Genomic DNA, 111135 nt, shown 5'->3' with positions numbered 1-111135 from the left:
GGCACGCAAGGCATCTTTTATACGCGTTCCGACGTCCTGACGGTGTCGCTGCACGCCGATCCGGTGCGCTTCTATCCGTTCTTCTGGGCCATGCCGATGAGCGCGGCGAAGGTCCGGGCCTCGGCTATAATTTCAACCTGCCATTGCCGCGCAAATCAGCCGACGCGGCGTTTCTGGAGGCCCTCGAAGTGGCGTTCCAGCGTATCCGCGCCTTTTCGCCGGACGCGCTGGTCGTGGCGCTCGGTCTCGATGCGTTCGAGGGCGATCCGTTCGGCGGGCTTTCGGTGACCACGCCCGGTTTCTCGCGGATCGGCGAGGCAATTGCCAAGCTCGGCCTGCCGACGGTTATCGTCCAGGAAGGCGGCTATCTTTGCGACGCGCTCGGCGACAATCTCACGGCGTTCCTCACCGGTTTCGGCGGCAAACAGCGATAGCTGACTAGCGCTGCTGCCTCAGCATGGCGATCACCCGGTGCACGCTTTCCAACGTCTCGTCGATCTCTGCCGCCGTGTTGTAGTGGGCAATACCGATGCGCACGACGCCCTGCTCGGCCGGAATGCCGAGATGGTGGACGATCTCCCAGGCGTAGTTGTGACCCGACCATAGAAAAATGTTCTCGGCATTCATCTGCCGCACGATCGTCTCTGGCACGATGCCGTCGACGGTGAAGGACACGGTCGGCACGCGCTCAATGACACGCTTCTGATCGGTGATGCCGCGGATGGTCAGGCCCTCAATGGCGGACAGCCCATCGATCAGCCTCAGCGCCAGCGGGTTTTCGTAGGCGATCGACACTTCGTATGCCTTTGCGATCTTTTGCCTTCGCGAACCGCCCTCGCCGGCCGCAGCACCGAGTTCGGCGAAGTAATCGACCGCTGCGGTAAGCCCGGCCATCAGTTCGATCTGCGGCGTGCCGAGTTCGAAGCGCTCCGGCAGGCCATTGGAAGAGCAACGGCATTTGTAGGGTTGCAGCGCATCGATGATGTCGCGGCGTCCCCACAATATGCCCATATGCGGGCCGAAGAATTTGTAGGCCGAGCAGATCAGGAAGTCGCAGCCGAGATCCTGCACGTCGACCAGCCCATGCGGCGCGAACTGCACGGCGTCGACATAGACCACCGCGCCGGCCTGTTTGGCGATGGCCGTCAGCGCTTTCACCCGATTGATCGAGCCGGTGAGGTTCGAGGCATAGTTCAGCGCAACGAGTTTTGTCCTGTCGGTAAGCAGAGCGCTGAGCGCCGCCTCCTCGACCTGCCAGCTGTTCTCGTCGAAAGGCAGGAAGCGCACCAAGAGGCCAAGATCTTCGGCCAGTTGCAGCCAGGGCGAGACATTGCCCTCATGATCCATGCGGGTGACGATGATCTCGTCGCCCGGCTTGAAGCCGCGGCCGAGCGTGCGCGACATGTGATAGGTCAGCGTCGTCATGTTGGCGCCGATGATTATTTCCTCCGCGCTCGCTGCACCCAGGAAATCGGCCATCGCCTCATGGGCGTCGTCGAACACCTTTTGCGCGGCAAGCGTGGTTTCGAAATAACCGCCGAGATTGGCGTTGGTGGTGAGGAGGCAGCGCGCCACCGCATCGGCAACCGCCTGTGGCACCTGCGTGCCGGCCGGATTGTCGAGATAGATGCGCCGGCGGCCCTTGTCGGTCAGGTCCAGCGCCGGAAATTTCCCCCTGACGGTCTCGATCGGAAAATCCATTGCTGTCCCCTTACCCTTGTGTTTGCTCGGCAATTTCGTTCGAACGGCTTGCCTATGGGCACGGATTGCCGACGCGCTGATGGATTGCGTCGACGGCCTTCTGCATCTCGTCGGTCCAGGTCACGTCGACTGAGGACAGCGCCATCTCGAGCTGGGCAATCGTCGTCGCGCCGATGATGCTGGAGGTAACAAAGGGTCGGCTGGCGACATAGGCGTTGGCGAACAGCGCCGGTTCGAGGCCGAAGGAGCGCGCCAGTTCGTTGTATTCGAGCTGCGCCTCCGCCGCATTCGGCGTCTCATAGCGCTGGCCGCGGTTGAACAGCTGCGAGCGCGAACCTTGCGGCCGCGCGCCATGATCGTATTTGCCGGTGAGATAGCCTTGCGCCAGCGGCGAATAGGCGAGAAAGCCAACCTCTTCGCGGTCGCAGACTTCGGCGAGGTTCACCTCAAATGTGCGGTTGACGAGGTTGTATGCGTTTTGCAGCGAAACGACACGCGGACCGACGCCTTTGTCGGCCTCGGCGATGAAGCGCATCACGCCCCAGGAATTTTCGTTGGACAGGCCGAGATGGCGGATTTTTCCCGCCTTCACCAGTTCGTCGAAGACGGCCAGCGTCTCGGCGATCGGCGTCTCGCCGGCCGGCGCGCCAACCGCGTCGGCGCGGCGCGGCGTGGCGCCGACGCGGGTCGGGTTGGCGCCCCAGGGGATGTCGCGCTCCGGCCAGTGGATCTGGTAGAGGTCGAGATAGTCGGTGCCGAGCTTGGCCAGCGATTTGTCGATGGCGTCAAAGATGTCGGCGCGCACCAATTTCGACGGACGGTCGCCACGAAACCAGCTGTTGGCGGTGCGGCCGACCACCTTCGAGGCCAGGATCACCTTGTCGCGGTTGCCCTTGGCCTTCATCCAGCTGCCGATGATCTTTTCCGTGCGCCCCTGCGTCTCGGCCTTGGGCGGGATCGGGTAGAGCTCGGCGGTGTCGATGAAATTCACGCCACGTTCAAAAGCCAGATCCATCTGCGCATGGCCATCGGCCTCGGTGTTCTGCTCGCCCCAGGTCATCGACCCCAGGCAGATCTGGGTCACAAGAAGATCGGTCCGACCGAGACGGCGTTTATGCATCGAATTTTCTCCGGCGGGAATTGCGCGGCTACGCGGGAAGGAAGCCGCATCTATAGGGAAAGCGGCGCCGCTCTCCAACCCTTAGCGGACCGACTTTTGCGTGAACCCTGGAAGTCAGCGCCGGACGCCAGCCAAAGCGCGCCGCTTGGCCTCGTCGATCAGCATGTTGGCCACCTGCATGCGGATCATTGCGCGCTGGCGCAGATGCGGCGCGACGCGGTCGGGGTGGTTGGCGAAGGCGAAGCTGCGGCGCATGCGGCCAAGGTCAGCGCTCTTGACGGGATGATCGAGGCCGAGCTCGATGGCGATCGCGTCAGGATCGATCGGCGGCAGCTTCTCCTCGGGCATTGTCTCTTCGCCGGCCAGCGCCAGCTTGGCATGATCGAGAAGGGCCGCGAATTCGGCGGCGAGATCGGCTCCCGCCTCGCGGTATTCGGCGGCGAATGTTTCCCCCGAGACCTTGATGCGGCCGGAATGAAGCTCGTCGGCCACGGAGAGATAGTCGAACGGGATCGACGGCCGCGCGCCAGTATCGCCGCTCGTCTGCGCGCCAGCCTCGTCCTTGTCGGAGGCGACGAACAGATCGTCGAGCAAGGAAGCGAAATCCCGCTTGGCGCCGATGTCAGCCTCCCCCTCGTTTAAGCGTGCGAACAGAGCCGGTCGCAGCATAGAACCGGCTCGTTAAAAATGAATGCCGCTGATCTTAACCAGTTTAGGCGTTTGCGAGGCTTGCGCGGCCCGGTTGGCGATGTGCAAGACCCAACAAAAAGCCGGACTGCATTTGCATGCAGTCCGGAAATTCGCCAGGAGTGGCGAGGAAAAGCCGGCCATGTGCCAGCGTCTATGCATACGGTGGGGATGCGCCACAAGTTTCAGCGCACGCGGCAATTGTGCCGAAAAAAATTCGCTTGGCATGGCTGCCATGCAAATGCTGCACTGCACAATCTTCACAATTTTCCTATATTCGGCGCCGTGGAGGATCAACAAGGGGCCGAATCATGGGGTTCTTCACTGAAATGTTTGCCCGTCCGCGTCCGCAGGAGCATCAGCGTTATCGTTCCGCCCTGGCACTGCTGCACTCGATGAGCAATGCCGACCGCGCCGACATCGGCGTCAAGCCGGCCGATTTCCCACGCATCGCGCGCGAAATGTCACTGCGTTGAGTAAGCCTTGGCGCTGAACCAGCGTCATACGAAGTTTCCCGGCAGCGGCCGGGAAACCTCGCAACGCGCAATTCGTCAACGATTACCGAGATAGGCGCCCTTGGTCAGCGGCACGCCATTGTGGCGCAGGATGTCGTAGGCGGTGGTCACGTGGAAATAGAAGTTGGGCATGGCGACATGCAGCAGATACTGCATGCCGGGCATCGAGGCTTCGCGCTGGCCAAACTTCAGTTCGACCACCCTTTCATCCGAACCATCGAATTCGGCGGCCGAGAATGACGCCAGCAGATCGAGCGTCTTGGTCAGGCGCGCCTGAAGCTCGGCGAAGGTCGCTTCATTGTCTTCGTATTTCGGCACCTCGCGACGGGCCAGCCGTGATGGCGCGCCCTTGGCGTGGTCGGTGGCGACCTGCACCTGCCTGACCAGCGCGTACATGTCGGGCGCCAACCTCGCGGTCAAAAACACCTGCGGGTCGATCTTGCGCTCGGTTGCATTCTGTTCGGCCGCCGACAGCACGCCGGACAGCGCCTTCAGCCTGGCCGAAAACACCGGCACCGAGGCTTCATACATCGATAGTGTCACGTTCAAATCTCCATTGCGGCTGAAGCGCCGACGGCGGGACGTAGCGCCTTCCCGGAGGATTTTTCAAGCGTCACCACGTCGCCGCAATCGATGTGATAGAATCCTGTCGTGGTGGAGATCCCCGATGAGACTTGTCTTTCTGGCAGCGACCGCTTTTTTCTCCCTTGCTGTATCCAGCCAAGCTTTGTTGGCCGATGATGACCCGGCGACCGATGACCAGGCACCTTATGTCGACGACAGGTCGGATGCCGCAGCGGTGGTCCGTTCGCTCTACAGTGCCATCAACCGGCACGAATTCGCCCGCGCCTGGGCTTACTACGGCGATACCAAGCCGGCAAAGGATTTCGACACTTTCGTCAAGGGCTATGACGGCACCGACAAGGTCGACGTTGAAACCGGCGCCATTTCCGATGAAGGTGCCGCCGGCAGCATCTATTACAGCGTCCCGGTGGCCATCCGCGCCACCGACAAGGACGGCAAGGAAGCAGTCTTCGCCGGCTGCTACACGCTGCGCCAGGTCAGCGCTCAGATCCAGGCCCCGCCGTTCCGACCGATCTTTATCGACAAGGGCGCGCTGAAGCCATCCAAGGCCGATTTCGAGGGGGCGCTGCCGCCAAGCTGTGGTGACGGGCCGCCGCCGCCGAAGAAGGACACCGCACTCGAGCACGTGAAGAAACTGTTCGCCGCTGATTATGGCGATCAGTGTGACAAGCAATTTCTCGGCGAGGAGCCGAACATCTTTTCGATCAAATACAAGGCAAAGGACGCGGCTGCCAGCGATCCCGACAAGGAAACGCGGCTTTTCGAGTTCTACTGCCAAGCGGCAGCCTATAACGCAAGTTCGGTCTACTACATGACCGACGAAGTATCGGGCGTGCGGCAGTTGCAGTTCACCGAGCCCGAAATGGATATCCGTTACGAGAACAATGACAGCGACGGCAAACTGCTGGGCATGGATATCATCGGCTTCCGCACATCCGGCTGGGCGGCCAATTCCGAATATGACGAAGACGCCAAGACGCTGACCACGTTCAACAAATGGCGCGGCATCGGCGACGCCTCGGACAAGGGGATATACCTGTTCCGTAACGGCGATTTTTCCCTCGTCCAATATGATGTGGACGCGTCTTACGATGGCGAGGAGAACCCGCAGACGGTGGTCGACTACAACACCGCGCCGTAGGGATCTTATCAGGAACCGCCGCGCTCAAGCAGTCCTTCACATTCGCCTTCTCGTTTCAGGCCGGGAACGCATCGGCCGGAAGAAGGCGCGAATGTCCTCGACCAGAAGACTCGGTTCCTCCAGCGCAGCGAAATGGCCCCCTCGCGGCATCGATGTCCATCGCTGAACGTCAAAGACCCGCGCCACCCAGGATCGAGGCGGCATCGGCAACTCGCGAGGGAAAAGCGCTACCCCAAATGGCGGCGAAACGCGTTCCAGCGTCTCGAACGCAAGAGGGAACAGTCGATTCTCCTTGTAGAGCCGCAAGGACGAGGTGAGCGCGTTGCTGAACCAATAGAGAGAAACATCCGTAAGGAGCGTGTCCATGCCGAAGGTGCGCTCCACGTCACCGTCGCAATCGCTCCAGCTACGGAACTTCTCGATCATCCAGGCTGCGAGACCGATCGGCGAGTCTGTCAGAGCATAAGCAAGCGTCTGAGGCTTCGTGCCCTGCAGATGGGCATAGGCGCCCTCCGTTGCCGTCCAGGCCGCGGCCTTTTCCAGAAAGGCCTGCTCCTCAACGGTGACAGGTGGCAGACCTGCACCCAAGGGTGGCCGATAGCTCCCGGGAATGTAATTGACGTGGACGCCAAGCACGCTTTCGGAATGGAGCCGTGCCATCCAGGCGGAAACGCCCGCGCCGATGTCGCCTCCTTGGGAAGCGAAGCGGTCGTAGCCGAGCCCGCGCATCAACTGTACCCATAACTCCGCGATGCGGCCGGAATGGAAGCCTGGTTCCGTCGGCGCCTGGGAAAAGCCGTATCCGGGCAAGGAGGGAACTACCACGTGGAAAGCGTCGGCCGGGTCACCACCATGGGCAGCTGGGTCTGCCAGCAATGGAATGACGTGTTCCATTTCGATGAACGAGCCGGGCCAGCCATGCGTTATGATCAGCGGCAGCGGCGCCGGTCCGTTGCCTGGCTGGTGGACAAAGTGGACATCTAGGTTGTTCAGCCTCGTCAGATATTGCGGCAGCCGGTTCAGCCGCTCCTCTTGCACTCTCCAGTCGAAGCGGTCTCGCCAGTAATCCGCAAGGCGTTTGATGAACGGCAGCTCGGCCCCATCGCTCCAGCCCGCTTCGCTTAGCGGAATTGGCCATCGTGTTGCGCTAAGCCGGCGCTGGAGATCTTCAAGTTGTTCGTTCGGAATTTGGATCTTGAAGGGGTGAGCGTCCATCGCTGTGCTTCCGATCTGTTGGATCATATCAGCCTACACCAGTAAGAGGATATCGGCCGAACCACGATCACCAAAACCAACGGGCACCTCTGGGCGATATGCCTCAAGGCGCCTTCGACAGCATCCAGTTCAGCGTTTGGCGCCAGTCCACCATGCGGATCGGCGTGCCGTGGGTGCCGGTCTCGAACCGGACGAACCGGGTCGGATAGGGATAGGCTTTGGAACTCGCAATGATGGAACGGAAGAAGGCTTCCTGCTTCTCCACGGGAAAGACCGGGTCCTTGCTGCCCTGGCCGAAGAACACCGGCACGTGACGCCTGTAAGCCGGGCTCGACAGGAAACTGTCATCCCATAGCGAGCCGAGCAGCAGCAGCCCGTTGATGCGCCGTCCCGTATCGCTGCGGCCGGCCAGCTTCCAGCACAGCGCGCCGCCCATCGAGCCACAGGCGACGAAGATTTTCGCGTCCGGCGAGGCCTCGGCATAATGGCCGATCAGCGCCGCGACCTGGGCCGCGCCCTTGTCGCCGAAATCGGTGAAATCGGGTGAGAGATAGAGGCCGCCATTGCCGGCCATCAGGTTCTTGATTCGGTTGAAGTTGCCGCCGAAGGTGAAGTCGTCGACGCCCTGCTTGCGGCTGCCGCCCTGCCCGTGCAGGTAAAGCACGATGATGCCGGCGCCCTCGGTCTTGCCGACAGCGACATGCCTGACATCGCCGGCATCGGTGTTCAGCAGCAGGTCCTGCTGCACCTTGCGCACGCCGACATCGACATACTTAGCCTGCACCCGGCGCTCCGGCACCTGGTCGCGGGCGTTGATGTCGCGCAGCTCCTGGTAGTCGATGATCGTGTAGGCGCCTTTGTCCGTGGACGAGAGCGTCGCCGGATAGGCGAAGAGATCGTCCTTGTAGGGTTTTAGCTCGAGCGCGTCGGCTGGGGCGGCTGAGAACAGGAAAAGGAGTGAAACCAGAAGGGTATGGAGCGCGGCCGCCCCCCTCTGGCCTGCCGGCCATCTCCCCCTCAAGGGGGGAGATTGGATATCACGCCGCCTTCCGCCAATCTTCAAAGCTGCAGGATAGACGCCGCCATCGAGGCTGCTGATCTCCCCCCTTGAGGGGGAGATGGCCGGCAGGCCAGAGGGGGGTAGAAGCGCTGAGGCAAGTAAAGAGAGAGCCATGCTAAAGGCATGCGTTTTTCGGCTTCGCTTTGTCAATCCTGCAGCACGCCGCCGGCGTCTTCCAGCGCCTCGCGGGTGTCGACATCGATCGACGCGCTGTCGCCGATCTCGACGTCGATGACATCCAGTCCCTCGGCCTCGACCAGATGGCGGGCGCCGGTGTCGCCCTCGAGGTGGGCGATGCCTCCAAACAGCGCGCGTGGCAGCAGCACCGGATTGCCGCGGCGGCCGTCATGGGCGGCACGCACCACTGAGCGGCCGCCGTCCCTACGGAAGGCCTCGATCAGCCTGTCGAGATCGGCCGATGAGATACCCGGCATGTCGCCGAGGACGATCATGGCGCCGGCCGCCTCGGCTCCAACGCGGGCAATGCCGGCTTTTAGAGACGAGGACAGGCCGTCGGCAAAATCCGGGTTGTCGGCAAAGATCACGTCGAGGCCCGAGAGCGCGGCGTGCACCCGCTCGCGCTGATGGCCGGTGACGACAACGGTGCTGGTTGCCTTCGAGGCCAGTGCGCGCTCGACTGTCCGGCGCACCAGCGGCTTGCCGTCGAACAGCGCCAGAAGCTTGTTCGGCCCGCCCATGCGGCTGGAGCGACCGGCGGCCAGAAGCACGATCTCGACCTTCAGCCCGGCTCTCGCCGGCAGCGGCTCGCGCGGCTGCGGCCTGGTCGGGATTTCCATCAAGAGGCCGCCAACGCCCATGCCGGCAATGTCCTTGGCGGTGACGTCGAGACCGGCGATGAGCCTGTCGAGCACCCAATCGAAACCGTTCTCCTTGGGGCTGCGGGCGCAACCGGGCGCGCCGATGACGCGCTTGCCATCGAGCGTGCCCAGCACCAGCAGATTGCCGGGATCGACGGGCATGCCCGCGCGGATCACCGTGCCACCTGCTGCCTCGATCGCCGCCGGAACGACATCGTTGAAATCGCTCATCGCCGAGGCGCCGAAGATCACCACCATGTCGTTGTCGCGCGCCAGCGCGGCCGCTGCCTCGGCTACAGGCGCGATCTCGTGCGGCGTGCGGCGCTCCGTCGTCAGCCGGCCGCCGGAGCGTGCCAGCCGGGCCTCGGTGACGCGCAGCGTTTTGTCGAGCACGCTGGGCTTGATGCCGGGCAGCATCGTCTGAATGACGCCGATGCGCACCGGATGGTAGGCGTTGACGGCGAAGATCTCGCCGCCGGCGCAGATCTTCGTCACCTTGTCGACCAGAGCCGTGGCAACAGCGAACGGGATGATCTTGACCGTCGCCACCATTTGCCCCGTCTCGACAGGTGCGTGCTGCGCTAGCGTGGCGATGGTGATGGTCGGGTCGACGGCATTGATGGCGTCGATCATCGTGGCATCGACGGTGAAGAGACCGGCGGCCTTGGCATGGAGGTTGACGCGGCCGGTCGCGGCGGGTTTTGCCTCGATGTTGCGATGGGCCATGCTTCCGGCGATCTTTTCGGCCGCCGCATCTTCGCTGAGATCATCGGCGGCAAGCACCGCCGCGACGATCTCGGTAATGCCGGCTGCTTTCAGAGCCGCCACGTCCTGTGCGCTCAGCGTGTGCGCCTTGCGGAAACGCCGCTCACCCGCCGTGGTGGCATGCGCGAGCACCGCGCCTTCGGCCTGGTCGATCGGAACCGGGCCGAATCTCACGCTGCGGCGCCTTTCGCTTCCAGCCCTCGCGAGCGAAAGGCATGGATCGTCTGAGCCAGGACGGCGACGGCGATCTCGGCCGGGCTCGCCGCACCGATATCGAGACCGATCGGCGCGTGGATGCGGGCGATCTGGTCGGCGCTGGCGCCCAGCGCCAGCAAACGCTCGACGCGCTTGGCGTGGGTCTTGCGGCTGCCGAGCGCCCCGACATAGAAGCAATTGGCGTCCAGCGCCGCCTTCAGCGCGAAATCGTCGATCTTGGGATCATGGGTGACGGCGGCAAGCGCGGTGTAGCTGTCGAGCGGCTGGCGCTTCAGCACATCCTCCGGCCATTCGGCATGGAGTGCTACATCGGGAAAACGGTCCGGAGTGGCGAAGGCGGTGCGCGGATCGATGATCTCTAGGGGATAGCCGGCGATCCTGGCCATCGGCGCCAGCGCCTGGCTGATATGGACGGCGCCGATCACCACCAGGCGCGGTTGCGGCAGGTGCGCGTTGAGGAAGAAGGTGCGCCCTTCAGCCTCGACCGAACCCGAATTGCCGGTGCGGAAAGCCTTGGCGATCGCTTGCCCGAGATCGCCGGCAACCTGGTCGCCTTCTCGCACGATGCGGTCGCGGCCGTCGCCGAGATCGGTCACCAGGATCGCCGCACGGCGGGCACGGCGTTCGGCATTGAGGGCTTTGAGAGCGTAGGGATCCATGCCTAACCGAGCCGCTCCACATAGACCTTGATGCGGCCGCCGCAGGATAGGCCGACCTGCCAGGCGGTCTCGTCGGCAACGCCGAACTCCAGCATTTTGGCCTTGCCGCTGTCGATGACGTCGATCGCCTCGCTTACCACGGCGCCCTCGACGCAGCCGCCCGAGACCGAGCCGTGGAAATTGCCTTCGGCGTCGATGACCAGATGACTGCCGACCGGCCTCGGCGCCGAACCCCAGGTCTCGACCACAGTGGCGATGGCGACATCCTTGCCGTCCTTCATCCAGCCCTCCGCGATGATCAAGGGGTCGCGGGCCTCATCGAGATAGATGCTGTTGTCCATGATCGCTTGCCTCAAAGTCTGTTTTTCTCTGGGAGCCTGTTTTTCGGAATCCAATATGGCTATGCGGCGCGCCTGACACCAGCGTCCAGCCAGCGACGCGGATCGACCGAAGCGGCCGATTTCTTGTCCAGCGAGGCGCAGAGGTCGGCCAGCGCATCGAGATTGTGTACCGAGCGGAACTCGTCGACATGAGGCAGCATCGCTCTGACGCCGCGGGCCCGCGCCTCGAAGCCGCCAAAGCGCAGAAGCGGGTTGAGCCAGATCAGCCGCCGGCAGGATTTGTGCAGGCGATCCATCTCCTCCGACAGGCCGGAAACATCGTCGCGCTCCAAACCGTCGGTGATCAAAAGCACCACCGCGCCCTGCCCGAGCACGCGGCGTGACCAGTGCTTGTTGAACTCCGCCAGCGTATCGCCGATGCGGGTGCCGCCCGACCAGTCCTTCACCGCCGCCGAGCAGTCGGCAAGGGCGGCATCGGGGTCGCGATGGCGCATCTGCCGCGTGAGATTGGTCAGTCGCGTGCCGAAGACGAAGGTGTGCACGCGCCGCCGTTTTTCGGTCAGCGCATGCAGAAAGTGCAGGAAGATGCGCGTGTACTGGCTCATCGAACCGGAGATATCGGCGAGAACCACCAGCGGCGGATGCACTTCGCGGGCTGAGCGGAATTTCGGCAGGATCAGTTCGCCGCCGGTGCGCGCGGCCGAGCGCATCATGGCGCGTGGATCGATACGGCGGCCATGCAGGTCTGCCTTGAAGCGTCGGGTACGGACCATGTCGAACGGCAGCCGCAGCCGGGCAATCGCCTTCTTGGCGTCTGCCATCTCGTCGGCATTCATCTGGGCAAAGTCCTTGCCGCGCAGCACTTCATTCCCGGAGAAGGTTAGCCGGGCGTCGACTTCGATCTCCGGGATTTCCCTGACCGGCCGATTCTTCTCGTGGCCTTCGAACATGGCCTGGCTGACGCGGTTTTCTGCCGCGCGCGGCTTTTGCTTCTCCCTGGTGTCGGGCGCCACCGGCGAGAACATCACCAGAAGTTTCTCGATCAGCTCGCGCGATTTCCAGAACAGCCGGAAGGCTTCGTCGAAAACAGGGTGATCCTCGTGCCGCGACACCAGCACGGCATGCAGCGTCCAGTAGAAATCGTCGCGCGAACCGATGCCGGCTGCCAGCACCGCCTCGATCCCATCCTTGACCGAAGCCGGCCCGACCCGCATGCCGGATTTGCGCAAGGTGCGGGCGAAATAGACGATGTTGTCGGCGATGCGCCCGTCTTCCGTCGCCTCTCTGGGTTCGGTCTCTTTGGGGTAAGCACCCGGCGCCTTCACTGCCCTACTCCGCCGCCGCCAGTTCGGCCTTGACCTCATCGAGGATGCGCCGGCCCTCGCCCGCGCCGATGCGGGCAATGTCGTCCTGGTATTTCAGCAAAACGCCGATCGTGTCGGAGACGGTTTCGGGATCGAGCGCCACCTTGTCGAGTTCGGTCAGCGCGCCGGCCCAGTCGATGGTCTCGGCAACGCCCGGCGCCTTGAATAGCTCGACCCGGCGCAGCTTCTGGATGAACGACACCACTTCGGCCGAAAGCCGGCTGTTGGCCTGCGGCACCTTGCGCCGCACGATCTCCAGCTCGCGCTCGGCATTGGGATAATCGACCCAGTGATAGAGGCAGCGCCGCTTCAGCGCGTCGTGGATTTCGCGGGTGCGGTTGGTGGTGATGATGACGATCGGCGGCTCCTCCGCCTTGATCGTGCCAAGCTCGGGCACCGTCACCTGGAAATCGGACAGGATTTCGAGCAGGAACGCCTCGAAGGCTTCGTCGGTGCGGTCGAGCTCGTCGATCAGGAACACCGGGGCCGCACCCGCCTTGCCGGTCAGCGCATCGAGCACCGGCCGGCGGATCAGGTATTTTTCGGAAAAGACATTGCGCTCCATGTCGGAGCGGTCGACCGAGCCTGCCGCCTCCTCCATGCGGATCTCTATCATCTGCGCGGCGTAATTCCACTCATAGACAGCGGACGAGACGTCGAGCCCTTCATAGCATTGCAGGCGGATCAGCCGGCGGCCGAGTGCCTGCGCCAGCACCTTGGCGATCTCGGTCTTGCCGACGCCGGCCTCCCCTTCAAGGAACAGCGGCCGCTGCATGCGCAGCGACAGGAACAGCACCGTTGCGAGCGAGCGGTCCGCGACATAGTCCGCGCCGGTCAGGAGATCGAGCGTTTCGTCGATCGTCCGCGGCGCGGGGCGCGGTTTCAGCTCGGTCATTCTTTCTCCGTTGCCGCCTCTGCTCCGCTCTGCAGCACGTGGTAGTCGCGGGCGTGGTAGATCAGCGGCCGCAAATTATCGCCCATGCGCAGGCCTGTCACCTTGCCAAAAAGCACACGATGGGTGGCGAGATCCTTGGTGTCGATCAATTCGCAGTCGAAAACCGCAAGAGCGCCCTTCAGGGTAGGCGCGCCCGTCGTTATGACATCCCACTCGCCAAGCGCGAAACGCTCATCGGCCGACAGCCCGGTCAGGCCTGAAAACGCCACCGATAGGGGCTGCTGGTGCGAAGCCAGCGTGTTCAGCGCAAACCGGCCGTTTTGCATGAACAGCTCGTTCTTGGCATTCTCGCGGTTGAGACAGACGAGAACCGTCGGCGGCGTGTCCGACACCGAACAGGCGGCAATCACCGTCGTGCCGCGTTTGCCGGCGGCCCCTTCGGTGGTCACCACATGGACATGGCCGGCAAAATGCGCCATCGCGTCGCGATAGGCCTGGGGCCCTATGTCGTTCAACTTCAACACCGATGATTTTCCATAAGCGGGAATCCAAGCGTTATATATGGCGGCACACAATAGGCCACAAGCGAAGTGCTTGACGCCAATCCGCAAATTCCCGTGTTGCGCCTGGGGCGGGCAGCCTTTAGGTCTTGGCGGAAGAGACGCTGGAAGCATGCGACCGGCACGGAGGAATTCGTCGTCAGAATGCGACCCCTAACAGCTGTAATAGCGGCACTGCTCTGGCTGCTGCCGGCAAGCGCCGGCGCGCAGACTTTGCTTGTCGGCGTCGCCGCACCCCTGTCCGGTCCGTCGGCGATCCTGGGCAAGCAGATTGAGGCGGGTGCTGCCCTGGCAGCAGAAGCCAACGGCGCCGAGATCAGGACGGTCGACGATGCCTGCACAGCCGATGGCGGCGCCGCCGCCGCGAGGGAGTTCGCGGCGGCGAAGGTCAAGGTCGTCGTCGGCTTCCTCTGCACCGAGGCGATCCAGGCGGCGCTGCCGATCCTCAAGGACGCTGACATACCGGTCATCACCGTTGGCGTGCGCACCGAAAGCCTGACCGATCGCCGCGCCAAAACCGGCTGGCCGGTCTACCGGCTGGGGCCACGCGGCGACGACGAGCGCAATGCGGTGGCCGGCATCCTGACCCGGCTGTGGCAGAGCGAATTGTTCGCCATCGTCGATGACGGGACCATCTATGGCCGCGAAATCGCCGAGACGCTGCGCGCAGCGGCCGAACAGGCGGCGCTGAAGCCGGTCTTCACAGACACGTTCCGGCCGCAGCTCGACAACCAGATCGGGCTGATCGGCCGGCTGAAGAAGGCGGGCGCGACGCATGTCTTTGCCGGTGGCGACGGCGACGACATCGCCATTATGGGCCGCGACGCCGGCCAGCTCGAGGCCGGCATTGTCTTTGCCGGCGGCGAGAATTTGCGCACGCCACCCGGCGATGTGCCTTACGCCGTCGGCACGCTGATGATCGCGCCGCCGGAATGGGCCGATGTCGCCGATCCCAAGGTGCTGGCGGCGTTTACGGCCAAGAACATCGCGCCGGATGGCTATGCCTTGCCGGCCTATGCGGCGGTGGAGATTGCCAAGGCGGCCTCGGCCGCGCCCGAGACCTCGGGCAAGGGGCTGGCCGACGCGCTAACCGGGCATGATTTCACCACCGCGATCGGGCCGCTGCGGTTCGACGACAAAGGCGATCTGAGCCAAAACCTCTATCGCGCCTTCCGCTTCGACGGGACGCGTTTCGTGCCGGCGGAGACGAACTGATGTTTCGCACCGGGCCGCGCAATCTGATCACCGATGTCGCCGGCTTGCGCGTCGGCAACGCGTCGGATGCCAGGCTGAAATCGGGCGTCACGACCGTGCTGTGCGATGAACCGGCGGTCGGTGGCGTGCAGATCCTCGGCGGCGCGCCGGGCACGCGCGAGACCGACCTGCTCGAACCGCACAATTCCATCGAGGCGGTTCATGCCGTCGTGCTGTCGGGCGGCTCGGCCTTCGGCCTCGACGCCGCCTCCGGCGTTCAGGCAGCGCTGCGCGAAAAAGGCATTGGCGTCGATGTCGGCGGCTTTCGCGTGCCGATCGTGCCGGCGGCGATCCTGTTCGACCTGCGCAATGGCGGCGACAAGGATTGGGGCCGTTATCCTCCCTACCGCGATCTCGGCTACGAAGCCGCCCAGGCGGCAACAGTCGACTTTCCGCTCGGCACAATCGGCGCCGGCACCGGGGCGCTGAGTTCCGGGCTGAAGGGCGGCCTTGGCTCTGCCTCGACTGTGCTCGACAACGGCGTCACCATCGGCGCACTCGCCGCCGCCAACCCGACCGGCTCGGTAACGATCGCGCGGACCCGCTATTTCTGGGCAGCACCCTTCGAGATCGGCGATGAATTCGGAGGCCTCGGCTATCCCTCGCCGATGCCGGACGACGCCAGGCGGATCCTATTGAAATACCGCGACAAGCGTGTCGGTGGACAAGCCGAGGCCGGTGGCAACACCACCATCGCCGTCATCGCCACCGACGCCGTGCTGACCAAGGCGGCAGCCAAGCGGCTGGCCATTTCAGCGCATGACGGCTTCGTGCGCGCCATCTGGCCCGTGCACACGCCGGCTGACGGCGATCTGGTGTTCGCGCTGGCGACGGGGAAGAGCGGCATAGAACTCAGCGCCGACGATGCCGTCGATTTCTTTGCCGCCGCCGGCGCCACCATGGCGCGCGCCATCAGCCGCGGCATCCATGCCGCGACGCCGGCCGATGGCGATCTGTTTCCGGTGTGGTCGTCGCGCTGACTTTCAGTCAGGTCGGGTCGGACTCCTCTTCCTCGAAGCTGACCGCGACATCCGAATTCGCCGACAGCCAGACTTTCTGGCCCTCGACCTCGGCAAGCAGGCTCAAGGGAATGTAGTGGTGATGCCCCTGATGGGTGCCCTCGCCGCTGTCGGCCTTGGTCAACTTGATCCGCTCGCCATCGACCCTGTCGACGGTGCCGATGTGAACGCCGTCGGCGCCGACCACTTCCATATGCTCGCGAATCTTGCTGGCCTCAGTCATGGGGTGTTCTCCTTTTGAAAACGATCGACGATAACAAACAGAGGCGAAATTGGATGCATCGCCTTTCGAATAGCACGATGTTTTGACTGTCTCGTGATAGGGAACGATCGAACCACGGCAGGCGGAGCGGAACCCCGATGCGAAATCTCGTCCTGATTGGCGTTTGCCTGCTGGTCCATCTCGCATCCGCCATGGCCGCCCGAGCGGGCGATGTCGCCGAGCTTGAAATCCTCGGCTTCAGCAAGGATGGCAGCGTCTTCACCTTCGAGGAATATGGTGTGGCAGACGGTTCGGGCTTTCCCTATGCCAATCGCTACTACATCAACACCGCCGACGACACGTTCCTGAAGGGCACGCCAATCCGGGTCCGGCTGGAGGATGAGACCGCCTCGCTCGAGACGGCCCGTCAGCAAGCCAGGCAAAAAGGCGAAGCAATCATTGCCCAGGCCGAGCTTACCGCCAACCGCGGCATCACCGCCGGCTTCAACCCGGTGACCGAATTGTCGGCCGACCCGTTCCGCATGGTGGTCAACCCACGGCCGATCTTTTCGCCGGTCGACCCGCCGCTGGAATTCCGGCTCGACGAGATCGGCATGAACGACACCGAAAGCTGCCAGAGCCAAGGCGAGATCAACGGTTTTCGCTTGCTGCGGATCGAGGCCAGGGATGGCGGCCAGACCCATCTGCTGCATGAGGATAAATCGATCCCGAAAAGCCGTGGCTGCCCGAACGGCTACAGGATCGGCGCGGTGCAGACATTTTCGATGGACGGCATCAGCGCCTATGCGGTGCTGATCGCGGTGCGCCAACACGGCTTCGAAGGGCCGGATTTTCGCTGGATCGCCGTGACCGGACGCCTGTGACATCGCTCGATCAATCCAGTTGGCGCAAGCGCGCCGGAAATCGCGTCAGCCGCGCCGTACCATCGACGGGCACGGCGCTTGTCGGCGCCTTGCTGTGGGCGATGGCCATGGGCGCCAGCGCGCTGACCGGTCTTTGGCTCGACAATTGGGAGACCCGGAAAAGATCCGCTTCGTCGCCCTGCTGTTTGCGACCGGCGCGGCATTGGCCTTTCCCGTCGGGTTGTTCGCGGCGCGGCTGGTCTCGCTCGACCGGCATTGGGAGGTGGCGTTCGCCGCCGCCTTCGTCTGCCTGCTTGCCACGACGCTCGCCTTCACCGGCGGGTTGTTTGCGCTGCAATACCGCTCCTATTATGCCGAATGGCACGCGGAGGCCTTCACCGCCCGGTGGGCGTTCGAACTGGTCTTCACCTCGCTGACGGCGCTCTACCAGTTCGTAGTGCTGGGTATCAGGCTCTATTTTCCGCTCGGATTCATCGCACTTGCCGCCGCCAGCGTGTGGTTTGCGCGCCAGCAGCGTTGAGCATTCGGCTGGCGTCTGTTAGGAGGCTGGCTTACTCACCCAAAGATCAGGACTGACGGATGATCCCTCGCTATTCCCGGCCGGAAATGGTCGCCATCTGGTCGCCAGAGACACGTTTCCGTATCTGGTTCGAAATCGAAGCCCATGCCTGCGATGCGTTGGCTGAGCTCGGCGTCATCCCCAGGGAAGCGGCGAAAACCATCTGGGAAAAAGGCGGCGCCGCCAAATTCGACGTCGGCAAGATCGACGAGATCGAGGCCGTCACCAAGCACGACGTCATCGCCTTCCTCACCCATCTCGCCGAATTCGTCGGGCCGGATGCGCGTTTCATCCACCAGGGCATGACCTCGTCAGATGTACTCGACACCTGCCTTGCGGTGCAGCTCGGCCGCGCCAGCGATATCCTGCTGGCCGACCTCGACGGCCTGCTCGCCGCGCTGAAGCGCCGGGCCTTCGAGCACAAGGACACCGTCACCATCGGCCGCAGCCACGGCATCCACGCCGAGCCGACCACCTTCGGCGTCAAGCTGGCGCAGGCCTATGCCGAGTTCTCACGCTGCCGCGAGCGGCTGGTGCACGCGCGAGAGGATATTGCCACCTGCGCTATCTCGGGCGCGATCGGCACCTTCGCCAACATCGACCCTTATGTCGAAGAGCATGTGGCGAAAAAGCTTGGGCTGAAGCCGGAGCCGGTGTCGACGCAGGTCATCCCGCGCGACCGCCACGCCATGTTCTTTGCCACGCTCGGCGTCATCGCCTCGTCGGTCGAGCGGCTGGCGACCGAGATCCGCCATCTGCAGCGCACCGAGGTGCTGGAAGCGGAAGAGTATTTTTCGCCGGGCCAGAAGGGCTCGTCGGCAATGCCGCACAAGCGCAACCCGGTGCTGACCGAAAACCTCACCGGCCTTGCCCGCATGGTGCGCTCCATGGCGCTGCCGGCGATGGAGAATGTGGCGCTCTGGCACGAGCGCGACATCTCGCATTCCTCGGTCGAGCGCATGATAGGGCCGGACGCCACGGTAACGCTGGATTTCGCGCTGTCGCGGCTCACCGGCGTCGTCGACAAATTGCTGGTCTATCCCGACAACATGCTGAAGAACATGAACAAGTTCCGTGGCCTTGTGCATTCGCAGCGCGTGCTTTTGGCGCTGACGCAAGCCGGCGTCAGCCGCGAGGATGCCTACCGCCTGGTGCAGCGCAACGCCATGAAGGTATGGGAACATGGCGCTGATTTCCTTGAGGAATTGTTGGCCGACAAGGAAGTCACCGCAGCGCTGCCCGAAGCCGAGATCCGCGAGAAATTCGACCTGGGCTATCACACCAAGCATGTCGACACGATCTTCAAGCGGGTTTTCGGATAGGATCTTCCATGCGGCTGGCTGTCCTTTCCGACATCCATGGGAATCTGCGCGCGCTTGAGGCGGTTCATGCGCAGATCAAAGACGCTTCTCCCGACATCATCGTCAATCTGGGCGATTGTCTCTCCGGGCCGCTATGGCCTGAAGAAACCGCGCAATATCTGATGGCACAGAATTGGCCGACCGTGCGCGGCAATCACGACCGTGTGCTGGTCGAGCCGCCTGCTTCCGGGTTGGAAGACGTCGATGCTTTCACCCACCAATGCCTGTCCCAGGCGTCATTGACCTGGCTCTCCGCATTGCCGGTCACCCTGTCGCCTGCCCAGGACATCCTGCTTTGCCATGGCAGCCCCAGTGACGACGACGTGTTCCTGCTCGAGGAAGACGGAGGCAGCCACTTCCACCCGTCCAATGAAAAGCAGATCAGGCACAAGCTGGGCAGCGCCGGCGCCGGGCTGACCTTGTGCGGCCATACACATACGCCGCGCGTTGTGCGCTTGTCGGACAACCGGACAATCCTCAATCCCGGCAGTGTCGGCGTCCAGGCATTCCCAGGTTTGACTGTGACCGGCAGTCCGGATGCCCGCTATGCCCTTGCCACGCGCAAGGACAGACAATGGTCGTTCAGCCATCATACGGTCAGCTATGACTGGACCGAGGCGTCCACCCGCGCGACAGCCACCGGCTTCGACAGCTGGGCGCATGGGCTGCTGACGGGCTACGCCGCCACTTCCTTGTAAGAACCGAGCGGGCGCTCAGCCGGCGGCGCCCGGCACGGTGCGGATAACCGTGCCCCACGGATCTTCCCGCGTGGTTTCAGCGGTTGTCTTGTCCGACCGCATCTCGACCCAGGCCAGACCCGAGCGGGACGGATCGCGGCGGCCGGCGCCGGCGCTGTGCCACGAATTGCCACCGATATGATGGTGGTAGCCTCCCGACGACAGGAACACCGCCTGCCCTCCATACTTAGCGACCGTGTCGAAGCCAAATTCGTCGTGCCACCAGGCCTCGGCATCTTCCGGCCGGCCGACGCGCAGATGGACATGGCCGATAATGCTGTTTTGCGGCGCGCCCTGCCAGCCGGCGTCACCGGCCGGCACGCTGCCAACCACGGCGGCCAGATTCAGCCGCTCGGTCGCCATGGCGATCTTGTCGCCGTTCCACTTCCACTCCTGCGGCAGACGGTCCCTATAGACTTCAATGCCGTTGCCTTCGGGGTCGGTCAGGTACAAAGCCTCGCTGACCAGATGGTCGGAGGCGCCCTCGATGCGGATCTTGTTGGCGGCGGCATGGTTTATCCAACGGCCGAGATCGGCGCGGCTGGGCAGAAGGAAAGCGGTGTGGAAAAGGCCGGCGCTGCGCGGATCGTCGGGCTTGGCCGCTGCGTCAGGCTCGATGACCAGCAGCGGGCGCTCGGCAGCGCCCAGCGTGATGGCGCCATCGGCGCGGCTCAATTCCTGCAGGCCGACAACAGCCCGGTAGTAATCGGCAAGTCCTTCGGCGTCGCGCGCCTTCAGGCCCACGCGTGACACGCTGACGGGGGTCGTCGCGGCAAAAGGCAGTTCGCTCATAAAACTCTCCGTTCAGCGCGTTATCCCAGGCCGCGCCACCAGTCTATTCTGTTGTCCATCTCTTCCTGCCTCAAATCGTCGATCCTGATCGTTCACACAAGATGGAAAGAATCGAACAGGTTGTTCACGATTGTGATGCACCGCATGCGTCAGCGCGGGTTGCACGAGACACGGCCGCTCGCTATCTCAGCGCCATGAAAGTCAAAGACGCAGATATTCTGATCGTGCCGGGCTACACCAATTCCGGCCCCCAACACTGGCAGACACGCTGGCAGTCGAAACTGTCGACGGCGCGCCGGGTCGAGCAGGCGGAGTGGTCGAAGCCGGTGCGCGAGGACTGGACGGCGAGCGTGGCGAACGCTGTCAACGAGGCCGAGCGGCCGGTGGTGATCGTTGCCCATTCCCTGGGCGTGGCGGCCGCGGTGCAGGCCATTCCGCAGTTCAGGAAGCCGGTCGCCGGTGCGTTCTTTGTCGCGCCGCCCGACGTCGCCAACCCGGAGATAAGGCCGCGTCACCTGATGACCTTTGGCCCCTATGCACGCGAACCGCTGCCCTTCCCGTCCATCGTCATCGCCAGCCGCAACGATCCGTTCTGCGCCTTCGAGGTTGCCGAGGACATTGCCGGCGCCTGGGGTTCGCTGTTCATCGATGCCGGCGAAACCGGTCACCTCAATGAGGATGCCGGCTTCGGCCCGTGGCCGGAAGGGTCGATGACCTTCGCCAAGTTCCTGACCGACCTCAAGGCCTGACCGGGCAAGGCACCACGCCTCAGCCCTTGATCGAATCGTTCATGCTTTTGATGAGTATCTTTGCGCCGAGCGAAATCAGCGCATGGTCCGAGCCCATCGCCAGCAGCCGGTAGCCCATCGCCACGACGCGGCCGGCAATCGCCGGCTCAACGACGTAGATTGCCGCATGCTTGCCCGCCTTGCGCGTCCGCTCGGCGATGGAGGCGACGGTTTCCATCATGCTTTCCAGCGTCGAATTGACGGTGGCGCCATTCGACCAGGCGATGGAGAAATCCGATGGGCCGAGGAAGATGCCGTCAATGCCCGGCGTGTCGAGGATGCCGTCCAGCGCATCGAGTGCGGCGCGCGTTTCGACCATGGCAAAGGCCATGGTGCGTTGATTGGTGTCGCGCAGCCATTCGGCGTGGTCGCCTTTGCCATGGCGCGGAAAAGCATAGGTCGGGCCCCAGGAGCGCTCGCCCATCGGCGGATATTTCATCGCCGCGGCAAAGAGTTTTGCATCGGCCACCGAATTCACCATCGGTGCAATCACCGCCTCGGCACCGAAATCGAGGGCGCGGCTGGCCATGTCGAAGCGGCCGACCGGAATGCGCACCAGCGCCGGCTTGTTGGCGGCCAGCACCGGCACCAGGCCGCGCAAGACCGAGTCTTCGTGGTGTCCGCCATGCTGCATATCGAGGGTGACGGCGTCAAAACCCTGCTTGGCGATGATTTCGACCGTCAAAGCGTCCGGAACGCCGGACCAGGCGGTGAACAGCGTTTCATCCGCCGCCAGGCGTGACTTCAGGGACATGGGTGCTTTCCTCGTTGGGTAGAGCCTTGTAACAGGCCTACGCACAGTTTCAGCCGGAAAAGGCTGAAAAGGCAAAGAAAAACCGCCCGGCTGGACCGGGCGGTCGATTGGTCCAGCGCTACTCGCTCTAGGTGTTCTTGATCTGCTCGATCGCCTGCGCCATCAGTTCGTCCATGGTGCGGCGGATCTGGTGATCCGACTGGTCGACGCCGGCGGCGTCGAAATCCTTGCGGATCTTGCGGAATACGTCGTGATCGCCGGCTTCCTCGATATCGGAAACCACAACTTCCTTGGCATAGGCGTCGGCGTCAGTGCCGGATTTGCCCAGCTTTTCGGCGGCCCACAGACCGAGCGCCTTGTTGCGGCGTGCGGAAGCCTTGAAGCGAAGTTCTTCGTCGAAGGCGAATTTGCGCTCAAAACCCTCTTCGCGGTCTTTCATGCTGCTCATGGCTTCCCTCCGATGAAATCGATTCGCGTTGGCGATGGATATGTGTGTTGCCGCAGCACAAACCAAAAGGGCGCGGGCCGGTCAATATGCTACATCACTTGCTGCGCTGCGGCATTTCATTCCTGAAAGCGGTCGATGGAAAGGATTTGCCGATTGAGCAAACGCTGTGATTGGGATAGACCCGGCATTGAACCCCACCCGTCGCCGCACCAATTTAGGCAGACGGACAGGAACTGGTCGCTTGCCGCCTGCCCGCAAATCCAGAGAAAAATCAGATGAAAAATCGCCGCCGCATTTATGAAGGCAAGGCCAAGATCCTCTATGAGGGACCGGAACCGGGCACGCTTATCCAGTTCTTCAAAGATGATGCGACCGCATTCAACAAGAAGAAACATGAGGTCATCGACGGCAAGGGTGTGCTCAACAACCGCATTTCCGAGTACATCTTCAACCATCTGAACCGCATGGGCATTCCGACCCACTTCATCCGCCGGCTCAACATGCGCGAGCAGCTGATCAAGGAAGTCGAGATCATTCCGCTCGAAGTGGTGGTGCGCAATGTCGCCGCCGGCTCGCTGTCCAAGCGCCTCGGCATCGAGGAAGGCACCGTTCTGCCGCGTTCGATCATCGAATTCTATTACAAGGCCGATGCGCTCGACGATCCGATGGTGTCGGAAGAGCACATCACCGCTTTCGGCTGGGCAAGCCCGCAGGAGATCGACGACGTCATGGCGCTGGCCATCCGCGTCAACGACTTCCTCTCCGGCCTGTTCATGGGTGTCGGCATCCAGCTCGTGGATTTCAAGATCGAATGCGGCCGCCTGTTCGAGGGCGACATGATGCGCATCGTCGTTGCCGACGAGATCTCGCCGGATTCGTGCCGGCTGTGGGACGTGGCAACGCAGGACAAGCTCGACAAGGACCGTTTCCGCCGCGATATGGGCGGCCTCGTCGAAGCCTATCAGGAAGTTGCCCGCCGCCTTGGCATCATGAACGAGAACGAGCCGCCGCGCCCGACCGGCCCGGTGCTCGTCGCCTCGACCGATGGCCTCAAAGGCAAGCCGCATTAAGTCTTCATTTCTTGACGCAATTCCGGACGGAAAACCGCTTCACACTTTTCCTGGAATTGCTAAGTCTTCGAACAGGAACCTGTCCAGCATGATCAAGGCCCGCATCACCGTCACCCTCAAGAACGGCGTGCTCGACCCGCAGGGAAAAGCCATAGAGCACGCTCTGTCCGGACTGGGGTTCGGCGGCGTCGGCCAGGTGCGGCAGGGCAAGGTCTTCGACCTCGAGCTCTCGGAGACCGACAAGGCCAAGGCTGAAGCCGATCTGAAAGCCATGTGCGACAAGCTGCTGGCGAATACGGTGATCGAGAATTACGCGGTGGAGATCGCTTGATATGAAATCAGCTGTCGTTCTTCTCCCCGGCCTCAACCGCGACCGCGACATGATTGCGGCGCTGACCAAGATTTCCGGGCAGGCGCCGGCGACCGTCTGGCAGACCGACACTGAAATCCCCGATGTCGACCTGATCGCCATTCCCGGCGGCTTCTCCTTCGGCGATTATCTGCGCTGCGGCGCCATTGCCGCGCGGATGCCGGTGATGCGGGCAGTCGCTGAAAAGGCCGCCAAGGGCGTCATGGTCATTGGCGTCTGCAACGGGTTCCAGATTCTGGTCGAGGCCGGCCTGCTGCCCGGCGCGCTGATGCGCAATGCTTCGCTGAAATTCGTTTGCCGTGAGGTGAAGCTGCAGATCGCCAACGCCAACACCATGTTCACCCGCCGCTATCAGCCGGGCCAAATCATCCGCACGCCGGTTGCGCATCATGACGGCAATTATTTCGCCGATGCCGACACGCTTGCGCGCCTCGAGGGCGAAGGACAGGTTGTGTTCCGCTATGCCGAAGGCACCAATCCCAATGGCTCGATCAACGACATTGCCGGCATCATCAGCGAGAAGGGCAATGTGCTCGGCCTGATGCCGCATCCGGAAAACCTGATCGAGGCCGCGCATGGCGGCAGTGACGGCCGGGCGCTGTTCGAAGGCGCACTCGGCATCGCCGCCTGATATCTCTTCGAATTCCTTTCAAAACGCGGGGGCGGTTGACCATGAGACTGACGATTGTTCGCCTAGGTCCCCTGGCTGCTGCCGGCTTGGCGTTGGCGTCCTGCCAGTCCAGCCCGAAGAGCGCGCCGGTCCCCACGGGCAAGAGCGCTTCGCTGCTGGCCATGGAACAGGTAGCGATATCGGCCCACAAATGCTGGATCGCCAGCAAGGATCCCGCCTTCAAATCCTATCAGATGGCCAATGAGCTGAATTCGTTCAGCGGCACGCCCCGCTTCCTGCTGGTGCCGGCCAAGCATTATGGCGGCAAGCCGCTGCTGGTCGTCCAGGCGCAAGGCAATTCCAGCCGCGTCGACGTGTTCGGTCCGCTGATGGACGATCCGCTCGGCGCGCGCATCGGATCCGACATTGCGCGCTGGCAAACGGGCAACCCCTCCTGCAACGCGGCCGCCTGACGCCATGGGCCGCTTCCTGCAGTTTGCGGGATTGATCATCGGTCTGGCCGGGCTTGTCCTGCAAGCGTGCATCACCATCCCGGCATCGATGGAAGCCGGCCGCAGTTTTCTCGGCTCCATCGTCTTTCTGTTCAGCTTCTTCACCATCCTGACCAACATCGGTGCAGTGCTGGTCCATGTCTCGCTGCTGTCGCCTTCGGGCTACGCCTGGCTGCCGGCCTTTGCCGGGCCGCGGATGCGGGCGGGCGTGGCGGCTTCCATCGCCCTGGTCTTCATCGTCTACGCGACGGTTCTGGCGCAGCTCTGGCAGCCGCAGGGGCTGTTCCTGCTCTGTGACGTGCTGCTGCACTATGTGACGCCGGTGCTGTTCGTGCTGTGGTGGCTTGTTGCAGGCGCTGACGGCAGGACACGCTGGAGCGACATTTCGTGGTGGATGGCCTATCCGATCGCCTATCTCGCCTATGCGCTGGCGCGCGCACCGATCGCAGGCGAAGTGCCCTACCCGTTCCTCGACGTTGCGAAAAACGGCGCGGCCAACGTCGCCCTTGCGGCGCTGGCCGTCACCGGTGTTTTCCTGGTGCTGTGCATCCTCGCCGTGCTTGCCGATAAGGGCGTCTCACGCCTCAGGGCTCCGGGCACACGCCGCTGACCAGACTACAAGTTAGTCCCAGAATCGCCTGATGCCTTCGCGGTGAGCGTCGTCACGCGACACACCGATGTCCCTGAGCTGCTCGTCGGTCATTTCGAGCAAAGCCAGGCGGCCGCGACGGCGCTCGATCAGCACGTCGATCCATCGCGCCAGCGATCTGACTACATGCACGATCCGGCCGACAAAGCCTCGCCGGCTGGACGGGCGCGGCCCGACCAATTCAATGCCCGCGCAGCGGATTGTCTCGATTGTATCCATTGTCTTTCTGCCAACCTTGCAAATTGTACCCATCTTGGTACGGTTCTGATATGCATTGACACCCGATCTGGTGCAATATACAGAATTGTCACCATGACAAATTGGCTCCCTGACCTCACCATCGGTTCCGGCCCGCTTTACCAGCGCCTTGCCGACAGCATCGAGTCGGACATCGACAAGGGCGTCATCGATGCCGGGGCAAAATTGCCGCCGCAGCGCGATCTCGCCTATGATATCGGCACGACGGTCGGCACGATCGGCCGAGCCTATCAGCTGCTGCGCGAGCGCGGCCTGGTGAGCGGCGAAGTCGGTCGCGGGACCTATGTGCTGGCGCAGCAATCGGAAGCGTCACCCGAATTCGCCGAGCCTGCCGTGCAAGGCACGCGCTATGTCGATGCGCCGCCCGGCAAACTGCGTTTCGACAGCACTGCCGCGCCCGACATCGGCCAGGGCGCCATTGTCGCTGACATGCTCTCGCGCACGGTGCAGGAACACCCGCACGAGATTTCGAGCTACACCAGGGATTTTCCGGAGCGCTGGTTCGAGGCCGGCGCCCGCTGGCTGTCGCGCAATTCGTTCCGTCCGGCGGCCGACACCATCGTTCCCACGCTTGGCACACATGCCGCGGTGATGGCGGCGATTGCGGCACTGACCACGCCGGGCGACTATGTCGCCTTCGAGCACCTCACCTATTCGCAGATCGCCCGCAGCGCCGGGCTGATCGGGCGGCGCATAGCACTGGTGGCATCGGACGAAGAAGGCCTCGATCCCGAGGATTTCGAACGCGTCTGCGCGCAAAAGCACCCGAAGATGATCTTCCTGATGCCGACGGTGCAGAACCCTACGCTGGCGATCCTGTCGGTTTCGCGCCGCGAGGCGATCGCTCGTGTCGCGCGCGCGTACAATGTCATCGTCATCGAGGACGATCTCTATGGCGGCCTGACCGAAGATCCGACGCCGCTCATCGCCGAATATGCACCCGAGCGCACCATTGTCGCCGGCGGTCTGTCGAAATCGGTCGCGGCAGGTGTTCGCGGCGGCTGGCTCTCCTGCCCGCCCGCCTATCGCCATCGCATCCGCGTCGCCCACAAGATGATGACCGGCGGGATGCCGTTCCTGCTGGCGGAGGTGAATGCGCGGCTGGTGCTGTCAGGGCAGGCTGGCGATATCCGCAAACGCAGCATTGCCGAAATTGCCGCCCGCATCGCCATCGTGCGCGAGACACTGGCGGGTTTCGCCTTCAAGTCACACGGCAGCGTGCCCTTCGTCTGGCTGACGCTGCCCGATCCCTGGCTGTCCGGCACGTTCAGGAGCGCATGCCTCGAAAATGGCGTGCTCCTCGACGACGAGGACGAGTTCAAGGCGGGGCGTTCCGAGCAGGTTTTTCACGGCGTGCGTTTCGGCGTCTCGCAGCCAAGGCGGCGCGAGGACATCACCGGCGGCGTCGCGGTGATCCGGCGGCTGCTGGAGGAAGGCCGCGCCGGCTACGACAGTTCGTCCTGAATCGTTGGCGCTAAACCGTGCGCCTGTGTACCGATCTCAGGTTCAGCCCTCTGCCTTGAAGTTTTTGGCTTCCTTTGCGCCCTTGTCCTTGCCGTGCTTCTCGGCCAGGTCCTTGGCCTGCTTGGGCGAAACGTCGGTGGTCTCGGCAATATGCATGGCCTCCTTGTCGGAGAGGCGATTGTCTTTCTTGCCTTGCTTGGTGGCCATGTCGAAATCTCCTGATTGGTTTGAGGCCTAACGGCCGGGATGCCATAGCGTTCCCCAGCGGCTCCCCGCTACCATCGTCGCCCTGTGGTTTTCCGGCGTTTTTCGTCATCCAATGGGGTGTATCACGCCAAAGCTTGCGATATGAGGGGACTCAAATTCCCCTCTCCCATGGACATCAATCGCCGCCCATGACCATTTCCAATTCCGTGCCGATCACCCCGGAACTCATAGCCGCGCATGGGCTGAAGCCCGACGAATACCAGCGCATCCTCGATCTGGTCGGGCGCGAACCGAGCTTTACCGAACTCGGCATCTTCTCGGCGATGTGGAATGAGCACTGCTCCTACAAATCCTCGAAGAAATGGCTGCGCACGCTGCCGACCACCGGGCCGCAGGTCATCCAGGGTCCGGGCGAGAACGCCGGCGTGGTCGATATCGGCGACGGCGACTGCGTCGTCTTCAAGATGGAGAGCCACAACCATCCCTCCTACATCGAGCCCTACCAGGGTGCGGCGACCGGCGTCGGCGGCATATTGCGCGACGTCTTCACCATGGGCGCGCGGCCGATTGCGGCGATGAACGCTTTGCGCTTCGGGGCACCGGACCATCCCAAGACCAGGCACCTGGTCAGCGGCGTGGTTTCCGGCGTCGGAGGATACGGCAACGCCTTTGGCGTGCCGACCGTCGGCGGCGAGGTCAATTTCGACGCCCGCTACAACGGCAACATCCTGGTCAACGCCTTTGCCGCGGGCCTCGCCAAGACCGATGCGATCTTCCTGTCGGAAGCCAAGGGCGTCGGCCTGCCGGTCGTCTATCTCGGCGCCAAGACCGGGCGCGACGGCGTCGGCGGCGCCACGATGGCCTCGGCCGAGTTCGACGACAAGATCGACGAGAAGCGCCCGACCGTGCAGGTCGGCGATCCCTTCACCGAAAAATGCCTGCTCGAAGCCTGTCTTGAGCTGATGGCGTCTGGCGCCGTCATCGCCATCCAGGACATGGGTGCGGCCGGCCTCACCTGTTCGGCGGTCGAGATGGGCGCCAAGGGCGACCTCGGCATCGAGCTTCACCTCGACCAGGTGCCGGTGCGCGAAGAGCGCATGAGCGCCTATGAGATGATGCTGTCGGAGAGTCAGGAGCGCATGCTGATGGTGCTGCGCCCCGAGAAGGAAAAGGAAGCCGAGGCGATCTTCCACAAATGGGGCCTCGACTTCGCTATCGTCGGCAAGACCACCGACGATCTGCGTTTCCGCGTCATCCATCAGGGCGACGAGGTCGCCAATCTGCCGATCAAGGACCTTGGCGACAAGGCGCCGGAATATGACCGCCCCTGGGTCGAGCCGAAGAAGCCGGCGGCGCTCGCAGCCGGCGATGCGCCGAAGGCCGACGTTGCCGATGCGCTGTTGAAACTGCTCGGCGGGCCGAACCTGTCGTCGCGCCGCTGGGTGTGGGAGCAGTACGACACGCTGATCCAGGGCAATTCGCTGCAGCTTCCCGGCGGCGACGCCGGCGTGGTGCGCGTCGAAGGCCATCCGACCAAGGCGCTCGCCTTCTCCTCCGACGTCACGCCGCGCTATTGCGAGGCCGACCCGTACGAAGGCGGCAAGCAGGCGGTGGCCGAATGCTGGCGCAACCTCACCGCCACCGGCGCGCTGCCGCTGGCGGCCACCGACAACCTCAATTTCGGCAATCCGGAACGGCCTGAGATCATGGGCCAACTGGTCGGCGCGGTGAAAGGCATTGGCGATGCCTGCCGGGCGCTCGGCTTCCCGATCGTGTCGGGCAATGTCTCGCTCTACAACGAAACCAATGGCCAAGGTATCCTGCCGACGCCGACCATCGGCGGCGTGGGGCTGATTGCCGACTGGTCGAAGATGACCCGTATCGGCTTTGCCGCCGAGGGCCAGATGATCCTGCTGGTCGGCGCGCCCGCAAGCTGGGGCAGCCATCTCGGCCAGTCCGCCTATTTCAGGGACATCCATGGCCGCACCGACGGGCCGCCGCCATCCGTCGACCTCGCCCATGAAAAGCGCGTCGGCGACCATGTGCGCGCGCTGATCGCGTCGGGCGTCGTGACCGCGGCGCATGACCTTTCCGATGGCGGCTTGGCGATAGCCCTGGCCGAAATGGCGATGGCGTCCGGCATCGGCGCCACCATTCCGGGGCTCGCCGGCACCGACCCGATCCCGGTCTGGTTCGGCGAAGACCAGGGCCGCTACCTGCTGACGCTGTCCGTCGATCCGCAGAGCAAGGAATGGGACGCCATCCGCGAGGAACAGAGCAAGCTCGGCATCTTTGCGCCATGGATCGGCTCGACCGGTGGAAACGAACTGAAGCTCGGCGATGCCAGGGCGATCCCGGTCAGCGAATTGACCGCCGCCCACGAAGGCTGGTTCCCGAACTTCATGGACAAGTCCATTTGACCAGCCTGGCAGCCCGGACGCTGATCGCAGTCGTCTTCTGGCCGTCGCTGTTCTTCTTCTGGTTCCTCGGGCCGTTCGTCTTTTTCCTGCTGTCGACGACCTCGAGCGAGGTCTGTCCGCTGCTGGAAAGGCGTGACCAGTTCATTGAGGCGGCCAATGGCACACTGCAGATGCTGGCCTTGCAAAGTCTGATCTATGCGATCCCCATCGTCTGCCTGGTGCTGTGGAGCCGCCTTTTGCCGAACCCGGCGCGCGCAAGGCATGTCGCCACCTGCATCAAGCTCTTTGCCATTGCGGTCATTACCGGCGCGCTGTGGGAATACGGGTCATCGCTGATCTGCGACGGCTATGGCCAACCATTCTTTTCGCCCTTGTGGCAGATGACCAGCTATCTCCCGATTATCAACCTGGCGCTCAACATCCCGCTCTATGTCCTGGTGTTCAGCCTTGGCCGGGGGTTCTCGACCCGCGACGACATTACCGAAGATGGTGTGGTTCACCCGCGGCAGGATGGCCCTTAGACACTGCGTCGCCGACAGAACGGCTTCAACCCGGACCAGAAAGGCTTTAGGCTGCCGTGCGAGTCACTCGTGCCTAGCCGCCCAGAACAGGATTTTGCCATGGCAATGGATGCCCACGACATCGAAAAACTGATCAAGGACGGCATTCCGGACGCCAAGGTGACGATCCGCGACCTCGCCGGTGACGGCGATCACTATGCAGCCGAAGTGGTGGCCGAAAGCTTCCGCGGAAAGAGCCGCGTCCAGCAGCACCAGATGGTCTATGATGCGCTGAAGGGCAATATGGGCGGCGTGCTGCACGCGCTGGCCCTGCAGACCAGCGTGCCGGACTGAAGCCAGACTGGCCTACTGTTTCTGCGGCTGCTTCGCCGACACTGACGTGATCGGCTTCGCCGACACTGAGATGATCGGGCCCGCCGGGTATTTTCCGCCGACGATCATTCTTTTCCCATCCGACAGCGCGGAAACCGCGCCGTCGAGGAACAGCGCGTTGCGGCATTGTAGCGCGTCGCGAAACAGCCGCGCAAAGCTGCCGAAACTGACCTCAGACCGCGAGATCGCCAGCAAAACGGTGTTTTCATCGCGCACGCCGACGCCGTTGCGGATGTAGCGCGAGGTTCCGTTCGGCTCGAAGCGTGGGTGAATCTTGCCATCGATCACCAGCATCGGGCCGGACTGCGTGGCGAAGGCAACATCGCGTTCGGTGACCGCATAGGCGTTGCTTTCCATGACAGCCGCCTTGCCGTCATTGCCCACCAGAAAGACGCCGTTCGGTTTCAGGAAGAAATTGCCTTCGCCGTCGGCAAGATTGAGCCGTGACTTTTCGCTGCCGTCCTCGACCAGCAGGCCGACCGGCGACAAATCCTCGTGATACATGCCGCCATTCATGGCGAGCAGCACCGGCCTCCCCTCGCCCGCAACCGCCTTGTCGAAGGCTTCGAGCGAACCAAAAGGCTTGCCATCGGCGCCGGCGTGGAAAACACCGATGCTGTCGGCGCGAAGATCGGTCTCGCAGACGACATAGGTCACCGCCTCGAAGGCGACATTCCGGCAAGGCGCGGGCAGGTCACCGCCAATGACCAGCGGCGGCGGCTCGGGGCGTCTCGGCCACCAGACAACGGCAATCGCCGCCAGCAGGATGGCGATCGGAAGGGCGGCGCCATATCGTCTTTTCATCATGTTCCGAAGGTTGCAATCGGCTCGGATGCTTGGCCCAAGACAGGCGATCCTTTGCGCCATTTCCGCGACGGCGGCGCAAACATCTTGTTTCGGCCCATCTATGGGTTTATTTGATGGCTATGCTTCGAGCCTGACTCCCACAGGCGTGAAAGGATATCTCATGAGCGGCATCAACGACTACATCGACAGCGAAGTGAAGGGCAACGACGTCGTCCTTTTCATGAAGGGCACGCCCGGTTTTCCGCAGTGCGGCTTTTCCGGCCAGGTCGTCCAGATCCTCGATTACATCGGAGCCGACTATAAGGGCGTCGACGTGCTGACCTCGGCCGAACTGCGCCAAGGCATCAAGGAATATTCGAACTGGCCGACGATCCCGCAGCTTTACGTCAAGGGCGAATTCGTCGGCGGCTGCGACATCATCCGAGAAATGTTCCAGGCAGGCGAGTTGCAGACGTTGCTCGTCGACAAGGGCGTCAGCGTCAAAGCGACAGCCTGATTCTGAGTTGAGACGGGGCAGCCCCGCCCCGGCAAAATGTTACCTCCCCCTATCGGAGTGAGGACGAACTTATGCGCCGGCATGCCGGCGCATATTCGTTTTGAAGATCGGACCCGCCGTGGACCAGCCAGCAAAAGCGCCGCAACAGGCACGCAAATTGCCTATTCCGCGCTGGGAATTCATCGCGCTGTGCGCGGCACTGATGGCGTTGAACTCGCTGGCCATCGACATCATGCTGCCGGCACTGCAGCAAATCGGCGCCACGCTTGGCGTTGAGAATGAAAACCACCGCCAGTATGTGATCACCGCCTATATATTGGGCTTCGGTGGCGGACAGCTTTTCTTCGGACCGATCTCGGACCGGTTCGGGCGCCGCGCGCCACTCGTTGCCGGGCTGGCGATTTATGTCGTGGCGGCGGCAGCTGCCGCCATCGCCCCGTCATTCGCCGTCCTGCTGCTGTGCCGGCTGGTGCAAGGCATCGGTGCGGCGGCGACCCGCGTCATCGCCGTCTCGATCGTGCGCGACACGTTCGACGGTCGGCGCATGGCCGAGGTGATGTCTCTGATCTTCATGGTGTTCATGGCCATCCCGGTGATCGCGCCTGGGATCGGCCAGTTCATCATGCTGTTCGCAACATGGCACTGGATCTTCGTCACCATGGCCGTCGGAGCGCTGATCGTGTCGGCGTGGTCGCTGCTGCGGCTGCCGGAGACGCTGCATCCGGAGTACCGCCGGCCGCTGACAGTCTCATCCGTCGTCGGTGGTTTCCGCATCGTGCTCACCAACCGCATGGCGCTTTGCTACGCCTTTGCCAGCACCTTCATTTTCGCCGCCATGTTCGGCTTCATCGCCTCCGCACAGCAGATCTATGTCGACATTTTTCATGTCGGCGAATTGTTTCCTGTCATCTTCGCGGGTGTCGCCGGCGTTCTCGCTTTTTCGAACTACCTCAACTCGCGCCTGGTCGGCCGCATCGGCATGCGCCGCCTGTCGCAGAGCGCACTGCTGTTGTTCCTGGTGATCAGCCTTGCCTGGCTCACCGTTTCGCTTCAAATGAAGATGCCACTCTGGCTGTTCATCACCTTCTTCGCCAGTGCGATGCTCCCGTTCGGCGCGCTCGGCGCCAATTTCAACGCGCTCGCGATGGAACCGCTCGGCCAACTGGCGGGCACCGCGTCGTCCATCCTGGGCTTCATGCAGACTTTTCTCGGCGGCATCCTCGGCACGCTGATCGGCCAGGCCTTCAACGGCACGGTGACGCCGCTTGCCGCCGGCTTCTGCAGCGTCTCGGTCGCGGCCCTGCTGATGATCCTGATCGCCGAGCGCGGCAAGATGTTCCAGCCGCACAACCCACCCATTTCAGGGCACGTCACCGACCTGCATTGAGCGACGCGCCTTGAGATTGTTGGTCTCAAAACCGCATCCACCTTTATGCGACGCGTTTCAGGATGCGCCGCCAATCACTGCCGTGAAACGAGGGAACAGCGGGCGCCCTGCGATGGCGCCACCCATGCTGTCCGACAGCGGCATCGGCAGAGCCTTGTCGAGCGCTTCGAGCACGGATGACACAAAGACCCGGTTGAGCGAGGCATCATCTCCCATATGGGAGAAAGTGGCGCGCGGCTTGCCCATCAGCGTGCCGTTTTTGCGAATTGAAAAACTCAGCGTCAGGGTCAGGCCAGCACTTCCAGGCGGCGGCTGCCAACAGGCAAAGATCGCGTCGAACATTTCGTCGATGGTGTCGATGGGATCGGGGCTACGACACGCGCGCTCCTGCGATCGTGCCTCAGTGGCGCAGGCGACCAGGGCAAGTGCAAGTGCCGTTGCGACAATTGCGGACCGATGTTTCATTTCGCGGCTCCGGCTTCGCGAGAGATTGGACCACTATAACAGAGCCAATATACTTGACGAAAGCGTCTACCGGCAGTTGGACCGACTATTGCGCCCAGAGTTCCCTGCGCAACTCCTGCCAGCTTTCCTTGTCCGGGGCGACAAGAATGCCGCCGTCGATATGCGAGGGCAGATAGGCGCTACCGTCGATCCGCGCGGTGTAGCCGCCGGCCTCGGCGTGGATCAGCACACCGACCAGATGGTCCCACGGCATCAGTTTGTTGTAGACGACGAAATGGGCATGGCCGCTGGCCAGAAGACGGTATTCATGTGCCGCGCAGCGATAGCCGAACTGCGACAGGGTCTTGGTCTGGTTGCGCGCCAGGAGCGAGCGTTGCGGTTCCGCCAGATATTGCCAGGAGACGGAGCCGGTCATCTGCGAGATCGGCACGGCATCGGCGACGTGCACCGTCTCCAGCGCGCCATGCGCATGGCGGATATGGCTGCCGGCGCCCTTGGCGCCGATCAGCCAGTCCCGGCCTACGGGGTCATGGATGATACCGGCGACGGTTTCGCCCTTGACGACGACGCTCAGCATGACGCCGAAGAGCGGCACGCCGGAGGCGAAGTTGAAGGTGCCGTCGACCGGGTCGACGACGAAGGCGAGGTCGGCATCGCCGAGCCCCTGAAGCAGCGCCGGATTGTCGGAACAGGCTTCCTCGCCGACGATCATCGCCGTGGGATAGCGCTCGCGCAGCCTGGCCGTGATCAGCCGCTCGGCGTTGATGTCGGCCTCGGTCACCAGGTCGGCAGCCGAGGTCTTCTGTCTGATGTCGCCCTCGCCCAGCCGGCGAAAGCGTGGCATGATTTCGGCCCTGGCTGCATCGGCGAGAAGCTCGGCCAGCCAGTCGATCGCTTGGTCGTCAAATATCATCGGAAATGTCTTGTCCTGTGCTGAGGCTGCCATTGAGGGCGGCAAAGTCGAACAGCTTTCTGTCGAGCAGATGCGACGGCCTGGTGTTGGACAGCGCGCGCAGCATCGTATCCTTGCGGCCCGGCATGCGCTTTTCCATATCGTCCAGCATCGCCTTCATGGCGTTGCGCTGCAGGCCTTCCTGGCTGCCGCAGAGATCGCAGGGAATGATCGGGAATTTCATAGCGGCGGCGAATTTTTCCAGATCGACCTCGGCGCAGTAGCTCAGCGGCCGCAGCACCATGACGTCGCCGTCGTCGTTGAGCAGCTTTGGCGGCATGGCGGCAAGGCGGCCGCCATGGAACAGATTCATGAAGAAGGTTTCGAGAATGTCCTCGCGGTGGTGGCCGAGCACCAGCGCCGAACAGCCCTCCTCGCGCGCGATGCGATAGAGATGGCCGCGCCGCAGCCGCGAGCACAGCGAACAATAGGTGCTGCCCTGAGGCAGCTTGTCGGTGACCACCGAATAGGTGTCCTGATACTCGATGCGATGGGCAATGCCATGCGCATCGAGGTAGTCGGGCAAAATGTGCTTCGGAAAATTCGGCTGGCCCTGGTCGAGATTGCAGGCCAGCAGCTCGACCGGCAGCAGCCCGCGCCATTTGAGATCGAGCAGCACGGCCAGCAGCCCGTAGGAATCCTTGCCGCCGGACAAGGCCACCAGCCAGCGGTCGCCGGGCCTCGCCATGGCGAAATCCTCGACCGCCTGACGGGTTAACCGCAACAGCCGCTTACGCAGTTTGTTGAACTCGACGGAAGACGGCACTTCGGCAAACAGCGGATGGAAGCCGCCTTCAGCAATCGGTTCAACTGTTTCGATGTCTGCCAGCATGTTCATGGCTTGTCGCTTTCCATAGCCGAGAGTGCCGGATTAGCGGACATGGCCGACAAAGAAAAGGCCGCCTCGACGGGCGGCCCTTTCCAGTATCGCAGAAAAGCGATCGCTTAGCGCGAATAGAATTCGACGACCAGGTTCGGCTCCATCTGCACGGCGAACGGAACATCGGCCAGGCCGGGGATGCGCGAGAAGGTCGCGACCATCTTGTTGTGATCGACTTCGATATAGTCCGGCACGTCGCGCTCGGCGAGGCCGACCGCTTCCAGCACGATGACCAGCTGCTTCGACTTTTCGCGCACTTCGACGACATCGCCCGGCTTGCAACGGTACGAGCCGATGTTGACGCGCTTGCCGTTGACGTTGACGTGGCCGTGGTTGACGAACTGGCGAGCCGCGAAAATGGTGGGCACGAACTTGGAGCGGTAGACGACCGCGTCGAGACGCGACTCGAGCAGGCCGATCAGGTTCTCGGAGGTGTCGCCCTTGCGGCGATCAGCCTCTTCATAGACTTTGCGGAACTGCTTTTCGGAGACATCACCATAGTGACCCTTCAGCTTCTGCTTGGCGCGCAGCTGCAGGCCGAAATCGGAAAGCTTGCCCTTGCGGCGCTGGCCGTGCTGGCCGGGGCCGTATTCACGCTTGTTGACCGGGGACTTCGGGCGGCCCCAGATGTTTTCGCCGAGACGGCGGTCGATCTTGTACTTCGCGGATTCGCGCTTGCTCATCGCATTCCCTTTCAAAACAAACCACCCGGAGCCTCATGGTCCGGGTGAAGGAAACGCGCCCTCCTCTGGCCTCCGTTTTCGAGGCCTGACAGGGTTTTCCCACGCAACGCGGCGGAAAACCCACGGGACACGTCAGTCTAGACAAAACCCAGGAAACGATAAACCTGCTTTCCCGGGCTTGCCATGCAAAAGAAACAACCGGGCATTGCGGCCCGGTGTTGGTGCGCTCGTTAAACGGAGATTTGAGCAGAGTCAAGCGCGTCGCTGGCGCTGGGCCCGGCAACCATATCACGTCTTTGGCGTTGAGTGCCGTGCCGGATGCGGCGGGAGGTTGTTGCGCCGACGGCATTTAGGAAGGGACTGGAGCCAAAGGAGCCCGAAGTCGCATGAAGAAGTTTTTCCTCTCGTTGGTCGGTGCGGCCGTCCTGGCCGGGACGATGTCGATCGCCGTGCCCGAGCCAGCGATGGCCAAGCATTGGCAGGGCCACAAGCATCGTCAGACCTGCCATGTCGTGGTGAAGAAGAAGGTCATCTGGCGGCATGGCCACAAGAAGGTCATCCGCTACAAGGTGAAGCGCTGCTGGTGACGTCAGGGGTTTCGGGCTTGGCCTGAACCGAAGAAGCCCGTGGTTTCGGCCACGGGCTTTGTTTATCGACTCGGTTCAAGGTTTCAGTCTGCCGATTTCTTCTCCGGCAGGCCTTTGCGCTTGGTCTCTGCGAATTCCTCGAGCTGTTTTTCGCTCATCGAATTGTACATCGACTTCGACGCGCCTTGAAGTTCGCTCTTCCTGGTCTCGCCGCGCTTGGCCGACAGGGCTGCGCCAGCGGCCTTTTGCTGTGCTTTTGAGGTTGCAGGCATATCGGCACCTCCTTTGCTGACAGAGGAAGAAACGTTGCGCTCCGGCGACGGTTCCAGCGCTGGCGGTCAACTTCCGTTCCGCGCTCATGTCTGCCCATGGTCGGCCAACTGCCGGCAAAACCACCTTCCCGTGCCCGCAACGCCGGTGTAGGACGGCGCCATGAAATCGTTGAACGATCCCTCGCAGGCACTCGCTACCGGCCTCGCGAAAATCCGCACCGAGTTCCATGTGCCGGAGGGATTTCCCCTGATGTAATGGCCATGGCACAGACGGCGGCCAGGCGCGTGCCCGACCAGCATGCCGACCGCACGGCGATGCCCTTCGTGACGCTCGATCCCGCGGCTTCCACCGATCTTGACCAAGCGTTTTCGATCGAAGCGAGCGGTAGCGACCTTCTGTTGCACTATGCGATTGCCGACGTAGCCTGGTTCGTCGCGGACGGCGACGCGGTGGATCGCGAAGCCTGGGCGCGGGGCGAAACCCTGTATTTGCCGGACGGCAAGGCCGGGCTCTATCCCCGGGTCATTGCCGAGGGCGCCGCGAGCTTGCTACCCGGCGGTCCGCGTCCGGCTGTCATCTTCACGGTCCGGATCGCCGACGACGGAGCGGTAAGGCTGGATGGCGCGGAGCGGGCAATCATTCAAAGCCGCGCCAAGCTCGCCTATGACAGCGTGCAGGCCGCCGACGTCCCAGTCGGCTTCGCCGAAATCGCGCGGCGCATGGCGGCGGCCGAAGACCGTCGCGGCGCTTCGCGCGTCGACCCGCCCGAGCAGGAGGTGGAACAGCTTGCCGATGGCACGTTCCAGCTTGCGTTCAGGCCGCTGCTGCAATCCGAGCAAGACAACGCAGCACTTTCGCTGGCCGCCAACATGGCGATTGCCGACGCCATGCTGGCACACCGGACCGGCTTGTTCCGGGTGATGGCGCCGCCCGATGCTTCCAAAGTACAAAGACTGCGCAGCGCGGCACGGGCCTTAGGCCTGTCCCGGCCTCCTTCGACCAACCTGTCCGACTATCAGCGAACCCTCGATCCGACGAACATGCAACAGGCAGCGCTGATGCTGGAAATCCGCCGCGCCGGCTCCGGTGCGTCCTACCAACCCTATGAAGAAGGCGTTGTCCCCTGGCACGAGGCGATGGCCGCGACCTATGCCCACGCCACCGCGCCCCTGAGGCGGCTGGCCGATCGCTACGTCGTGCGCTGCGTGCTGGCCATCGCCAACGGCCAGCCGGTGCCGCAAGCCGTTACCGAGGCGTTTTCCAGACTGCCTAAGGTGATGGGCCGCGCAGGCGCCCGCGCCTCGCAGATCAACCACGCGGCCATCGGCCTTGCCGAGGCGGTGATGCTGAGGGGGCGCGTGGGTGAAACATTCAAGGCCGTCGTCACCGACGTCGGTGATCAGCGTGCGCGCGTTCAGCTCTCGGACATGCCTGTCGTTGCGAATGTGAAGGCCTCAGGGTTCAGGCAGGGCGATGGCCTGACGCTAAGGCTTGTTTCGGCCGATCCGGATCGGCGCGTCATTGTCTTCGAACCCGTCTAAAGCGCGTCGGCGACGCGCTTTAGTTTTTTGTTTTTATGCATGTCGTTGTCCCAAAACCGCTGCGCACTTTTGGGCGACATGCATTAGCGTGCGCTCAATCCAAAACCCTGCATCAGCCGGCTGATTGCGAAGTCCGCCTTTCCCGAGGTAAAGACGGCGATGTCGGGCTCGCTTTGCGGCAATGGCCCGTCGACAGCCGGAAGCAGAGACAGAGCACGCCGCGCAATCGCTTCGGCCGGGTCGATCCAGTCGACCGGCCAGGGCGCGGTCTTGCGCATGCGATTGGCCAGGAACGGATAGTGCGTGCAGGCGAGCACGACGATGTCCGTGCGCAAATCGTCATGCTGGACAAAACACGGTGCGATCTCGGCACGCACGGCCTCCTCGTCGACAAAGCCCTCGCGCATGTAGGCCTCGGCCAGTCCGGCGAGATTGTTGCTGCCGACCAGCCGCACATGGCATTTCTGCGCCCATTTGCCGATCAGGTCGCGCGTGTACTGGCGCTTCACCGTGCCCGGCGTCGCCAGCACCGAGACCAGCCCGGACCGGGTGCGCTCGGCCGCCGGCTTGATTGCCGGCACGGTGCCGACAAAGGGATGGCCAGGGAATTTTTCCCGCAACGCATCGATCACCAGCGTCGAAGCGGTATTGCAGGCGACGACCGAAATTTCCGGATCAAAACGGTCGAGCAGCTTGGCGAAGAGCTCGACTATATGGGCCTGCAGCGCCGGCTCTTCCCAGGCGCCGTAGGGAAAGGCCTTGTCATCGGCGACGTAGACGAAGCGCCGGTCAGGCATCAGCACGCGCGCTTCGCGCAGCACGGTCAATCCTCCAACGCCGGAATCGAACATCAGTATCGGACGGTGGCTCATTGATATCGGACCATGAAAGAGGCTGGATCAGAAGGCTTGGCGGTCATTGGCCAATGCCGTTCTATCTGCAACCATCATGGCCTTGAAGTGGCGAATGTTAGCAACTTCCATGCAAAGCCGGCGAAGACGACCTTGCCTCGGTTGCTCTAGAGCCCGCGCTTGCCGAACCCGGCGGGCCGCGGACGGCCCAGAGGCTGGGCGGACGGCACCGAGCGCGTGGCCGGTGTGGCGTTGCGCATGGAAGACTGTGCCGTGCTGCTGGCCGTCCGGCCGGATGCCGCAGGCATGGGCGTATCGCCATCGAAATCGAAAACCGATGTCAGTTCGTCGATATTGATGCCCGCCACCGGCTTAGCCACCAGAATCGTGCACCAAAGGCCAAAGATCGACAGCGCAAGCAGGTTCAAACCGCTGGACGTGCTTTCCGGATTGTTGAAATCGATGACCAGCAGCGTGCCTGCCTGCAGAAAGGCGTAGATGGCGCAGAACACGATGTAGGACCACAGGATCCAGGCTTTGCCGTTGGCGTCGCGGCTGCGTCGCCAGGCGATGTTGGCACGCATGACCACGGCCAGGAGGGAAACGACCAGAACCGCGCCTGCCATCCCTTGCCGCAATGGACCGGGCGCCGAGTTGACCAGCCCCTCAAAGCCGATCGTGCCAACGATGCACAGCACAGCTAGAACGGCCTCGAGCAGGGCTACGCCGAGCGAATAGAAGAAGAAGCGCATACGGCCGATTTTGGACGTGAACATTTGCCACCCCACCGTTTTGACAACAATGGATGAGAGGCAAATAAAATTCGGTTACTTCAGCCGTTCGAAGCTTAGCGATTTCTAATCTTCTTTGTCTGCCTGGCGTTTTCGCGCAGCGGCCGGCAAACGCCTTGGATCGTCTCCCGGCGAGCCGTCACCGCGCGGCATGGCCGGCGAAAACCGGTCGAGCGACGAGATGATGCCACGCAGCACTTTCAGTTCCGGCTCGGCGAAACCGGCGCGCGTCAAGACGGCGCGCAGATTGTCGACCATCTTGGGTTTCTTGGGCGCCGGGCGGAAATAACCGCGCGCTTCGAGCGCGCCTTCGAGATAGGCAAACAGGCCGTGCAACTCTTCCTTGCTCGCCGGCTTCATTTCAGGACTGGAGAAATTGGTCGCCGTCTCGTCCTCCAGGCCGGATTTCATCCATTCATAGGACATCAACAGCACGGCCTGGGCGATGTTGAGCGACGAAAAGCCGGGAACGACCGGGAAGGTGACGATCTCGTCGGCCAGCCCGACCTCGTCATTGTAGAGCCCAAAACGCTCGCGGCCGAACAAGATGCCGGTGCGCAGGCCGGCCATCTGACGCGCCCTGAGCGCCCTGCCCGCCTCGACCGGACCACGCACGGGTTTGAAGCCGTCGCGCTCGCGCGCCGTGGTGGCGAAGACGAAGTTGAGGTCGGCGACGGCGGACGCCAGGTCGCCGAACACTGTTACGGCATCGATGACATGGTCGGCGCGGCTGGCGGCGGCGCGCGCCTTCTCGCTCGGCCAGCCGTCACGCGGGTTGACCAGTCTCAGTTCGGCAAGGCCGAAATTGGCCATGGCGCGCGCGACCATGCCGATATTCTCGCCGAGCTGCGGCTCGACCAGGATGATCGCCGGCCCGGCGGCGGATGCGTTTTCAGGATGATCGACGGCGGACATGATCTCAATGAACTGCTGTTTGCGGCATTTCAGCGTTCCCTGCCACATCCGCTCGGCAAAATGAAGCTTTTGCAAACACCGGTCGCGGCACAGACGACCCATTCTGCACGGATGGTCGTTTGCGCGGCCAAATAGGCTTTGATATACGCTCCGCATACCCGGCCGAAGCCATGCGGGCGAGGCCGTTTTGTTCCCCAAAAGCGAGGCATTCTTTTCATGGCGAAGATCAAGGTGGCGAACCCGGTCGTCGAGCTCGACGGCGACGAGATGACCCGCATCATCTGGCAGTTCATCAAGGACAAGCTGATCCACCCTTATCTCGACCTGAAGCTCGAATATTACGACCTCGGCGTCGAGCACCGCGACGCCACCAACGACCAGGTGACCATCGATTCGGCCAATGCCATCAAGAAATGGGGCGTCGGCGTGAAATGCGCGACGATCACGCCCGACGAGCAGCGCGTAGAGGAATTCAAGCTGAAGAAGATGTGGAAGTCGCCGAACGGCACCATCCGTAACATTCTCGGCGGCACCATTTTCCGCGAACCGATCATCATGAAGAACGTGCCGCGTCTGGTGCCGGGATGGACCAAGCCGATCATCGTCGGCCGTCATGCTTTCGGCGACCAGTATCGCGCCACCGACTTCCGCTTCCCCGGCAAGGGCAAGCTGACCATCAAGTTCGTCGGCGAGGACGGCAAGGTGATCGAGCACGACGTATACGACGCACCCGGCGCCGGTGTTGCCATGGCGATGTACAATCTCGACGACTCCATCCGCGAATTCGCCCGCGCCTCGCTGAATTACGGCCTGCTGCGCAATTATCCGGTTTATCTCTCGACCAAGAACACCATCCTCAAAGCCTATGACGGCCGCTTCAAGGACATTTTCCAGGAGGTCTACGAGGCTGAATTCGAGGCCGAGTTCAAGGCGAAGAAGCTGTGGTACGAGCACCGGCTGATCGACGACATGGTGGCCTCCGCCCTGAAATGGTCTGGCGGCTATGTCTGGGCCTGCAAGAATTATGACGGCGACGTCCAGTCCGACACGGTGGCGCAAGGTTTTGGCTCGCTCGGCCTGATGACCTCCGTGCTGATGACGCCGGACGGCAAGACGGTGGAAGCGGAGGCCGCGCACGGCACAGTGACGCGCCACTACCGCCAGCACCAGAAGGGCGAGGAAACCTCGACCAATTCGATCGCCTCGATCTTCGCCTGGACGCGCGGCCTCGCCCACCGCGCCAAGCTCGACGATAATGCCGAGTTGAAGCGATTTGCCGACACGCTGGAGAAGGTCTGCATCCAGACGGTTGAGAGCGGCTTCATGACCAAGGACCTGTCGCTCTTGATCGGTCCCGACCAACCATGGCTGTCGACCACCGGCTTCCTCGACAAGATCGACGAGAATTTGCAGAAGGCGATGGCGTAAGCCGGCAGCCATGGCCAAGCCGGTCGTCTACGGGGCGGACTACAGCGTCTATGTGCGCATCGTCCGCCTCGTGCTGGCGGAAAAAGGCATCGACTACGACCTTGTGCCGGTCGATGTCTTTGCCGCCGAGGGCACTCCCGCCTGGTACTTCGAGCATCACCCTTTCGGCCGCATTCCGGCCGTCGAGCATGACGGGTTTCGCCTGTTCGAAACCAGCGCAATCGCCCGCTATGTCGACGAGGCGTTCGACGGCCCGGCACTGCAGCCAAAAGACGCCCGCACCCGCGCAACGATGAACCAGATCATCGGCATGCTCGACGCCTATGCCTACAGATCGATGGTCTGGGACGTCGCCGTCGAGCGGCTTGAGAAGGAAGCGCCAGACGAGGCACTGGTCGCCAACGGGCTGCGCCAGGCGGAAACGGTGCTGCGGGTGCTCACCGCACTCAAGCCTCCCGGGCCGTGGCTGCTCGGCGACCAGCTGACGCTGGCCGACCTGCATGCGGCATCCATCATCGCCTATTTCGTCAAGGTCGCCGACGGGCAAAAGCTGCTTGCGGCGTTCGCCGACATCCAGGCCTGGTGGGACGGCATCGCAAAACGTCCGAGCCTGGCGGCGGGCTGATATGGGTTCGGGCCATGGCTGACCCATCTCGCCAGGACGCGCTCACCATCGCCAGAATTGTCAGGGTCAACCACGCCGGTGAGTTCGGTGCGATCAGGATCTATTCGGCGCAGATTCTTGTCGCCAGGCGCTTCTGGCCGGATTGCGTGCCATCCTTGTCGGAGATGCTCGGGCACGAGCGCACGCATTGCGCCGCCTTCCGTGCCGCCATGCCGGCGCGGAAGGCGCGACCGTGCCGGGTGATGCAATTCTGGAGCTGGGGTGGCTGGCTGCTGGGTTCTGTCACCGCCCTGCTCGGTCCGCAAGGCATCTGGGCCTGCACGGCGGCGGTTGAAGCGGCGGTGCATCGCCATCTGGACGATCAGCTGTTTTTCCTCGCCAATCGCGACCACGACTTGCAAGGCATCATCCTGGCGATCCGCGAGGAAGAGCTCGCCCATCTCCATCACGCCGAAGAGCAGCTGAAATCGCCCGGCCCGGCGCTGAACTTTTTACGGTCGCTGATTTCGATCGCCACGGACGTGCTGATCTGGCTGTCCACCTGGGGCGATTCCAGCAGAATGACGCGCGCCCTGAAGGCGGCGAAAAGAACTAGACTAGCTAGACGGACCGTCTAAGAGCTGATTGCCGGCTTGCCACTATCAGCCACAGAATGGCAAGCACGGCGGCGAAGGCCGGAAAGCCGCACACGAACCAGATACGACATAGGGTGGCTTTCAGGCTGCCTCCAGCGCCGCCCTCACCGCGGCGATCGCATCATTGGCCTTCGAGGCGTCCGGACCGCCGGCTTGCGCCATGTCGGGCCGTCCGCCGCCGCCCTGCCCGCCCAATGCGGCCGAGGCAACGCGCACCAGATCGACAGCGCTGAAGCGGCCGACGAGATCGTCCGTCACGGCGACCACGACGCTTGCCTTGTTGTCTTCGCCCGCACCGACGAAGACGACGACGCCGGAGCCGAGCGATGTCTTGCCGGCATCGGCCAGCGGCTTCAAATCCTTCGGCGACACGCCGGAAACCGCTTTGCCGAGGAAGCCGATACCGGCGACGGTTTCGGTGGTGGCCGGAGCATCGGCCGCGGCACCACCGCCCAGCGCGAGTTTCTTGCGCGCTTCGCTCAGCTCCTTCTCGAGCTTCTTGCGCTCCTCGAGCAGCGTCTCGACACGCGCCGGCACGTCGGCCGGCGAGATCTTCAGCACGGCCGCAGTTGCCTTCAGGCGCCTGTCCTGCTCATCGAGATGTTTGCGCGCGGCTTCGCCGGTCAGCGCCTCGATGCGGCGCACGCCGGCGGCGACCGCGCTGTCGGAGACGACACGGACCAGGCCGATATCGCCGGTCGCCCGGACATGGGTGCCGCCACAAAGTTCGACGGAATAGGGTCTATTGGCCTTGGCGCCATGCACGCCGGTGCCCATCGAGACGACACGCACCTCGTCACCATATTTCTCGCCGAACAGCGCCATGGCGCCCTCGGCAATGGCGTCATCGACCGACATCAGGCGCGTCGTCACCGGGCTGTTCTGGACGACGATTTCGTTGGCCATGCGCTCGACCTCTTCGAGATCTTCGGCCGAGATCGGCTTGTTGTGCGAGATGTCGAAGCGCAGGCGCTCGGGCGCGACCAGCGAACCTTTCTGCGCGACATGGGTGCCCAGCACCTCGCGCAGCGCCTCATGGATCAGATGCGTTGCCGAATGGTTGGCACGCAGCCGGGTGCGGCGCGCATGGTCAACCTTCAGCTCGACGGCTGCACCTGGCTTGACCGTGCCGTTCGTCACCTTGCCCAGATGCACGAACAGGCCGTCGGCCTTTTTCTGCGTGTCGGAAACCTCGATCGAGAAACCTTCGCCGGAGATGATGCCGGTGTCGCCCATCTGGCCGCCCGACTCGCCATAGAACGGCGTCTGGTTGACGACCACCGCCACCGCGTCGCCCTTGCCGGCGCTATCGACTGTCTTGCCGTCCTTGACCAGGGCCTGGATGAGGCCTTCCGCCTGTTCGGTCTCGTAGCCGAGGAATTCGGTGGCGCCGGCCTTCTCGCGTACAGAAAACCAGATGGTCTCGGTGGCCGCGTCGCCGGAACCAGCCCAATGCTTGCGCGCTTCGGCCTTCTGCTGCTCCATCGCATGGGTGAAGCCGGCAAGGTCGACCGAGATGTTGCGCTGGCGCAGTGCGTCCTGCGTCAGATCGAGCGGGAAGCCGTACGTGTCATAGAGCTTGAACGCCGTCTCGCCATCCAGCATATCGCCGGCGTGCAGCGTATCTGTCGCCTCCGAGAGCAGGCCGAGGCCGCGCACCAGCGTCTTGCGGAACCTGGTCTCCTCGAGCTTCAGCGTCTCGGTAATCAGCTGTTCGCCGCGCAGCAGTTCGGGATAGGCCTGGCCCATCTCACGCACTAGCGCCGGCACCACCTTCCACATCAACGGCTCCTTGGCGCCGAGCAACTGCGCATGGCGCATGGCGCGGCGCATGATGCGGCGCAGCACATAGCCGCGGCCTTCGTTCGACGGCAGCACGCCGTCGGCAACCAGGAAGGAGGACGAGCGCAGATGGTCGGCAATGACGCGGAAGGAGGCGACCGTCTCCTTGTCCGGGCCCTGCCCGAGCGCCGATGACGCCGCATCGATCAAGTGGCGGAACAGGTCGGTCTCGAAGACGCTCTCCACCCCTTGCAGGATGGACGCCATGCGCTCCAGGCCCATGCCGGTGTCGATCGACGGCCGCGGCAGGTCGATGCGCTCATCCTTGGTGACCTGCTCATATTGCATGAACACCAGGTTCCAGAATTCAAGGAAGCGGTCGCCGTCCTCCTCCGGGCTGCCGGGAGGGCCGCCCCAGATGTGCTCGCCACGGTCGATGAAGATTTCCGAGCATGGCCCGCACGGTCCGGTGTCGCCCATCGCCCAGAAATTGTCGGAGGTCGGGATGCGGATGATGCGGTCATCGGAGAAACCGGCGATCTTCTTCCAGAAGCCGGCCGCCTCGTCATCGGTGTGATAGACGGTGACCAGCAGCTTGTCCTTGTTCAGCCCGAACTCCTTGGTAATCAGGTTCCAGGCCAGTTCGATGGCGCGCTCCTTGAAATAGTCGCCGAAGGAGAAATTGCCGAGCATTTCGAAAAAAGTCAGGTGGCGCGCGGTGTAGCCGACATTGTCGAGGTCGTTGTGCTTGCCGCCGGCGCGCACGCTCTTCTGAGCGGTCGTGGCGCGCGAATAGGACCGCTTCTCCAGGCCGGTGAAGACGTTCTTGAACTGCACCATGCCGGCATTGGTGAACATCAGCGTCGGGTCGTTGCGCGGCACCAGCGGGCTCGAAGCCACGACCTCGTGACCCTCCTTGCGGAAATAGTCGAGGAATGTCGACCGGATCTCGTTCACGCCACTCATGACTGCTGCCTTTTCGCGAAAACCGCCGGCGCGGCCGGCGGACACTGGTCTCTGCTTTTTAGAAGATCGACTTGGCCTTTTAGCGGGCACGCCCCACCCTGTCCAGAAACACGGAATTGGGCCAATCCGGCAACTGCCAAGCCGGCTTCACGCTGCCCAAAAACGAAAACCGCCGGCGCGAAGGCCAGCGGTTTGAAACGCAATACTAAAGAACTCGGTTACTTAAGCATCGGATAATAGACTGGATTTATGGCCGAACTCTGGCCGTGCCCTACATGGCGCCGGATTCTTCCTCGAAGCCGTCGTCGCTTTCGCCGCGCTCGGGGCCGCCATTTTCGAGAAACTTCTCGGCAATCAGCCCGGCATTCTGCCGCAGTGCCAGTTCGATCTCGCGCGCCGTGTCGGGATTGTCGCGCAGGAACAGTTTGGCGTTTTCGCGACCCTGGCCGAGACGCTGCGAATTGTAGGAGAACCAGGCGCCCGACTTCTCGACCACGCCGGCCTTGACGCCGAGATCGACCAGTTCGCCGGTCTTGGAGACGCCCTCGCCATACATGATGTCGAACTCGACCACCTTGAAGGGCGGCGCCAGCTTGTTCTTGACCACCTTGACGCGGGTCTGGTTGCCGACGACCTCGTCGCGGTCCTTGACCGAGCCGATGCGGCGGATGTCGAGGCGCACCGAAGCGTAGAATTTCAGCGCGTTGCCGCCGGTCGTGGTTTCCGGCGAACCGAACATGACGCCGATCTTCATGCGGATCTGGTTGATGAAGATGACCATGGTGTTGGAGCGCGAGATCGAGGCGGTCAGCTTGCGCAGCGCCTGGCTCATCAGACGAGCCTGGAGACCGGGCAGCGAATCGCCCATCTCGCCCTCGATTTCGGCGCGCGGCGTCAGGGCGGCCACCGAATCGACGACCAGCACGTCGATGGCGCCTGAACGCACCAGCGTGTCGCAGATTTCCAGCGCCTGCTCGCCGGTGTCCGGCTGCGAGATCAAGAGGTTTTCCAGATCGACGCCGAGCTTGCGGGCATAGACCGGATCGAGTGCGTGCTCGGCATCGACGAAGGCGCAGATACCGCCTTTCTTCTGGGCTTCCGCCACCGTGTGCAGCGCCAGTGTCGTCTTGCCCGAGCTTTCCGGCCCGTAGATCTCGACGATGCGGCCGCGCGGCAGGCCGCCGACGCCAAGCGCGATATCGAGGCCCAGCGATCCGGTCGGCACGGTTTCGATCTCGACGACCTGCTCGTTGGCGCCAAGCCGCATGATCGAGCCCTTGCCGAAGGCGCGCTCGATTTGCGACAGCGCCGCGTCCAGAGCCTTTGATTTGTCCACCGCTTTGTCCTCTACAAGCCGCAAAGAATTCTGAGCCATGATACATCACCCCTTGGTCGTCAATGAAGGCCGGACAATCCGTAATCCCTGCCCATTTTGTACTACTTTTGTTCTCGTTGGGCAAGAGGGGTCAAATATCTGAAAAGCACTCTTTATCCGGATTTGTTCTTTTTTTGTCTCATGGTTTCGTTTCCGGATGTATCCACCATTGGGCCAGACGCTCCGGCTGTTTCGATCGGCCGAATCGCCGGCTCGCCTGCGAAGCTCCGTCGCACAGCCTAGCGCTTGTCCGGTTCGAAAAACAAAGGTCATATCGCCGGCATGGTGAAATCAGCAAAGATACTGGCGGTGGGCGGCGCCCATATCGACCGGCGCGGTCAGGTGTCCGGTGCTTACGTGCCGGCGGCGTCCAACCCCGGCACGATGCGCGAGGATGTCGGCGGCGGCGTCTTCAACGCGCTGCGCAGCCTGGTGCGGCGCGGCGTCTCGGCCTCGCTTTTGTCGGTGCGCGGCGGCGATGCCTCGGCCGAGACGGTTGCGCGCGCCATCGCCGAGGCCGGCATTGCCGATCTGTCGGCGGTTTTCCTCGACCGTACGACGCCGAGCTACACCGCGCTGATCGACAGGGATGGCGAGCTGATCACCGGCTTTGCCGACATGGCGCTCTACGATTTGGCGTTCCCCAAGCAGATCCGCCGCTCCAAGGTGCGCGAGGTGGTCGCCGAGGCCGATGCGGTGCTCTGCGACGCCAATCTGCCATCAACGGCGCTGGAGCGGCTGGTGGGGGTCGCCGCCGGCAAGCCGGTGTTCGCCATTGCCATTTCGCCGGCCAAGGTGGTGCGGCTGATACCGGTGCTGAAGGAACTCGCGCAGGTCTTCATGAACCGGCGCGAGGCCATGGTGCTCGCCGGCGTCGATGCCATTGCCACCGAGCGCGAGACCGTCGACGGACTGCGCTGCAGCGGCCTCACCAGTGGCGTGGTGACGGCGGGCGACGGCCCGGTGCTGGGATTCGACGAAGCCGGCGCCTTCTCTATCCTGCCGCCGGCGCCGAGAAAAGTCGCCGACGTCACCGGCGCCGGCGACGCGCTGGCCGGCGCCACCATCGCTGCCCTGCTGCGCGGCCTGGCATTGCGCCAGGCCCTCCGCGAAGGCGTTGCCGCGGCGACGCTCGCCATCGAAAGTTCGGATGCCGTGCCGGCCTTCACCGCCACGACCTTCACCGAGGCACTGGCTCTTGTGCCCGACGCGCAGGAAATGGCATGAGGGCGGCCAATTGCCATTGCCGGAGCGCGGCGTCCAAGCGGACGCGCGGATCTCCGGATCGGAGACCATCATGACACCGCAAAGCGCCCGCCCCTTCATCGACCTCCACGCGCCCGTGGCCGAGGCGCTCGCCGCTGGCCGCCCCGTCGTGGCGCTGGAAAGCACCATCATCACCCATGGCATGCCTTACCCCGACAATGGCGCCATGGCCGCCAATGTCGAAAAGATAATCCTGGACAATGGCGCGGTGCCAGCGACGATCGCCGTGGTCGCCGGCCGCATCAAGATCGGACTGTCCGACGGCGAGCGCGAGTCGCTGGCCATGACCGGCGATGCCATGAAGCTGTCGCGCGCCGACCTCGGCTTTGCGGTCTCGCAAGGCCGCACCGGCGGCACCACGGTCGCCGCCACCATGATCGCCGCTGACATGGTCGGGATAAAGGTGTTCGCCACCGGCGGCATTGGCGGCGTCCACAAGGGCGCGGAAAAGAGCTTCGACATCTCGGCCGATCTCGACGAGTTGGCGCGCACGCCGGTCATCGTCGTCTCGGCCGGCGCCAAGGCGATCCTCGACATCGAAAAGACGCTTGAAGTGCTGGAGACGCGCGGCGTGCCGGTGATTGGCCATGGCTGCGAGACGATGCCGGCCTTCTGGTCGCGGCATTCGCCGTTCCGCGCGCCGCTGACCCTGCACAGACCGGAAGAGATCGCGCATTTCTACAAGACCAGGGCGGCACTTGGCCTGGTCGGCGGCATGCTGATCGCCAACCCGGTGCCGCAGGACGATGAAATTCCGGCCGACGAGATGGCCGGCTATATCGAGGCCGCGCAGAAGGCGGCGGAAGTGCAGAATGTGACCGGAAAGGCGGTGACGCCGTTCCTGTTGGGCAAAATCCTCGAACTGACCGGCGGCCGGAGCTTGAAGACCAACATCGCGCTGGTCGAGAACAATGCGCGTTTGGCGGCGAGGATTGCGACGGCGCTGTAGGATCGCCTACGTCGGCGGGACAGCACCCCCTCTGGCCTGCCGGCCATCTCCCCCGCAAGGAGGGAGATTAACAGCTTAGCCGCAGGCTCCCATTTTCAACGTTGGTGATTGGCGAAGGCCAATGTGACAACTGATCTCCCCCTTGCGGGGGAGATGTCCGGCAGGACAGAGGGGGGTGGGAAGAAACGCGGCGGTCCCGGTTCACTTCCCCGCCCTTCGTCCCGCCTCATACGCCCGGCGCGCCCACACCCTCATCTCGTCAGGATCATCAAACGCGTCGTCGGGAATGCTCCAGTACGGCATCGCGACCAGCTTGCCGTGGCGGGTGCCGGTATAGGTCCATTGCTTGCAGCCGGCGGCTTCGAAGTCGGGCGCGCTTTGCTCGTCAGCCTTGAGCAGCAATTCGCCGCGCAGCACGATGGCGACGATGACGCCGTCGAAATAGATACCCTTGCCGCCGAACAGTTTTCGGATACTGACCGGGCCGAGGCCTTCGAACAGCTCTTCGATGCGTTCATTGTCCATGCCGCAATCATGTCACCGGGCTTGCCATGGCTGCAACCAAAAACCATGCTGGCAAGTTGAGAGCCATCCGTCGGAGTTTTGTCATGCCGCTGCTGCTCAAGGGATCCTGCCGCTGCGATGCCGTCCATTTCGAGGTGGAGAGCAACACGCCGGTGCCGTTCATGCTGTGCTACTGCTCGATCTGCCGCAAGCAGCAGGGCGGCGGCGGCTTCGCCATCAATCTCGGCGCCGATTACAAGACGCTGAAAATCAAGGGCAAGCGCAATCTCGGCGTCTACCAGGCCGAGATCGCGGACGACGAGCATCCAAAGTGTGAGATTTCGACGGGCGAGCGCAATTTCTGCAAGAAGTGCGGTTCGGCGCTCTGGCTCTACGATCCGACATGGCCGGACCTGGTCCACCCCTTCGCCTCGGCAATCGACAGCGAGTTGCCGAAGCCGCCGGAGAAGGTGCATCTGATGTTGAAATACAAGGCGAGTTGGGTCGAGCCGGTGATCGGCAAGAAGGACAATGCGTTCGACGTCTATCCCGAGGAATCGATCGCCGACTGGCACAAGCGGACGAAGATGTGGGTGAAGTGAGGACTCGGAGCGCGACTTCCGATGGTTAGCGCTGCCCCTCATCCGGCCCTTCGGGCCGTTCGTCATTCGAAAAGCCAAGCAATTGGCTTTTCGCCCGCTGCGCGGACCATTCCTCACCTCCCCGTGAACGGGGCGAAGGAAAGATCAGGCGGAAGCGCGCGCTTCAGCCAGCGCCTTCAGGTCGGCGGGCTTCAGTTCGACGGATTCGCCGCAGCCGCAGGCCGAACTCTGGTTCGGGTTGTGGAAGGTGAAGCCGGTGCGCAGCGTGGTCTGCTCGAAATCCATCTCGGTGCCGAACAGGAAAAGGGCAGCCTCGGGCGCGACATAGACATGCGCGCCGTCGCGTTCGATATGGTCGTCCTTGGTATTGGGCTCGGTCACCAGGTCGACCGTGTATTCCATGCCGGCGCAGCCGCCCTTCTTGATGCCGAGGCGAATGCCATGCGCATTGTCGCGCGTGGCGACGATCTCGCGCACCCGGTCGGCGGCCTTTTCGGTCATCGTGATGACGGCGAAGCGTCCCATTCTTTTTCCTCTTCCATTCCATGCAGGTTCAAGGCCTGCCGAATGATTCCTCACCTAAAATGGTGAAGTTTTACCACTGGTGCAAGTGCACCAACCTCAGTCAACCTAGTACCAGCCCACCGCCACCTGCGCCTCTTCCGACATGCGGTCGGGCGACCAGGGCGGGTCGAAGGTCATGTTGACCTCGACGCCGGAGACGCCTTCGACGGCGCCGACGGCGTTTTCCACCCAGCCGGGCATTTCGCCGGCCACCGGACAGCCGGGCGCGGTCAGCGTCATGTCGATCTTGACCGCGCGGTTGTCCTCGATGTCGATCTTGTAGATGAGGCCGAGCTCATAGATGTCGGCCGGTATTTCCGGGTCATAGACCGTCTTCAGCGCCGAGACGATGTCGTCGGTCAGCCGCGCCAGTTCGTCGGCGGGAATGGCCGAGGCGGAAACCAGCGGATTGATGGCTGCTTCCGGCGCGGTGGTGTGGCTCGCATCATCCATGGTCGTCATCCAAAGAACCTGTCACCCGAAGAACTTGCGCGCTTTTTCCAGCGCATCGGCCAAAGCGTCGACTTCGGCCCTGGTATTATACATGCCGAACGATGCCCTGCATGTGGAGGTTACGCCAAAGCGTTTCAACAGCGGCTGGGCGCAATGGGTGCCCGCGCGGACGGCAACACCTTGCCTGTCTATCACCATCGACACGTCATGGGCATGAATGCCCTGCAACTCAAAGGAAATGATGGCGCCCTTGTCCGGCGCGTCGCCGAAGATGCGCAGCGAGTTGATGGCGCGCAGCCGCTCGTGTGCGTAGGTCTTGAGGTCGGCCTCGTGCGCGGCGATGCGCTCGCGGCCGATCTTTTCCATGTATTCCAATGCTGCACCCAGCCCGATCGCCTGCACGATCGGCGGCGTGCCGGCCTCGAAGCGGTGCGGCGGCTCGTTGTAGGAGACGACGTCTTCCGTCACTTCCTCGATCATCTCGCCTCCGCCCATGAAGGGGCGCATGGCCGAGAGAATATCCTTCTTGCCGTAAAGCACGCCGATGCCGGACGGCCCGTAAACCTTGTGGCCGGTGAAGACGAAGAAGTCGCAATCCAGATCCTGCACGTCGATCGGCATGTGCACGGCGCTCTGGCTGCCGTCGACAAGTACGGGAATTCCACGCGAATGCGCGATGCGCACGATCTCCTTGATCGGGGTTACCGTGCCCAGCGCGTTCGACATATGCGTGATGGCGACGAGCTTGGTCTTGTCGGTCAGCCGCTTTTCGAATTCCTCGATGTGGAAGATGCCGAGATCGTCGACCGGCACCCAGACCAGCTTGGCGCCCTGCCGCTCCCGGATGAAATGCCACGGCACGATGTTGGAGTGGTGCTCCATGATCGACAGCACGATCTCGTCGCCCGCGCCGATATTGGGCATGCCATAGCCGTAAGCCACGGTGTTGATCGCCGCGGTCGTGTTCGAGGTGAAGACGATGTTGTCGGTGCTTGGCGCATTGAGGAAACGGCGCACCGTCTCGCGTGCCTTCTCATAAGCGTCGGTTGCGGCATTCGACAGGAAATGCAGGCCGCGATGCACGTTGGCGTATTCCTGGGAATAGGCGTGCTGGATCGTATCCAGCACCACCTGCGGCTTCTGCGCCGAGGCGCCATTGTCGAGATAGACCAGCGGTTTGCCGTAGACTTCGCGCGACAGGATCGGGAAGTCGCGGCGGATCGCCTCGACGTCGTATGGGGTTGTTTCGATCTTCTGGTCCATTACAAGCTCTCTTGAGGCACCGCCTCACTTCGTCACGCACCCCTCACCCGACCGAGCTTCGCTCGGCCACCGCCCGGGGCGTGTCACTTGCCTCGCCCGTCCTTCGGACCCACAAGGGGAGAAGGGGAGGCGCTACCCATGCGCCACGAACCAGTCGTCCAGCCTTGTTTCCAGGGCCTCGACGATGGTTTCGTCGTCCAGTTCCTCGATCACTTCGGCGACGAACGCCTTGACCAGCAGGCCACGGGCGCTCTTCTCGTCGATGCCGCGAGCCATCAGGTAGAACAGATGGTTGTGGTCGATCTCGGTAACGGTCGCGCCGTGGCCGCAGATGACGTCGTCGGCGAAGATTTCCAGCTCCGGCTTGGTCGAGAACTCGCCATCATCCGACAGAAGCAGCGTGTTGCAGGCCATCTTGGCGTTGGTCTTCTGCGCGTATTGGTGGACGTTGATGCGGCCCTGGAAGACGCCGCGCGCCTTGCCGGTCACGACATTGCGGATTACTTCCGTCGACGTCGTATGCGGCACGGCATGGTCGAGCACCATGGTCACGTCGGTATGGGTGTCGCCGGCGAGCAGGTTGATGCCGCGCAATTTGAAGTCGGCGCCTTCGCCCGTGGTCTTCACCACGATCTCCTGGCGCACAAGCTTGCCGCCGGCATTCATGAAAAACAGTGTCAGTTTCGAATTCTTGCCGAGATGCGCCTTGAACTGCGCCAGATGGGTGGCCGTCTCCGGCTGTTCCTGAATGATCAGCCAGGTCACCTCGGCGCCTTCGTCCAGCACCAGCTGGCTGACGGAGCTGGCCAGAGCCGCGCCCTCGCCCGCCTGACGCTCGACGATCGCAGCCTTGGCGCCGGCGCCGACACGCACGGGAAAGCGCACATGGGTCTGTCCGCCGGCTTGCAGGTTCTGCAATTCGATCGGCTTCTCCAGTGCTGCGCCATCGGCGACGTCGACGAAATAGCCGTCGGCGACGAAAGCAGTGTTCAGCGCGCCGATGGCGTCATCGCTGCCATAGGGGTCGAGGCCGGGCGCAATCGAGCCATCGGTCAGCTTTTCCGACAGGCGCTGGACGGTCACGCCTTCGATGGCAGGGAATTTCGCAATCGAGACGCCGTTCAGAACTGCCAGCACGGCGGAACCTTCGACGATGGGCGCCAGCCCCTTGGCGGCGGCCGTCGGATCGAACGCCGGCACCGCAGTCAACAGCCGGCGCAGGTCAGTGTAATGCCAGGATTCGATGCGCCGCGTCGGCAGCCCGTGCTTGATCGCCTCAATGGCGTCGTCGCGCTTCAGCATCACCGCGCCGTCGCCCGGCAGCAGCGACAGCCGCTCGCCGAAAGCGTCGATCAACGCCGTTTCGGCCTGTGTGCGCTGGGGTTGTGTATGCATATTCATCAGTTTTGCCCCGCCTTTCAGCATAAAATGGCCTTCTGGCATCTCACGCGGCTTCGCCGATCACGCCGGCATAGCCATTGGCTTCGAGATCGAGCGCCAGCGACTTGTCGCCGGACTTGATCACCTGGCCCTTGTACAGGACGTGCACGCTGTCGGGCACGATGTGCTCGAGCAGGCGCTGGTAGTGGGTGATGACTATGATGGCACGGTCGGGCGAACGCAGCGCGTTGACGCCGTCCGAGACGATCTTCAGCGCGTCGATGTCGAGGCCGGAATCGGTCTCGTCGAGCACGCAGAGCTTCGGTTCCAACAGCTTCATCTGCAGGATCTCGGCCCGCTTCTTCTCGCCGCCGGAGAAGCCGACATTGAGCGGCCGCTTCAGCATCGCCATGTCCATCGAGAGCGAGGCTGCCGCCTCTTTCACCCGCTTCAAAAATTCCGGAATTTTTAGCGGCTCCTCGCCGCGCGCCTTGCGCTGCTCGTTCATCGCCACCTTCAGGAATTCCATGGTCGCGACACCAGGTATCTCCATCGGATACTGGAAGGCGAGGAAGATGCCCGCGGTGGCGCGCTCGGCCGGGTCCATTTCGAGAATCGACTGGCCATTATAGAGGATATCGCCTTCGGTGACCTCATAGTCCTCGCGGCCGGCGAGGATGTAGGACAGCGTCGATTTGCCCGAGCCGTTCGGGCCCATGATGGCGGCGACCTCGCCGTTTTTCACCGTCAGGTTCAGGCCGCGGATGATCTCGGTGCCGTCATCGACGATACGGGCATGCAGGTTCTTGATCTCAAGCATTGTTCTTTTCTCTGAAATAGTCGTCGTAGGTGACTGTGTAATCGGTGTGCCGGCGCTGCAGGGTTTTGAACCGCCAGAAGGACAGGCCGAACCCCACCGCGAAAACCGCAAGGCCGACCAGCGGATGGACGAACGCCGCCAAAACGGCGCCTACCAGGGCCGAGGCTACTGCGGCCGCGGCGTATTTCATCGTGGCGATGTTGCCCTCGCGACGAACCGCCCATAGCCGCCGCCAGCGAACCGCAAACCAGATCTCGTCGCGAGACAGCGTCATGGTCATCTCTTCAGCCATCAACCAAGTGGCGCAGAAACGGCAGTATAATTGCCGAGACCAGCCCGGTCACGGCGCCCGCCGCCATCCGGCGCGGCGTCGACTGGATAGAGGGCGCGACAGCGCAGAGCGCGCCGCACACCAAAGCGTAAAAAACGATCGGAACCGTATCCATCACTTCAACTTCCTTTCAAACGTTCAGTTGCAATCCTGTGCCTTGTGCACGGTCCTGAACGCTTGGCGGGTCGCTATCCTTCCAGTGTCCATCGCATTGCCTATCCGAGCGCCTACGCCCGGTTATTCTACATCTGCGTCAGGGCTTGCCAAAGTCCTCGCCAAAAGCCATCCGGCGAGTAGGCCGCGCCGAGCAGCACTATCCCTATCGCGCAAAACCAGAACGCAAGGCCCAGGCCCGCTTCCCAGTTATCCACTCGATCCCGCAGATAGACATGTTTTTCCACGGATTCGCGTTTGCGCGCCCTTGTCACCCCACGCTACCCTCAAGGCTGATGCCGATAAGCTTCTGCGCTTCGACCGCGAACTCCATCGGCAGCTGCTGGATGACATCCTTGACGAAGCCGTTGACGATCAGCGCGATCGCCTCCTCTTCCGGGATGCCGCGCTGCATGACGTAGAACTTCTGGTCCTCGGAAATCTTTGACGTCGTCGCCTCATGCTCGAACTGCGCCGTCGAGTTCTTGGCTTCCATGTAGGGCACGGTGTGCGCGCCGCACTGGTCGCCGATCAGGAGACTATCGCAATTGGTGAAGTTGCGGGCGTTGGTCGCCTTGCGGTGCGCCGAGACCTGGCCGCGATAGGTGTTCTGCGAGAAGCCGGCGGCAATGCCCTTGGAGATGATGCGGCTCGACGTGTTCTTGCCGAGATGGATCATCTTGGTGCCGCTATCGACCTGCTGGTAGCCGTTCGACACAGCGATCGAATAGAACTCGCCGGAGGAATCGTCGCCGCGCAGGATGCAGCTGGGATATTTCCAGGTGATCGCCGAACCGGTCTCGACCTGCGTCCACGAGATCTTCGAACGGTGGCCGCGGCAGTCGCCGCGCTTGGTGACGAAATTGTAGATGCCGCCCTTGCCCTTGGCATCGCCGGGGTACCAGTTCTGCACCGTCGAATATTTGATCTCGGCATCGTCGAGCGCCACCAGTTCGACGACGGCGGCATGCAGCTGGTTCTCGTCGCGCTGCGGCGCCGTGCAGCCTTCGAGATAGGAGACGTAAGCCCCCTCCTCGGCGATGATCAGCGTGCGCTCGAACTGGCCGGTGTTCTTCTCGTTCATGCGGAAATAGGTCGACAGCTCCATCGGGCAGCGCACGCCCTTGGGCACGAAGACGAACGAGCCGTCGGTGAAGACAGCCGAATTCAGCGTGGCGTAGAAATTGTCGGATGTCGGCACGACCGAGCCGAGATATTTCTGCACCAGCTCCGGATGCTCGCGGATGGCTTCCGAGATCGAGCAGAAGATGACGCCGGCCTGCGCCAGTTCCTTCTTGAACGTGGTGACGACGGAAACGGAATCAAACACCGCGTCGACGGCGACACGGCCCGATTTGTAGACGTTGTCGCTGGGCTCCTCGAGATCGGAGACGTCGGTTTTCTGCACGCCGGCGAGGATTTCTTGTTCCCGCAGCGGAATGCCGAGCTTCTCGTAGACCTTCAACAGCTCGGGATCGACGTCGCTCAGCGAGGTCGGGCCGGGCGTGCTCTTGGGCGCCGCGTAGTAATAGAGGTCCTGAAAATCGATCTTCGGATAATGGACGCGCGCCCAGGTCGGCTCTTCCAGCGTCAGCCAGCGCCGATAGGCTTCCAGACGCCATTCCAGCATCCAGGACGGTTCATCCTTCTTGGCCGAGATGAAGCGAATAATGTCTTCGCTCAGGCCCTTGGGGGCCTTGTCCATCGCGATCTCTGTCTGGAATCCGTATTTGTACTGGTCGACGTCGATCTTTCGGACCCGATCGATCGTGTCCTGCACAGCAGGCATAAGCGTTCTCCATCCACGCCGGGTCAAGGCCCGACAGTTTTCAAACTATGGCATCGCCACGGCTGCCCCTGGAGGCGCCGGAAGCGGCGTAAGTTTCATATAGTGCGTCCCGACCGGGAATTCACCCGGCCAACATGAAACGCACGGCTCTACCAGGCGGCGAGGCCTGAATTCGTTTTGCCACCTTCAGGCGGCTTGTTCCCTGCCCGCCCGGCGCTGGGCAATACCCGCCAGCGCAGCACGGAACAGTTCGATATCCCCGGCACTCGTTGCGTGGCCGATGGACACGCGCAAAGCGCCGAGGCTGTCGCCGTAACCCATGGCTTTCAGCACATGGCTCGGCCCGACCTTGCCCGACGAACAGGCCGATCCCGCCGACAGCGCCACGCCAGCCAGATCGAACGCGATCTGCGCCGTCTCGGCCTTGATGCCGGGAATAGCGAAGAATGTCGTATTGGCAAGCCTTGGCGCGCCGGTTCCGAAGATTTCTGCGTCCGGCACCAGCGTTTTGAGTGTTTTCTCGACCTCGCCGCGGCGTTGCGCGATCGCTTCGACGTCTTTCAGTCCAGCCAAAGCCTGCCGCGCCGCGGCGCCAAAGCCGGCGATGGCCGCCAGGTTTTCGGTGCCGCCGCGATGGCCCTTTTCCTGGCCGCCGCCATTGATCAGCGGCTTCGGCATCATCAGATCGGCTGCCGCAACGACGGCGCCGACACCCTTGGGGCCGCCGATCTTGTGCGAAGACAGAATCAAATAGTCGGCGTAAGCCGCTGACATATCGATGGGAACACGGCCCGCAGCCTGCACCGCGTCGACCACCAGAATGCCGCCCGCCGCCTTGACGATCGCGGCGATGGCTTCAATGGGCTGGATGACGCCGGTCTCGTTGTTGGCCGCATGGATCGCGACCAACGGCAGGCCTTCGGCCTTGTCATGCGCGGCCAGAGCGGCTGTCAGATGAGCGAGCACAGCGATACCATCGGCGTCGACGCCGATCCGCGAAACCTGTGTTGCCGGGAAGCGGCCGCCGTTCAACAGGCAAGGGTGGTCGGCCTCGCAGACATAGAGCCGGCTCATGCGCACCGTGCCACGGCCCATCCGCCAATCCGGCGTCAGCAGCGTCGATGCGGCTTCCGTCGCGCCCGAGGTGAAGACGACATGCTCGGCCTTGGCGCCGACAAGTGCCGCCACATCGCGCCGGGCAGTGTCGATCAGGCGCCGCGCCGCGCGCCCCTCGGCATGCACCGACGACGGATTGGCGACGAGATCGAGCGCGGCAATCATCGCCTCGCGCGCCTCGGTAATGAGCGGCGCGCTGGCATTGTAGTCGAGATAGGCGCGTGCTGCGGCCATTTTCACCCAATCGATCCCGTCAAGACCCTTTCCGCAAGGATAGCGCGTTATTTCCTTGAAATTGCAAGGCAAGACGTCCTATTTACGCGGCTTGCGGCGAGGATGGCCGGGCCGTCACGGCTGGCTATCCAGTTTTGAACAATTCTAAACTAGCTTCTAAGAAGACGCTTGCCCTGCGTCAAGGCCCGGAAGGGCTGGGGCTGGAGTAAGAATTGTTCCGGGCGCCGCGCATTCGTATGCCATTTGGAGTGTTTCATGCCTGAGGTCATTTTCACCGGTCCGGCCGGCCGCCTGGAGGGCCGCTACCAGCCTTCCAAGGAGAAGAGCGCGCCGATTGCCATCGTGTTGCATCCGCATCCGCAATTCGGCGGCACGATGAACAACAAGATCGTCTATGACCTCTTCTACATGTTCCAGAAGCGCGATTTCACCACGCTTCGCTTCAACTTCCGCGGCATCGGCCGCAGCCAGGGCGAATTCGACCACGGTACCGGCGAATTGTCGGATGCCGCCGCAGCGCTCGACTGGGTGCAGTCGCTGCATCCGGATTCCAAGAGCTGCTGGGTGGCCGGTTATTCCTTCGGCTCCTGGATCGGCATGCAGCTTCTGATGCGCCGGCCCGAGATCGAGGGCTTCATCTCGATCGCGCCGCAGCCCAACACCTATGATTTCTCGTTCCTGGCGCCCTGCCCGTCATCGGGTCTGATCATCCATGGCGATGCCGACAAGGTGGCGCCGCCCAAGGATGTGCAGGGCCTGGTCGACAAGCTGCACACGCAAAAGGGCATCACCATCACGCAGAAGACCTTGCCAGGCGCCAACCACTTCTTCGCCAACGACGCCGATCTGCTGCTCGAGGAATGCGCCGACTATCTCGACCGACGGCTGGCCGGCGAATTGTCCGATCCGCGGCCGAAGCGGCTGCGCTAAGAGCAATTCCAGGAAAAGTGTAAACGGGTTTTCCGTCCGGAATTGCGTCAAAACAAAAACTCCCGGTCCGATGCCGTCACAGTCGTGCCCATCATGGGCGCGACAATGCCATTTCGGCTGATCCAAACGGTGAAGCCAGCCTGACATGTGGCGCGGCTCGGCTGAACGGTGCACAATGCCGGTTCAGCCAGCGCAAGAAGGCATGACCGATCATGTACCAGCCTCCCCATTTCCAGGAAACGCGGCCGGACGTCCTGCACGGGTTGATCCGGACGCATCCGCTGGGGTTGCTGATCTCCAACGGCGCCGATGGCCCGGTCGCCAATGCCATTCCCTTCCTGCTTGATGCCGAGGTTGGGCCGAATGGCCGGCTGCGCGCCCATCTGGCCAGGGCCAACCCGCAATGGCGTCAGCTGGCCGACAATCCGACATCGCCGGTGCTGGTCGTCTTCCAGGGCGCCGACGCCTATGTGACGCCGTCCTGGTACGAGACCAAGCGCGAGACCGGCAAGGTCGTGCCGACCTGGAACTACGCCATTGTCCAGGTGCGAGGAACGGTCAGAGTGATCGAGGATTCCGCCTGGATCGCACAGCAGATCACCGAGCTGACGCTGTCACAGGAAGGCGCCCGCGAGGCACCCTGGGCGGTGACCGATGCGCCGCCGACCTTCATCCAGTCGCAGATCAAGGGCATCATCGGGCTTGAGATCGAGATCGCCGAAATCAGCGGCAAGTGGAAAGTCAGCCAGAACCGGCCCGTCGCCGACCGCGTCGGTGTCGCCGAAGGGCTGGAGAAGGAAGCCGCCGGCGCGCCTGACATGGCTCGGCTGGTGCGGAGCTGGGGTGGCATCGACAGCTAGCTGGGGTGGCCTTAGATGGTTCCAAAGGCGTCAGCAATTCAGTTGCTTGCCGGCGCTGCTCCAATGCGGAAATTCGTCTGTCTCGGCGCATCGTTTTGGTTTGGTTTGCGAGCCCGACGGAATAGGCGGAACGTAGTTTTTGCCACCGGCAACCCCGACGCCGTGTAGCGGAAGATACATCCCAGCCGGCCAAGCACCATCGCGCAAACGATGGCAACAGCACAGCCAAGGCCGAAGCCGGCGACAGTGTCGCTCGGATAGTGCGCGCCGATAAAGATCCGGGTCGATGCGACCGACAAGGTTGCAGCCAGCAGCACCCATCTGCGCTGGGGCAACAACAGCAGTGCAATGCCGAAAATGACGCCCATGGTCGTGGCATGGCCGGACGGGAAGCTGGCAAAGCGCGCCTCCAAGGAAAAAGGATGCAGCGACAGATCGCCGAGCTTGTCGAAATTCATCGGCCTGGCTCTGCCCACGCCATATTTCAGCACGTTGACGACCATGGCCGAGAGTGCGATCGAACCCAGCACCATGAAAGCAAAGCAGGTCCAGTTGTAGAAGGTCATCCGCGCGCGCCGGGAAAGGCTGCGCCAATCCGCCAGATTCGCCGCAATCAGCACCAGTACCGACGGGACAAGATACCAGCCGCCGAGGCCGAAGAAGGTAAAAAACGCGGCGATGCGAAAGACATTGGTCGAGCCTGAAGCCCACTGCCTCGCCATGGTGCCCGCAAGATGGTCGAAACGGAGCGACACCGCGACCGTCAGCAAAAGCCAGGCCACCACCCAGACCGACCACAGGATTTTCGGGTAGCGCGCCGGGCGCGTCGCCAGGCGATGCCGTACAATCCCGAAAGTATCGCGGAAATTATCGACAGACTGCCGGAGCATGGCAGGCATAGCGGCACGCGCCGGTGATGGCGACTTCATCAACATGCGGAGCTCGGCGCGATCATCGAAGAGGTATCAGTTCGCCACACGGTACAGGCCGAGCGACAATTTATCACCTGACGAATAGTTGATGCCGTCGATCTCGGCGACGCGGCTGGCCTTCTTGCCTTGCCCTGCCAGCAGGTCATCCAGCCGTTTTTGATCGCCGACCGGCGCCAGGCCCAGCGCGCAGGCCGGATCGCCAAGCAGATGTTGCGCAACCCCGTCGACATCGGTCAGTACCGTCTTTGTGCCCACCAGAAATACCAGGCTCGGTTCGTGATATTGCGCGGAGGCGAGCACGCTCATCTCACAGGGACGATCGGCGCGAACCGCCGCCTCGATTTCCCGGCTCATCCAAATCGGTTTCAGTGACGGCACGATGACACCGAACAGCAAGGCGTAGGTTATACCGGCGCAAACCGCAGCCCCGCCGATGCGGACCAGCGGCACCAGCGTCTGGCGCGAAACAGCGAGGTAGCCGGCGCCCAATGCTGCCGCGGCGGCCGGAACGCTCCACCATAAAAATGTCTTCATGAGATAGATCGGCGCACCGACGCAAAGCACGGCGAGACCGACTGTCACCAGAACGGTGCCGAATGCGGTCGCCCACCACAGCCATGTCTGCCAGCGCCTGAGCGGCGCATTTGCCTCTTGCGGCGTCAGCGTCAAAAGCCAGCCGATGAGCAGGGCCATGCCGGGATAGGCCGGCAGCACATAATGCGGCAGTTTCGTCGGGATCAATTCGAAGACGAGCCAGAACGGAACGTACCAGGCGAGGCAGAAACGCAGGCGCGGATCGTCGCGCAATCGGTTGAGCGCCTGCAGTCCAGCGCCGAGCGCCACAAGGCCGAACGGCCACATGAACAGGCAATAGGTCAGCACGTAGAAGCCCGGCGGAACGCCGTGCGACTCCTCGCCTTGCGCGACCTTGCCGAGCATATCCTTGCCGACGGCCTGCTGCAGGAAGGCGCCGTTGCTCTTCCAGGTGATGAGGGCGAGCCAAGGCAGCACGATCAACAGCACCAGAATCAGCCCACGCCCGGCTTTCAGCCTCGCCAGCCAGCGCCAGTCGCGCTCGAAAGCAACCAGCGTGAGCACCGTCAGCGCCGACAGCAGCGGTGCAATCGGCCCCTTGATGAGGATCGCCGCGCCCTGCGCAGCCCAGAAAATCCACGGCAGATGGCCGGCGACAGGCTCGTTGCGGCGCGATGCCAGATAAATCTGCGCCAGCGCGCCTTGCGCCAGAACGCAGCAGGCAAGCAGCATCGCGTCGGTCTTGGCGTCGCGGCCTTCGAAGGCGGTAGCGAAAATCGCCGCCATGACCAGGCCGGCGGCAAGACCGGCATTGGCGCCGAACAGATTGGCCCCGGTCCAGGCGATTGTGACGACGGCGATGGCGATGCCCAGCGCCGAGATCAGCCGGTAAATCCAGATCGGCGCCTGTGCCCCCTCGCCGCTCAGCGTCACCGCCGCCGATTGCAGCCAGTAGATGCCGATCGGCTTTTGGTAGCGCGACGCGTCCTGGAAGCGGATGTCGACATAGTCGCCGGTCTCCGTCATCTGCTTGGTCGCCTGGACGAAGCGCGGCTCGTCGCGGTCGAGCGGCGGCAAAGAGGCCAGTCCCGACGCCGTCATCACCAGGCTGAACAGGAAGAGAAAGATGTAGTTCCTGCTCATTTCGACACCGGACAGACTGGTCAACACCGGACAGACTGGATTTGGCGGGACTGGTGGCTCAGTCGACCTTGGTCATCGCCGCCTTGCGCTCATTGGCGATGAGCCATAAATTTCTGACATAGATCACCATGCCCATGGCCTGGCCGGCGATGAACACCGGATCCTCACGCTGGATGGCGTAGACCAGCAGCAGCCCGCCGCCGAACAGCGAGAAGAACCAGAAAGCGATCGGCACGACGCTGCGCTTGGCCTTTTCCGAAGCGATCCACTGCACCAGGAAACGCATGGTGAAGAAGAACTGGGCAACGAAGCCGAGCAGAACCCAGGCGTCGAACTGCTTGACGAAAACCTGGTGCAGCCAGGTCGCCAATTCCTGAAACACGTTAGCCATGCGTGATTTCCTCTACCTTTGGCATTCTGCGGCGCCGGCGCCGAAGCCACCAGACGCCGGCGAGATCGAGCGCGCCCTGCAGGCCGCGATCGAAGATGCCGTAATTCGACTTGCCGTGGCGGCGGGAGCGGTCGACGACGTCGCAATGGACGACGCGGTAGCCTTCCTGGATGACCAGCGCCGGAACGAAACGATGCGTGCCGTCGAAAAACGGCAGTTTGCGCAAAATATCGGTGTGGATGGCCTTCAGGCCGCAACCGGTGTCGCGGGTGTCGTCATGCAGGATCGCGCCGCGCAGCCAGTTGGCGAAACGCGATGCCAATTGCTTGATCTTGCTGTCGCGGCGCTTCAACCGCTGCCCCTGCGCGGCGCCGAAATCGGGCCCTGCCCGACGCAGCGCATCGACCAGCACGGGGATATATTGCGGGTCGTTCTGGCCGTCGCCGTCGATGGTGGCGATTATCGAGCCGCGCGCCGCCCAGGCGCCCGAGCGCACCGAAAGCGACTGGCCGGCGGATTTTTCGTGCCGAAGCTGCCGAAGCGGAAACGGACGTGTGGCGGCTTCAGCGGCAAGCACCGAAGCGGTGTCGTCAGTCGAACCGTCATTGACAACGATGATTTCGAAGTCGCGCCCGGTCATCGCCGCCTCGATCTCGTCGATCAGCAGCGGCAGGTTCGCCGCCTCGTTGCGGCAGGGAATGACGATGGATATCAATGCGTCCGGCATATCGCGTCGGGCTCTGTCACAAGATATGGCATTCGGTGGATGCCGTGCGGTGCCGTTCCAGCGGATCGAACCCGTTGGCGCGGCGCCTCATTACGCCAGCCGACAGGATGAAGCAAGCATGCGCGGCAGTGCAGAATAGGCTGTCCATGCCGGCGCAAAATCGGAAACCACTTTTGCTTGACGCGCTTGGATGCTAAACGCCCGCGTTCAGGCCATGCCGGGCCGTTCGGACCCGGCGCTTTCAGGAAGAAACAATGCCCGCCTTCAAGTCCGATTTCCTGCGCGTCATGAGCGAGCGCGGCTTCATCCACCAGATTTCGGATGAGACCGGGCTGGATCAACTTTTCGCGAAGGAAACCGTGACCGCCTATGTCGGCTACGACGCCACGGCGACCAGCCTGCACATCGGCAATCTGATATCGGCGACCATGCTCTACTGGATGCAGGAGACCGGCCACCGGCCGATCGCACTGATGGGCGGCGGCACCTCGATGATCGGCGACCCGTCCTTCCGTGACGACCAGCGCAGCCTTTTGACGCCCGAGGCGATCGCCACCAACATCGAAGGCATCAAGCGAATTTTTGGCCGCATCCTGCGCTTCGGCGACACTGGCAACGACGCCATCATGGTCAACAATGCCGACTGGCTGATGAAGCTCAACTATGTCGAGTTCCTGCGCGATGTCGGCCGCCACTTTTCGGTCAACCGGATGCTGACCTTCGACAGCGTCAGGCTGCGGCTCGAGCGCGAACAGTCGCTGTCCTTCCTCGAATTCAACTACATGATCCTGCAAGGCTATGATTTCGTCGAGCTCAGCCGCCGCCACGACTGCCGGCTGCAGATGGGCGGTTCGGACCAGTGGGGCAACATCATCAACGGCGTCGATCTCGGCCACCGCATGGGCACGCCGCAGCTTTATGCGCTGACCACGCCGCTGCTGACGACATCGTCGGGCGCCAAGATGGGCAAATCGGCCAAGGGCGCGGTGTGGCTGAACGGCGACCTCTTCTCGCCCTATGATTTCTGGCAATACTGGCGCAACACCGAGGATGCCGACGTCGAGCGCTTCCTGAAGATCTTCACCCGGCTGCCGCTTTCGGAGATCGCGCGGTTGGCCGCCCTTGGCGGCTCGGAGATCAACGAGGCCAAGAAGGTGCTGGCCACAGAAACCACGGCCATCGTGCACGGCCGCGAGGCGGCGCTCGCGGCCGAGGAAACCGCGCGCAAGACGTTCGAGGAAGGCGTGACGGCCGAAACCCTGCCGAGCGTCGAGGTGGATGGCGCAGCGCTGGAAGCTGGCATCGGCATCCTGTCGCTGCTGGTCACCGCGGGCCTTGCCGGGTCGAACGGCGAGGCGCGCCGGCATATCCAGGGCGGCGCCGTGCGCCTCAACGACCAGCCGGTGGCGGACGACCGGCGGATGGTGACGCCTCAGGATTTGAGTCCGGAAAACGTCGCAAAGCTTTCAGTGGGCAAGAAAAAGCACGTGCTTGTGCGGCCTGCCTGAGCCGTCTTCTGGGATCCTCAGCGATACTCGAAGATCGACCGGAAAATGCCCGGCGCGATTACCGATAGCGGGTTGATGTCCAGCACCGGCTTGTTGGCGTTGCCCTTAAGCCGGTAGGTGACGCCGATCAGCCCGCGGTCGCGGCCATTGCCGAGCAGCGCGCCGACCAGCGGCAGTTCGCCAAAGATGCGGTTGAGGCCATAGGCCGGCATGAAGGTGCCGGTCATGTCCATATTGTTGTTCTGGTCGTAGAGCGTGCCTTGGAAGGTGGTGCCGATGCGCGGGCCGCGCAGCACGCCGTTGGCCAGCTTCAGGTAACCGCTGCCCTTGTCGATCTCGGTAAAGCCGCGCTCGAACTTTACCCGCGAAGTGTCGATCTTGCCCTTGACCGCTTCGTTCAGGCTGCGGCTGTCGCCGGTTGGCGTGGTCGAGACGATCGAGGCGAGCTTCGGTTCATTGACGATGAAGAAGTTGCTCGAATCGACCTGTCCACGCATCGGGCCGTCGGCTGCGCCGCTGAGCGCCAGCGTGATCGATCCGCCTTCCATATGCTCGTAGATGTTGAGGAAGCGCAATATGGCGCCTGCGTCGGCCGACTTCATGGTGAGCGCGCGAGCACCATTGCCTGCCGTATTGCTGATGGTGATGGCGGCGCCGGAACTTGCCGCGGCGCTGACCTTGAGCCTGTTCACCCTGGCGCCGGCGGCACTGTAGTCGAGCTTCAAATTGGACAGGACCTCGTCATGGAACCCGGTTAGCGAATTGACGTCGGCGCTGACCGAAACCGCGTCCGTGCCGGTGGTTTTGGTGGCGGTATCGACATCGGAGGTGAACTGCTTGATCAGCGAGCGGGCATCGAGCGCGTTGCCGCTGACATCGACTGCGAAGCCCTTGCCCGACCGCTTCACCGTCACGGCGACATCGTCGCCCCGGTTCAAGGCGACTTTGCTGAAGCGGGCCGAAGACAGCGCGCCCTTGACCAGGACGACATCGCCTTCGACCGAAAAGCTCTTTCCGTCGAGGTCGAAGTCGGACAGCGTCGTGGTATCGCCGGACTTGCTCATGGTAAAAGTGGCATTGGCGGGAATGCCCGGCCCCTTGCTCCAGCCTGCCCAGGGAATGTCCAGCCTGGCGCTCGTCAGGTCGACGTCGACGTTCTGGCTGCCGCCTTCGCCGCTCTTGTCGATTGCCACCTTGATGGTGCCGGAAATCAGCGGCGACAGGCCAGGCATGGCGATGGCGCGCGTCTTGTCGTCGAGCACAAGCGCCACCTTGCGGCTGCGCGGCGGCCCGCCATCCCTGAGCGGCTCAACCAGATCGAGCTCGGCTGGAATGCCGTTCAGCCGCGCCTTGGCAGAGATCACCGCCTTGCCGGGCCCGACTTCGATCGAGCCGTCGGCATCGGTCACCATCTGGCCTTCGAACGGCTTGGCGAGCGACAGGTCCTTGTAGTCGAGCGATACCAGCCAATCGAGCTTCGACGTGTCGACGCCGGATTGCAACGGAATGTCGGCCTTGACGTGGCCGGTCACCGTGCCCGACAGGTCGTCCGGCAAGATGCCGACATGGCGCATGGCGTTGATCGGTTCGTAGGAGGCAAGTTCGGCGATGGCCGGCGCCTCGCCGGCGACGTCGATGTCGAGCGCGCCGATCACCGGCGGGTGGTTTGCCGCCTTTACCGACAGTGTGCCATTGCTTGCCGCCACGGTGCGGCCGCTCGGCATATAGACGCTGCCCGACGACAGCGCGACGTCGACATCGTTGCCGTGGAAGGAAACGACGCCGACGGCATCGCGTATCGGCGGGATGCGGCCGGCGGTGTCGAAACGCGAGCCCTCGACCTGGAAGCGGCCGAACACCTCGTCGGCCGAAAGCGGCACGCCGTTGCCGAGACGCCCCGGCACGACCTGGAACTGCAGGCTGGCATCGACGACGCGGCCGCCAAACAGGTTCTGCAGCACCCACAGCCGCGCGTTCTTGGCCGAGAACCAGGGCCACAATTGCTTGACGTGCGAGACCGCCATGTCGTGGACGTTGAGCGACACCGAGATACCCGGCGGTCCGTTGTCGATGAAGGAAACCGCAGCGGTTCCCAGCACTTCGCTCCCCGATCCCGACCTGATGCCGATCTGGTCGGCGACAAGCTTGCGGCTCTTGATCTGATAGACGCCGGCGATGCGGGCGAAGAAATTCAGCGCCGGCTCGGGCGATTCCGAAGGCGCCAGCGTCGAGCCGTCGCTGGTCAGGTCGTAACGATAGGAAGGCTCCTCGCCGGCCGCGCCGGTCGACGGCTTTGGCCCGATCGAGCCGGCGAAATTGAACGCCGAGCGCCCGGTCTTTAGAACCAGCCTGCCGACATCGATCTTGTTGGAGCCGGAGACAAGGGCGGCGTCGACATCGACATCGGCCGGCAACAGCCCGCGTGTGCCGAGGTCGAGCACCGAGCCGGTTAGCGACAGCGAGCCCGTCAGCCGCGAATCGGTCTCGCCCGAGCCTTCGGATCCCGTGAGCTTCAAAGCCATCGCGCCGGTTCGCCCGCCGGCCGCCGGCGTTGTCTCCGCGACATCCGCCATGTCGATGGCGGCGTTCAAGGCGGTAACGCGCATCGAGCTCGTATCGCGGGTGGCGGTGGCCGTGACGGTGAGCGCGCGGCCATCGACATCCGCCTCGGACGAGAACTCCATGCTGCCGGGGCCTGACTGCAGCACCGTGGCGTTGGCGATCGTGACCAGCTTGACCGATCCGGCCTCGGGCAGCTCGAACGCGACATTTTTGAGATCGATGCGGCGCATCGAATCCTCGCGCACGGCATCGAGTGCACGATTGACGTCACTGAAGACGACGGCGGCCAGTTTTTCCGGATCGATGAGACCGTCTTGATTGCGCAGGCGCGCTATCCAGTCACCACCCGACGGCATTGCCGCGGTGACGATATGGGCGTCGGAAATCCTGGCGCTGGTCAGCCGAACCTCGCCCGAAAGCAGCGGGACCAGCCGGATGCCGAAGCGGACGCGCCCGGCATCGGCCATCGGCTTGCCGTCGGCCGTCTCGACGCTGACATCCTTGACCTGCAGCGCAATGAAGCTCGATCCGTCAAGTGTCAGGCTGGCAGGACCGACGGCGACTTTGACGTCGAAACCGGCCAGTTTCTCGATCGCCGTTTCGGCTTCCAACCGCAGCCGTTCGCTGCCGATGCCGGTGGCGCCGATGACGTAGACGGCGGCCGCCGCCAGCAGCACAAGGGCTCCAATGCCGGCAAACAGCCGGGCAAGGATGCGAAAGCCGCGGCCGATCCGTGCCTTGCCGAGCGGCGGCACGCGGCAAGCGGACGGGAAAGCCCCCAGGTCGGTGATCTCGTCACGCCTGAACCGGATTTTCTCGTGCTGCGGTTCTTCCTGATCCACGCAATTTTCCGTTGTGCGAATTCGATCGTGGACGAATCCCCGCCCGACACTATAACGACGCAGGCTAGAGCATGATGCCGAAAAGTGTGAGGCGGTTTTCTCGGACAAACGGTTTCCGTTTGTCCAGACATCATGCTCTATCTCTTTGATTTAGGGCCGCCTAACCTCAAACAAGGGCATCGATATGGCTGATCTCGACGTTGGCGACGTTGCGCCGCAATTCGATCTTCCGCGCGACGGCGGCGGCTCGATCAGCCTTGCCTCGATGCGGGGGAAGCCCGTTGTACTTTATTTCTATCCGCAGGACGACACCACAAGTTGTACCAATGAGGCGATCAGCTTTTCGCAGCTGAAGCCGGAGTTCGAAAAGGCCGGCGCCGTGGTGATCGGCCTGTCGCCGGACAGCGTGAAGAAGCACGACAAGTTCAAAACCAAATACGATCTCACCGTCGACCTGGTTGCCGACGAGGAGCGCAAGGTGATCGAGGCTTACAATCTGTGGGTCGAAAAGACGATGTATGGCCGCAACTATATGGGCGTCGAGCGGGCGACGTTCCTGATCGGCAAGGACGGGCGGATCGCCGGGATCTGGCGCAAGGTCCGGGTGAAAGGCCATGCCGAAGCAGTGCTGGAGGCGGTCCGCGCGCTCTGAGGCGCCACCGATCTGGCCAACGCCGCGCAGTGCATTAGGGGCATAAGACATATATGCGGTTGGCTGACACCGTTGGTCACTAGCGCGCCCGCGAACGGCAAAACTTTGTTAACCCTAATAATGTGTAATCGGGCTTCGTTGGTGTCGTAACGAAAGCTTGGTCCCGTGAACCTAACCGGTCAGTCAGCGGTCTTCGGCAGGCGCAAGGAGCCGCATACGGTCATCATTGCGCGGGGCAATGAAATACGACATTTCACCATCCGGCCGTGGCTCGTCGCCTTTCTCGGCTCGGCACTGGCGGCGATCGCCATCGGCTATCTCTTGGCGACCTCCTATCTCGTGCTGCGCGACGATCTGATCGGCGCCACCACGGCCCGGCAGGCGCGCATGCAGCAGGCCTATGAGGATCGCATCTCGGCGCTTCGCGCGCAGGTCGACCGCATCACCAGCCGCCAGCTTCTCGACCAGAAACTGATGGAGACCAAGGTCAGCGAATTGATCGAGCGGCAGAGCCAGCTCAGCCAGCGCCATGGCCGCCTCGGCCCGATTCTCGAGCGGGCCGAAAACGAGGTCGGGACGCCGCCAACCGCTGATGCCGCAGCGACAACAAAACCCGACGAACATGCCGAACTGACTGGCGGCGAGCCACTCGCCTATTCGGTCGCCAGCCTTGGTTCGGGCGACACCAGGCCATTCTCGCTGTGGTCGACACGTTCCGATCCGCTGCCCAGCGAAACGGCTGCGGACCGTGCCGACAAATTGTTCGTCTCGATCAATGATTCACTGAAGGCTATCGAAAGCCAGCAACTCACCCGCATCGAAACCCTGGCCGACAACGCCTACAAGAACGCCGATGCCATCACCCAGGCGCTGGAAGCGGCCGGTCTGCCGGTCGACAGTGATTTCGGCAAAAACGAAAGCGATGTCGGCGGACCGCTGATCCCGCTTGACAGCTCGATGATGTTCGACAGCAAGGTCAAGGAACTGGACGAGGCGCTGGATACGCTCGACCAGTTGAAGAAAGAGGCGCGGCGGCTGCCGCTCGCCAACCCGGCGCCGGGCCACTCCGTCACCAGCCCGTTCGGCGTGCGCACTGACCCCATCCTCGGCACCGCTGCCCTGCACTCGGGCATGGATTTCCGCGCGCCGGTCGGCATGGCAGCCAAGGTCACGGCGGCCGGAATCGTTACCAAGGCCGGCTGGAACGGCGGCTATGGCCGCATGGTCGAGGTCGATCACGGCAACGGCTTTGCCACGCGCTACGGCCATCTGAGCGAGATCGACGTTGCCGTCGGCCAAAAACTCGCAGCCGGCGACATCATTGGCAAAACCGGCAGCAGCGGCCGTTCGACCGGCCCGCACCTGCACTACGAAGTCCGCCACAATGGCGAGGCCATCGACCCGCTGCGCTTCCTGACCGTCGGCAAGAAGGTCGAGCAGTATCTGTAGGGTCAAGCCAGGCGGCTGGTTGCACGCCCCCGCCTCCTTCACCCGTTGTACCATCCTGTTGTTTGGCAATCCGACATCGCGTGCTCCGGCGTCACGTTCTGGAGCCTGCGGCTGCCGCGCGCTTTGCCGATGCTGTTCTCATCGCTGAGGATTGCCTCGGCCACCGCCGTGATCGGCGCCATTGTCGGCGAATGGATCGGCTCCGACCAAGGACTTGGCGCGCTGATCGTCCAGGCGTCCTTCAACTACCAGTCGGACCGCCTCTACGCGGCGATCGTGCTGTCATCGGGCCTGTCGATCGTCCTGTTTTGTCTTGTGGTGCTGATCGAGCGCCGGACGATCCAATATTGAGCAGATGCGTCAGGCGGGTCGCGGTGGCGTCCGTCGTGGCTGACCGGTCAGGATTTGACATGGATGTCTCGCGGGAATTTGGTCAGCGTCTCATGGCCGGTCTCGGTCACCAGAATGGTCTCGCTGATCTCGATGCCCCAGCCATCCATCCACATGCCAAGAATGGAGTGCAGGACGTTGCCGGGTTGCAGCGCGGTCTTGTCGCCGGGCCGCAGGCTGATCGTGTGCTCGCCCCAATCCGGGGGATAAGCGACGCCGATGGAGTAGCCGATGCGCGATTCCTTCTTCAGCCCGTAGCGCTGGATAACCTTGCGCCATGCGGCCTCGACCGCTTCGGCTGTGGTCCCGGGCCTGACCGCGTCGAGCACCGCATCCATGCCTTCGATCACCGCCTTTGCGGTGTCGGCGACACGGGCCGGCGTCTTGCCGAGCTGCATCGTTCGGGCGAGGCCTGCGGCATAGCGGCGGCAGACACCGGCAAGTTCGAGCGCAATCGTTTCGTCCTTGCCGAAGCGCCGATCGCTCCACATGATGTGCGGAGCCGATGCATTCTCGCCGCCGAGGATGGTCGGCGGCAGTGCCGTGATGTCGCCGGCGAAGTCTGGACTGCCGGCAATCTGCGCCGCCTGGATCGCGGCAATCGCATCGCATTCGCGCACGCCTGGCGCGATGACTTCGAAGGCCCGCGAAACCGCCGATTCGGCAAGTGTCGACGCCTTGCGCAGATAAGCAATTTCGGGCGCGGATTTGACGGCGCGGATCCAGTTCACCAGCAGATCGGCGTCGTGCCATTTCGCATTGGGCAGGCCGGCGACGAGCCGGGCATGCGCCTTCGGCGAGAAATAATAGGCTTCGAGCTCGATGCCGATATGTCTCGCGCCCCAGCCCTTGGCGACGATGCAGGCCGCTATCCAGTCCATCGGATGGCGATCGGCGCGCTGCACGTGGTCCTCGGGGAAGCCGACCACATTCTCCGGCTTCATCCAGGCCGTCAGCAAGCCGCCTGCCGCATCCATGGCGCGGCCGATCCAGACCGGCTCGGCCTCGTTTTCGATCGGGACAAGCACGATCTGCGGCGTGTAGAACGACCAGCCGTCATAGCCGGTGATGTAATGCTGGTTGGCGACATCGTTGACGACCAGCAGTTCCAGCCCACGCGTCGCCATCTCGGCGCGGATCTTCTTGAGCCGCCGCTGGTACTCATCGCGCGCAAAAGGCAATTCGATCATCGGTTTTCCTGCTGGATCACTGGTCGGGCGAGCCCCGCGCCCGCCTGACGTCATTCACCATTGCGGTGGTTTCAGCCCGGCTGCAATCGGCCAGCGCGGCGCATGGGACAGGTCCTGCACCGCGTCTGGGAACCATTCCGAATTATTTTTGAATTCCATTTGACTGAATAAATTGCCTATGCAAGTCTTAGCCTTCCTAAAGGGCGCGGGACATGGCACTGCGGGGAACCAATCAGGAGTTCGGGCGGCCTTACAACCGGCGCATCGTGCTGGAGTCCATCCGCCTTCACGGTCCCATAGCTCGCGGCGACATTGCCGGCCGCGTTGGCCTCACCGTCCAGACCGTATCGACCATCGTTCGCGAACTCGAAGAGCATGGCTATGTGCTGTCGCTGCGCGAAGAGCCGCGCGGACGCGGGTTGCCGCCGGCGACGCTCAGGATCAACCCCGAGGGCGGCTATGCCGTCGGCGTCCACCTCACCCCGCTGGGGATCGACGCGGCGCTCATCAATCTCAGCGGCGATGTCATCGAGAGCATGCATCGCGAGGCGCCGCATGCGATGCCCGACCATGCCTTCGAGCTGATCGGCGCGATGGTGCCCGAGTTGACCGCGCTGCGGCCCGGCGGGCGCGTGCTCGGCATCGGCATGGCGCTGCCTGGACCGTTCGGCGTGGAGTCGATGAGCTTCGTCGGCCCGACGACCATGGCCGGCTGGAAGGATGTCGCGCTGCCGGAACGGCTGGCGGCGTCGACCGGGCTGCCGGCCTTCTTCGAAACCGACATGGCGGCGGCGGCCATGGGCGAACGGCTTTACGGTCTCGGCTCCGGTTATTCCGAATACTACTACCTCTATTTCGGCGTCGGCCTCGGCGGCGTCATCGTGCATGACGGCGCGGTGATGCGCGGCGCCTGGGGCAATGCCGGCGAAATCGGACACATCCCTGCCGTTCCCGGTGGCGAGCCTTGCCCATGCGGTAACAGCGGCTGCCTCGAACGGTATCTCTCGCTCGAAGCACGTCGCCGCCGCAACATCAGCGACGCCGCTTGGGTGGCCGAGATCGCGCCGATCTTCCGCAACGCCATCGTCACCATCGAGAATGTGTTCGACCCGGAAACCGTCATCCTCGGCGGGCTTGCGCCCACCGACCTGCTCGAAAAGCTGGTCGGCACGGCGGGACAGCTTCCCAATTCGGTCTCGGCGCGGCGCGACCGCAAGACACCGCGCGTGACGGTGGCGACCGGCGGCAAGCATTCGGTGCTGCGCGGCGCTGCCGCATTAGCCGTTTCGGGCGTGCTGTCGCCGCGCTTCGGCCAGATGTTCATTGCCGAGCGCGAGCGCCGGTCCGACCTCATGCACAGCAAGGGAGTGGCGGCATGACCGAACCGCTGCTGGTACTCGAAAACGTCACCAAGAATTACGGCGCCATTCATGCGCTGAGGGGCATCAGCTTCTCGATCGGCAAGGGCGAAGTCGTGGCGCTGCTCGGTGACAATGGCGCCGGCAAGTCGACGCTGGTCAAGATCATCGCCGGCGGCCTCGAACCCAGTTCCGGCCGCATGCTGTTCGAGGGCAAGGAGTTTCTGGCGAAGACGCCGGCCGAGGCCAAGGCTGCCGGCATCGAGACCGTCTACCAGGACCTGTCGCTCTGCACCAATGTCGACGTCGTCGCCAATTTCTTCATGGGCCGCGAAATCACTCGCAAGGTTCTCGGTGTCCCCATCCTCGACGAGCGCGCCATGGAGGCCGTCGTCGGCAAGGCGCTGGCAAGTGCCGGCACCCGCATCCCGTCGCTGCGCACCAATGTCGAGCATCTCTCGGGCGGCCAACGCCAGGCCATCGAGCTCAACCGCTTCGTGCACTGGGGCGGCAAGCTTGTGCTGCTTGACGAGCCGTTCGCGGCCCTCGGCGTCGAGCAGACGCGGCGCGGTCTCGAGATGATCCGCCAGGTGGCCAACCAGGGCATCGGCGTCGTCATCATCACCCACATCATGCAACAGGCTTTTCAGGTCGCCGACCGGATCGTGGTGATCCGGCAAGGCGTCGTGGCCGGCGATGTCGCGCGCAACAAAACAAGTCCCGATGCGGTGATCAACATGATCACCGGTGAGACGCTTGCCGGTGCCGGACCGGCAGGTTGAGGGACAAAAGAGGGGTCCGGTATAAAAGAGGAGCGAACGACATGAAGCGAATACTGGTTCTTGTCTTCGGTATCCTGGCACTGGCTCTTGCCTCGCTCACGCCGGCAATGTCCCAGACCAAGGGCACCGTCTATTATATGGTCCCGACCCTGCTCGATGAATTCCAGACCGGCTCGGTGAGCGCGCTGGAGCTGTTCCTCAAGCAGGTCGGCTATGAGGTGAAAACACTCAACGCCGACAACAAGACCGACGCGCAGCAATCGCAGATGAACGACGTCATTGCGCTGAAGCCGGCGGCGATCATCCTGGCCGCCGTCGATTTCAACGCGCTGAAGCCGTCCATCGAAGCGGCGCGCGCCGCCGGCATCCCGGTGGTCGAGTTCGACCGCCAGATCACCTCGACCCCGTCCGATTTCACCTCGGTGGCGGGCACGGTCGAGATCGGCTACGTCGCCGCCGAGCAGGCGCAAAAGCTTCTGACCGCCAAGAACGGTTCGGTGAAGGGCAAGATCCTGCAGGTGCTCGGCGATCCCGGCGATCCCTACACGCTCGACATCCAGAAGGGTTTCGAGGAGAAGTTGAAGGCGTTTCCTGACGTCAAGATCATCTCGCTGCCGGCCATGCAATGGGAAGCCAGCAACGCCGGCACGATCGTTGCCGACCAGATGCTCGCCAACCCCGACATCGACCTGATCTTCAGCCATGCCGCGCACCTGTCGGTCGCAGCCGTCGCCTCGCTCGAGGCCGCCGGCAAGAAGCCGGGCGACGTCATGCTGATGAGCTCGAACGGCGCTCCGGTCGGTCTCGACCTGATCCGCAAGGGCTGGCTCAATGTCGAAGTCGAGCAACCGCTCTATGCGCAGGCCGCGGCCGTCGCCATGTTCATGGACAAGATCGCCGGCAAGCAGGAAATCAAGCCTGGCGAGTATGACGTGCTCGGCTTGAAGTCGACCGTGACCAAGGAGAGCTGGGGCCCCAACATCAAGATCCCGGGCGCCGCCATCACCAAGGAAAACGTCGACAATCCGGCCTTCTGGGGCAACCAGAAGCCGCCGACGGACACGATCAAGTCTGTCGAATAGTCGCCTAGCGAAGCGCTCCGGGCCATTGCGGCCCGGAGCCTGCCCATTCACGACGCCGCGACCCAGGACGCCGTGGCGAACCTAAACCCGCGCCTGAACCCGACGAAATCGAGTTGATTTCTCAGCCTGATTTTCTCGGGGGCGCCAACCGGATCAGCCCATGAACCCGCGCAGCCGCAAAGCCCTGGAGTTCGTCCTCGACAACCTCGTCTGGTTCATGCTGATCTTTGTGCTGGTTGTCTTTTCCGTCTTCGTCCCCAACTACTTCCAGCTCGGCATCTTCGCCAACATCATCGAAGCCTCGAGCGTGCTCGGCGTGATGTCGATCGGCCTGTCGCTGGTCATCATTGCCGGCCATATGGACCTGTCGGTGGAATCGGTGGCCGCACTCAGCGCCATGGCGGTCGGCATCCTGTTCTGCTCGTCGGGCATCGGCATGGGCATACAGCTCAATCCGCAATGGCTGATGGTTCCGGTTTCGCTGCTGGTTGCGCTGGCCGTCGGCGGCCTCATCGGCGCCTTCAACGGCTATCTCGTGGTCAAGGTGAAGATGAGCGCCTTTATCATTACGCTGGCGTCCTACATCTGGGTGCGCGGCCTGGTGCTGGTGATTTCCGGCGGCCGCTCGGCACAGGATCTGGCGCCGGCCATCCGCTGGTTCGGCATCCAGCGAATGGCCGGCCTGCCGCTGACCGCCTGGATCGCCGTCGCCTGTTTCGTCCTGTTCTCGCTGATCATGGCCAAGACGCCGTTCGGCCGCCACCTCGTGATGATCGGCGGCAACGAGACCGCGACCTTCCGCGCCGGCATCCGCGTCAACCGCAATCTGATCATCGCCTTCGTACTGGCCGGCGCCATTGCCGGCCTCGCCGGCTGGCTGCTCGCCATCCGCACCTCGGGCGCCACCGCCAATCTCGGCACCGGGCTGCTGTTCAACGCCTTTGCCGCCGTCGTCATCGGCGGCGTCAGCCTGAAAGGCGGTGTCGGCACCTTGCCCGGCGTCTATGCCGGCGTGCTGCTGCTCTCCTCCATCAACACGGCAATCAACCTGATGGGCCTGCCGGCCAATTTCACCCAGGTGATCCATGGCCTGCTGGTGCTCGCCGCCGTGCTGCTCGACGCCTTCAAGCAAACCATTCGCCAAAGACTCGCATGACAGGACAGCTCACATGACCGGACGGCTGCAAGACAAGGTCGCGCTTATCGTCGGCAGCGCGCGCGGCATCGGCAAGGGCATTGCGCTGCGCTTTGCCGAGGAAGGCGCAAGGCTGGTCCTGGCCGACAGCGAGGCCGAAGCCGGCCAGGCGACCGCGGACGAGCTCGGCGCGGATTTCATTCGCACCGACATTTCGCAAATTGCCGACGCAGAAGCCGCGGTTGCGCTGGCGCTGAGCCGCCACGGCCGCCTCGACATCGTCGTGCAGAATGCCGGCATCTATCCCTGGCAGCTCATCGAAAATACCAGCCCGGACGATTGGGACCGGGTGATGGCGGTCAATCTGCGCGGCACGTTCAACGCCACGCTGGCAGCGCTGGCGCCGATGAAGGCGCAGCATTACGGGCGCATGCTCTACACCTCGTCGATCACCGGTCCGCACGTCACCAGCCCCGGCCACGGCCACTATGCCGCCAGCAAGGCCGGCATCAACGGCTTCATCCGCTCGGCGGCGCTGGAATTTTCGGGCTACGGCATCACCGTCAACGGCGTCGAGCCCGGCAACATCCTGACCGAAGCGATCGAGCTGCATCGCGGCGCCGCCTACATCAAGAACATGGAGGATTCGATCCCGCTCGGACGCCTCGGCAGTCCGCGCGACGTCGCCAACGCCTTCCTGTTCCTCGCCTCCGACGATGCCAGCTACATCACCGGCACCACCATCGTCGTCGACGGCGGCCAGTTGCTGCCCGAAGGCAAGGATTTCCGGCTGCTGCCGCCGTGATCAGCCGGATTTCTTGTACAGCAGCAACTCAGGCCGGTACTCGAAGTGCATGGTGTCGTAGTGATACCAGCGCCCGCCCCAGATGAAGCCGTTTTTCTCGAACAATTCCACGATTTCCAGCGGAATCCGGTTCTTGAAGGGAATGTGGGCCTTCGGGTTGGTTTTGTTCCTGTTGTTGTACCAATAGTCGGAGAAGCCGACATTGATATCGAAGGCCGCTCCGAACGAGTGAACGCTCAACCGGTCGGTGCCGGCGATCGGCCGCCAGACAAAGCCGCCGCCGGGCTTGAGCCCGTAACGGCTCAGCTCCGCGGGCATCGCCTCAAGCGCAGCGGAGACCTTGCCCAGCCGGTCGTTGATGCCGAAAATCCTGGTGACCTGCACGGTCTTCTTGCCGAGCTTCGGCAACCATTTGACGTTGGCGATGTGCTTGCCCACCTCGGCGGCACTTGCCCCGTAGAGCTTCTCGAAGAAAGGTTCATTGCGGATACGGCCGGGATCGAAATCCTCCGCCGGGACCAGCGCGCCCTCGGCTGCTCTGGGATAGACGTAGCGAAACATGTCTTCGATGTCGGGGCTCTCAAGCAGCGCGTCGGCGTCGCGCGCCTTGCCGTCGTCCCACATCATCGTGGTGCCGTCGGTCCAGGACAGCACATTGCCCGAGATGGTGAAAAGTCCGGGATAGGCCTTGAGCAAGGCAGCCTTGGCGGCCGGCTGGTCGACGCCGTCGCCCGCATTCCCTGCATAGGCGAAGCGTCCAGTGCCGACGATTGCCAATGCGAACAGCAACCGCAGCATCAGGCGCCCTGGATGATCCATCATTGTCCTGCCTTCCCGGAGGGCTTTCGTTCATCGTGTATTTAACAAGGCTGCTGTACCATGCTGGTCGAATCGAACGGGAGACAAATCGTGTCAAAAACCTTCAATGCTTTGATCCGGATGACGTTTACATTCATCTGCCTGGTCGGCCTGGCCTCGTCCGTCTCTATTCTTTTTCCAGCCACCGCATCCGCCCAGCGGATGCAGCGATGCGCCGACGAAGGCGAAATCTGCCGCCTGCCCTACCCCTCGGAAGTGGTCTACGGCGCGCGCGGGCAGACCACTTCGCGCTTCATCGATCGTCGTGCCGTGCCGTGTACGAATCGCGTCTTTGGCGACCCGGCGCCCGGCCGCGACAAGGCTTGCTATATCGTGAGGCGCGGCGGCGGTGACGACTATGGCGACAACAACGACGATGACAATTACGGTGATGACGACTACGGCCAGGGCGGCGGCAGATGGGTGGCCTGCGCCTCGGAGGGGCGGTTCTGCGAGTTCCGTGGCCGCAAACTGGTGAGATACGGGGCGCGTGGCCAGTACGTCCAGGGCGTATTCAGGAACGGCGTCACATGCAGCGTCGACGCCTTTGGCGAGGATCCCATCCGCCGCGTGAAGAAGAACTGCTACGTCAAGCGATAGGTTGCACTGGGAAAGAAGTGCGGGTGCGGCTCATTGCGGCCGCGCCCGGCATTCGAGATATGGTCGGCCGGGATATGGTGGGCGATGACGGGCTCGAACCGCCGACATCTTCGGTGTAAACGAAGCGCTCACTCCCTGTAGGTCTCGTCACTCGGTCTCATTACTCTCGTAAAATCAAAGACATAGCTCTCACCCTCTTTGGCCAAAAGCTGCCGGATCGGTTGCTGTCACAGCACAGTCACACCGGAGCTAAAAATGGCTACTCTTCGCAAGCGTAACGGCAGATGGCAAGTCCAAGTCAGACGCCAAGGTTTTCCTACTCAATCTCGTTCATTTATGTCCAAGGCAGACGCCAACGAATGGGCCAGGACGATTGAGCGTCAGCACGACAGGCATGAGCTAGGTCCCGACCGAAAAGCCTTGAAGGCGATGACCCTTGCTGCCCTAGTCACCCGCTACAGAGATGAGGTCGTCCCCAAAAAGCGTGGTTCGGTTGTCGAGACAATCCTCCTGAACCGCTTCCTTCGCTACCCGATCTGCCAGAAGACCCTGAACGACCTAACCACGGCTGATTTTGCCGCCTACCGGGATCAGCGGTTGAAGGAACCTAAGCACCGATCAGACAAGCCGGTTACTCCGAAGTCGTTGAAACGTGAGCTTTCTCCCCTCTCCCATATGTTCCGCCATGCCGTTGTTGAATGGGAAATCCCTGTCAGGAACCCTCTCGACGGGTTGAAGCTCAAGGTGATCGACAACAAGCGGGAAAGGAGGCTCCAATCGGGTGAACTCGAAAGGCTTCTGGATGCGACGACGAAAGGGAGGAACAAGCTTGTCGCTCCTATCATTCTGTTCGCCATAGAGACGGCCATGAGGCGCGGCGAGATACTCTCGATCCAGTTCCGCCACGTCGATTTCGAACGCCTCTCCTTGGTCATCCCTGAGTCCAAGAGCGGCTATTCGAGGGTCATCCCACTGACACCGAGGGCTATTGCAATCTTAAAGGCTGTTCGATCCGAAGACGCCAAGCCCGCCGACTTTGCCTTTCCTGTCACGCCAGTAGCTATGAGGCTCCAATGGGACAGACTGACGGCACGGGCCAAAGTAGATGGTCTAAACTTTCACGACCTTCGGCACGAAGCCATCTCCAGACTTTTCGAACTCGGCCTGACAGTCCCGGAGGTCGCATCCATATCCGGTCACAGAACGCTTGCTCAGCTGATGCGTTACTCCCATGCAAATGAGTGGGCAGTGAGAATGAAGCTGTTCGCGCCGCATAAGATGGAAGTTGCCCTGCTAAATCGGTCCGCCACCCGGGAACTTCACAGGGAGAACTCCGAATCGCCCCTTGGACCCTGACGAATACGAAAATGGTCTTGCCTTTGCCAAGGGCTAGTCCTTTTTGGGATCTGGCAAGACCGCCCGCGTCGATTTTATTATCACTTTTCCAAGTTCCGAAGCGCGAAACCTTTGCGCCTCAATCCTCCTTACAGGGATACCCAGCTTAGCAGACAGCCACTGCTTTTCTTCAATTTCTAGCGGCATATAATATGTGTATATGTGAATTGCAACACGCAACAAATGCAAGATAGCACTATTCTCACCATATTTCTTGATACACGTCTCGATATCGGACCGACTTATCTTACCAGTGCTATACAGCCGCGCGATAACCAATACGCTTGTAAAATTGAACGGCCCCTTTGTATCGCCTGTGTCCGGCTCATAATCGTCCACAAGTTTCTCTAGCGCCCGGATTGCGTGTGAATTACTCAAATACCGAGCTAGCCCCGCCTGAGACAAATATACAGACCAGAATGCGAATATTCTTCGCACCTTGCGCAACTTGTCCTCGACGGAATGATCTCCTACTATTGCCGCATCAACGTCGCGAGCAGTGCTTTCGTCATCATGAATCAATATTGTGGCAATCGCGTGATTCAGTGCCGCATAGCGACCGCTAGCCTGAACCATGTTCGTGATACAGTTTAACAGAACATCCGCACTAAATGTTCCCGCTCTGGTGGCCAATATCTGCCCAAGTACCGAGTGGGTACGAAGTAGGGCGTTCACACTGCGCATATACGAATCAGCATCTATCTCGGGATTGCTGATCTCTTCGACCAACTCAGAGTCAGCGATATTTGAGTTTAGAAATGGCAACGTATACTGAGCAACCACCTTCATCGCGTCACCGATTATATCGTTGATCTTTTCCTTCAGTATCTCCAACCGGTTTTTATCAATATTTTCGGGAAGGTAGATAATAATCTTCTCATCGGAAACAATACCCAGCATCAATTCACGTACTTCGTCCGTTAGCTCCCAGGACTCCGCCTTAGAAAAGAGTCCCTTTAAGGTATCGACAAGACACGACAAGACAAGGTCGTCGCTAGAAAAGTATGCGATAAATATTGCGATATTAGCGTACTTTTTATGAAATATGTTCTTTGTGCATCTTGAAACAAATCTAGAATATTCGCCCGCGTTCTCCTTTGCCAGTTCACGCGCCACGTACCTCGCGCACAGGAAAAACCAGAGGTACTCCTCACGAAATTCATACTCAAGACTTTCGTCGTCATATGTTAAAAAGGAGGCTAGGGCCATCTTCTTAAGTGAAGCTTTGGAAGATAAGTATTTTTTCTCGAACGTCGCCAAAACATCATCAAACACTTCAGACGGAACAGACTTAGATTCGTTGTGAAAAAACGATCTGTAAGCCACGTGGGACAAGAAGTTCTTAGCCTCATCAAACGTTTGCCAGTCTATTCCGGCTCTTTGTAATCGATTTGTGACAAGAGTATCGTAACAAGAGGCAAAGGACGAAATAGCTATGTCACCTCCTGCAGCGGTCTCCATAAGCTCTAGAAATGTTACGGCAGAGTACGCGGACTTTTCGATTTCTGACTGATCAAATATCAGCTGAAGCTTTTCGTAGGCAGATAAAACCTCACGATCATCGATTAAAGCGCCTTGCGGCGATCCGATACCTTTCCATTTGACAACCAAGTTATAAATCTTGTCATTCGCCAACTGATTTATGTTGAATACCTGCGGGTCCGGCAATTCATCAGAGGTGAACAGCACAGAGGTCGCGCTAGTAAACGAATACAATATTACGCGCTGAAAGCCGTTTGATAGCTTAATGATGATCGATTCTTTTATACGATCGGGGAGCGTGCACTCATCAAAGTCGTCTATTACTACAGAAAACCTTTTCGAAGGGAAGCTCACCGCACCGTATTGTGCTGCAATGCAGCTTTCTACCAATTTCGCTATATCCGCGTTTTTGATCGACCTGCCCTTAACGAGTACGGCTGGCTGTTGGCTGCTGTCGAGATATGTCTGCGTTTTCTTGGCAAGAAGAGACTTACCAGACCGGTCCCCACCCGTGATTATATTGATCTGGTTGCTGATTACAGTCTGAGCAAATTGCTCGAAACTCGTCATCTGCTCTTTTTCATTCTCGTGATATATATCCGGATCAACAAATACCAAGCGTTCGTCAAACTCTGCTGCAAGAGGGTGACGAATAAACTCAATCGTAAAAAGTTTCTTGATATAGGCGTCTGTTAAACTAGGTGGCTCAAGCTTTTTTTTACGTTTTCGAGAAGGACCTTTAGTCCCTCGACGACGCTAAGCCAGGGACCATCGCGCTCTTGAGATTCTGAACGACTGCCAGCGTTCCGGGTAATGGCTTTGCCGTCCCGGGGCAAGCCGTTGTAGTCCTTGAGCCCGCCGACATCCCAGTCACAATCTCTGACTACCACGGGTACGATTTCAGCGTCTCCCAGCTGTTGCCGCGCCCGAGCAATTTCATATTCTTTATGGAAGCAATAATCTGAGCTCAGAAAGCTGGGACTCACCAGGAAAAGAAAAATCTCTGCGGTATTGACCTTCCCGTCTATCGCTTCGTTCAACATTCCGCCGGGTGGAATGAGCCGGTCGTGCCAGATATTGATGAAGCCATTTCGCTTTAACGCGGAAAGATGATCGATAAGCTCGTTCTTCAACCATTCATCGGCATGGCTGTAGGATATGAAAACCGTTGGCGACGTCATCGAGTCCTCCGCATGAACGGTTGAAACTATGCTCTTCCGACCGTCAACTCAATGATGTTGCCAATTTTCTGCCCAAGGAGCGCCGCCGAGAACCTTGGCCTTCGGGTAGAAGGGGCCGGATAACTGCGACGTACCCTAACTCTGGCGACTATCCCGCAAGCATTTTTTGACTGAGCGCTAAGCGCTGCCTGCGCTCTATGGCGCGCGCCCTGAACGCCTCGATATCGGACCAGCGGACACTTAGCCACCTTATGCGGGGCTCATCCTGTTTGCCTTAGAGACGGCTATGAGGCGGGCGAGATGCCTATTTGCTGCAGTTCCCACATCGACTTTTAACGGCTGTCGTTCATCCCTGAGTCAAAAGAGCGGCTATTCGAGGGTGATCCCGCTGACAGCAAGAGCGGTAGCGATCCCTAGAGGCTCTACGCCCAGAGGATGCCAAGCCCTCCGAGTTGGCGTTTCCTATCACTCCGGCGGCCCTACGGCTCCAATGGCCAGGCTGACGGGTAGAGCCGGATCGATGGTCTGAATTTCCACGATCTGAGACACGAAGCGATTTCTCGTCTGTTCGAACTCGGGTTGACTGTACCGGAGGTCGCCTTGATATCGGGTCACAGGACACTCGCTCGATTGATGAGGTACAGCCATGCCAGTCAGGAAGCTGTCAGAGCCAAGCTGTTAGGCGAGCGTCCAAGCCTTCCGAGAGTGAACCACATCGCCGCCCGGACCCAAGGGCTGCTAAGCGCCTAATTTGACTCGATTTCCTACCCAGAAAAGCATCCATCGGATTACCTAGGCCCTTGATCCGTCTTGGGCCTTTTCTTTGGGTCACCTATCCATCAGTGGCGTGATATGGAAATCTTATGCGGACTCAGGGCTTAACATGACAACCACCGAAACCGAACTAACAACAATCATTGATCGTTTTCGCGAGGTGTTTAAGGCATGTGACAGCTTTACCATCGTGGGTGGTTATCCAACTTGCGCACCAACTTTCAAGCGTTTGTCTATCGAAGCCACTGCCATCATTGAGCATCATTTCGGACCCATTAACAATTTTTCTCAACACCTTTGGCCGGCGATGCAAATGAACGAGAAAGGGTATCTGGGCCGAGAGGTAAGGCCAGTGGCTCATGAGGCCGCTCAAGTTATCCAAGCAGCTATCAACCATATTCGCCGGGGCCCGCTATTGGGGGGTAATCCGAGCACAAATCCAAAGCACACCTATGTAGATGTCAGCACAATCGCGGTGCTCGCGTCTCTAGTCGATCCTCGTTTTGACCTTTCCCGCCTTGTCCAGATGTGTCGAGAATTGAATGTCGCCCATCAACAAGAATCCAACATATCCGTAGTCATGTTGGTTCGCGCCGTTATGGATCACATCCCGCCCATCTTTGGAAAGGCTACGTTCGCGGAGGTCGCCAACTCCCGTCCTAAATCACTGAAAGAGACGCTTCTGCCATTGGAAAGCATCCGCAAAATTGCCGACACGTTCCATCACCAACATATTCGCAAGAAGGAGACTGTTCCGACAGCAACCGCCGTGAATGCGAGCAACGCTGTTGAGAGCCTTCTACAAGAGATAATCAGAACGATCCGAGAACTAGGTACCTAGTTGATACTCTTTTCACGCCTGCCCTACAAAACGCCCTTCTAGTCACCTCACCGGGACCGCCGCAATTGCAGTTCGAATTCACAAACCCGCAAACTGAAGTCGAGAAATTCTTGGGCGGGCATTTTTCCATCAATGCTTTTGGACGAATCAATCCAGGCGACAGTGCTAGATTTCTTGATTTTCTAGACCGGGTGTCGCCCCCTCCTCGCATCACTGTTTACATCGACTCCACCGGCGGCGACCCTGAAGAAGCGATGGAGATGGGCCGGATGATCCGAAATGGATGGTTCGGAACAGCCATCGGCAAGTATGTTCTTGGTCATGATCCAAACTTTACGCTCATGATCCCCCGTCGGCATATCCCAGGCTCCTGCTTAAGTGCAGCGACATTGATGTATATCGGCGGACGACTCAGGTATTTTTCAAAAGGTTCACAGTTTGGCGTTCACCAATTTTCATTTAAAAATCCAATGGCCTTATCAGAGGGCAAATCTCAAATCCTCTCCGCAAAGATGGCAAAGTATGTCTTCGAGATGGGAGTTTCTCCTGAATTCCTTGAGGTTTCATCTTCAACGTTAAGCGAACACATTAACATACTTAGCGAGGGTGATCTTGAGAGAATGAACGTTGTCACCGGAGGCGACACCGGTGTGACATGGACGGTACATGCGCTGGAGGGATCAATATACGTCAGGGGCGAGAGAGATTCTTTCTACGGTCATCATAAAGTCATGCTATCGCATGTTAAATCCACTGGGTTTGCAATGTGGGCGGTTATAGAAGCGCAAGGAAGGGAAGACGAATTACAGAATTTCCCCGTCGTCGAAATAACGCTCAACAACGATGATGCGCAAACGATTGATATTTCAGACCGATCACTGAGGTTTGTGAATAATATATATGTCATAGTGTACGCGAATATTACGAAGGACGAAGCACGCCAAATCGCCATTTCAAAGAGTTTTGGTTGTCAGATAAGAGGCTCAAAAGAGGCCGAAATCTTTTTTGGGATAGCACCGATGCCGACAGAAGGCGGTGAAGTCCAACTCAATTCGTTGTACTCAATGTTTGCTGACTGAATGTGCGCCTAAGGATTGCCGCAATCGAGCCGTCTAATCAATGACGGCCACCACTGGCACTCAACGTCCTCCCCCATGCGAGCGGATTTGACGAGCCAGCCGGATACCGCACCTTCATAGTTTTGCAATGACGCAACTCGCCAACGACCTTGGCGGCAGGAAGGACGTATTCGAATGGGTACCGTCATAGACCTTTTCAAAGGCTCTCGCTCCATCTCGCACTCGAAGATGCTTCCGCCTGACGACCCGGATTTGAGGTTGATTCAACTCGTTGATGAAAGCCGAAGGCTCAAGGTACGCATTTGCGAACTCCACAGATTGATTGAAAGGGAGATGTCGGCATCAGAAGACTAACAACGCCGCCTTGAATGTAGAGCGCCGGGCGGGGATAAACCTTATATAGCGCAATGGCTTGCAAGGTTTGATCGAAGTATATCTTCTTATAGCCTGCGTTTGCCATTGACTTTCTGCCTTAAACGTGCTACAATATACGTGAGGATAGAATATTTTTTGTCTTCCTCACCGCTCTTAGGCTTTGCCGTTTCAAAGAGCATTAACGCCTAGCAATTCCCAACTCTAACCATCCCAAAAGCTGCCTAAAACTGTGCCCCTCCACTGGGGGCTCGGCGGCATTTTATGAAGGAAACGATGAACGACATAACTCCTACAAACCTTGCTGCTGTCGGCACGCAAGAGTTGAATTACATCGGTAGCAGCCCTGACCCTTTTGACATCACAATCATCAGTGTCGAGAAAGGCCGCTCTCAGGGCCATGTCAGGCTCCACAAGACGCTTCACAATCTTCATCAGGCCGAATTTATCGGCATTGAAGACCCAGAGCTTGGGAGCTTCACTGACCGCAACGGCCTAGTCCGAGCCATTCGCGATTGGTCTGGCCGGAATGGCTGGAAGATCGAAATGGCCCACGTGTCCTCCAGGACGGGTGAGCGTCTCGACGTAAACCTCGCGGCACTGTGAACACTTAATTTTCGAACTGCAATTTTTTGAACCACCACTTTGAAAGGTAATTTTCTATGTCTGTAACTATCGCAGTATCCGACCGCTCCATGATCTCGAAGGCCCTCAGGGACATGAGTGAAGCCGAAAGGGAGATGCTTAGAAATCGTGTTGAACAGGCCGCCGACGCTCTTGACGGCGTTGCCTCCCCTGAATTCGGGGAACTCGTCGCATTGGCTCTTCTCGAAAAGAGAGGGCTGTCCAAGGGAGCCATGGCGGAGGCGATCAAGAGCGTTCCCTACGCCGACAAGGGACCGAAGAGACATTCAGTCTTTGCTCAAATCGCTTCAGGCAAGCGGGTCGAGTAATGAAGGCTCGGCCTATCCGGATCGCGGAGAGCTCCCAAAAGGGGCTCTTCGTCGTCCATGTCCCCTTGTCACGTTTTGGGGAAGGCGAGGCTGTCATGGGCCTCGAAGACTACAACGAACTCACAGCCCTCAAACTCTATCCCAACTGGTCGATCCTTGGAGGCTCGGTCTCGGCAAGGGGGCCTGACGGTCTCCGGCTGATCGTCGCTCGTGTTCTCACGGATGCCAAGGCCGGTGAGGTCGTCGAGTACCTAGACGGCGATCCGTTGAACCTTCGTCGGGAAAACATGTCGATCCGAGACGGCTTCTCTACCAAGCATGACCGGGCTCTCTTGATCGAGGCAAAGGAACGCCTCGAAGCGGAGAAGACCGCGAGGATCGAAGCCGGTTCCTATCACCCTAACTTCCGAAGGCCGCTGATCTTCCGTCCTGACAAGGTGGAGAAATCCCGTCGCAGGGGCCGGGTTGTTTTTAAGGCCCGGAATCTGTCGGTTCCCCATGCTTGACCTCTCAGTCCCGACAAGCGGTCAGGTCAAATTCGGCCTGGCTGTTTGCTACTGCGGTAAGGAGTTTACCAAGCGTAGACACGGCCATAGATTCTGCTCGGTCGAGTGCAAGGAAACCAGTCGGCATGGCCGGTCAGGGCGGCGGTCAAGTGATCCCCGACATGTGGCGAAGCGCGGGCGGCTGAGGCGGCTTCAGGCGGTCCATAATGTCGAGTCGTCTGCCGTCAGGGAAGGCCAAGAAGCGATAGAAGTACCTCCCCGCTACCCCTATACTGGGAACGGAGGAAATCATCCGAAATTCTATAAGAAAATCAGTACCTTGCAGGAGGCAATAAGCCCGTCGAGCATCGGCAAACCTAGGTGGGCGTGGCCTGTTGATCTAGTTGGGGGTCAACGGAACCGTACCAGCCTCGATTTGGGTCTCTTGAGGTCCGTTACAGGAATCGAGTTGGCCTCCGTCCCCGTGGTAGCCGCGCCATGACGGTCAGACTTAATAACGTCTGGGGGGTCGTCCTCCGGGACGGCTCCTTCGTCCTTCAACGGAAGGGCCGCGACTATCGAGTTTATCGGTCCGGGCGAGAGCTTTGGGACAACGCTCGCCATCTATTCGGAAAGGTAGACGACGGCGCTAGCACGAGACTGTTGACACTCAAGCTAGAGGGCTCAGCCGGTCCAGACGACCAACCCATCCCGGTCAAGAAACTAGGCTACTGGCTTCATCCGGAACAACTGCCCAAGGGAAAGGAGGGAAATCACATTGGCACTAAACACGTTTGGTGACATCGCAGCGCTGTTAGGAGTCGAGCCCGAGACACATGAGGCGGCTAGTGTCGAAGAGAGAAGGGTTGTTTACCGCATCGGTGGCGTGGAGATTACGGAAGAGCAATACCTTACCCGCATCGGGATGAGGGACGAATACCGCGCTTGGAAAGAGCGGCAGAGACCGCTGGGCAAGCTAGGATCGGTGACGATTGCGGAGACAGAGCGGCTATTTCGCGACGACTACAAACACGATCCCAACACTGAGCAGTGGAAGGGCCTGAACGAGATCGCCAAGGTTTATGAAGAGATGGCCGAAGGACGAGCGGAAAAGGCTTTCTATCTGTCTTCGTTGCCTACGGGCATGGGTAAGACCAGCGTGGCCGTCCAGTCCACCAAAGCCATGTTGACCGACCCTGAATTTAAGAACGTTGGCGTAATCTATTTCCTGTCCCGGCTTGAAGAGATCGATCGGCTTGTAAAGGACATGGCCCTGAAGCCGGAGACCTTTGCTGTCCTCACGTCGGACGACACGCTCAACGCTTTGGGTAATCCGGTGCATGATGAGGCACGTGTTCTCTTCACGACGCAACAGCGGCTGGAGAACTACTCGAAGAGCGGGACAGCTTTCGCTGCCATGAAGGACCTTCGATACAACGGTAAACCCCGGCAAGTCCGAGTGTGGGACGAAGCCATATTGCCGTCACTGGTGCTAACTGCCGGGAACTACGCGCTGAAGCGGTTGCCACTCGAATTGCACCAACGGAAGGGCGACGCTCTCAAAAAGCTTGCTGACGAAATCGACGACTTCGCGCACTCGTTGAAGAGCCACATAGGCGAATACGTCACGATGCCTGATATCGATAAGACCGGCCTCGATCTCGAAACCTTCCGGTCGTATTTCTCCTATTCCGGGGACAAGGATATTGCTGAGGCGCTTTGGTATTTGTCGGGCCATGTTGTGAATGTCCACAGGGACAGATACAGCGGCAACGTGACCTTGGGATACGAAGACATTCTGCCTGACGATCTGGCACCAATGCTAATCCTAGATGCGTCCGGCGACCTTCGGCACACATACCGTTTTTGGGAGAGCAACCGACGAACTCTCGTCAGATTGAAATCTCCTAAGAAGTCCTATGCCGGTTTGACGATCAGACATTGGGACAAGGGGGCAGGAAGCAATAAGCAGCGTGACTTCAAAGCCGCCTCCGAGATTGCCGATGGTGTGGTGAAGATGATTGCAGAGATTCCAGAGGACGAGCCTGTTCTGGTCGTTCACCACAAGGTTGATGCAAGGAAGGGGCAGCCTGATATCGTCAGAGAAATCGAGAAGCGTCTGCCGCGTCCGAAACGCCAAGGTGATGTCCGCTTCATTAACTGGGGTAGGCATACGGCGACGAATGAGTTCAGGGACTGCCGTTATGTAATCCTGGCTGGTGTCTGGACGTTCCCCCCGGCGTCGTATGAGGCAATGGGTCGAGGAGCCCAAAAGGCGAAGACTGAGGAAGCCTTTTCCAACGACGATTTGAAGGCAACGCGGATAGGCGAGATTTCACACCATGTTCTGCAAGCTGCTGGCCGTGGGTCGATCCGCAAGACGGTGAACGGAGGATGCCCTGAGGGCTGTTATCTCTACGCAGTGTTTTCGTCGCGCAGTGATACAGGCTTTCCTAAAGAGCAGCTTCACACGATCTTTCCGGATGCAGCCTTGGAAGATTGGAAGCCTGAGGGTCCGGATGAAGCTCGATTGAGCGGCAATGTGCGGAAGGCATTCGAGTTCATCGCATCGATGGTCGAACGCCTAGGAGGGTGTGCGACGACTGCGGTCATGAGGCATCTTGGCGTGTCGAAGCAGAATTTCAACGGCAACATTAAGAACCATCCCGATCTTGTTGCTGCATTGAAAGGCACGGGGATCGTACTCGACCAGTTACCCGGCAAGCCGGGAGTGTATCGCGTGAAAGGGTAAACGTCGGAACGGCTAAGGTAATTCCCCTTGTGCTGAATTAGACGAAAAAGATCAGGGGTAAATGTCTTCCTATATAGGTATATAGTGAAATGTTTACCCTTGCTCAAAGCTGTCAGCGAAAGCTATCTCTTCTGTCACTCAGGGGATTCGAGAGCTTTGGGCGAAGGGTATCTTGAGGCAAAACGCCAGCGAATGGAGACAGAACCTACGGTTCCGTACCTCCCTCTTCGAAGTCGAGCACTGGGAATTCACCTTGAGGTATGTCGGCCCGGTTCACTCCCTGCTTTCCGTCCGGTATCTATAGGTAGGACGGGGGAGTTCGGGCCGCTAAGTCTGACCTGACGGCAACCCAAACGCCGAAGGAGCCATAGACCCTTCCCTTTGTCTCCTCCTCTTTGTCGCATGCCGTAGGCTGGCACATTTGGAACTCCTTCCGGTGCCCAATCCGGATAATTTCTGTGCGAATTTTCTGAGGTGAGATACCTAGTGGTATAGGCCGGGGCGTCCCCCTTGTACCCCGGTGGGGGCGCTGTCTGTCACACTGGTGTCACAACGACCGACCGAGTCGGCCCGGTTTGAGACGGGCGATTAGCTCAGTAGTCAACTTGTTTGACGTCCGACCGAAAACGTCGTAGATTGCGTAAGCAACTGATTTATCAGCGTTTTTGGGAGAAGGAGAGCGCTAGTCTCTTGATTGGAGTGGTGGGCGATGACGGGCTCGAACCGCCGACATCTTCGGTGTAAACGAAGCGCTCTACCAACTGAGCTAATCGCCCGCTCCGGCCGGACCTTTAAGCGGTCGCAACCGGCTTCGCAAGGCCAAATGAACAGCTGCGAGCTTAGCCGCACAGTGGTTTTCGCGGGCAAAGTGCCGCCCGTCAAAAAACCTTCTCCTGTTTGCGTTTATGCTGTCCAGCTGCGCTTGACACCCGGTGGCGAACCCCTTATCCACCGCCCCAACGACGAACACGGCTGACACGTGCTCGTCCAATGCGCGGGTGTAGCTCAGTTGGTTAGAGTGCCGGCCTGTCACGCCGGAGGTCGCGGGTTCGAGCCCCGTCACTCGCGCCATTAATTTCAAGGGGTTAGCTACCGCCCCTTGAAAAGTTTCAACTCTCATTCTCCGGAGAGTTTCAACTTTCTGTATTCGTTCCGTTCCAGGCCAAGCAGCGTTCTGCCCTTGCGGCGGCTGGCGTCAGCTGAGCGGACGGCGGCCAGATTGACCGGCATATAGGTCTTCTGCAGCGCCTTGTTCCCGTCGATCGAATTGCCCATCTTGGCCGAGATTGCCTCGACCGACGCGCCTCCGGCATTTGCCTCGACCGCGCCGGAACGCCGCATGTCCATCAGCCGCCGCTTCTCTGATGTCCCGAACACCAGCGTGCGCAGATCGGCAAAGTCGTCGACCAGAGAATCCTTGGTGTAAGGCACGCCGGCGCGCGGCCGGCCGCCCTTCGGGCCCGGCGCGAAACCGCGCGAGCGAAAGATCGGCGCATCGTCAAGCAGGGTGACGCCTAGTGATTCGACATAGGCCAGCACCAGGCGCTGCGTGCGTGACGACAGCGTGCCGAAAGCCGCCTCGCCACTCTTGCTGCGTGCAATCAGAAAACCCCATTCCTGTGCTGTCTGCATTGCCTGCGCCGGTGTGAGCGTGCGCACGTCGACGGGTGAGAAGCTCGTGTCCCACGCAACGGCGATGACGCAGGCCAGTCCGCGGTAGCCGGCGCGCCAGGCGCCCTTGACCATGCGCACCGCCTCGCCTGCCGTCCAGGTCTGGTGGCGCGGTGGTGGCGTCTGGCGGCGGATCGCCTGCGATGGGTCGGAGCCGGGCGGGCATAGCTTCATGCCGGCCATGACATTATAGAGCGAACGCCACGTCTTTACGGCACGGTAGGCGATGTCGACACCTTTGACCCGGAGCAGACGGCCATACCAGTCGTCGAGCAGCTCGAGGGTGATGTCGGCTGGCGGCAGGTCGGCGAAGTACGGCTCGATGAAGGTCCAGCCGCGTTCCCAATCCTCGCGGGTGCGCGGTGGCTTGCGCTTCCATGCATCCATGCGGCGATAGCGTGCAAAGGCGTCTCCGATGGAATCCTTTGGCCATACATGCAGGCGCGACGGCTCCCTGCCCTTGCGGAGTTCCTGCCAGCGGTCTTCCCACTCCCTGGCTATCGTCCAAGCCTCAGGCCCGTCGATTCCACAGGAAATGCATCTGAAGCCAGCTTCGACCATCTTCGGCGTCGGCAGCCAGTAGCCGTACCTGCCCTTACGGATGACGTAGTGCTTCAACTTGATCTTACCCAAGGGTCGCCAGCCTCGCTCTTGCAATGTCAATGCTAGACTGCCCGCCGGATCCCGATCCTGCAAGACCCGAGCGTCGATCGAGCCAGGAGTCGATCGCAACCATGTCGTAGTTGCCGGTGATTGGGCAGGCCTTGGGAAAGCCTTGATCCTGCAACGCGGGCAGCAATTCCATGAATTCCCGCAGCGTCAGGTGGAGATAACGCGCCGCCTTGACCGCCGGCACGAGCCGCGGCTGTACCGGGAAGCGGATAGATGACGGTTGTAATGTGTGGGTTTGGCTCATGGCACCAAAACTCTATCCACCGTCCATCGGGACAGCGGATGGGCGCTTGTCGTTGAGCGGGTGTGAATTTCGCCCGTGTCAGCACCTCCGCCGCACAGCATGCGATTTTCCTACTCCGTGATCTCGTTATTCCTGCATCGAGGGTGAATGAGGCTTAGAATAACGGCCTTTTTCCCCCATGCCTATTCGTCCAATCCTTAATTCGCAGAATCGGCGGCCACAGGGCGAGAATACTTGTAATCGGCGGCTTCAAAGCCGCTACGCCCGGGCAACCCGGATACCCTCGGCGATGTTGACGCCACTACCCATCAGGTCGCCATCGTGCTCCTGCACGACGTCACCCAGATGAATGCCAATCCGGAACTCAATGCGACGATCATCGGGCACCCCGGCATTGTGCTTAGCAATAGCGTTTTGACGCGCGCAGCGGACTGCTTCCACAACGCTGCTGAACTCGACGAGGCTCCCATCGCCGCGATAGACAGACGCGAGTGTTGCCTGCCGGTCGCCTGGACTGCCCCCCGCGCTCCCGCCCCACACAGGATGCCGGCAAGCAGACGCTGAGCCAGGCGCCTCCTCTCGGCTCGGGTGGAAATTGGCTACAGTGACAGGACACAAAGCCTGCTCCGCCACTTACCCGACGCTGCTGAGGAAGGCAGCTTTGCCGCTGTCGCACGAGACTGCGAAGTTGTTTCCCCCTTCGTCGCCCGACGCGTCGCTGCTCTCATAATATCCGAATTCTTGAAAGGCCCCGATATTCCCGAACTGGACGGCCGATGTTGCGGGCCAAAGAGCGTTAAAAAAACGAGGCGCCCGGACCAATCACATTGCCGAGACAGAAATTGCGCTGTCCGGGAATAAAACGCCGCTTGCCGTGGTCCTCCATGCATAAGCTGCTGATTGACCTTGAAGGAACACCACACTGCAAACCTACACATTGACGAGCACGACGGGGTCGGTCGGCGCATTCCAGGACCTCTGGAAGGCGAGAGGTCGGCCGCCTGCGGCCGGCTGACTCACCTGTCTACCGCAAGGTGCTGCCCCGGTCGGGATCAAGAAACCTCATGCGCTGCGGATGCGATATGGTCGTGAAATTGCTGCATTTCGAAAAGGATCTCGCCAAAGCGGGCGGCATGTTCGTCCTGGCCGTAGCCGGCGCCGGCGCGATATCTCTCGACAGGGTGCTGAACGGCCTCGTGAAGCGCCGGCAACAGGACAGAGAGACGGTTGCGGCGCTCATAGCGGCCGGTAGGCCTCTCTCGGTCGGCGAAATCAAGCTTCCATTCTAAACCGGCCAATACGCCGGGCATCATACAACCCGCCCGCCCAATCGGCACCCAGCACACTGCCTTGTGACGTCACCTCAGGGCATACCTTGATGTTATCAGCGATTACCCGTCGGCCAAGGCACCGGTTTTGAAATTCGCTTGATGGCGTCCCTGCCCTTGCCGTTCGACTCCGTCGAGTCCTTGTGTGTCAATTTGTTGCGACGAGAGCTAGTCCCTGTCGTGCTGGTCCGTCTCGTCTCATCCCGTGGCTCTGCAAAAACCGTAGCAGCATGTTCGCAACCTGTTCACCCATGTTGATTTCACGAGTTTCCGACTGTCGGCATATAAGAGGGAGAGGTCCGATGGATTTCATGTTGATGGTGAACATTGCCGGCGGCATCCTTCTGGCCATCGCAATCCTCTCGGTGTGTCTCGTCGGATGGCTGTTTTACCGTTCGGGATCGACAATTGAGAGGCGAAAGCTGTGACAATGAAAAGTCCGCCACCGTGAGCCAGACCAGAAAACTCATATTTTAGCACCTGCGAAACAAAGCTCGCTATTCCGCGTTGAGGCTCGTCGAACAACGGAGCTTCACGAATGGATCCGGCAACTGCAGCTGTGATGATTTTGCTTTCTTGCAGTCCCGCCCAGGGAGTCTGCAAGCCACTCGATACATCACCGTCCATGTTCGGATCCCTTGAGACATGCCAGTTAGCGTTAGCCGTGAGGCTCGAGGGCGCTCCCAACGGGGAGATCGTGGGGCGATGCAGTTCGATTGATCCCTCCGCTACAGGTTCCCTTCCAGCCGGGTATAGCACGACTGTCGTCACGCGGGGCACAGGGGCGGGTGCGGTGAGCAGTCGCTACATCGTGCCACACAAAAACTGAAGCCAGCCACCGTGAGGCAGCACCGGCCCGTTCTCAGCACGTCAGCCGGAACGGGCCATGAGCAGAAGCAGCCGACTAGCTAAAATCGCAAGACGACCGAAGGACCACGTCGGCGATAGCACCGGACCCGACGGCGCCCGTGTCGCCAGTAACTACGGCAGACTCTTCTCCAGCCGCGCCGGCGGCGGCGGCGCCGGTGGTAGTAATCTGGGTCGTAGTCTGGGTCGTAATCTTGGTCGTAGTAGCGCCGATGGTTGACCGGCTCCACTTCCGCGTGAGTACCTTCGTTGTCGAAGGCGTCTGGCGCGTCGAGTTCTTCGAGAATGCCGCTTTTTGCCGCTGGAACACCGGCCAATGCGTTGATAGGCCGGACCGCGCTTGCAAAGGCTGCTGCCCCTGCAACGCCAAATATCGCTGTCAAAAAGGATCGCCGATCCATAGTAAACCTCCCAAGTTACATGAGCTGAACGAAGCGCCCCGCCTGCTGAAGGAGCAGGCCCAGCGCACGGTAAAATAGAGGATTTGCCAGCCGCTCAAGCAACTCGCGAATCCTATCAGCGCAGGAAGGGACCTGGCTGCGCCGATCCAAGACATGTCAGCTAAGGACGACCGCCATTACCAGAAAGGTAACGGCTGTTGCAAAAATCGGTGCGAGCAACCATCGCGCCTGGCCAACACTTTGATCCATTTGTTCTCTCCCGTTGTGGAGAAACAACAAGCTGAAGCCCTAATCCGTTCCGCCTAGTCCAAAGGTAAGACCATTGCGTTGTACGGTCGGACTTTAGACCAATCGGATTAGACAAAGGTGCGTAGGCGGGAACGTTTACCCCGGTTCAAAGTTGGTTGCCGGGCAGTGCGGGACGATGGTCGTCGTGTGCCGGTCCTTGCAGGAGAGAAGATATGAAGATGCACTTTGTGAACACCGCCGCAGCCATGTTGCTCTTGGCGGGGATCGGCTCCGCCGCCGCTGACGACATTATCATCCAGCCGGAACAGGACACGGTCATCCGTGAGTATGTTAAGAAGCAGCCCTTGGCTTCGGTGAACCTTCCCGGCGTGGAATTGAACGTCGGGACAGCTCTGCCGGAAACTGTGGAGATCCACGAGGTCCCGAACGTCAAATACCGTTACGTGGTGGTCGACAACCGCACGGTCCTGGTCGATCCGGGTACCCGCAAGATCGTGAAAGTTTACGACTGAGATTTCGAACGAACCCACGCTCGCCACCCTTGGGTGGCGAGTGTGTGCATTCAAACGATACTCAGCCGGACAAATCGAATTGCCACTCAGCTGGACAATGAACATGACGAACCCTGAACTCGAGAGGACGCAAGCCCTGGTTGCCCGCTTGGCTGATCTCCAAGCAAGAATGCAGGCAGCACGTCTTGTTGGTGCCGAGGTAACAACCGTCCGAAAGGTTGCAGCCACAATCGATGACGGCTTGCGACAGGCCGGCCTCACACCGTTAGAAATCGCAGAAGGTCAAGGGGAACAGTTTAGCGATACTAAATGTTCGACTGGCTATGGACAGCCGAACCGTACTCTCAGCAGATCAAGTCAGAGCAGCACGAGCCCTACTGAACTGGCCGCGTGTGCGACTTGCCGCCAAGGCCAATCTTAGCGAGATGGTGATCAGCGCTTTTGAGAACGGATACAGGAAACCGCGTCCCCACAACATCGCCGCCATCCGCAAAGCGTTTGAGGATGCCGGAATCGTTTTCACCGTCCAAGGCACTCCATCGCTAGCCCGCTCAGAAGGTGATAGCGGCCTAGCCGCCGATAATAGACGGTGGCGGGGCCGGGAGAAAAAAGGATAGCGGGGAAAAGCCCGTGTACCCACTGCACCCGATCTCTAAAGCGGCCGCTAACAAGGGCGGTTGTTCACTGACTTTGTGCTGGCGCTCACCTTTCTAAGGTGCCGCTCGAATATGGCCAGCTTCTCTTCGTAGCCGATCCGCACTCTGGACCTGCAACTATCGCATTTGAAACCGGCAATCGTTTTCAGCCAGGATCCCCTTCTCACCATACGGCGTGAACAGGAGGGGCATTGGAATTCTAAAGGTACGTCGCGCAGTTCATCCAGTGGAATGGGACAGGACCGGCAAAGCCTCGCGACCGAACTTCTCGAGATTAGACGGATCCGTTGGCCTTCCGCAGAGGCCATGGCATAAGATTCGAGCTCGATCAGCTGTCTTCCTTGCCCTTCTCTATAACGCGGACCAGCCGTTCTCAGCAGGCTTCGGCCACTCCACACTGTCTGAGTTTGTGTTCTGAACTGTGCCGCCCATCGCAGTTCCCTCCACCTCCAACAGGCTAATTACGGATTATAAGACCTGGGGAATCGATCTTTCAAGGTGGAATCCGCATTAGCGCTGGATGTTGCATCGCGGCGCGGAGGGGTTTTATTAGCTCCCCCTCATCTTGACGCTGGCGCCGGCTGCTCCAAAGTCTTGGGCATGGCTCGGGGAACTATCAAAGTTGGCAACGAGGTCGCAGTCACGGCGATTGTGCGCGGCCGCGTGACGCCCGATCGCATAAGCGTGACGATCCCCTCCTACGACTTCCCGCATTCTGTTGTCGATTCGACTTCGAAGGCTGTAATTGGCCAGCATATGGAATTGATCGGCCTGTCACACGCATCGACGGGACAAGGTAACCGTCAGCCTCCGGCCATTGGTGACTGTCGACGCCGAGCACGTGCGCCTGGTCGAAAGCCACGTGGCGCTTCCGCGAGCGCGAAAAAGGCCGCTCGTTGACAAAGTTTAACTTGCCTGCCCACCCAAGGAACGGCCAGTGAAACTTTACCCATCACATCGGCTCTGGTCGCCTCCCGCTAGCTGCCGGCGCGTTGCGATATCGGCGCAGTAGACGGGTTGGCATTTTCCGAACTTTCCGCCATGTCGTCGCGATGACGTTGGCGAAGGCGCTTCAGCAGATCGCGTGAGGCTTGTATCGCCCTGCGCGATTGATCCATGTTCTGGCGAAACGTGGCGCGTTCCTCCATGGACTTCTGCCACTTCAGCAAGGTGGCCGTAGTCGCAGTAGCGGCTTGAGCGATTTCTATGGGCGTTGCAACCATCGCATCCTCCCAAAAAGGCAATGGTAAACGCAATCTCTATAGGCCCAACGAAGCCCTTTCTTCAATCAAAAACGACCATACAGCATACGGCAAAATGGCTATTCGGCGGGCCGCTCGACGGCGGCTTCGTCGACCTCGGCTTCCATCTCGTCTTTGACGGTCTTGGTCTTACCAAAACCAGCCATCGCCACACCGTCAAAGCCCTGCAGCCACGCATCGGCATGTTCCTGCCAGTAAGCTGGCGCCTCACGCTCCTTGCCATCCTTGCGCGCTTGGGCGCCGTACATCCAGGCGTAGGTGGCGCGCTATTTCTTAGGCACGGCCATTTCCATCATCCTCCCAGAATTCCAGCAGCCTTGCGTGCCGCAGCTTCTCATCGCCTTTTCCTAAGAAAGGAGAGGGTCTGTGGACAGCTGTGGCTCTATCCGGCTGTAAGTTGCCAGACCGCTACGCTGGCGAGGGCAAGGCCCGCTGCGCCTTCGATTGCTCGCGATATGGTATCGAACAGCCGTGGCCTGCTGTCGAAAAAATGCACCAGGTGCTCCCGAAACAAGATCGACAGTACCGCCACGCTGGACAGCGTTAGGGCCACGCCCACCATCATGGTGATTGCGAACAGAATTCCAGCTCCCGGCACCCCTCTGGAAATCGCGAAGGTCATGACAAAAAGGGTCAGCGGGCACGGAATCAAACCGGCCATGACTCCAACGGCCTCGCCCTCATGCTTGTGATGGTGGCCGTGGCTCACCGAACGCCAAAGCATCCAGACGCCGATCAGCCCGAGCAGACCGCGACTCACACCCTCAAGCAGTGGTGCGCGTCCAACGCTGCCCAATGCAATCGAGACGAGCGGCAGGGAGAATACGGCGATCAGCACCGCTGTCGCCACGTGAGTGAAGGACAGCGTAATCGACACCAGGAGGCCGCGCGAAACCTTCGCATCCGAACCTGCAAGGTAAGTCGCCAAGACAGCCTTACTGTGGCCGGGCGTCAGAGCATGTGCCGCACCGAACAGGAGGCCCATCGGCAGAAAGGCAAGGAACGCAAGCCAATCACCGCCAACTGACAGCAGCTTTATCTGATCTGCGAGCGCCAGGTATATGGAGCGCTGAAATTCGACAAGCGCCTGGAACATCAGCCGAGACCGGCAAAAGCGAGTGGTTTCCGGCAGTTGTCAGTGCTGGTGGCCGTGATGTTCGCCCTGATCATGAGAGTGCGGATGCTCGTGCTCACCTTGGTCGGTCGAAAACCGGATGTTGGCAGCTGCGAGCGCCGGCATGTGTTCGAACAGTTCGTTCTCCAGCGCCGCCGTGATCTTGTTTGCCTCTGAGAGAGGCAAGGTTCCGTCGGCTGCAATAGCGATGTCGGCATGCAACTTGTGGCCAATCCAGCGGGCCTTGGCGTCGACAACGCGAGCACCCTGCACATGCGCAGCGGCATGCTGAATTTCGGCCATCACGCCCGGCTCGACGCCGTCGAGCATGCGGGTGAGCACTGAGCGCGCCGATTGCCAGACGATACCGAATATAGCGACCGTGATGAGAAGCCCGATGATCGGATCGGCCAGTGGAAATCCGAGCCAGACGCCCATGGCGCCGATGACCACTGCAAGGCTGGTAAGCCCGTCGGTGCGGGCATGGTAGCCGTCGGCGACGAGCGCCGCACTGTTGATTTCCCTGCCGATACGGATGCGAAACACCGCGACGGCCTCATTCCCGAGGAAGCCGACAATGCCCGCCGCGGTCAGCCAACCGAGATGAGTCACTGCCTGCGGACTGACCAGGCGCTCGATAGCCTGGTACCCGGCGACGATGGCGCTGAACAGAATGATCAGCACGATAATGATACCGGCCAGATCCTCTACCCTGCCAAGGCCGTAGCTGAAGGTCCGTGACGGCTTGCGTCGTGCCAGCATGAATGCGATCCAGAGCGGAATGGCGGTTGTGGCGTCGCCTATGTTGTGGATCGTATCGGCCAACAGCGCCACGCTGCGTGACACCAACACCACGGCCATCTGCAATGCCGCCGTCATGGCCAAGATGACGAACGACCATTTGATGGCCCAGATGCCGCGGTCAGTGGTTGCAATCGTTGCGTCGATGACCCCGTGCGTATGGCCGTGCGAGCCATCGTCATGAGCATGCGCGTCATGATCATGTGACCCGAAGCCGAACCAATCCAAGACGCGTGCGCCGATACTGGTCATAGGTATTTCGCCAGTTGCTTGAGCTCTGCCAGCGAGTTGCCTCCCGCTTCCGTGTCGATCAGACAATGTTCGATATGATCGTGGATCAGTTCTCGCTTTGCGCTGCTGATGGCGCTCTCCACTGCATGGAGTTGCTGCGCCAGGTCCAGGCAGGATCGCTGCGCCTCGAACATGCCAAGCACGGATGCAAGATGCCCCTGTGCGCGCTTTAAGCGCTTCACGATAGCCGGATGAGAACTATGGATGCCTTCGGACATGCCCACCGGTATCCCCCCGGGGAGGATGCGTCAAGTATGATGTGAGCGCAGATCGGCTCTTGATCAGCCACCCCGCAGAGCGTGTATCCATGGCGCTGAATGGTTCCGGAAATTGGAATCTAGGCTTGAAAGGGCTGGCCCCTGTGCAATACAGGAACCAGCATTAAACCTACCAACTCAATGAACCGTCCAACTTTATGGGGTCAGTTCACGACCGGGCCTTTCTTTGCGTGGTGAAACTGAAGAAGCCCGTCGGTCGGATCAGCGGGCTTTGTGATGGATGGCCCGCGCCTGCTTCCGAGGCTGCGCGGGCCGACCATGACGAGTGAGGGACGCATCTTGGTCACCGGCCGGACCGCTGAAGAACGAGCCGGGTGTGACCGAACTGCCTTGGAGCGGGAATGTTCCCGGCTGACGCAAAAAGCCCGCCAGCATGAGCCGGCGGGCAATCGATCTGGAGTAGCTGGACTCATCCAGCATAGTTCAACGACGGCGGAAGGTTCGGTAGCAACCCGCGCTCGTCGCTCCCCAAGGATCCAGGGAGCGGCGAGTTGTTGCCCAGCGAGCGCGACACAGAAACTTCGCCGCGCCATGAAAGGACGGCGTGGAGCGCGCAAGCTCTGCAACAAGCTGCCGGCGCTCTGGGAGGTCTGTCCGCTTTTCGGATTGCCAGTGCCAGTCCAGACGAGCACCCTGCCTGGTGAGAGTAATCCCGCAATTGCCTGCGCTTAAGGCGGCGTAGGGCCGCCCATTGGGCGAGACTGGACTTCTAGACTGGAAGCCACCAATTCCTGCACCGCTTCGGGAACGGCCAACGGCACCATCTGCGCCGGATAGGGGCCGTCGATCCAGCCGTTCGCGGAGCGCTCGCTATCAGTTTGGCCGTTCAGGCTAGCCATTCGCGCCACTTCGCAGAAAGCCTCCCGGTTGGGCCTTATGCGGCACGTCCCAACCGAAATAAACCATGGCCGGCTAGGACGACGTCTGGAGAAACTGTTGCTCTCTCGTCGGCGTCTTCGAAAACGCTGTGATTATCGCCTCGAGCGATACATTCAAGGCGTTGGAAAAGGTCCTGCCCCTCTGCCAAATCGCCACGTAGTGATAGAGCGCGGACGGTTCCACTGGCCTTACTCCCAACTGAAACGCCGCGTACTCACGTGCGATGATCTCGTTTGTGATCGAAATGCCCAGGCCAGCCGAAACGTATCCGGCTTCGTGACCGTTGCAATCGAATTCCACCAGTATGTCCGGCTCAACGCCGGCGAAGCGCAAGGCATTGAAGTTCATCTGGTGGGCGGCAAACTGGGGATCGATATCGACGATCGTTTCGCCTGCCAGGTCTTGCGCCTCGATGCAGGTCTGTTTTGAAAAGCGGTGGTCGGGATGAAAAATGCATACGTTTCGTGCCGACCCAAGCGGCGCCCATTCAAACAAGCCTGGATCCAGAGGCAGTCTCGAAATTCCAAGATCGGCGCGGCCGGCCAGGATGTGTTCGCCGATCTGCTCGTAGCTTCCAGAAATCGACCGGACATTCGAAGCGGTCTGTGAGCGGATAATCGCCACGACCTTGGGCAAGGTCACGAAACCGAAAACAGAGGGCGCGGCAATCGCAATCCGCTGCTTTTCCTCGTTCTTCATAGCGAAGATCGACGCGTCCAGGCGATCCAGCGACGTCAGGGCCAGTTCTACGTTTCGCAGGAGTTCCCAGGCTTCCTGCAAGGGGACGATGCGGTTGGCTGATCTCTTGAAGAGTGTGATGCCGAGCGTGGTCTCAAGCTGCTTCACATGTTGACTGACGGCCGGCTGGCTTATCCCGAGCGCAACCGCCGCCCGCCTAGTCGAACCGGCCCGCAACACTTCCCGGAAGACCTTCAGCTGACGGAGCTTGAGGTCGCTCTGCAACAACTCCATTCCCTGCGCGCCTTTCCCTGATAACCACCCGGCGGCAGACAACGCCAACCTGGGGAGCAACGAACTGCCTCAGTATATAACGACGCGTTATAGATAAAATAATAAAAGTTATAGATTGAGTGTGTAATTTCAAGCGTTAGAATTGGCCAGTATCTCAAATTAACTGCACATTAGAAATATAACAACTCGCAACCTTGGGTTATATGGCTTGGTCTCGGCAATAAAGACCGGCGTATCCTGCGGCAATTGCGAGCCGAGGAAAGCGCCCCATGGGTGGTTTTACTACTCAGTTTGTTGTCGCACTTACCGTGACCATAAGCCTGGCTCTTGTCAGCGGCTGCCTGGGTACGGCATTCGGGCTGTTTTTGGCGATTTCGAAGGGCACGGCAAAGCCGCGCCTCAACGCGGTCGTGGCCGCCTACACCACAGTCGTCCGTGGTGTACCAGAACTTCTCGTTATCCTGCTCATCTACTTCGGCGGAACCACGCTCGCCAGCAAGATCGCCGGCCGGTATGTCGAGGTGAACGCATTCACCGCAGGGGTTATCGCGCTCTCGGTCATTTTCAGCGGTTATGCGACCGAAGTGTTTCGCGGCGCGATTGCGGCAGTGCCAGCGGGCCAAACCGAAGCGGCAAAGTCGCTTGGGCTGAACGCCTGGCAGCGCTGGATGTTCGTCATCGGTCCGCAGATGCTGCGGCTGGCGCTGCCTGCCTATGGCAATCTCTGGATTTCGCTCTTCAAGGATACCGCACTGGTCTCGATCGTCGGCCTGACCGACATCATGCGCGTTGCGTATGTGGGGGCCGGATCCTTGCGCGCACCATTGACTTTCTACCTTGCGGCCTCCGCTCTCTATCTCTCGCTGACCACCGTCACGTTGCTGTCGATCCGGCTGACTGAGCGGCGCTATCCGGCTCTCGGCCGGTAGGAGGGAAGGCCCATGAACCTCGGCTTGATATTTGACGCAGTGGTTGTCTTGCCTTCGGGCGTTGGTCTCACTTTGACCCTGACGGTCTTGTCGCTGACGGCCGGATTTCTTCTTTCCGTGCCGCTGGCCTTCATCCGCGCGTTCGGACGTCCCGGCTTCTCGCTCGCGGTGCTCGCATACACCTATGTGATCCGCGGAACGCCGATGCTGGTTCAGCTCTTTCTGCTCTACTACGGCCTCGCTCAGATCGAGGCGGTGCGAACAAGCATCTTCTGGGTGATCCTGCGCGACCCCTTCTGGTGTGCCCTTCTGACATTTTCGCTGAACAGCGCGGCACACACCACCGAGATCCTGTGCCGTGGTCTCCAGTCCGTGCCTAAGGGTGTCACCGAGGCGGCCACTTCTCTCGGCTTGAAACGCTTCCAGATCGCTCGCCTGGTCACCTTCCCGATCGCTTTCAGGATATCGCTCCCGGCCTACGGCAACGAGATCGTCGGGATGATCAAGGGCTCGTCGCTCGCGAGCACCGTGACGCTGCTTGAGATCACCGGCATGGCGAGACAGATGGTGTCGACCACGTTCGCGCCGTACGAAATCTTCATCGTCGCCGGAGCGATCTACCTATCGCTCACCTCGATCGCGGTGAAAGCGATCCAGTTGCTGGAGCGATGGCTGTCGACCGACGGCCATCCGGTTCGCCGACGAAAGGCGCGATTGCGCCCCGCCCTACCTGACCCAGAGATCACGACGCCCCCCCTGCCCTGACGCCCAGGTTCTGGGCTCCCCTTTCCATCCAACCAACGAAGAGGTGCATCATGCGCATACCCCTGGCTATTGCTGTTTCTATCGTATCCCTGATGTCGGCAGTCCCGGCGAGCGCGCAAAGCGAGCGCGTCATATCGATTGCCGCTGAAGGCGCCTCGCCGCCCTGGGACGGCACCGACGCGAACGGTCAACTTTACGGTTACGATATCGATGTTGGACAGGAGCTGTGTCGTCGCATCGAGATCAAATGTACCTTTGTCCCGCAGGATTGGGACGGGATCATCCCGGCACTGCTTGTCGGCAAGTTCGACGTGATCATGTCTGGCATGGCGATCACGGAAAAACGCAAGCAGTCGATCGCGTTCTCGATCCCCTACGCCACCGGCTTCAACCAGTTCGTGGTGCGCAAGGACCTGGGTCTCGTCGCCGGCGACACCAAGGAAAAGGTCAACCTTTCGACCATCGGCGACAAGGAAAAGGCGACCATCGAACGCCTCAGATCGACACTCGCCGGCAGGGCGATCGGGGCCCTGCGCTCGTCGAATTCGGAAGCAGTCGTGAAGGAAATGCTGGGCGATGTCGTGACCATTCGAAGTTATGACAGCCAGGACAACATGAAGCTCGATCTTGCCGCGGGTCGCATCGACGGCGGCCTCGCCGACTATTTCACCTGGCGCGATTTTCTGGAGACGCCTTCCGGTTCGGATGTGGTGTTTTTCGGCCCTGAACTTAATGGCGGGCTCTGGGGGCCGGGCGTCGGCGCCGGCTTGCGCAAGGACGATACGGAGTTGCTCGCCAAGTTCAACGCCGCCATCGACGCGGCCACGAAGGATGGAACGATCAAGGCGCTGAGCCTGAAATGGTTCAAAAGCGATATCTCGCCAGCCATCTCGCAATAGAGGCAACCGACTTCGACATTGACGAGGTGCCGGCCGGAACGCCAGCGCCCTCCCCTCCTTCAAGGCGAGCTCCATGAAAGACCAGTTCTGCGCGGTCGTTACCGGCCAATCCCTGATCAAGCACGACATCCGTGACCTCAAAGACGAACGCTTCATCGCGGTTACGGATTTCCTGCGCCAAGGCGACGTCGTCTTTACCAACTTCGAGTCGACGATCCTGGGCAAGCACGGCGGGTGGCCGACCAAGGGCAAATACTTCGGATATTCCAGGGCTGAAGTGCTCGACGCATTGCAGGCCATCGGTTTCAACGCGCTTGCTCTGGCAAACAACCACGCCTTCGATCTCGGCGCCGGCGGTATCCTCTCGACCCTGGAGGAAGTGGAAGCACGCGGTTTCCTGCATGCCGGCATCGGAGCCGACGAGACTGACGCCAGGAAACCGGGTCGCCGCCGGCTGGGCGCGCGCGAGGTCGCGCTTCTTGCGATGGATGCAGGCCCCGGCCCGACCAACATGTATGCCGAAGACCGAACGGCCTTCCGGCCGGCTCGGCCCGGCGTCAATCGCCTGAACACCGTTCGCAAGATAGGGGTGCCTGACGGACATTTCCGGCGACTGGCAAGGCTGGGCGCTCATTTGCAAAGCTCCCCGTTTGAATTGGCCAACTATGCGCAACCGGAGGACCCGATGGAGGTGGCGGCCGGCAAGGAGATCAATTTCTACGGCACCGTGTTCACGCAAGCCGCCGATTTCGGCCGGCTGATCGAAGTCGATCAGTGGAGCGCGAGTGTCCATTTGTCCGCCATCCGGCACGCGGCGGCACAAGGCTATTTCGTCATTGCCTATCTGCACCACCATCATTGGGAACCAGGTTGGCAGGACGTGCCCCGCTGGGTGCAGACCTTTGCGCGGATGTGCATCGACGCCGGCGCGAACCTGCTCGTCAGCCACGGCGCTCCGGTGCTGCAGGCCGTGGAAATCTACAATGGCTCCCCGATCTTTTACGGCCTCGGAAACTTCCTATTCCACGTCCACCCCGACGAAACCGAATGGAACCCACCGGAAGTCTGGCAAAGCATCGTCGCCGCGTGCCGCTATGATGCGGGCGGAAACCTCGCAGGCATAGATCTCTTGCCCGTCGCGATCGGTTCGGACCCTCAGTCTCTCGGATCGGCAACAGGCAGACTGGTGCCCGTCGCCGTGACGGGAAGCGCGGCGAGAGAGGTCCTCGAGGGATTCGCGACCCGCTCGCGGGCGTTCGGGGTCGAAATCGAAGTGTCCTCGGCTTGCGGCCGCATCGCCGTGCCCGCTGCACGAAAATTCGGCTGACAAGCCGCCTGCCCTCAGGGCGTCTTTAATTCAGCCGGCGCGGATTCGCCGGCTGTCTCGCTATCCGCCTTTGTGTCCATCACGGCCAGTTCTTCTCCTAACGCTGTGATTAGGGACGAGACGCGACCGCGCACACGCGGCGGAAGTTTGACAAGCCCCTCGATCAGGCGCCGGCCCTCCGCGCTGGCAATGAAATCCAGGCGCTCATCGACCGGGAGGGGCCGCGCCTCGACGCGGGTCTCATCGTTTCCCGGCAGGCCTTCGAAGAAGCGGCTGACAGGAACGCCGAGCGAGCTGGCGATCTCGTAGAGCATCGAAGCGCTCACGCGATTCCGCGCGTTCTCATATTTCTGGAGCTGCTGGAAGCTGATGCCTATCGATCGGGCAAGCTGGGCTTGCGATACGTCAGACTGGACGCGAACGGTCGCAATCTGCCTGCCGACATGCTGATCGGCGAGATGAGGGTCTCTGTCGATATTTGGCTTCGGCCCCGTCCGAAGGAGGACGGAGCGTTGCTGTTTCAACAAGGCCTTTCGATCCTCCACTAGTCAGCCGAACAGAGAGTCTGTCGCTACGCGCCGGGCTCTTCGCACCGATGTGATCTGCAGGTCGAATCGCCACTAAAAATACCTTATAGGGTTCAAAATTACCCTATTGGTGGCAAAGAAAAATCTGCCTGCCGATTGTGGACTTATGGTCAGTCCACGACAGATTCGAGCCGCACGGGCTTTGCTTGGTTGGTCGCAGCAGGAGCTTGCCGACAAGTCAATTGTGTCTTTGAATGCGTTGGTCCGGTTGGAAAACGGCACGGTAGATTCCCGGATCAGCACTTTGCAGGCCATTGAGGCGGCTCTGATAAAAGCAGGTGTCGAATTCTTGTCCGCTGGTCAAAAGGGTGAAGGTGTTCGGCTCTTAGATCCTCAGGTTTGAATGTCCCGTTGGCGGAAGGACAGGTCTCGTAGCTGCAACCGCCACAACTACCCCCCGGCGGGTGACGAGAGGCAAAGTCGTGATATTGTCGGAATCAGCCATGATCCGAGTTTCCTGAAGCTTGGTTGTGGTCAGGCTGGGATGCCCCCCGACGCACGTCCCTCAGCCGAGTCCAAATGTAAGCCCCTGCTCCTATGAAACTTTGGAAGCAGAAAAACTATGTGAGCGATTTCATATCACATGAGCCATAAGTGATCAACTTGAAATTAGATGATATGAAAGAAATTATGGGCGCCCAGATCAGAGGAGCGCGAGGATTAATACGTTGGAGTGCCGAAGATTTGGCCGATGCGGCGAGCGTGGGAGTAGCCACAGTTAGGCGCGCAGAAGCTGCGGATGGCGTCCCTCCAATCACAATAGCAAATCGGAATGCGATCCGTGGTGCCCTGGAAAGGGCGGGCATCGAGTTCATTTCGGAAAACGGCGGTGGCGCTGGCGTGCGCTTGGCGAAACGGCAATAGCGAACAAGGCGCAGCTTCGAGCGATCGTCTAAATCTCATCGCCGACGTCCGCTTGCTTTTTGCACTAGGTGCGGCCATCCGCACAGGTGACATTGAACGACTGAAAAGGGGCCGGAGAACGAACATGACGTAATCGCGGGAGCGGTGGCCACCTTCGATGTGGCGGCGATGTTCGAACCTCTAGCCGGCTGGCTGTCCCCCGATAGGATGAAGAACGGGCTCACGATCGACACCGGGCCCAGGCATCGAACGGAGGACAGCCATGGAACAGTATATCGGTCTCGACGTATCCATGAAAGAGACGGCAATATCGATCCGGCAGGGCGGCAAGAGGATTTGGCGGGGCAAGTGCGCGTCCGACCCGCAACTGCTCGCGGCGGTGATCCGCAAGCGCGCACCGTATGCCCGGCGGATCGTGTTCGAGACGGGGCCGCTGATGGGGCAATCCTCATTGGCACGTCCAAGGCGCGCCTGTCAGGCCCAATCCAAAAGTATAGGCTATACCAACGTGCAATGGCACTTCGTTCTTTGAACGGGCATCTGTCTGGGCATCATAAGCAAATGAAAAGGAGAGAGGTCATGATAAGGATTGCCATCTCAAAGCTTGGCATTCGGCGAGCAGGCATCGGGATGTTTGCAGCAGCCACGCTCCTGGCTGCCGCCGGCGGTTCGACACCGGGGCTGGCGCAGACTGCCCCGACAACAGTCGTTCTTGTCCATGGCGCATTCGCCGACGGCTCGTCTTGGGACAAAGTCATTCCACTGCTTCAGGCAAAGGGCCTGAACGTTGTCGCGGTTCAAAATCCGCTGACCTCGCTTGCCGACGACGTGGCCGCCACGCAGCGCGCCATCGCGCAGCAAAAAGGCCCTGTCATTCTGGTCGGCCATTCCTGGGCAGGGACCGTTATTACCCAGGCCGGCAATGACGACCACGTCAAGGCGTTGGTCTATGTCGCCGCTTTCTCTCCTGGCGATGGGCAGTCGACGTCCGATCTCAACAAAAATTACCCGACCCCGCCCGGATTGGCGCACCCGCAGGTTGATGCCGGGGGCTTTCTGACGCTGTCGCACGACGATATCGCCAAATACTTCGCTCCGGATGTTCCGAAGGCGGAGTCCAATCTGATCGCGGTCACACAAGGCCCAGTGCGCGGTGGGAACTTCGACGAGAAGGTGACGACGGCGGCTTGGAAGTCGAAACCGAGCTGGGCAGTGGTCACCAAGAATGACCAGATGATCGATCCCAAGCTGCTTGCAGACAGCGCGAAGACCATGAACGCCCATGTCAAAACCATTGCGTCCAGCCATGTCCCGATGCTGTCGCACCCAAAAGAAGTAGCCGCGGTCATTCTGGAAGCGGTCGAAGCCGCCAAATGACATCTGGCAGCGGGGGCAGGTAGGGCGCTTCCTCCCGGCCAACAGGAACCTGCCGAGGCGTCAGGCAGATCGTCGCGATCATAGCGCGACCTGGCATTGCAGAACTGAAAGCGCAGCGGGCGCCTCGACACCCGCTGCGCTGACGTCACGTCGCGAAACCGAATTCTAAAGGCCAGACATCTGCGCGCGGGGTGTGGCCCGGCTCCAGCGCCGACACCCGCACATTGCGTTTCGCAATCAGGCGTCGAACCAATCCAAAAGTATGACCGATACCTGGTGCAATAGCTGGTGACCGGCGCGCCGAAGCGCCGATCGCCCGCAACTGAAATGTGCGAGGCATTCGTCATGAACCCGGACAAGACTCGGTAGTGTGCTGAGAGTTCTGCAAAT

The 111135-nt window shown here is 61.2% G+C and carries 115 protein-coding genes, 2 tRNA genes and 6 pseudogenes (1 of these 123 cut by a window edge); 64 read left to right on the top strand and 59 right to left on the bottom strand.

The genetic code is table 11. From position 1 onward, the window contains the following. A pseudogene (locus tag NLY44_RS06040) lies at nt 1-434 on the top strand (histone deacetylase family protein) (it extends 594 nt beyond the left edge of the window). Between the two features lie 4 nt (nt 435-438). Here NLY44_RS06040 and NLY44_RS06035 read toward each other — a convergent pair. From NLY44_RS06035 to NLY44_RS06025, 3 genes are all read right to left on the bottom strand, one after another. After that, nucleotides 439-1701 carry a cysteine desulfurase-like protein gene (locus NLY44_RS06035; RefSeq protein WP_023690167.1) on the bottom strand — a complete coding sequence of 421 codons (1263 nt, stop codon included), beginning with the start codon at nt 1699-1701 and terminating at the stop codon, nt 439-441. A 52-nt stretch (nt 1702-1753) separates the two neighbouring features. Continuing rightward, nucleotides 1754-2821: an aldo/keto reductase gene (locus NLY44_RS06030; protein WP_023806479.1), complete on the bottom strand. Its 1068-nt coding sequence runs from the start codon at nt 2819-2821 to the stop codon at nt 1754-1756. Between the two features lie 114 nt (nt 2822-2935). Continuing rightward, on the bottom strand, nt 2936-3490 hold the full coding sequence (locus tag NLY44_RS06025; protein WP_245263864.1) for a hypothetical protein: 555 nt from the start codon (nt 3488-3490) through the stop codon (nt 2936-2938). A gap of 329 nt (nt 3491-3819) precedes the next feature. Here NLY44_RS06025 and NLY44_RS06020 point away from each other — a divergent pair, with 329 nt between their 5' ends. Beyond that, on the top strand, nt 3820-3984 hold the full coding sequence (locus NLY44_RS06020; RefSeq protein ID WP_023690170.1) for a hypothetical protein: 165 nt from the start codon (nt 3820-3822) through the stop codon (nt 3982-3984). Nucleotides 3985-4059: 75 nt separating this feature from the next. Here the strand turns inward: NLY44_RS06020 and NLY44_RS06015 are convergent, their stop codons facing one another. Beyond that, nucleotides 4060-4566, bottom strand: coding sequence for a DUF1993 domain-containing protein (locus NLY44_RS06015; RefSeq protein ID WP_023669071.1), 507 nt, complete (start codon nt 4564-4566; stop codon nt 4060-4062). 124 nt (nt 4567-4690) lie between these two features. Between NLY44_RS06015 and NLY44_RS06010 the strand changes: the two genes are divergently transcribed. Continuing rightward, complete coding sequence (locus NLY44_RS06010; RefSeq protein ID WP_023726913.1) at nt 4691-5749, top strand: DUF1176 domain-containing protein; 1059 nt, start codon at nt 4691-4693, stop codon at nt 5747-5749. A 36-nt stretch (nt 5750-5785) separates the two neighbouring features. Here the strand turns inward: NLY44_RS06010 and NLY44_RS06005 are convergent, their stop codons facing one another. The 8 genes from NLY44_RS06005 to NLY44_RS05970 all read right to left on the bottom strand — a co-directional run bounded on the left by NLY44_RS06005 (nt 5786) and on the right by NLY44_RS05970 (nt 13606). Next, nucleotides 5786-6991, bottom strand: coding sequence for an epoxide hydrolase family protein (locus NLY44_RS06005; protein ID WP_245263863.1), 1206 nt, complete (start codon nt 6989-6991; stop codon nt 5786-5788). 76 nt (nt 6992-7067) lie between these two features. Further along, nucleotides 7068-7985, bottom strand: a complete 918-nt coding sequence (locus tag NLY44_RS06000) for an alpha/beta hydrolase family protein (RefSeq protein ID WP_023806478.1) — start codon at nt 7983-7985, stop codon at nt 7068-7070. Nucleotides 7986-8170: 185 nt separating this feature from the next. After that, nucleotides 8171-9781, bottom strand: a complete 1611-nt coding sequence (locus NLY44_RS05995; RefSeq protein WP_023806477.1) for an NTP transferase domain-containing protein — start codon at nt 9779-9781, stop codon at nt 8171-8173. Continuing rightward, nucleotides 9778-10482: an XdhC family protein gene (locus NLY44_RS05990; RefSeq protein WP_023806476.1), complete on the bottom strand. Its 705-nt coding sequence runs from the start codon at nt 10480-10482 to the stop codon at nt 9778-9780. Before NLY44_RS05990 ends, NLY44_RS05995 begins: the two co-directional genes overlap by 4 nt. Before the next feature lie 2 nt (nt 10483-10484). Further along, nucleotides 10485-10823, bottom strand: a complete 339-nt coding sequence (locus NLY44_RS05985) for an XdhC family protein (RefSeq protein ID WP_023734542.1) — start codon at nt 10821-10823, stop codon at nt 10485-10487. Between the two features lie 59 nt (nt 10824-10882). After that, complete coding sequence (locus NLY44_RS05980; RefSeq protein WP_023806475.1) at nt 10883-12148, bottom strand: vWA domain-containing protein; 1266 nt, start codon at nt 12146-12148, stop codon at nt 10883-10885. Nucleotides 12149-12152: 4 nt separating this feature from the next. Next, entirely contained in the window at nt 12153-13082 is a 930-nt protein-coding gene (locus tag NLY44_RS05975) for an AAA family ATPase (protein ID WP_023700847.1), read from the bottom strand. Next, nucleotides 13079-13606, bottom strand: coding sequence for a flavin reductase (locus NLY44_RS05970; RefSeq protein WP_023806474.1), 528 nt, complete (start codon nt 13604-13606; stop codon nt 13079-13081). The genes NLY44_RS05975 and NLY44_RS05970 overlap by 4 nt, the downstream gene beginning before the upstream one ends. Before the next feature lie 180 nt (nt 13607-13786). Here NLY44_RS05970 and NLY44_RS05965 point away from each other — a divergent pair, with 180 nt between their 5' ends. Then, a complete protein-coding gene (locus NLY44_RS05965; protein ID WP_023806473.1) occupies nt 13787-14857 on the top strand; it encodes a branched-chain amino acid ABC transporter substrate-binding protein in 1071 nt (356 codons plus the stop codon). After that, nucleotides 14857-15876: a P1 family peptidase gene (locus NLY44_RS05960; RefSeq protein WP_023806472.1), complete on the top strand. Its 1020-nt coding sequence runs from the start codon at nt 14857-14859 to the stop codon at nt 15874-15876. Before NLY44_RS05965 ends, NLY44_RS05960 begins: the two co-directional genes overlap by 1 nt. Before the next feature lie 7 nt (nt 15877-15883). Here the strand turns inward: NLY44_RS05960 and NLY44_RS05955 are convergent, their stop codons facing one another. Continuing rightward, on the bottom strand, nt 15884-16138 hold the full coding sequence (locus NLY44_RS05955; protein ID WP_023690182.1) for a DUF2171 domain-containing protein: 255 nt from the start codon (nt 16136-16138) through the stop codon (nt 15884-15886). 137 nt (nt 16139-16275) lie between these two features. Between NLY44_RS05955 and NLY44_RS05950 the strand changes: the two genes are divergently transcribed. From NLY44_RS05950 to NLY44_RS05935, 4 genes and pseudogenes are all read left to right on the top strand, one after another. Further along, nucleotides 16276-17001 carry a DUF2259 domain-containing protein gene (locus NLY44_RS05950; protein WP_023806471.1) on the top strand — a complete coding sequence of 242 codons (726 nt, stop codon included), beginning with the start codon at nt 16276-16278 and terminating at the stop codon, nt 16999-17001. A 107-nt stretch (nt 17002-17108) separates the two neighbouring features. After that, a pseudogene (locus NLY44_RS05945) lies at nt 17109-17521 on the top strand (hypothetical protein). A 59-nt stretch (nt 17522-17580) separates the two neighbouring features. Beyond that, nucleotides 17581-18882 carry an adenylosuccinate lyase gene (purB, locus tag NLY44_RS05940; protein ID WP_023806470.1) on the top strand — a complete coding sequence of 434 codons (1302 nt, stop codon included), beginning with the start codon at nt 17581-17583 and terminating at the stop codon, nt 18880-18882. 8 nt (nt 18883-18890) lie between these two features. Next, nucleotides 18891-19619 (top strand): metallophosphoesterase family protein, encoded by a 729-nt coding sequence (locus NLY44_RS05935; RefSeq protein WP_023694134.1) that lies wholly within the window; start codon nt 18891-18893, stop codon nt 19617-19619. 15 nt (nt 19620-19634) lie between these two features. Here the strand turns inward: NLY44_RS05935 and NLY44_RS05930 are convergent, their stop codons facing one another. Next, nucleotides 19635-20450: a VOC family protein gene (locus NLY44_RS05930; protein ID WP_023694133.1), complete on the bottom strand. Its 816-nt coding sequence runs from the start codon at nt 20448-20450 to the stop codon at nt 19635-19637. Between the two features lie 194 nt (nt 20451-20644). Here NLY44_RS05930 and NLY44_RS05925 point away from each other — a divergent pair, with 194 nt between their 5' ends. Beyond that, nucleotides 20645-21199, top strand: coding sequence for an RBBP9/YdeN family alpha/beta hydrolase (locus tag NLY44_RS05925; protein ID WP_023694132.1), 555 nt, complete (start codon nt 20645-20647; stop codon nt 21197-21199). 19 nt (nt 21200-21218) lie between these two features. Here the strand turns inward: NLY44_RS05925 and NLY44_RS05920 are convergent, their stop codons facing one another. Further along, a complete protein-coding gene (locus NLY44_RS05920; protein WP_023669090.1) occupies nt 21219-21992 on the bottom strand; it encodes an HpcH/HpaI aldolase family protein in 774 nt (257 codons plus the stop codon). A gap of 127 nt (nt 21993-22119) precedes the next feature. After that, nucleotides 22120-22440: a DUF1476 domain-containing protein gene (locus NLY44_RS05915; protein ID WP_023669091.1), complete on the bottom strand. Its 321-nt coding sequence runs from the start codon at nt 22438-22440 to the stop codon at nt 22120-22122. A gap of 47 nt (nt 22441-22487) precedes the next feature. On the opposite strand from NLY44_RS05915, the gene NLY44_RS05910 reads away from it, so the two are divergent. The 6 genes from NLY44_RS05910 (at nt 22488) to NLY44_RS05885 (ending at nt 25612) form a co-directional block, all read left to right on the top strand. Further along, nucleotides 22488-22610 carry a hypothetical protein gene (locus NLY44_RS05910; RefSeq protein WP_280790911.1) on the top strand — a complete coding sequence of 41 codons (123 nt, stop codon included), beginning with the start codon at nt 22488-22490 and terminating at the stop codon, nt 22608-22610. A gap of 105 nt (nt 22611-22715) precedes the next feature. Continuing rightward, nucleotides 22716-23510 carry a phosphoribosylaminoimidazolesuccinocarboxamide synthase gene (gene purC, locus NLY44_RS05905; protein WP_013532127.1) on the top strand — a complete coding sequence of 265 codons (795 nt, stop codon included), beginning with the start codon at nt 22716-22718 and terminating at the stop codon, nt 23508-23510. An 88-nt stretch (nt 23511-23598) separates the two neighbouring features. Continuing rightward, on the top strand, nt 23599-23841 hold the full coding sequence (purS, locus tag NLY44_RS05900; RefSeq protein ID WP_023669092.1) for a phosphoribosylformylglycinamidine synthase subunit PurS: 243 nt from the start codon (nt 23599-23601) through the stop codon (nt 23839-23841). 1 nt (nt 23842) lies between these two features. Beyond that, the gene (gene purQ / locus NLY44_RS05895) at nt 23843-24511 is read left to right on the top strand and encodes a phosphoribosylformylglycinamidine synthase subunit PurQ (RefSeq protein ID WP_023684888.1); all 669 of its coding nucleotides are present in this window, start codon (nt 23843-23845) and stop codon (nt 24509-24511) included. Nucleotides 24512-24552: 41 nt separating this feature from the next. After that, entirely contained in the window at nt 24553-24963 is a 411-nt protein-coding gene (locus tag NLY44_RS05890; RefSeq protein ID WP_023669094.1) for a hypothetical protein, read from the top strand. A 4-nt stretch (nt 24964-24967) separates the two neighbouring features. Further along, a complete protein-coding gene (locus NLY44_RS05885; RefSeq protein ID WP_023684887.1) occupies nt 24968-25612 on the top strand; it encodes a Pr6Pr family membrane protein in 645 nt (214 codons plus the stop codon). 12 nt (nt 25613-25624) lie between these two features. On the opposite strand, the gene NLY44_RS05880 is transcribed toward NLY44_RS05885, so the two are convergent. Next, nucleotides 25625-25870: a DUF1127 domain-containing protein gene (locus NLY44_RS05880; protein WP_023700852.1), complete on the bottom strand. Its 246-nt coding sequence runs from the start codon at nt 25868-25870 to the stop codon at nt 25625-25627. Between the two features lie 93 nt (nt 25871-25963). On the opposite strand from NLY44_RS05880, the gene NLY44_RS05875 reads away from it, so the two are divergent. Next, nucleotides 25964-27373 carry an aminotransferase-like domain-containing protein gene (locus tag NLY44_RS05875; RefSeq protein WP_023669097.1) on the top strand — a complete coding sequence of 470 codons (1410 nt, stop codon included), beginning with the start codon at nt 25964-25966 and terminating at the stop codon, nt 27371-27373. Nucleotides 27374-27415: 42 nt separating this feature from the next. Here NLY44_RS05875 and NLY44_RS05870 read toward each other — a convergent pair whose 3' ends face one another. After that, the gene (locus NLY44_RS05870) at nt 27416-27580 is read right to left on the bottom strand and encodes a hypothetical protein (protein WP_023669098.1); all 165 of its coding nucleotides are present in this window, start codon (nt 27578-27580) and stop codon (nt 27416-27418) included. A gap of 188 nt (nt 27581-27768) precedes the next feature. On the opposite strand from NLY44_RS05870, the gene purL reads away from it, so the two are divergent. The 3 genes from purL (at nt 27769) to NLY44_RS05855 (ending at nt 30854) form a co-directional block, all read left to right on the top strand. Continuing rightward, nucleotides 27769-30000, top strand: coding sequence for a phosphoribosylformylglycinamidine synthase subunit PurL (gene purL, locus NLY44_RS05865; protein ID WP_023669099.1), 2232 nt, complete (start codon nt 27769-27771; stop codon nt 29998-30000). After that, nucleotides 29997-30521, top strand: a complete 525-nt coding sequence (locus tag NLY44_RS05860; RefSeq protein WP_023669100.1) for a hypothetical protein — start codon at nt 29997-29999, stop codon at nt 30519-30521. The genes purL and NLY44_RS05860 overlap by 4 nt, the downstream gene beginning before the upstream one ends. A gap of 99 nt (nt 30522-30620) precedes the next feature. Beyond that, the gene (locus NLY44_RS05855; protein WP_010909092.1) at nt 30621-30854 is read left to right on the top strand and encodes a BolA/IbaG family iron-sulfur metabolism protein; all 234 of its coding nucleotides are present in this window, start codon (nt 30621-30623) and stop codon (nt 30852-30854) included. A 12-nt stretch (nt 30855-30866) separates the two neighbouring features. Here NLY44_RS05855 and NLY44_RS05850 read toward each other — a convergent pair whose 3' ends face one another. Continuing rightward, nucleotides 30867-31700 carry a phosphodiester glycosidase family protein gene (locus tag NLY44_RS05850; RefSeq protein WP_023806469.1) on the bottom strand — a complete coding sequence of 278 codons (834 nt, stop codon included), beginning with the start codon at nt 31698-31700 and terminating at the stop codon, nt 30867-30869. Nucleotides 31701-31860: 160 nt separating this feature from the next. Between NLY44_RS05850 and grxD the strand changes: the two genes are divergently transcribed. Continuing rightward, nucleotides 31861-32196: a Grx4 family monothiol glutaredoxin gene (gene grxD / locus NLY44_RS05845; protein WP_023669102.1), complete on the top strand. Its 336-nt coding sequence runs from the start codon at nt 31861-31863 to the stop codon at nt 32194-32196. 118 nt (nt 32197-32314) lie between these two features. Beyond that, nucleotides 32315-33583, top strand: coding sequence for a multidrug effflux MFS transporter (locus NLY44_RS05840; RefSeq protein ID WP_023684881.1), 1269 nt, complete (start codon nt 32315-32317; stop codon nt 33581-33583). Between the two features lie 57 nt (nt 33584-33640). On the opposite strand, the gene NLY44_RS05835 is transcribed toward NLY44_RS05840, so the two are convergent. The 4 genes from NLY44_RS05835 to rpsD form a co-directional block, all read right to left on the bottom strand. Further along, nucleotides 33641-34048 (bottom strand): UCP034077 family protein, encoded by a 408-nt coding sequence (locus NLY44_RS05835; RefSeq protein WP_023706454.1) that lies wholly within the window; start codon nt 34046-34048, stop codon nt 33641-33643. A gap of 85 nt (nt 34049-34133) precedes the next feature. After that, the gene (locus tag NLY44_RS05830; protein ID WP_023684879.1) at nt 34134-34961 is read right to left on the bottom strand and encodes an inositol monophosphatase family protein; all 828 of its coding nucleotides are present in this window, start codon (nt 34959-34961) and stop codon (nt 34134-34136) included. Then, nucleotides 34951-35838, bottom strand: a complete 888-nt coding sequence (ttcA, locus tag NLY44_RS05825) for a tRNA 2-thiocytidine(32) synthetase TtcA (protein WP_023706452.1) — start codon at nt 35836-35838, stop codon at nt 34951-34953. The genes NLY44_RS05830 and ttcA overlap by 11 nt, the downstream gene beginning before the upstream one ends. A 107-nt stretch (nt 35839-35945) precedes the next feature. After that, the gene (gene rpsD, locus NLY44_RS05820) at nt 35946-36563 is read right to left on the bottom strand and encodes a 30S ribosomal protein S4 (protein ID WP_023669107.1); all 618 of its coding nucleotides are present in this window, start codon (nt 36561-36563) and stop codon (nt 35946-35948) included. 386 nt (nt 36564-36949) lie between these two features. Here rpsD and NLY44_RS05815 point away from each other — a divergent pair, with 386 nt between their 5' ends. Next, nucleotides 36950-37150 (top strand): hypothetical protein, encoded by a 201-nt coding sequence (locus NLY44_RS05815; protein ID WP_023690200.1) that lies wholly within the window; start codon nt 36950-36952, stop codon nt 37148-37150. Nucleotides 37151-37233: 83 nt separating this feature from the next. Here NLY44_RS05815 and NLY44_RS05810 read toward each other — a convergent pair whose 3' ends face one another. Further along, nucleotides 37234-37422, bottom strand: a complete 189-nt coding sequence (locus tag NLY44_RS05810) for a DUF3008 family protein (protein ID WP_023684876.1) — start codon at nt 37420-37422, stop codon at nt 37234-37236. A 261-nt stretch (nt 37423-37683) separates the two neighbouring features. Between NLY44_RS05810 and NLY44_RS05805 the strand changes: the two genes are divergently transcribed. After that, nucleotides 37684-38964, top strand: a complete 1281-nt coding sequence (locus NLY44_RS05805) for an RNB domain-containing ribonuclease (protein ID WP_245263862.1) — start codon at nt 37684-37686, stop codon at nt 38962-38964. An 83-nt stretch (nt 38965-39047) separates the two neighbouring features. On the opposite strand, the gene murI is transcribed toward NLY44_RS05805, so the two are convergent. The 3 genes from murI to NLY44_RS05790 all read right to left on the bottom strand — a co-directional run bounded on the left by murI (nt 39048) and on the right by NLY44_RS05790 (nt 41521). Beyond that, entirely contained in the window at nt 39048-39836 is a 789-nt protein-coding gene (gene murI, locus NLY44_RS05800; RefSeq protein ID WP_023684874.1) for a glutamate racemase, read from the bottom strand. A 146-nt stretch (nt 39837-39982) separates the two neighbouring features. Beyond that, entirely contained in the window at nt 39983-40591 is a 609-nt protein-coding gene (locus tag NLY44_RS05795) for a DUF805 domain-containing protein (RefSeq protein WP_023669112.1), read from the bottom strand. Nucleotides 40592-40672: 81 nt separating this feature from the next. Continuing rightward, nucleotides 40673-41521: an RNA methyltransferase gene (locus tag NLY44_RS05790; RefSeq protein WP_023669113.1), complete on the bottom strand. Its 849-nt coding sequence runs from the start codon at nt 41519-41521 to the stop codon at nt 40673-40675. Between NLY44_RS05790 and NLY44_RS05785 the strand changes: the two genes are divergently transcribed. The 4 genes from NLY44_RS05785 to NLY44_RS05770 all read left to right on the top strand — a co-directional run bounded on the left by NLY44_RS05785 (nt 41504) and on the right by NLY44_RS05770 (nt 44191). Further along, nucleotides 41504-41656, top strand: coding sequence for a hypothetical protein (locus NLY44_RS05785; RefSeq protein WP_023756448.1), 153 nt, complete (start codon nt 41504-41506; stop codon nt 41654-41656). The two genes, NLY44_RS05790 and NLY44_RS05785, sit on opposite strands and share 18 nt — an antisense overlap. An 81-nt stretch (nt 41657-41737) precedes the next feature. Next, nucleotides 41738-42949 carry an NADP-dependent isocitrate dehydrogenase gene (locus NLY44_RS05780; RefSeq protein WP_023669114.1) on the top strand — a complete coding sequence of 404 codons (1212 nt, stop codon included), beginning with the start codon at nt 41738-41740 and terminating at the stop codon, nt 42947-42949. A 10-nt stretch (nt 42950-42959) separates the two neighbouring features. Then, nucleotides 42960-43574 carry a glutathione S-transferase family protein gene (locus NLY44_RS05775; RefSeq protein ID WP_023684871.1) on the top strand — a complete coding sequence of 205 codons (615 nt, stop codon included), beginning with the start codon at nt 42960-42962 and terminating at the stop codon, nt 43572-43574. A gap of 14 nt (nt 43575-43588) precedes the next feature. Continuing rightward, a complete protein-coding gene (locus tag NLY44_RS05770; RefSeq protein ID WP_023684870.1) occupies nt 43589-44191 on the top strand; it encodes a demethoxyubiquinone hydroxylase family protein in 603 nt (200 codons plus the stop codon). Nucleotides 44192-44290: 99 nt separating this feature from the next. Here the strand turns inward: NLY44_RS05770 and alaS are convergent, their stop codons facing one another. Both alaS and recA read right to left on the bottom strand, forming a co-directional pair. Continuing rightward, complete coding sequence (gene alaS / locus NLY44_RS05765; protein WP_286456793.1) at nt 44291-46957, bottom strand: alanine--tRNA ligase; 2667 nt, start codon at nt 46955-46957, stop codon at nt 44291-44293. A 271-nt stretch (nt 46958-47228) separates the two neighbouring features. After that, entirely contained in the window at nt 47229-48332 is a 1104-nt protein-coding gene (gene recA, locus NLY44_RS05760; protein ID WP_023669117.1) for a recombinase RecA, read from the bottom strand. Nucleotides 48333-48614: 282 nt separating this feature from the next. Here recA and NLY44_RS05755 point away from each other — a divergent pair, with 282 nt between their 5' ends. Both NLY44_RS05755 and NLY44_RS05750 read left to right on the top strand, forming a co-directional pair. Beyond that, the gene (locus NLY44_RS05755; RefSeq protein ID WP_023806467.1) at nt 48615-49559 is read left to right on the top strand and encodes a carbohydrate kinase family protein; all 945 of its coding nucleotides are present in this window, start codon (nt 48615-48617) and stop codon (nt 49557-49559) included. 70 nt (nt 49560-49629) lie between these two features. Continuing rightward, nucleotides 49630-50547 (top strand): pseudouridine-5'-phosphate glycosidase, encoded by a 918-nt coding sequence (locus NLY44_RS05750; protein ID WP_023690206.1) that lies wholly within the window; start codon nt 49630-49632, stop codon nt 50545-50547. 201 nt (nt 50548-50748) lie between these two features. Here the strand turns inward: NLY44_RS05750 and NLY44_RS05745 are convergent, their stop codons facing one another. Beyond that, nucleotides 50749-51072 carry a TfoX/Sxy family protein gene (locus NLY44_RS05745; protein WP_023669120.1) on the bottom strand — a complete coding sequence of 108 codons (324 nt, stop codon included), beginning with the start codon at nt 51070-51072 and terminating at the stop codon, nt 50749-50751. Between the two features lie 83 nt (nt 51073-51155). On the opposite strand from NLY44_RS05745, the gene NLY44_RS05740 reads away from it, so the two are divergent. Then, complete coding sequence (locus NLY44_RS05740) at nt 51156-51653, top strand: GFA family protein (RefSeq protein ID WP_023669121.1); 498 nt, start codon at nt 51156-51158, stop codon at nt 51651-51653. Between the two features lie 144 nt (nt 51654-51797). Here NLY44_RS05740 and sufA read toward each other — a convergent pair whose 3' ends face one another. The 9 genes from sufA to NLY44_RS05695 all read right to left on the bottom strand — a co-directional run bounded on the left by sufA (nt 51798) and on the right by NLY44_RS05695 (nt 59756). After that, the gene (gene sufA / locus NLY44_RS05735; protein ID WP_013532156.1) at nt 51798-52178 is read right to left on the bottom strand and encodes a Fe-S cluster assembly scaffold SufA; all 381 of its coding nucleotides are present in this window, start codon (nt 52176-52178) and stop codon (nt 51798-51800) included. Between the two features lie 105 nt (nt 52179-52283). Next, the gene (locus NLY44_RS05730) at nt 52284-52670 is read right to left on the bottom strand and encodes an SUF system Fe-S cluster assembly protein (protein WP_023709315.1); all 387 of its coding nucleotides are present in this window, start codon (nt 52668-52670) and stop codon (nt 52284-52286) included. A 21-nt stretch (nt 52671-52691) separates the two neighbouring features. Further along, nucleotides 52692-53933 carry a cysteine desulfurase gene (locus tag NLY44_RS05725; RefSeq protein WP_023734521.1) on the bottom strand — a complete coding sequence of 414 codons (1242 nt, stop codon included), beginning with the start codon at nt 53931-53933 and terminating at the stop codon, nt 52692-52694. 132 nt (nt 53934-54065) lie between these two features. Continuing rightward, nucleotides 54066-55334, bottom strand: a complete 1269-nt coding sequence (sufD, locus tag NLY44_RS05720) for a Fe-S cluster assembly protein SufD (RefSeq protein WP_023806466.1) — start codon at nt 55332-55334, stop codon at nt 54066-54068. Nucleotides 55335-55377: 43 nt separating this feature from the next. Continuing rightward, nucleotides 55378-56133 carry a Fe-S cluster assembly ATPase SufC gene (gene sufC / locus NLY44_RS05715; protein ID WP_023684862.1) on the bottom strand — a complete coding sequence of 252 codons (756 nt, stop codon included), beginning with the start codon at nt 56131-56133 and terminating at the stop codon, nt 55378-55380. Further along, nucleotides 56126-56413: a hypothetical protein gene (locus NLY44_RS05710; RefSeq protein WP_155923560.1), complete on the bottom strand. Its 288-nt coding sequence runs from the start codon at nt 56411-56413 to the stop codon at nt 56126-56128. The genes sufC and NLY44_RS05710 overlap by 8 nt, the downstream gene beginning before the upstream one ends. Before the next feature lie 4 nt (nt 56414-56417). Further along, nucleotides 56418-56579, bottom strand: coding sequence for a hypothetical protein (locus NLY44_RS05705; protein ID WP_023829964.1), 162 nt, complete (start codon nt 56577-56579; stop codon nt 56418-56420). Between the two features lie 309 nt (nt 56580-56888). Next, the gene (gene sufB, locus NLY44_RS05700; protein ID WP_023806463.1) at nt 56889-58406 is read right to left on the bottom strand and encodes a Fe-S cluster assembly protein SufB; all 1518 of its coding nucleotides are present in this window, start codon (nt 58404-58406) and stop codon (nt 56889-56891) included. A 186-nt stretch (nt 58407-58592) separates the two neighbouring features. Beyond that, nucleotides 58593-59756: a cysteine desulfurase family protein gene (locus NLY44_RS05695; RefSeq protein ID WP_023806462.1), complete on the bottom strand. Its 1164-nt coding sequence runs from the start codon at nt 59754-59756 to the stop codon at nt 58593-58595. Between the two features lie 255 nt (nt 59757-60011). Between NLY44_RS05695 and NLY44_RS05690 the strand changes: the two genes are divergently transcribed. Next, a complete protein-coding gene (locus NLY44_RS05690) occupies nt 60012-60686 on the top strand; it encodes an alpha/beta hydrolase (RefSeq protein ID WP_023669128.1) in 675 nt (224 codons plus the stop codon). Between the two features lie 212 nt (nt 60687-60898). Continuing rightward, complete coding sequence (locus tag NLY44_RS05685) at nt 60899-61546, top strand: FMN-binding negative transcriptional regulator (protein ID WP_023697554.1); 648 nt, start codon at nt 60899-60901, stop codon at nt 61544-61546. Between the two features lie 38 nt (nt 61547-61584). On the opposite strand, the gene NLY44_RS05680 is transcribed toward NLY44_RS05685, so the two are convergent. The 4 genes from NLY44_RS05680 to NLY44_RS05665 form a co-directional block, all read right to left on the bottom strand. Next, complete coding sequence (locus tag NLY44_RS05680) at nt 61585-62445, bottom strand: phosphatase PAP2 family protein (protein WP_245263861.1); 861 nt, start codon at nt 62443-62445, stop codon at nt 61585-61587. A 66-nt stretch (nt 62446-62511) separates the two neighbouring features. Then, nucleotides 62512-64155 carry an ArnT family glycosyltransferase gene (locus tag NLY44_RS05675; RefSeq protein WP_023806461.1) on the bottom strand — a complete coding sequence of 548 codons (1644 nt, stop codon included), beginning with the start codon at nt 64153-64155 and terminating at the stop codon, nt 62512-62514. Nucleotides 64156-64213: 58 nt separating this feature from the next. Continuing rightward, nucleotides 64214-64546, bottom strand: coding sequence for a lipid-A-disaccharide synthase N-terminal domain-containing protein (locus tag NLY44_RS05670; protein ID WP_023669132.1), 333 nt, complete (start codon nt 64544-64546; stop codon nt 64214-64216). Beyond that, the gene (locus NLY44_RS05665; RefSeq protein WP_023694104.1) at nt 64539-65273 is read right to left on the bottom strand and encodes a glycosyltransferase family 2 protein; all 735 of its coding nucleotides are present in this window, start codon (nt 65271-65273) and stop codon (nt 64539-64541) included. The genes NLY44_RS05670 and NLY44_RS05665 overlap by 8 nt, the downstream gene beginning before the upstream one ends. A gap of 254 nt (nt 65274-65527) precedes the next feature. On the opposite strand from NLY44_RS05665, the gene tyrS reads away from it, so the two are divergent. Further along, a complete protein-coding gene (gene tyrS / locus NLY44_RS05660) occupies nt 65528-66781 on the top strand; it encodes a tyrosine--tRNA ligase (protein WP_023669134.1) in 1254 nt (417 codons plus the stop codon). Between the two features lie 17 nt (nt 66782-66798). Here the strand turns inward: tyrS and NLY44_RS05655 are convergent, their stop codons facing one another. Then, on the bottom strand, nt 66799-70185 hold the full coding sequence (locus tag NLY44_RS05655; RefSeq protein ID WP_023806460.1) for a DUF3971 domain-containing protein: 3387 nt from the start codon (nt 70183-70185) through the stop codon (nt 66799-66801). A 184-nt stretch (nt 70186-70369) separates the two neighbouring features. On the opposite strand from NLY44_RS05655, the gene NLY44_RS05650 reads away from it, so the two are divergent. From NLY44_RS05650 to NLY44_RS05640, 3 genes and pseudogenes are all read left to right on the top strand, one after another. Continuing rightward, entirely contained in the window at nt 70370-70837 is a 468-nt protein-coding gene (locus NLY44_RS05650) for a peroxiredoxin (protein WP_023706427.1), read from the top strand. A 165-nt stretch (nt 70838-71002) separates the two neighbouring features. Beyond that, nucleotides 71003-72286, top strand: coding sequence for a M23 family metallopeptidase (locus NLY44_RS05645; RefSeq protein ID WP_023690221.1), 1284 nt, complete (start codon nt 71003-71005; stop codon nt 72284-72286). 93 nt (nt 72287-72379) lie between these two features. Then, a pseudogene (locus NLY44_RS05640) lies at nt 72380-72637 on the top strand (ABC transporter permease); the annotation flags it as partial. 47 nt (nt 72638-72684) lie between these two features. On the opposite strand, the gene NLY44_RS05635 reads toward NLY44_RS05640, so the two are convergent. Then, a complete protein-coding gene (locus NLY44_RS05635; RefSeq protein WP_023806459.1) occupies nt 72685-73866 on the bottom strand; it encodes a M24 family metallopeptidase in 1182 nt (393 codons plus the stop codon). A 212-nt stretch (nt 73867-74078) separates the two neighbouring features. On the opposite strand from NLY44_RS05635, the gene NLY44_RS05630 reads away from it, so the two are divergent. From NLY44_RS05630 to NLY44_RS05610, 5 genes are all read left to right on the top strand, one after another. Then, entirely contained in the window at nt 74079-75245 is a 1167-nt protein-coding gene (locus tag NLY44_RS05630; RefSeq protein WP_023806458.1) for an ROK family transcriptional regulator, read from the top strand. Next, nucleotides 75242-76006 (top strand): ATP-binding cassette domain-containing protein, encoded by a 765-nt coding sequence (locus NLY44_RS05625; protein ID WP_023669142.1) that lies wholly within the window; start codon nt 75242-75244, stop codon nt 76004-76006. The genes NLY44_RS05630 and NLY44_RS05625 overlap by 4 nt, the downstream gene beginning before the upstream one ends. 41 nt (nt 76007-76047) lie before the next feature. Next, nucleotides 76048-77088, top strand: a complete 1041-nt coding sequence (locus tag NLY44_RS05620; RefSeq protein ID WP_023684845.1) for a sugar ABC transporter substrate-binding protein — start codon at nt 76048-76050, stop codon at nt 77086-77088. A gap of 160 nt (nt 77089-77248) precedes the next feature. Beyond that, nucleotides 77249-78244 (top strand): ABC transporter permease, encoded by a 996-nt coding sequence (locus NLY44_RS05615; protein WP_023690226.1) that lies wholly within the window; start codon nt 77249-77251, stop codon nt 78242-78244. A 13-nt stretch (nt 78245-78257) separates the two neighbouring features. Then, nucleotides 78258-79028 (top strand): SDR family oxidoreductase, encoded by a 771-nt coding sequence (locus NLY44_RS05610; RefSeq protein ID WP_023806457.1) that lies wholly within the window; start codon nt 78258-78260, stop codon nt 79026-79028. On the opposite strand, the gene NLY44_RS05605 is transcribed toward NLY44_RS05610, so the two are convergent. Then, nucleotides 79029-79850, bottom strand: a complete 822-nt coding sequence (locus NLY44_RS05605; protein ID WP_156941057.1) for a M15 family metallopeptidase — start codon at nt 79848-79850, stop codon at nt 79029-79031. A 57-nt stretch (nt 79851-79907) separates the two neighbouring features. Between NLY44_RS05605 and NLY44_RS05600 the strand changes: the two genes are divergently transcribed. Together NLY44_RS05600 and NLY44_RS05595 are read left to right on the top strand one after the other, a co-directional pair. Next, the gene (locus tag NLY44_RS05600; RefSeq protein ID WP_245260457.1) at nt 79908-80486 is read left to right on the top strand and encodes a hypothetical protein; all 579 of its coding nucleotides are present in this window, start codon (nt 79908-79910) and stop codon (nt 80484-80486) included. A gap of 336 nt (nt 80487-80822) precedes the next feature. Continuing rightward, nucleotides 80823-81842, top strand: coding sequence for a site-specific integrase (locus NLY44_RS05595; protein WP_245263860.1), 1020 nt, complete (start codon nt 80823-80825; stop codon nt 81840-81842). Nucleotides 81843-81875: 33 nt separating this feature from the next. Here NLY44_RS05595 and NLY44_RS05590 read toward each other — a convergent pair whose 3' ends face one another. Together NLY44_RS05590 and NLY44_RS05585 are read right to left on the bottom strand one after the other, a co-directional pair. Next, nucleotides 81876-83981, bottom strand: a complete 2106-nt coding sequence (locus tag NLY44_RS05590; RefSeq protein WP_286456786.1) for an NACHT domain-containing protein — start codon at nt 83979-83981, stop codon at nt 81876-81878. A gap of 74 nt (nt 83982-84055) precedes the next feature. Beyond that, nucleotides 84056-84544, bottom strand: coding sequence for a toll/interleukin-1 receptor domain-containing protein (locus tag NLY44_RS05585; RefSeq protein WP_286456785.1), 489 nt, complete (start codon nt 84542-84544; stop codon nt 84056-84058). 579 nt (nt 84545-85123) lie between these two features. On the opposite strand from NLY44_RS05585, the gene NLY44_RS32925 reads away from it, so the two are divergent. The 7 genes from NLY44_RS32925 to NLY44_RS05555 all read left to right on the top strand — a co-directional run bounded on the left by NLY44_RS32925 (nt 85124) and on the right by NLY44_RS05555 (nt 91800). Beyond that, the gene (locus NLY44_RS32925; RefSeq protein ID WP_348524393.1) at nt 85124-85294 is read left to right on the top strand and encodes a hypothetical protein; all 171 of its coding nucleotides are present in this window, start codon (nt 85124-85126) and stop codon (nt 85292-85294) included. A 133-nt stretch (nt 85295-85427) separates the two neighbouring features. Beyond that, nucleotides 85428-86159 carry a hypothetical protein gene (locus NLY44_RS05580; protein ID WP_156941056.1) on the top strand — a complete coding sequence of 244 codons (732 nt, stop codon included), beginning with the start codon at nt 85428-85430 and terminating at the stop codon, nt 86157-86159. Nucleotides 86160-86224: 65 nt separating this feature from the next. Further along, nucleotides 86225-87238, top strand: a complete 1014-nt coding sequence (locus tag NLY44_RS05575; protein ID WP_245263859.1) for a COG3904 family protein — start codon at nt 86225-86227, stop codon at nt 87236-87238. 648 nt (nt 87239-87886) lie between these two features. Then, complete coding sequence (locus tag NLY44_RS05570; protein WP_023806450.1) at nt 87887-88216, top strand: hypothetical protein; 330 nt, start codon at nt 87887-87889, stop codon at nt 88214-88216. Nucleotides 88217-88272: 56 nt separating this feature from the next. After that, on the top strand, nt 88273-88563 hold the full coding sequence (locus NLY44_RS05565; RefSeq protein ID WP_156941054.1) for a hypothetical protein: 291 nt from the start codon (nt 88273-88275) through the stop codon (nt 88561-88563). 95 nt (nt 88564-88658) lie between these two features. Continuing rightward, nucleotides 88659-89069 (top strand): hypothetical protein, encoded by a 411-nt coding sequence (locus NLY44_RS05560; protein ID WP_156941053.1) that lies wholly within the window; start codon nt 88659-88661, stop codon nt 89067-89069. Nucleotides 89070-89826: 757 nt separating this feature from the next. Further along, nucleotides 89827-91800 (top strand): hypothetical protein, encoded by a 1974-nt coding sequence (locus tag NLY44_RS05555; RefSeq protein WP_023806446.1) that lies wholly within the window; start codon nt 89827-89829, stop codon nt 91798-91800. Between the two features lie 700 nt (nt 91801-92500). Here the strand turns inward: NLY44_RS05555 and NLY44_RS05550 are convergent. Then, a tRNA-Val gene (locus NLY44_RS05550) sits at nt 92501-92576 on the bottom strand. 218 nt (nt 92577-92794) lie between these two features. Between NLY44_RS05550 and NLY44_RS05545 the strand changes: the two genes are divergently transcribed. After that, a tRNA-Asp gene (locus tag NLY44_RS05545) sits at nt 92795-92871 on the top strand. Nucleotides 92872-92916: 45 nt separating this feature from the next. Here NLY44_RS05545 and NLY44_RS05540 read toward each other — a convergent pair. The 3 genes and pseudogenes from NLY44_RS05540 to NLY44_RS05530 form a co-directional block, all read right to left on the bottom strand. Further along, nucleotides 92917-94104, bottom strand: coding sequence for a site-specific integrase (locus NLY44_RS05540; protein WP_050587499.1), 1188 nt, complete (start codon nt 94102-94104; stop codon nt 92917-92919). After that, a complete protein-coding gene (locus NLY44_RS05535; RefSeq protein ID WP_023690232.1) occupies nt 94097-94387 on the bottom strand; it encodes a hypothetical protein in 291 nt (96 codons plus the stop codon). The genes NLY44_RS05540 and NLY44_RS05535 overlap by 8 nt, the downstream gene beginning before the upstream one ends. 261 nt (nt 94388-94648) lie before the next feature. Next, a pseudogene (locus NLY44_RS05530) lies at nt 94649-94861 on the bottom strand (nucleotidyl cyclase domain-containing protein); the annotation flags it as partial. A 617-nt stretch (nt 94862-95478) separates the two neighbouring features. Between NLY44_RS05530 and NLY44_RS05525 the strand changes: the two are divergent. The 4 genes and pseudogenes from NLY44_RS05525 to NLY44_RS05510 form a co-directional block, all read left to right on the top strand. Beyond that, nucleotides 95479-95676 (top strand): annotated as a pseudogene (locus tag NLY44_RS05525) (DoxX family protein); the annotation flags it as partial. Nucleotides 95677-96017: 341 nt separating this feature from the next. Further along, complete coding sequence (locus NLY44_RS05520; protein WP_023690236.1) at nt 96018-96143, top strand: hypothetical protein; 126 nt, start codon at nt 96018-96020, stop codon at nt 96141-96143. A gap of 1301 nt (nt 96144-97444) precedes the next feature. After that, the gene (locus tag NLY44_RS05515) at nt 97445-97744 is read left to right on the top strand and encodes a DUF1236 domain-containing protein (protein ID WP_023669226.1); all 300 of its coding nucleotides are present in this window, start codon (nt 97445-97447) and stop codon (nt 97742-97744) included. A gap of 323 nt (nt 97745-98067) precedes the next feature. Beyond that, nucleotides 98068-98361: a helix-turn-helix domain-containing protein gene (locus NLY44_RS05510; RefSeq protein WP_081731668.1), complete on the top strand. Its 294-nt coding sequence runs from the start codon at nt 98068-98070 to the stop codon at nt 98359-98361. 1016 nt (nt 98362-99377) lie between these two features. Here the strand turns inward: NLY44_RS05510 and NLY44_RS05505 are convergent. The 6 genes from NLY44_RS05505 to NLY44_RS05480 all read right to left on the bottom strand — a co-directional run bounded on the left by NLY44_RS05505 (nt 99378) and on the right by NLY44_RS05480 (nt 103997). Beyond that, nucleotides 99378-99623: a hypothetical protein gene (locus NLY44_RS05505; RefSeq protein WP_023723634.1), complete on the bottom strand. Its 246-nt coding sequence runs from the start codon at nt 99621-99623 to the stop codon at nt 99378-99380. A gap of 98 nt (nt 99624-99721) precedes the next feature. Continuing rightward, nucleotides 99722-99910, bottom strand: coding sequence for a hypothetical protein (locus NLY44_RS05500; RefSeq protein ID WP_023699951.1), 189 nt, complete (start codon nt 99908-99910; stop codon nt 99722-99724). A 134-nt stretch (nt 99911-100044) separates the two neighbouring features. Further along, nucleotides 100045-100758, bottom strand: a complete 714-nt coding sequence (locus NLY44_RS05495) for a HoxN/HupN/NixA family nickel/cobalt transporter (protein ID WP_023690239.1) — start codon at nt 100756-100758, stop codon at nt 100045-100047. Between the two features lie 39 nt (nt 100759-100797). Further along, a complete protein-coding gene (locus NLY44_RS05490) occupies nt 100798-101829 on the bottom strand; it encodes a cation diffusion facilitator family transporter (RefSeq protein WP_023694080.1) in 1032 nt (343 codons plus the stop codon). Next, nucleotides 101826-102086 carry a metal-sensing transcriptional repressor gene (locus tag NLY44_RS05485; RefSeq protein WP_023684828.1) on the bottom strand — a complete coding sequence of 87 codons (261 nt, stop codon included), beginning with the start codon at nt 102084-102086 and terminating at the stop codon, nt 101826-101828. The genes NLY44_RS05490 and NLY44_RS05485 overlap by 4 nt, the downstream gene beginning before the upstream one ends. A gap of 972 nt (nt 102087-103058) precedes the next feature. Beyond that, nucleotides 103059-103997, bottom strand: coding sequence for a LysR family transcriptional regulator (locus NLY44_RS05480; RefSeq protein ID WP_023690241.1), 939 nt, complete (start codon nt 103995-103997; stop codon nt 103059-103061). A gap of 269 nt (nt 103998-104266) precedes the next feature. Between NLY44_RS05480 and NLY44_RS05475 the strand changes: the two genes are divergently transcribed. From NLY44_RS05475 to NLY44_RS05460, 4 genes are all read left to right on the top strand, one after another. Then, nucleotides 104267-104926 (top strand): ABC transporter permease, encoded by a 660-nt coding sequence (locus NLY44_RS05475; protein WP_023683618.1) that lies wholly within the window; start codon nt 104267-104269, stop codon nt 104924-104926. Nucleotides 104927-104938: 12 nt separating this feature from the next. Then, nucleotides 104939-105691, top strand: a complete 753-nt coding sequence (locus NLY44_RS05470; protein WP_023690242.1) for an ABC transporter permease — start codon at nt 104939-104941, stop codon at nt 105689-105691. A 50-nt stretch (nt 105692-105741) separates the two neighbouring features. Continuing rightward, a complete protein-coding gene (locus tag NLY44_RS05465; protein ID WP_023690243.1) occupies nt 105742-106590 on the top strand; it encodes a transporter substrate-binding domain-containing protein in 849 nt (282 codons plus the stop codon). Between the two features lie 73 nt (nt 106591-106663). Then, a complete protein-coding gene (locus NLY44_RS05460) occupies nt 106664-107917 on the top strand; it encodes a CapA family protein (protein WP_023690244.1) in 1254 nt (417 codons plus the stop codon). A 14-nt stretch (nt 107918-107931) separates the two neighbouring features. On the opposite strand, the gene NLY44_RS05455 is transcribed toward NLY44_RS05460, so the two are convergent. After that, nucleotides 107932-108441 carry a helix-turn-helix domain-containing protein gene (locus NLY44_RS05455; protein ID WP_286456783.1) on the bottom strand — a complete coding sequence of 170 codons (510 nt, stop codon included), beginning with the start codon at nt 108439-108441 and terminating at the stop codon, nt 107932-107934. A 133-nt stretch (nt 108442-108574) separates the two neighbouring features. Between NLY44_RS05455 and NLY44_RS05450 the strand changes: the two genes are divergently transcribed. From NLY44_RS05450 to NLY44_RS05435, 4 genes and pseudogenes are all read left to right on the top strand, one after another. Further along, nucleotides 108575-108847, top strand: coding sequence for a helix-turn-helix domain-containing protein (locus NLY44_RS05450; protein ID WP_348524314.1), 273 nt, complete (start codon nt 108575-108577; stop codon nt 108845-108847). Nucleotides 108848-109122: 275 nt separating this feature from the next. Then, nucleotides 109123-109368, top strand: a complete 246-nt coding sequence (locus NLY44_RS05445; protein ID WP_023804518.1) for a hypothetical protein — start codon at nt 109123-109125, stop codon at nt 109366-109368. 262 nt (nt 109369-109630) lie between these two features. After that, nucleotides 109631-109804, top strand: a pseudogene (locus NLY44_RS05440) (IS110 family transposase); the annotation flags it as partial. A 143-nt stretch (nt 109805-109947) separates the two neighbouring features. Beyond that, the gene (locus tag NLY44_RS05435) at nt 109948-110745 is read left to right on the top strand and encodes an alpha/beta fold hydrolase (protein ID WP_156936044.1); all 798 of its coding nucleotides are present in this window, start codon (nt 109948-109950) and stop codon (nt 110743-110745) included. Nucleotides 110746-111135: the final 390 nt, after the last annotated feature.

The sequence above is a fragment of the Mesorhizobium sp. C089B genome (genome assembly GCF_030323125.1).
Classification (GTDB): domain Bacteria; phylum Pseudomonadota; class Alphaproteobacteria; order Rhizobiales; family Rhizobiaceae; genus Mesorhizobium.
The sequence above is the reverse complement of the archived record's forward strand: the minus strand, read 5'-3'. Positions and strand labels throughout refer to the sequence as shown.

Coding starts and splice junctions, on each gene's coding strand:
- NLY44_RS06035 (WP_023690167.1), bottom strand. CDS start 1,701: ATGGATTTTCCGATCGAGACCGTCAGGGGGAAATTTCCGGCGCTGGAC.
- NLY44_RS06030 (WP_023806479.1), bottom strand. CDS start 2,821: ATGCATAAACGCCGTCTCGGTCGGACCGATCTTCTTGTGACCCAGATC.
- NLY44_RS06025 (WP_245263864.1), bottom strand. CDS start 3,490: ATGCTGCGACCGGCTCTGTTCGCACGCTTAAACGAGGGGGAGGCTGAC.
- NLY44_RS06020 (WP_023690170.1), top strand. CDS start 3,820: ATGGGGTTCTTCACTGAAATGTTTGCCCGTCCGCGTCCGCAGGAGCAT.
- NLY44_RS06010 (WP_023726913.1), top strand. CDS start 4,691: ATGAGACTTGTCTTTCTGGCAGCGACCGCTTTTTTCTCCCTTGCTGTA.
- NLY44_RS06005 (WP_245263863.1), bottom strand. CDS start 6,991: ATGATCCAACAGATCGGAAGCACAGCGATGGACGCTCACCCCTTCAAG.
- NLY44_RS05990 (WP_023806476.1), bottom strand. CDS start 10,482: ATGGATCCCTACGCTCTCAAAGCCCTCAATGCCGAACGCCGTGCCCGC.
- NLY44_RS05985 (WP_023734542.1), bottom strand. CDS start 10,823: ATGGACAACAGCATCTATCTCGATGAGGCCCGCGACCCCTTGATCATC.
- NLY44_RS05975 (WP_023700847.1), bottom strand. CDS start 13,082: ATGACCGAGCTGAAACCGCGCCCCGCGCCGCGGACGATCGACGAAACG.
- NLY44_RS05965 (WP_023806473.1), top strand. CDS start 13,787: ATGCGACCCCTAACAGCTGTAATAGCGGCACTGCTCTGGCTGCTGCCG.
- NLY44_RS05960 (WP_023806472.1), top strand. CDS start 14,857: ATGTTTCGCACCGGGCCGCGCAATCTGATCACCGATGTCGCCGGCTTG.
- NLY44_RS05955 (WP_023690182.1), bottom strand. CDS start 16,138: ATGACTGAGGCCAGCAAGATTCGCGAGCATATGGAAGTGGTCGGCGCC.
- NLY44_RS05950 (WP_023806471.1), top strand. CDS start 16,276: ATGCGAAATCTCGTCCTGATTGGCGTTTGCCTGCTGGTCCATCTCGCA.
- purB (WP_023806470.1), top strand. CDS start 17,581: ATGATCCCTCGCTATTCCCGGCCGGAAATGGTCGCCATCTGGTCGCCA.
- NLY44_RS05935 (WP_023694134.1), top strand. CDS start 18,891: ATGCGGCTGGCTGTCCTTTCCGACATCCATGGGAATCTGCGCGCGCTT.
- NLY44_RS05930 (WP_023694133.1), bottom strand. CDS start 20,450: ATGAGCGAACTGCCTTTTGCCGCGACGACCCCCGTCAGCGTGTCACGC.
- NLY44_RS05925 (WP_023694132.1), top strand. CDS start 20,645: ATGAAAGTCAAAGACGCAGATATTCTGATCGTGCCGGGCTACACCAAT.
- NLY44_RS05920 (WP_023669090.1), bottom strand. CDS start 21,992: ATGTCCCTGAAGTCACGCCTGGCGGCGGATGAAACGCTGTTCACCGCC.
- NLY44_RS05915 (WP_023669091.1), bottom strand. CDS start 22,440: ATGAGCAGCATGAAAGACCGCGAAGAGGGTTTTGAGCGCAAATTCGCC.
- purC (WP_013532127.1), top strand. CDS start 22,716: ATGAAAAATCGCCGCCGCATTTATGAAGGCAAGGCCAAGATCCTCTAT.
- purS (WP_023669092.1), top strand. CDS start 23,599: ATGATCAAGGCCCGCATCACCGTCACCCTCAAGAACGGCGTGCTCGAC.
- purQ (WP_023684888.1), top strand. CDS start 23,843: ATGAAATCAGCTGTCGTTCTTCTCCCCGGCCTCAACCGCGACCGCGAC.
- NLY44_RS05890 (WP_023669094.1), top strand. CDS start 24,553: ATGAGACTGACGATTGTTCGCCTAGGTCCCCTGGCTGCTGCCGGCTTG.
- NLY44_RS05885 (WP_023684887.1), top strand. CDS start 24,968: ATGGGCCGCTTCCTGCAGTTTGCGGGATTGATCATCGGTCTGGCCGGG.
- NLY44_RS05880 (WP_023700852.1), bottom strand. CDS start 25,870: ATGGATACAATCGAGACAATCCGCTGCGCGGGCATTGAATTGGTCGGG.
- NLY44_RS05875 (WP_023669097.1), top strand. CDS start 25,964: ATGACAAATTGGCTCCCTGACCTCACCATCGGTTCCGGCCCGCTTTAC.
- NLY44_RS05870 (WP_023669098.1), bottom strand. CDS start 27,580: ATGGCCACCAAGCAAGGCAAGAAAGACAATCGCCTCTCCGACAAGGAG.
- purL (WP_023669099.1), top strand. CDS start 27,769: ATGACCATTTCCAATTCCGTGCCGATCACCCCGGAACTCATAGCCGCG.
- NLY44_RS05855 (WP_010909092.1), top strand. CDS start 30,621: ATGGCAATGGATGCCCACGACATCGAAAAACTGATCAAGGACGGCATT.
- NLY44_RS05850 (WP_023806469.1), bottom strand. CDS start 31,700: ATGATGAAAAGACGATATGGCGCCGCCCTTCCGATCGCCATCCTGCTG.
- grxD (WP_023669102.1), top strand. CDS start 31,861: ATGAGCGGCATCAACGACTACATCGACAGCGAAGTGAAGGGCAACGAC.
- NLY44_RS05835 (WP_023706454.1), bottom strand. CDS start 34,048: ATGAAACATCGGTCCGCAATTGTCGCAACGGCACTTGCACTTGCCCTG.
- NLY44_RS05830 (WP_023684879.1), bottom strand. CDS start 34,961: ATGATATTTGACGACCAAGCGATCGACTGGCTGGCCGAGCTTCTCGCC.
- ttcA (WP_023706452.1), bottom strand. CDS start 35,838: ATGAACATGCTGGCAGACATCGAAACAGTTGAACCGATTGCTGAAGGC.
- rpsD (WP_023669107.1), bottom strand. CDS start 36,563: ATGAGCAAGCGCGAATCCGCGAAGTACAAGATCGACCGCCGTCTCGGC.
- NLY44_RS05815 (WP_023690200.1), top strand. CDS start 36,950: ATGAAGAAGTTTTTCCTCTCGTTGGTCGGTGCGGCCGTCCTGGCCGGG.
- NLY44_RS05810 (WP_023684876.1), bottom strand. CDS start 37,422: ATGCCTGCAACCTCAAAAGCACAGCAAAAGGCCGCTGGCGCAGCCCTG.
- NLY44_RS05805 (WP_245263862.1), top strand. CDS start 37,684: ATGGCACAGACGGCGGCCAGGCGCGTGCCCGACCAGCATGCCGACCGC.
- murI (WP_023684874.1), bottom strand. CDS start 39,836: ATGAGCCACCGTCCGATACTGATGTTCGATTCCGGCGTTGGAGGATTG.
- NLY44_RS05795 (WP_023669112.1), bottom strand. CDS start 40,591: ATGTTCACGTCCAAAATCGGCCGTATGCGCTTCTTCTTCTATTCGCTC.
- NLY44_RS05785 (WP_023756448.1), top strand. CDS start 41,504: ATGATCGACGGCGGACATGATCTCAATGAACTGCTGTTTGCGGCATTT.
- NLY44_RS05790 (WP_023669113.1), bottom strand. CDS start 41,521: ATGTCCGCCGTCGATCATCCTGAAAACGCATCCGCCGCCGGGCCGGCG.
- NLY44_RS05780 (WP_023669114.1), top strand. CDS start 41,738: ATGGCGAAGATCAAGGTGGCGAACCCGGTCGTCGAGCTCGACGGCGAC.
- NLY44_RS05775 (WP_023684871.1), top strand. CDS start 42,960: ATGGCCAAGCCGGTCGTCTACGGGGCGGACTACAGCGTCTATGTGCGC.
- NLY44_RS05770 (WP_023684870.1), top strand. CDS start 43,589: ATGGCTGACCCATCTCGCCAGGACGCGCTCACCATCGCCAGAATTGTC.
- alaS (WP_286456793.1), bottom strand. CDS start 46,957: ATGAGTGGCGTGAACGAGATCCGGTCGACATTCCTCGACTATTTCCGC.
- recA (WP_023669117.1), bottom strand. CDS start 48,332: ATGGCTCAGAATTCTTTGCGGCTTGTAGAGGACAAAGCGGTGGACAAA.
- NLY44_RS05755 (WP_023806467.1), top strand. CDS start 48,615: ATGGTGAAATCAGCAAAGATACTGGCGGTGGGCGGCGCCCATATCGAC.
- NLY44_RS05750 (WP_023690206.1), top strand. CDS start 49,630: ATGACACCGCAAAGCGCCCGCCCCTTCATCGACCTCCACGCGCCCGTG.
- NLY44_RS05745 (WP_023669120.1), bottom strand. CDS start 51,072: ATGGACAATGAACGCATCGAAGAGCTGTTCGAAGGCCTCGGCCCGGTC.
- NLY44_RS05740 (WP_023669121.1), top strand. CDS start 51,156: ATGCCGCTGCTGCTCAAGGGATCCTGCCGCTGCGATGCCGTCCATTTC.
- sufA (WP_013532156.1), bottom strand. CDS start 52,178: ATGGGACGCTTCGCCGTCATCACGATGACCGAAAAGGCCGCCGACCGG.
- NLY44_RS05730 (WP_023709315.1), bottom strand. CDS start 52,670: ATGGATGATGCGAGCCACACCACCGCGCCGGAAGCAGCCATCAATCCG.
- NLY44_RS05725 (WP_023734521.1), bottom strand. CDS start 53,933: ATGGACCAGAAGATCGAAACAACCCCATACGACGTCGAGGCGATCCGC.
- sufD (WP_023806466.1), bottom strand. CDS start 55,334: ATGAATATGCATACACAACCCCAGCGCACACAGGCCGAAACGGCGTTG.
- sufC (WP_023684862.1), bottom strand. CDS start 56,133: ATGCTTGAGATCAAGAACCTGCATGCCCGTATCGTCGATGACGGCACC.
- NLY44_RS05710 (WP_155923560.1), bottom strand. CDS start 56,413: ATGACCATGACGCTGTCTCGCGACGAGATCTGGTTTGCGGTTCGCTGG.
- NLY44_RS05705 (WP_023829964.1), bottom strand. CDS start 56,579: ATGGATACGGTTCCGATCGTTTTTTACGCTTTGGTGTGCGGCGCGCTC.
- sufB (WP_023806463.1), bottom strand. CDS start 58,406: ATGCCTGCTGTGCAGGACACGATCGATCGGGTCCGAAAGATCGACGTC.
- NLY44_RS05695 (WP_023806462.1), bottom strand. CDS start 59,756: ATGGCCGCAGCACGCGCCTATCTCGACTACAATGCCAGCGCGCCGCTC.
- NLY44_RS05690 (WP_023669128.1), top strand. CDS start 60,012: ATGCCTGAGGTCATTTTCACCGGTCCGGCCGGCCGCCTGGAGGGCCGC.
- NLY44_RS05685 (WP_023697554.1), top strand. CDS start 60,899: ATGTACCAGCCTCCCCATTTCCAGGAAACGCGGCCGGACGTCCTGCAC.
- NLY44_RS05680 (WP_245263861.1), bottom strand. CDS start 62,445: ATGCCTGCCATGCTCCGGCAGTCTGTCGATAATTTCCGCGATACTTTC.
- NLY44_RS05675 (WP_023806461.1), bottom strand. CDS start 64,155: ATGAGCAGGAACTACATCTTTCTCTTCCTGTTCAGCCTGGTGATGACG.
- NLY44_RS05670 (WP_023669132.1), bottom strand. CDS start 64,546: ATGGCTAACGTGTTTCAGGAATTGGCGACCTGGCTGCACCAGGTTTTC.
- NLY44_RS05665 (WP_023694104.1), bottom strand. CDS start 65,273: ATGCCGGACGCATTGATATCCATCGTCATTCCCTGCCGCAACGAGGCG.
- tyrS (WP_023669134.1), top strand. CDS start 65,528: ATGCCCGCCTTCAAGTCCGATTTCCTGCGCGTCATGAGCGAGCGCGGC.
- NLY44_RS05650 (WP_023706427.1), top strand. CDS start 70,370: ATGGCTGATCTCGACGTTGGCGACGTTGCGCCGCAATTCGATCTTCCG.
- NLY44_RS05635 (WP_023806459.1), bottom strand. CDS start 73,866: ATGATCGAATTGCCTTTTGCGCGCGATGAGTACCAGCGGCGGCTCAAG.
- NLY44_RS05630 (WP_023806458.1), top strand. CDS start 74,079: ATGGCACTGCGGGGAACCAATCAGGAGTTCGGGCGGCCTTACAACCGG.
- NLY44_RS05625 (WP_023669142.1), top strand. CDS start 75,242: ATGACCGAACCGCTGCTGGTACTCGAAAACGTCACCAAGAATTACGGC.
- NLY44_RS05620 (WP_023684845.1), top strand. CDS start 76,048: ATGAAGCGAATACTGGTTCTTGTCTTCGGTATCCTGGCACTGGCTCTT.
- NLY44_RS05615 (WP_023690226.1), top strand. CDS start 77,249: ATGAACCCGCGCAGCCGCAAAGCCCTGGAGTTCGTCCTCGACAACCTC.
- NLY44_RS05610 (WP_023806457.1), top strand. CDS start 78,258: ATGACCGGACGGCTGCAAGACAAGGTCGCGCTTATCGTCGGCAGCGCG.
- NLY44_RS05605 (WP_156941057.1), bottom strand. CDS start 79,850: ATGATGGATCATCCAGGGCGCCTGATGCTGCGGTTGCTGTTCGCATTG.
- NLY44_RS05600 (WP_245260457.1), top strand. CDS start 79,908: ATGCTGGTCGAATCGAACGGGAGACAAATCGTGTCAAAAACCTTCAAT.
- NLY44_RS05595 (WP_245263860.1), top strand. CDS start 80,823: ATGTCCAAGGCAGACGCCAACGAATGGGCCAGGACGATTGAGCGTCAG.
- NLY44_RS05585 (WP_286456785.1), bottom strand. CDS start 84,544: ATGACGTCGCCAACGGTTTTCATATCCTACAGCCATGCCGATGAATGG.
- NLY44_RS05580 (WP_156941056.1), top strand. CDS start 85,428: ATGACAACCACCGAAACCGAACTAACAACAATCATTGATCGTTTTCGC.
- NLY44_RS05570 (WP_023806450.1), top strand. CDS start 87,887: ATGAACGACATAACTCCTACAAACCTTGCTGCTGTCGGCACGCAAGAG.
- NLY44_RS05565 (WP_156941054.1), top strand. CDS start 88,273: ATGTCTGTAACTATCGCAGTATCCGACCGCTCCATGATCTCGAAGGCC.
- NLY44_RS05560 (WP_156941053.1), top strand. CDS start 88,659: ATGGGCCTCGAAGACTACAACGAACTCACAGCCCTCAAACTCTATCCC.
- NLY44_RS05535 (WP_023690232.1), bottom strand. CDS start 94,387: ATGAGCCAAACCCACACATTACAACCGTCATCTATCCGCTTCCCGGTA.
- NLY44_RS05520 (WP_023690236.1), top strand. CDS start 96,018: ATGGATTTCATGTTGATGGTGAACATTGCCGGCGGCATCCTTCTGGCC.
- NLY44_RS05515 (WP_023669226.1), top strand. CDS start 97,445: ATGAAGATGCACTTTGTGAACACCGCCGCAGCCATGTTGCTCTTGGCG.
- NLY44_RS05510 (WP_081731668.1), top strand. CDS start 98,068: ATGGACAGCCGAACCGTACTCTCAGCAGATCAAGTCAGAGCAGCACGA.
- NLY44_RS05505 (WP_023723634.1), bottom strand. CDS start 99,623: ATGGTTGCAACGCCCATAGAAATCGCTCAAGCCGCTACTGCGACTACG.
- NLY44_RS05500 (WP_023699951.1), bottom strand. CDS start 99,910: ATGTACGGCGCCCAAGCGCGCAAGGATGGCAAGGAGCGTGAGGCGCCA.
- NLY44_RS05495 (WP_023690239.1), bottom strand. CDS start 100,758: ATGTTCCAGGCGCTTGTCGAATTTCAGCGCTCCATATACCTGGCGCTC.
- NLY44_RS05490 (WP_023694080.1), bottom strand. CDS start 101,829: ATGACCAGTATCGGCGCACGCGTCTTGGATTGGTTCGGCTTCGGGTCA.
- NLY44_RS05485 (WP_023684828.1), bottom strand. CDS start 102,086: ATGTCCGAAGGCATCCATAGTTCTCATCCGGCTATCGTGAAGCGCTTA.
- NLY44_RS05480 (WP_023690241.1), bottom strand. CDS start 103,997: ATGGAGTTGTTGCAGAGCGACCTCAAGCTCCGTCAGCTGAAGGTCTTC.
- NLY44_RS05475 (WP_023683618.1), top strand. CDS start 104,267: ATGGGTGGTTTTACTACTCAGTTTGTTGTCGCACTTACCGTGACCATA.
- NLY44_RS05470 (WP_023690242.1), top strand. CDS start 104,939: ATGAACCTCGGCTTGATATTTGACGCAGTGGTTGTCTTGCCTTCGGGC.
- NLY44_RS05465 (WP_023690243.1), top strand. CDS start 105,742: ATGCGCATACCCCTGGCTATTGCTGTTTCTATCGTATCCCTGATGTCG.
- NLY44_RS05460 (WP_023690244.1), top strand. CDS start 106,664: ATGAAAGACCAGTTCTGCGCGGTCGTTACCGGCCAATCCCTGATCAAG.
- NLY44_RS05445 (WP_023804518.1), top strand. CDS start 109,123: ATGAAAGAAATTATGGGCGCCCAGATCAGAGGAGCGCGAGGATTAATA.
- NLY44_RS05435 (WP_156936044.1), top strand. CDS start 109,948: ATGATAAGGATTGCCATCTCAAAGCTTGGCATTCGGCGAGCAGGCATC.